A 115,343-nucleotide genomic window follows, 5' to 3' on the forward strand; every position below is an offset into this window, starting at 1 on the left:
AAGCTACGGCAGGTGGACACCAGACAGCGCCGCCCGAGCGGCCGGCCGCGGGGATTCGACGCCGACGAAGCGCTCGAGCGCGCCCTGCTGGTCTTCTGGGAGCAGGGTTACGAGGGCGCCAGCCTGGCCACCCTGACCGACGCGATGGGCATCTCCACCACCAGCATGTACGCGGCCTTCGGCAACAAGGAAGAACTGTTCCGCAAGGCCCTGGAGCGCTACACCGAGGGCCCGAGCGCCTACCTGCCGCGCGCCCTCGACGAGCCGACCGCCCTCGGCGTCGTCACCGCGATCTTCGCCGGCACCATCCGGACCACCACCCGCCCGGCCGGCCCCCACGGGTGCCTGGGTGTCCAGGGGGCCTTGGCCACCGGCGACGCCGGCCGCGGCGCCCGCGACCTCCTCGTCGAGTGGCGCGACAACGGCTACACCCACATCCGCGACCGGTTCGGCCTAGCCGTCGACGACGGCGACCTGCCACCGGACGCCGACCCGGCGGTGCTCGCCCGCTACGTCACGGCCTTGGCCTACGGCATCGCCGTGCAGGCTTCCAGCGGCGTCGGCCGCGCCGAACTGCAGGACATGGCCGACGCCGCACTGCGCGCGTGGCCGCCTCGCTGAGCGTCCGCTCACTTCTGTAGTGACCGATGCGGAACGTGCTACGGTGAATTCTGTATCAATCGATGCAGAAGGGGACATCCGATGTCCGACAGCGCTCTGCGCGCGTTCTACCTGCGCTACCTCGCCGAACTCAACGCCCACCGGTTCGGGCGGATGGACGAGTTCATCAACGACCGGACCACGCTGAACGGCGAACCCGCCACCCGGGACGACCTCCTCGCCGTGCAGCGGGCCGACGTCGCCGCGGTCCCGGACCTGCACTGGGAGCTGCAGGAACTGCTCTTCGACGGCGATCGGCTCGCCGCGCGGCTGGTCAACACGGGCACGCCGGCGAAGGAGTGGCTCAGCGTGGCCCCCACCGGCGCTTCGTTCGAGATCACCGAGTACGCGATCTACCAGGTGCGCGACGGGCGGTTCGTCCACATGACGGCGCTGCACGACGCCGGTGAACTCCGCCGTCAGCTCACCTCGAAGGGAAACTCATGACCGTCACACTGATCACCGGGGCCAACAAGGGCATCGGTTTCGAGACCGCCAACCAGCTCCTCACCCTGGGGCACACCGTCTACGTCGGCGCGCGGGACAGCGAGCGCGGCGAGAAGGCCGCCGCCGACCTCGGTGCCCGGTTCGTGCAGCTCGACGTGACCGATGACGCCTCGGTGGCCGCCGCGCTGGCGACGATCGGCGCGGCCGAAGGGCGGCTCGACGTCCTGGTGCACAACGCGGGCGTCCTCGGGAACGAACCCCTCGACGGCCCCGCGGCCCTGCGGGTGTTCGACACCAACGCGGTGGGGATCGTGCGCGTCACGGAAGCGGCGCTTCCCTTGCTGCGCAAGTCTTCGAACCCCACGGTGGTCACCGTGTCGAGCAGCGCGGGATCGTTCTGGGCGGTGACCAACCCCGACCGGCCCGAGTTCCACCTGCCACTGGCGCTGTACTCGGCGTCCAAGACGGCGGCGACCATGCTGACCGTCCAGTACGCGAAAGCCCAGCCCGGCATCAGGTTCAACGCCGTGGAACCCGGCACCACGGCCACCGACATGACCGCGGACTTCGGGATCGGCCGGTCGCCGGCGGAGAGCGCCCGGGCCGTCGTGCGCCTGGCCACCCTCGACGCGGCCGGCCCGACCGGCACCTTCTCGGACGAGAACGGCCCACTGCCCTGGTAGTCCCGGCGCGACTGCCGCGCCGGGACGCCGGGACGTCAGCCGGCCATCAGCACCAGCCGTTCGCGCACCCCACCCGCCTCCAGCAGGCGGTGCGCCTCGGCCGCGTCCGCCATCGGCAGCTCGCGGTGCGCACGCAGCCGCAGCTTTCCCTTGGCCAGCAACGTTATCACCTCTTCGAGAGCCGTCGGCGCCTTCGCCGCGTCCGGGCCCGACAGGCGGACGCCGTAGTCGCCGGCGGCCGGGTCGGACAGGGTGACGACCCGGCCCGGGTCGCCCGTCAGCTCGACCGCGTCGGCCAGCACGCCCTTGCCCGCCGCGTCCAGGACCGCGTCGACGTCGCCCAGCTCCCGCACCCGCGCGGTGACGCCGGGGCCGTACCGGACCGGCGTCGCACCCAGCTCCAGCACCAGAGCTTCGTCGTGGGCGCCGACCACGCTGAGCACCTTGATCCCGCGGGCCACGGCCAGCTGCGTGGCGACGACGCCCACCGCGCCACCGCCGCCGAACACCAGCAGCGTGCCGCCGGCGGGCACGGCCAGCTCGTTCAGCGTGCGGACGGCGGCCTCGGCCGAGCTGGGCAGCGCCGCCGCGTCGGCCCACGAGACCGACGCGGGCTTCGGCGTCCAGATCGACGCGAGGACGTGTTCGGCGTAGCCACCCAGCTCGAGCAGGAAGGCCGCCACCTCGTCGCCGACGGCCACGCCGGTCGTCCCCGGCCCGAGTGCGTCGACCGTCCCGGCCACCTCGAAGCCCAGCACCGGGACCGCCGGCAGCGCGAACGCCTTGAGCTGGCCCGAGCGCAGCGGCAGGTCCGTCGGGCTGATCCCGGCCGCCGCCACCTTGATCCGGATCTGTCCCGGGCCCGGCTCCGGCGTCGCCACCGGCGACCAGCGCAGCACCTCGGGCCCCCCGAATCCGGTCATGACCACCGCGTTCGACATGTCCGCTCCTTCCACCGCATTACGTGACATGTCATGCAAGCGGGGAAGGGCCGCGACTATTCCCCCAGCGTCCGCGGGTCCGGCAGGGTCCCGTGGTCGAGGACGTTGTCGTAGACCTGCTCCAGCGCTTCGGTGAGCGGCGCCAGCAGGTGCTCGGGCAGGCCGCCGAAGAACAGCCGCTTGACGAGGTCGACGTGCCCGGGTGCCGCGGCCGCCAGCGCGTCCCGCCCCCGCGACGTCAGGAAGACCTCGGTCACGCGCCGGTCGCCGGGGCTCGCGCCGCTGTCGACCAGGCCGCGGTTCCCCATCCGCTTGGCCTGGTGCGACAGCCGGCTGCGCTCCCAGCCGAGCAGCGCGGCCAGCGCGGTGATCGGCATCCGGGCATCGGGCGCGTTGCCCAGCGCGGTGAGGACGTCGTAGTCGGCGAGCGAGAGGTCGTTGTCCGCCTGCAATTGCCGGTTGATCTCGTAGGTGAGGCGCAGCTGGAGCCGGACGAAAGCCAGCCACGCGCGGCTCTGCTCCCGGTCGAGCCAGCGGTCATCCGTCACGCCCGCAGATTACATGACACGTCACCCACCGCCGTCCGCCGCGAGCGCCCTGCGTAGAGTCCGAAGCCGTGCCCGACGCCGATCCGCCCGCCGCCCTCCTCCCGGACGTGCTCGCCGACGGCCTGCGGGTGGTGTTCGTCGGCATCAACCCCGGCGGCGGCTCGGTGGCGGCCGGGCACAGTTTTCACAGCGCGGGCAACCGGTTCTGGCCCGCCCTGTACCGCGCCGGGTTCACGCCGAGGCTGCTGCGCGCGGAGGAAGAACGGCTCCTGCTGGGCTGGGGCATGGGCATCACGAGCATCGTGCGCCGCCCCACGGCCCGCGCCTCGCAGCTGTCCCGCGCGGAATTCGTCGCCGGCGGGCAGGACCTGGCCGAGCGGATCGCGGCGATCCGCCCGCAGTGGCTGGCGATGCTGGGCGTGACGGGCTACCGGGCGGCTTTCGCCGCCCCGAAAGCCCAGCTCGGCCCGCAGCCGGAGCCGATCGGCGGCGCCCGCGTCTGGATCGTCCCCAACCCGAGTGGCCTCAACGCGCACTACCCGCCCTTGGCCCTCGCGGCGGAGTTCGCCCGGATGCGCGCGGCCATCGGCATGCCCGACCGCTCCGGCGTCCTCGGCGAAAGCCCGTAAGGGGACCCGGATAGTTCGGTCGCCTCGGTGGGCCCTCGACCGCGTCGCCGGCGGCGCGCCGGGCTGCGAGGTCGACGTGCTGCGGTCCCGGATGTAGCAGTCCTCTTCGGACGGACGATCCCGTATGGGTGATCAATCGCGCCACGAGGGCCGACACGCGGGGTCGGCGGGCGCGGGCCTGGTTAGGTCTGGCCCCGGGCGGCCCGGGCGGGCCGCCCTTCTCCGGGAAGGGAACGGGCCGGGAACTCATGGCCGATCGGACATCGGTGCTCATCGTCGGCGCGGGGCCGGCCGGGCTGGTGCTGGGCAACCTGCTGCGCGCCGCCGGGATCGACACGCTCGTCCTCGAACGCGGCGGCCGGGACCAGGTGCAGGCCCGGGCGCGGGCCGGTTTCCTCGGCGCGAACAGCGCGCGGGTGCTGACCGAGCACGGCCTCGGCACCGGGATGCTGCGTGACGGCAGCACCCACGGCACGTGCGCCTTCCGCGACGAAGGCGGCGAGTTCGAGCTGCGGTACGACCGGCTCGGCCGCGGCGAGCGGCACACCGTCTACCCGCAGCACCGGCTCGTCACCGACCTCGTCGACGAGTACCTCGCCCGCGGCGGCGAACTGCGCTTCGGCGTGACCGTCACGGACGTCGACGCCGAGACCGCGACCGTCGGATTCCGCGACGAGCACGGGAAAACCGGACAGGTGAGCGCCCGGTTCCTCGCGGGCTGCGACGGCAGCAACGGCGCCACCCGCCAGGCCGTCCCGGCTCCGGCGCACTGCGCGCGCGACCACGGCATCTCCTGGCTGGCCGTGCTCGCCGAGGCGCCCCAGAGCATGCCGGCGGTCACCTACGCCCTGCACGAGCGCGGGTTCGCCGGGCACATGGCACGCAGCCCCACGGTGACGCGCTACTACCTCCAGGTCCCGCCCGGCGACGACGCCGCGGCCTGGACCGACGAGCGGATCTGGACCGAGCTGGCCGTCCGCATGCGCACCGGTGAGTTCGGCGCGCTGCGCCAGGGACCGGTCACCGAGCGCCGGATCGTGCGCCTGCGTTCCGACGTCGTCGACCCGCTGCGGCACGGCCGGCTGTTCCTCGTCGGCGACGCGGCCAGCCTGATCAGCCCGTCGGCCGCCAAGGGCGCCAACCTGGCGATCATGGCGGCCGAGGTGCTGGCCGCCGCGCTCACCGCCGCGTTGCTGCGCGACGACGAGCAGGCCCTGGCCGCCTACTCGCGCACCTGCCTGCCCCGCATCTGGCGGGCGCAGGAGTTCTCCCACTGGATGATCGGCCTCCTCCACGACCAGGCGGGCGCCGGGTCCTTCGGGTCCGCGCTCCGCCGGACCCGGCTCGACAACCTGCGTGATTCCCGCGCGCACCAAGACTTCTTCGCCGAGAACTACGTCGGCATCTGACCTCCAGGAGTGCCCATGACCGCGACGCTCGTCCCCACGCTCGCCCCGGAGGACCTCGCCCGCCTCACCGCGGCGCGGGACCTCGTCCGGGCCGGCGACACCGCCTCGGTGCTCGCGGCGGCCCTGCCTTCGCTGCCCGCCGCCGAGCGCGCCGCATTGGCGGCGCACGCGCCCTTCTCCCACGTCGGGCTGCTCGTCTTCCCGGCCACACTGGACAGGCTCGGCGCGGAACTGGCCCGCCACGGCCTCGAAACCGGGCTGATGAGCCACAGCGTCGTCGTCCGGGAGCGGCTCGCCCGCCGCTACGGCGTGCCCGCCGACGACTTGACGGTCGGCATCCTGCGCGCGCCGGTGACCGACCGCGCCGGCCGGCCGTGCGCGCTGGAGATCTTCGTCCTCGTCACGCCGCCGGACCTGGCCCACATCGCCGCCGATGAACGCCGTCACGGCCGGGAAGACCACTTCGCGCTCGCGGTGCCCCGGGCCGACCCGATCGTCCTCAATGGACTGTGCGCGGCGATCGCCGGCCAGCTGCGCCCGGACGGCGGGGGTTACAACGGCCACGAAGACGCCACCGTGCTCTACTTCCGCGACGCACACCACCCCGCGCCGGCCTACCGGCGGCTGGAACTCCTGTGCGCGGGCGAGTTCCCGCGGGTGCTCGCCGCGCACCAGCGCGCGTCCGAGCCCGGCACGGAACTGCTCGGGCTGCTGACCGGCGCCTGGGCCACCCAAGCCGTCGCCACGGCCGTCGAGCTGCGCCTGCCGGACCACCTGGCCACGACCGCCGGCCTCGACGCGCTGGCCACCGCGACCGGCACCGACCGCGAGAGCCTCGGCCGGCTCCTGCGGTACCTGGCCACCCTCGGCGTCGTCCGCGCGACGGCCGCGGGGTACGTGCTCACCGACGTCGGTGCGCTGCTGCGGACGGACGTCGAAGGGGGCATGAGCGCGATCGCCCTGATGTACGGCGGCCCGTTCTACCGCTCCTTCGCCGCGCTGACCGACGCCGTCCGCACCGGCGAAGAGTCGTTCGCGAAGGTCTTCGGCGCGCACCACTTCGCCCACCTGGCCGCGAATCCCGAGCTGGCGGACCTGTTCCACCGCTCGATGGCGGCCAGCAACGCGATGTTCGCCGAGCTCACCCGCGTCGTCGACCTCTCGGCCGCCGGCGTCGTCGTCGACGTGGCCGGCGGCAACGGCGCACTGCTGTCCCGCGTGCTCGACGCCCACCCGGCGGTCACCGGTGTCCTGATGGACCGCCCGGAAGCCCTGGCCGTCGCCGGCCCGGCGCTGGCGAAGCACGCGACGCGCTGCACCCTCGTGCCCGGCGACTTCACGAAAGCCGTCCCCGGTGACGGCGACGTCTACCTGCTGTCCCGCGTGCTGCACGACTGGGACGACGAGCGGTGCCACACCATCCTCACGACGTGCGCCGCCGGCATGCCCGCGGGCGCCGAGCTGCTGATCGTCGAGCGCCTGCTGCCCGCGGCGAGCGGGACGGCGTCGCTGGCGGTGCCGTGGGACATCCACATGCTGTGCAACGTCGGCGGCCGCGAACGCAGCGAGTCCCACTACCGCACGCTGCTGGCCGGCGCGGGCTTCGAGCTGGCCGACGTCCGCCCGCTGGCGCTGGACGCGTACGTCCTGCGCGCGGTCCGGACGCGCTAGGACGTGTCTGACAAGGGTTTCGGCTGGTGACTGAGACACTGCCGGTCGTGTCGCGGTTTCAGTTGCTCCCGGACGATCAACGGGTGTTGATCGAAGACCTGTTGCCGGTCCGTGCCGACAGTGTCCGGTCCGTGGCAGACGATCTGGACCTGGCACCGCCGGATGGCCGGCGACGGAACCTGGGACACCGTGCTGCAACGCCTGCTCACCGAGGCCGACGCGGCCGGCCTGGTGGACTGGGCGGTGTCGCTGGGCTCGACGATCGCACAAGCGCATCGGCACGCCACCAACATCACTCGTCCCGCAGGGGCTGGGTCGAACTACACGGGTCTGCCGACCGAGCCGCCTGACCATGCGATCGGCCGTTCCCGCGGCGGGTGGAGCACCAAGGTGCACCACTGGTCGACGGCAGCGGCCAGCCGCTGGTGGCTCTGGTCGGTCCCGGTCAGGCCGGAGACGCACCGATGTTGCCGCACCTGATGCGGCATCTGCGCGGTCGCGGCACTGTCGCGGCGATCCCCGAGCCGGCTGATCGGATCGAGTACCGCACACGCCGCGGTTCCCGCGGCGGACCCCGCCTGCGTTCGACTCGATTGGACCAAGACATTGTCAGACGCGCCCTAGACCCACCGGCCGCCGCCCGGTTTGCCGGGCAGCGGCCGGTTTTCGTGGCCTCAGCCGCAGTGTTCGGCGCGCTCCTGGTCGGTCATCGCCGCCGTGTGCTGCGTGATGTCGCCGGTGGAGCCGGGCACCGGGCCGTCCGCGTCGAAGTCCTGGTACCAGATGTAGTGGTCGTAGAACCGGTCACCGAAGTGCATCTCGTAGGTGCCGTGCACCCGCTGCAGCTTCGGCGCGCGCTCCACCCAGCCCTTCTCCCCCGGCCGGACGTCGACGTTGGTCGCTTGCCCTTCGGTGTGCGACGACTCCCAGGTGTGCTGGTACGACGTCTCGATGGACACCTTGAACACTTCCGAGAAGCCGTACTCGGCCGAGAGCGACACCCCGAAGCTGTTCGACTCGCCGGTCGTGTCCGACCAGTTCACCGTGCTGCGCTGCAGGTCCTGCGTGCAGTTGTAGGCCGCCTCGCCGACCTGGTGGCCGTCGCCGGTGTGCTCCTCCGGCGGCCCGGCCGGGTGGAACACGCAGGAGTCGGTGCCGTTGTCGCACTTGTCGAGCAGTTCCCGCGGGGTGGGCTGGCCCTCGGCCGACGCCCCCGGGGCGGTGACGAAGAGTCCGGCGGCGGTCAGCAGGCCGATGCCCGCCGCCGTCAGTGCCGTGCGCTTGCCGGTCATGGTCGGCATTCCTTTCGTCGGGAGGATCAGCTGAAACCGATGGACTGGGTGCGGTTGTCCATGTAGGACCCGATGTTGCCGTTGTTCTCCTTGAACGGGCCGTCCCGGTCACCGCTGAGATTCGGTTCCGGGTAGAGCCAGAGCCAGCAGTCGCCCCACGGCTGCACGGACGTGATCCGGTTCTTCCAGTCGTCACCGAGGTCGAACTGCCAGTTCACCCAGCCGTCCTTCTTGCACAGCTCGGGTCCGGTGATCGTCAGCGAATCGCCGGTGTAGTCCGCGCCGTCGAAGAACGTGCCCTGGATGACGTCGCCCTTCGGCTGCGCGGCGAGTTCCGAGCGCAGCGTCAGATCACGTGCCGCCGCATGCGCGTCGGCCGGCGCCGTGGTGATCGTGCCCTGCGAGGCATAGGAAATCACCTGTTGGTAGTCGGCAAAGCACTGCTGAGTACCGGTTTCCGAGTTCAGCACGCAGTGCCGGGCGGCGTCGGCCGCACCCGCCGGCGCGGTACTCATCACTGCGGCCGTCGTCGCGGCCGCGGCCGTCGCGGCGATTCTCTTCCAGTTGTTCGTCATGGCGATTCCTTTCCCCGGTTCCGGTGCCGTGATATGCCCGGAATTTGCGTAATGTCGATGATTTCGACGTTAGCGCAGGGTGATCCACGTCGCGCCCGCGCTGCCCATGGTTACCGCCGGGCTTGCCTCTTAGTCTCCGGCGAATGCCGCAAGGGTTGGGCGACGCGATCGAAAGTGTCACAATGACCCGGTGCCGCAGGTCCGCCCGCGGCACGGATCAGCGTGTCCACATCGGACGGTGGTGCTACCGCTCGTCGAGTCGGGCCTCGGCCAGCCGCTCCTGGACGCGGGCGTGGCGGAACTGGTAGACCCCGCCCGCCTGCCGAAGCACGCCGCGGCGGTGGGCGTCGTCGAGGAAGTGCATCAGGCGCCACGGGAGGCGGCCGGTCGCGGCGAGCCAGGCGTGGTGGACGAAGTAGTTGCCCCACGCTCGGGTCACCAGGACGGCCAGGCCGATGCCGCCGCCGAAGCACACGCCGACCACGAACGGCAGCACCGGGTTCGTCGCCGCCGGGAACACCTGGCCGCCGGCGATCGCGCCCGCGAGGCCGTAGCACACAGCCGCGACGCCGCGGGCCATGAACCAGCCGAACAACGCGCCCGCCAGCCCGCCGGCGACGCCCAGCGCCACGTCGTAGCGGCCGCCCAGCACCGGCAGGAACCGCGTCTGCGCGGTGAACGCGAACGCCATCCCGTCGAACAGCCCCAGCGACACCAGGAACGAGACGGACAACGCGATCGCGCCGGTCCGTTCGTTGCGCAGGATCGTCCGCGGGCTCGACACGCGGCTGGCGTCGACCGGTTTAGCGAGCCACACGTGCACCGCGAACACCAGCCCGAACACGAGCGCCAGGAAGACGACCAGGCCGGTGGCCAGCGACCAGCCCAGCCCGAGCAGGACGCCCACGACGGCTCCGATCGCGAACCGGCCGGCGAACTTGCGGGTGGCCCCGGCGAAGCGCAGTTCGGTGCGCAGCGGTTCCGGCGGACGCGCGAAGCGGTGGGTCAGGTACCCGGCGCCACCGAAGGACAGGGCGTAGATCGCCGCCAGCGCCGGGCCGTCGTCGACCCAGCCGGTGACGACGAACAACACCGCGATCAGCAGCCCGACCAGGCCCGACCGCGTCCCGGCGGGCACCGCCCGGTACAGCCGCCACCAGGCCAGGTCGCGGCTGCGCGTCTGCTCGAGGTGCCGGGCCAGGAACCCCAGCCAACGTGCCGCCTGCGCCGCGGTGTACCGCCCGGACGGGCTGGTCTTCGGGTTGCGCCCCGGCGGCTGCGGCACCCGGGCGTAGGCGTTGGGGACGAACGAGTCGAGCAGCTGCCCTTCGAGGGCGGCCGCGTCTCCGGCGTCGAGCAGCTCCGCGGGATCCGCGCCGGGCCGGCCGTAGCCGATCCGCGCGAGGTCGACCATCAACGGCGTCCGCAGCACCCGGGCCAGTGCCGCGTCCGGCTCCCGGCGCAGCCGGTCGGCCACCGGGCGCCAGCGGTCGTGATCGGCGCCCTCCCGCGCGGAGAGGTAGGTGATCGCCTCCTGCCGGGCCACGGGTTCGAGCCGCACGACGGTGGCGGCGCCCAGGACCGTGCCGGACTCGCGCGTGACCTGCTCGTACTCGGCCGAGCGGCAGGTCAGCACCAGCGAGCGGCCCAGGGCCACGGTCTGGTCCAGCGCGTCGAGCGCCGCGACGCGCAGGTCGGGCGGCATCTCGTCGAGGCCGTCGAGAACCGGGACGACGTGGCCGCCGAGGACGAGCCGGGTGGGCGCGCCGGGCCCGTACTCCCGGGCGGTGAGCAGGGCCGGGTGGTTGTCGGCGAGCCGGTCGGCCAGCCAGCGGTCGAGGTGTTCCCGCCGCGGGTCCCAGGAGGCCAGCGACAGCAGGACCGGAACCGGGGCACCCGGGGCGCGGGTACGCAGCAGCTCCAGCGTCAGCATCAGGGCGAGCACGGACTTGCCGGAACCGGGATCGCCGAGCACGACCAGCTGCGGCACCGGCAGCGCGGTGTACGTCCCGGCGATGTCGTCGAGGTCGCCCCGCAGCGCCGGCTTTCCCGGCCGGGCGGCGGCCGACCAGCGCACGGCGATCGGCTGCGGCCGGTGCAGCGACCGCAGTTCGGCTTCCGCGCGCCACTGCCACGTGACGGCTTCGGCCAGCTCGGTGACCGCCCGGCCGAGGTGGCGATCCGGCGTGGCCGCCGCCTCGGGGGCGACGTCGGCCGGCGCGCTGGGCGTGGCTTCGGTGAGGATCTGCTCGTGGAGCCGTCGCAGGCTGGGGTTCGGGTCGACGCCCAGCTCGTCGGCCAGCCGCCGGCGCAGGCCGTGGAACAACGTCGAGGCTTCGGCGTAGCGGCCCTCCTTCGCGAGGGCGCGCATCAGCAGCAGGTGGGACAGCTCGCGCATCGGGTGCTCGCCGCAGAACTCGGTCAGCTCGCGGACGACCTCACCCGTCTCGCCGAGCCGCAGCTGCCAGTCGGCACACAGCTCCACGGCGTCGAAGCGCTGTTCGTCGAGCACCGCGGCCCGGCCGGCCAGCGCGGACGTCCGCAGCCCGTCGAGCGCCGGGCCCCGCCACAGGGCGAGCGCGTCGCGGATCTCCTTGACGGCGTCGGCGAGCTTCGCCTGCCCGGCGAGCCCACGGGCCACCGTGACGTGACGGCGGAAGCGAAGGGAGTCGAGATCGTCGATCCCGGTCTGCAGGCGGTAGCCGGGGCCGTCGGTGACGATCATCCCGCCGGTCTCGCCGAGCCGGCCGCGCAGCGCGGAGACGCAGTTGCGCACCTGCTTCACGGCCGTCGCCGGCGGCTCGTCCTCCCAGAGCGCGTCGATCAGGCGCTCCACCGGGACGACGGCGTTGGGGTTGAGCAGAAGGGTGGCGAGCGCGCGCTGCTCGCGCGGGCTCGCCAACGTGACCCGATCCCCGTGCACCCGCGCTTCCAGTGTCCCGAGAACACGGAACCTCATCGTTTCCCCCCTCGTCCTCCAGGCTAGCGCCCGGCGTCCGGACCTCGAAACGCCCTGGTGGCGCGCGGGATGCCGGCGCGAGGACGAAACGAGGACGGCGTCCGGAACCCTGGAGGCCCGGCGACCGAGGGGGCTGCCGGGGCGACCCGGTGGTGGGCGTGGCACTGGGGGTGGCGCCCACCACCGGCCGTCGTGACGATCAGGAGGCGACGGAGTCGATCAGCCGGTTGAACCGGAGCCGCGAGGCGCGTTCGACCCCGGCGAGGATCCCGGCGCCGCCCATCGCGATCTTCGCCCACGTGGGCACGTGGATCGGCGAGGTGAACGTGCCGACGTGCGCGGCGACGAGCGGGATCCGGGTGAGGGCCTCCGCGCCGTGGAGCAGGCTGACGGCGAGCGCGACCAGGAGGACGACGAGGGACACGGCCCCGACGACGGCACTGGCGCGGGGGTAGCGCTGCCCGAACCGCGCCCGCAGCCCTTCCTGGGACCGGCGGTGCGGGCGCAGCGTGTGCTCGGAGCCGTCGCCGGCCACGAACCGCAGGCGCTTCAGGCCGAACGCGCTGGTGGCGACCTCGATCACCCCGCCGGGCACCGGGAAGGTCGCCGGCAGGTTGGAACGCGCGACCTGGACACCGTCCCGGTACAGCGCGGCCGGGCTCTTCCCCGCGCCCCTTTCGTGCTGCCGCCGGCTCTTCGCATCGGCGAGGTACCGGACGTCGACCGCGTACGCGTGGCTGTTCGCGAGGTCGAGGAAGAACAGCGACCGGGAGAAGAGCTGCCAGGGACGGTAGTCGCGAAGCGCGCTCCCGTCCCCGGGCCGCACCCTGCCGAGCTGAAAGCGCCGTCCGAGCTTCTTGGCCGTCGAAGTCATGCCTCGATTCCAGCCGTCCTCGCGGCCGGACGGCAGTGTCACCGCGTCACAACACCGCCGTGACATTCATGAAGGCAGTTCCACCTCGAGGCCCATGATCCGGGCGGTGCGCCGACGGCGGATCCAGCGGCGGGCGGTCGTCGTCTCGGGAAGTTCGTCGGCGAACGCCTTGCGCTGGGCCGCGGTCGCCGCGCGCCAGCGCATGGTCAGCGCCGGGCGGACCGGCGGGACCCAGCCCCGCGCCGACTCGTGGGCCGCGGCGAGCCGGGTCTCGTAGCCGGCCGCCGGGCGGTAGCCGAGCTCCAGGTCGATCAGCGGCTCGGCGCCGCCGGCGTGGTGGTGGCACCGCGAGAGCATCCGCGCGATCTCCTCCAGCGTGATCTTCAGCGCCGTGGGCACCTGGTCCTGCCACCGGCCGGGGTGCGGGGCGGCCGGTTCGCCCGCCGGCACGACGATCACGGCCCGGACCGCCGTCCCGGCCAGCTCGACGCGGATCCGGCGGCCGCCCGCGTCGGCGAAGAACCGCGGCACCCGGCCGGCCACCCCGGTGCCGGACCACGTCCGCACCCACTGCGTCACGCCGCCGGGCGGGTGTTCCGACAGCACGAACGTGAACTCCAGGTCTTCGCCGGCGAGGCTCATCCGCACCGGGAACAGGGGCCCGAGGTCGTCCATGAACGCCGAGCCGATGACGAGCGCGGCGCTGGAACCGCCGGTCAACGCCGCCTCCTCCCCCGGTGGCCGCGCGGCCGCCTATACCTGCAGGTCCGCTTCGATGCGCTTGAGGTAGTGCCGGGCCAGCGCCAGGTTCGCCCGCTCCCGGTCCAGCACCAGGTACAGGAACAGCGATTCCCGCGACGACACGGTGTTCAGCAGCCGGATCAGGTGGTACTGGCGGTGCAGCGTGATCAGGATGTCCTCGATGTTGTCGTTGAGCGCGAGCGAGGACATCACCCGCAGCTTCGCCCGCACGACCTCGGTGTTGCCGGCCGCCGCGACCTCCAGGTCCAGCCATTCGCCGCTGCCGCTGGTGCCGAGCGACATCCCGCTTTCGTAGTCGACCAGCGCGACGCCGACGGCGCCGGCGATCGACATGGCTTCCTTCAGTGCGGTGTCGATGTTCGTCATGACGTCACTTCCTTTTGTGAAATGGTGATCGACGGCCTCGCGGTCCCGGTGGGCGCCGTGCTTCATGCGGCCAGGATCGAGCTGATCCGCTCGATGACGGGCCGGCACTCGAACAGGAGCCGCCCGACGTTGAGTCCCTTGTCCCCCAGCACGACCATCAGCGCCAGCCGGCCGATGGCGTAGACGGCCATGTAGCCCTCGCTGCTGAACACCACGGTCTGGTGCAGCGTGCCCTGCCCGGTGATCTGCGCGGCCTGGCGTGCGATCCCGAGGTCGGCGGCCGCGAGGGCGGAGATCTTCGCCGGGTCGACGGTGTCGGCCGCGTCGGCGAGAATCGGTATCCCGTCGACCGCGGCCAGCACGGTGTCGGTCACCCCGGCGACGTTTTCGCGCAAGTTCCGCAGTTCGCCGGCCAATGCGTCGAAGTCCACAGTGAGTTCTTTCTTCCGGAAATGGCAGAAGATCCAGGCGATCAGCCATTCGGATCGCTCTTCCGACGGCAGACCATACCGTCGGCACCACTTTTCGCCTATCGACTCCGGAAGACCCCGACGAGAGCTACACGATCGAGTGAATCGACCGCCGGTTTCGTAACAACGGCGATTCGATCGGATCGATTGCCGTCGATTGATCACGCGCACGGTGAATCGGTGGTTTCAAACTCCCGGACACTTGCCGTGAAGAGCCGAAATGCCGCCCGCGAGATCGTGGAAACGAACCACGACCACGGGCGGCATCCCGATTTTCGAAACCGTCACTCAAGGCGACGGGTCAGCACCTTGCTCCATTGAGCCCATCAGAGGATGCAGAGCAACGAACACGCCGTCGCCGAGGACCACTCCGATTGTGTCGGCGGCGTCCCGGACGGGACGTTCACCGGCACGTAGCTCGCCTTCGCGCGGTTGGTGAGCGGGAACAGGCTCAGCAGCGCGTACGTCGAGCAGTACACCTGCTTGGACGTTCCGGCCGCCAGCGTGAACGGACCCGTCTGGCACGACGGCTCCACGCTGTCCACCACCTGGCCGGCCGTGATGCCGACCGGGCCCTGGTTCGTCACCGTGATCCGCCAGTACGCCGTCGCGTTCAGCAGGCCCAGGAGACCGACCGGGGCCTGCTTGGCCCACGGTCCTGCCCCGCCGGGTCCGCACTTCGACGCCGTCGCCGAGGCGCAGATCTCCTTCTGCACCACCACCTTCGGCGTGCACGCGGCGCCCGGCGCGACCGGGAGCGTCACCGTGTTGGAGGTGAACGCGCCCGTCGTGTCGGTGCCGGTGGCCGTGTTCGCCACCGACGTCACCGCGCAGTCCGCCGCGATCGTCGTCGAGAAGCACAGCTGCGGCGCGTCGCCCGCGTAGTCGACGACCAGCTGCGGCTGGTTGCCGCCGCCGAAGTCGGCCGCGCTGGTGAGCACCAGCGACGTCGTGACCGTGATCGACGGGTGCGCGGCGGCCGAGACGCCGGTGAGGTCGACGGAGCCGTCCGGGGCGAAGCCGGGCGTCGGGACGACCGTGCCACTCTGGTCGACGACCGTGACCCGCGACGCGGCCAGGTCCACATTGGACGGTGTGATGCCGGTCAGCCGCGCGGCCGTGTACCCCTGGACGTGCCCGGTGCCGCCGTCGCAGTAGAAGTCACCCGGCTTCAGCGTCACCTGACCGCCGGAGCGGACGCACGGCGTGGCGCCGGTCGCCGGGTCCATCGAGAACAGCACACCCGCGTCGCCCAGGCCGATGAGGCAGCCCGTGGGCGGGTCGTAGGTGTAGCCGTAGTCCCGAGTGGCGCCGCCGTTCGCCGCCGGGTGCGTGATCGGGCCGGGCAGGCCCGCGCACGCGGCGCCGGTCGTCCAGTCGTGGCACAGCGCCGCCCCGGCGAATCCGCCGTTCCAGAGCGCGAGATAGCTGCGCAGGTGGCCAGCCGGGTCGGTGACGACCTCCGGGTTGAAGACCCACACCCCGGCCGGGAGGGCCGCCGCGACCGGCGGCGCCGGGAGCGCCGAGCCGTCCAGCGCGAAGCAGGTGGTGACTTCCGTGGCGCCGTTCGTCGTCGAGCACGCGCCCACCGGGGCACCCGCCGTGCTGAAGAACGTGTAGGCGTTGTAGGTGTAGTTCCCGGGCGGGCCGGTCGGTTTCGACGCCGCCCAGCCGGCGCACGCCGTCGCCGTCGCGGGGTCGAAGCAGCCCAGCGCGGGCCGGCCGACGCCGGGGACGGAGGACGACGCGAACACCTTGCCCGCCACGACGGTCATCGAGCCGTAGATGTGGGCGAGGGTGTTCCCCGGCTGGTTGTTGCTGGGCGGCACGATCGGCGCATACGGCTGGCCGCCGCAGGCGCTCTTCGTGGCGATGGTCCAGCAGACGACCGCGCCGGTGCTCACGACGCCGTACAGGTTGCCGCCGCTTTCCACGAGGCCCGCGATGCTGTTGACGGCGGACGGGGACCCGCCGGTCGCGGTCAGCGGCCAGTACCCGCAGTTCGCCGCGGCGGCCAGGTCGAGGCAGCCGACTCCGACGGAGGCGGCGGTGAGGGCCGGGTAGTAGACCTGCGCGGGCGCGGCCGGGTTGCGGAAGTACTGCGGGGTCAGGGTGCTGGCGATGTCGCCGGTGTTGCCGGTGCCGAGCGGGCCGGGCGCGGTGTTGAGCGGCTTCGGCCACGGGCCGCCCGGGCAGCGCTGGCCGGTGCCGGCGTCGGTGCACACGAGCTTCGCGTTGGCGGGGTTGACGTGGTGGAAGACGTTCCACGCTTGAAGCGTGCCGTCGGAGGTGCGGTTCAGCAGCGGGGTGAAACCGTCACCGCCGGTCGCCGTCGCGATCGTCTGCACGGGCGGGGTGAGGGCGCCGGACAACGCGGTCGCGTCCGCACCGGAACGCGGGTTCGTCGCGCGCACGGCCGTCACGCCGGAGGCGGGTTCGGTGCCCGTGAAAGCGCTTCCGTCGGTGGACCACGACGGCGTCCAGCCGGGCGGCGCGTGCAGGGAGCCGCTCTGGTAGGCCTGTCCCGCGGCGACGGCGTCGGTGATGGTCGCGGGGCCGGTGGTGCTCGCGCGGTCGTCGTAGCCGACGACCCAGTTCGCGGTGGCGCCGTGGTCCGCCGGGGATCCGGTGCCCTGCACCGATTTGGTCAGTCCCGAAAGAGGCGGGGCGGCGGGGGCCGCCGCCGCGGGCAGGGGGAAGGCGGCGGCCATGAGCACGAGGGGCAGGGTTGCCGCCCCCCGGCGGCGTGCACGCATGCGTCTTCGCATGAACGTTCCTCGATTCTTTTCCGATTTTCCGGGCCGGAGGAAAATCGTATGCCGCGCGGGGAAACCGTTGAAGGGACGACACCCGGGCGCCGAGGGGGCCGACTCCTTCGGCGCAATTCGTGACCGCGGCGAAATGGTGGACACCCGCTCCGGCGATGACCGTTTCGCTTTACCGTCACCTGGACGCCGGTACGCCGTCACTCGTCCGAGTTACGTCCGAATTGTCCGGCAGGCTAGAGTGGGGGCCATGACTACCGGGACGGCCTCGCGCCACACACGGAACGGTTACCCGGTGCTCTTCTGAGCGCCGCGCGGGCGCCGCCCCCGTCGGGTCGATCACCAGCTCCACCCATCGACCACGACAGGAGAAGCCATGCCCAGCACCACCCTGCGGATTCCCACCCCGGACGGCCAGGCCGACGCCTTCGCCGCCTTCCCCGGCGACGGCGAGCGGCACCCGGGTGTGCTGCTCTACACCGACGCCTTCGGCCTGCGGCCCGAACTGGAGAGCAAGGCCCGCGAGCTGGCCGGGCACGGGTACTACGTGCTCGTCCCCCACCTCTACTACCGCCACGGCCCGGCGCCGGTGACCGCTCTGCCCGAGCACATCGGCGAAGAGGTCCGGCCCGCGATCATCACCCGGCTGATGCCGCTGCTCGAGGAGCACACCACCGAGCGGATCCTGCGTGACGCCGACGCCTACCTCGGGTTCCTCGCCGCTCAGCCCGAAGTCGCCGCCGGTCCGGCCGCGGTGCTGGGCTACTGCATCGGTGGCGCTCTGGCGCTGCGGACCGCGGCGGCGTTCCCCGGCCGGGTGGCCGCGGTCGCCGGGTTCCACCCGGGCTTCCTCGTCACCGACGCGCCCGACAGCCCGCACCGCCTGCTCTCGGACCTCACCGCCGAGGTCCACCTCGGGCTGTCCGAGAACGACATGCGGCCCGAGGCCGTCAACGAGCTCAACAAGGCTTTGGCCGCCACCGGCGTCGGCTACTCCACCGAGATCTACCCCGGCAGCGTCCACGGCTACACGATGTCGGACACCGACGCCTTCAACCCGGTGGCGCTGCAACGCCACTGGGACCGCCTGCTCCCGCTCCTGCACCGCACCCTCGCGGCCGGCTGAGGCTCACGGCCGCAGCACGATCTTGCCGTGGGTGTGCCCCCGTTCCAGCTCGCGGAAGGCGTCCCGGACCCGCTCCAGGGGGTAGGTCCGGGCGATCGTCACCTCGAGCTCGCCGCGGGCGGCGAGCCGGGCCAGTTCGCCGACGACGACCGCGCAGGCCGCCGCGCCCTCCCCGGCGGTCCGCGCGCCGACCCGGGCCGCGGCCGGCCAGTCGCGGATCGTGTCGATCCGCTCGGGCCGCACGCCCAGCTCGACCGCCAGGTCGACGTAGCCGTCGCCGACCGTGTCGATGAACGCGTCGACCTTTCCGCCGGCGGCCTGCCGGATCCGGTCGGCCACGCCGTCGCCGTAGGCGACCGGGATGACGCCGTGGCCGCTCAGCCAGGCGTGGTTCGGCGCGCTCGCCAGCCCGATCACGGTGGCGCCGCGCCGGCGCGCGAGCTGCACGGCCAGGGACCCGACCCCGCCCGCCGCGCCGGACACGACGACCGTGTCGCCCGGTCCGGGGTCGACGGTGAACACCGTGGCGTAGGCGGTCGTGCCCGCCACGTACAGCGACCCGGCGACGTCCCAGGGCAGACCCGTCGGCCGCGGGGTCAGCCGCACGTCGTCGACGGCGACGTACTCCGCGTGGCTCGCCCGGTCGTGGGTGAAGCCGAGGACCTCGTCGCCCACCGCGAACCCGCGCACCTCCGGCCCGGCCTGCACGACGACCCCGGCCAGGTCGCTGCCCTGTCCGGAGGGGAACGTCGCCGGCCAGCGCCCGTGCCGCGCGCCTTCCCGGATCATCACCTCGCCGGGCTGGATCCCGGCCGCGCGGACCTCGACCAGCACCTGGCCGGGGCCGGGCACCGGGCGCGCCACGTCGTCCACCCGCAGGACGTCGACCCCGCCGTAGGCGTGGAACCGCACCGCTTTCATCGTCTGCTCCCTCGTTCCGCTCACCCCACGACCGTGCTCCGGTTCCGGCGATCCGGGAACGGAGCGGTCCACCTAGGACCGGCGGTCCGATGATGCGGCCGGCGAACGGTGCTATCCATGGACGCATGGGAATGCACCGCGGCGAGCTCGCCGACTTCCTGCGCCGGTCCCGGGAGCGGCTGACCCCGCGCGACGTCGGGCTGGTCGAGGGGCCGCGGCGGCGGACGCCGGGACTGCGCCGCGAGGAGGTCGCGGTGCTCGCCGGGATGTCGGCCGACTACTACATGCGGCTCGAGCAGGCCCGCAGCCCGCAGCCGTCGGACCAGCTGCTGGGCGCGCTGACGCGGGCGCTGCGGCTGACCGCCGACGAGCGGGACCACCTGTACCTGCTCGCCGGGCACCGGCCGCCGGAGGGCGCGCGGGCCGGGGAGTACCTGCGGCCGAGCCTGCTGTACCTGCTCGACCGGCTGGACGGCGTCCCGGTCCAGGTGCTCAGCGACCTGGGCGACCTGCTGGCGCAGAACGATCTCGCGCTGGCGTTGTTCGGGTGCGTGTGCTCGGTGGCCCGGGAGGACCGCAACGTCGTCCTGCGCTGGTTCACCGAGCCGGCCGTCCGCGATCACTTCATGGCCGAAGAGCACGAGGAGCACGGCCGGGAGCTGGTCGCCGACCTGCGCGCCGCGGTCGCCCGCCGCGGCGACGACGAGGCGTCGCGCGCGCTGATCGCCCGGCTGCGCGCGGCCAGTGCCGAGTTCACGGCGTTGTGGGACCGGCACGAGGTCGCGGTGCGCCGCGCCCACCGGTACCGGCTGCGCCACCCCGAGCTCGGCGCCATCGAGTTCGACTGCGAGCTGCTGGCGACGCCCGCGGCGGACCAGCGGCTGCGGGTCTTCACCCCACCGCCCGGCGGCACCGACGCCCTGGACGTGCTGCGTGTGCTGGGCCCGCAGCACCGCTGCGAGGAGGAGCCGGTCTGAGCGGATCAGCCCAGCGCGTCCAGGCCGTCCTGCCAGCGTTGCCGCCGCTGCGCGGAATCCTGCTCCCACCAGGGCGTGCCACGCTCGCCGAGTGCGACCTTGGCGGTGTGCACGCGAGACCGGGCCTCGCGTTCGGCGTCGATGTCCTGGCCGCGGCGGGCTGTCCCGACGTCCCGGCGCGCCCGCATCAGCAGGCTGCGCAACCGGGCCGCGTCCTCCTCCGGGATCTCCGGATCGGTGGCCCGCCACCGCCGTCCGTCGACGACGATGAAGCGCCCGTCCGGCGTGCGCTCCGGCTCAGCCATCGACGTGCCGGATCCGGATCGGTCCCCGCCACTCGCCGTCCGGATCGAGCGACCGGCCGCCCTGGGTGAGCCGCACCTCACCGGCCCGGGCGAGTTCACGCGCAAGCTCCCGGGCCCGCGCCAGCAACGGCCGCCAGTCATCGGCGACGGCCCGGGCGGCGTCGGACGGACAGGTGCTGCTGCCCGCACCACGCCCGATGGCCAGCCCGAGCATGGCGGCGCGCAGCTGTTCGTCCGGCACGTCGGCGGTCAGGGCGACCCGGGCCTGGTCCGCTCCGGGGCCGTCACCGTCCCGGGCCCGTTCGAGTTCCCGCCGCGGATCGCTCATCACGCCAGCATCGCACCGCTCGCCGGACACCGCCGGGTTCGCGCTACACCGCGTGCCACCACGGCACGTCCGTGTCCCCGAAGACCAGCACGAACAACGACTGAGCAACCGGACGCCTGCCTCTCGGCGCACAGCGACGACGCGCATCTCCGACGGCCGGTCCGGGTTCGCCTCGACGACCACGTCGGCGCGGACGATGTCGTCGTCCGCCGGGCAGTACACGAGCAGCGCGAAGGGCAACCAAGCCCGGCGACCGGTCGTCAAGACGTACGAGAAGCTGACGTCGTCAGGGTCGGCCCAGTCTGCCCTCGGCGGTGCGGCGTTCCCGGGTGAATCCTGTTGCCCGGCAAAGACTCCCGGCTGAGGTAGGGTCGCCGCCGTGACGCGAGCCTCGGATGCGGAGCGGCCGGTGGCCGGCCGGCGTGGACCGGCGCCCACCGGGCGGCCCACCATGCGTGATGTCGCTTCGGCCGCGTCCGTGAGCGTCAAGACGGTGTCGCGGGTGGTGCACAACTACCCGTTCATCAGCGACGACGTGCGCGGGCGCGTCCAGGCCGAGATCCGCCGGCTCGGGTTCCGGCCCAACAGCAACGCCGTCGGCCTGCGGCGGACCGACCGGCCCGCGGGCGGCATCGGCGTGCTCGCCGCGGACCTGGCCGACCCGTTCTACGCCGGGATGCTCAGCGCGATCGAACAGGTCAGCACGGCGCGGTCGTTCACCACCCTCGTCGCCAGCTCCGACGAGGATCCCGCGCGCGAACGCGGGCTGCTCGGCACGTTCGTCGAGCGCCGTCTCGACGGGCTCATCGTGGTCTCGGCCGACCGCCGGCACGACCACCTGCGCCCGGAGCTGGACGTCGGCACGCGGATCGTGTTCGCCGACCGCCCGCCGCAGCGGCTGCCGGTGGACTGCGTGCTGGCCGCGCACGCCGAGGGCGCCGGCCAGGCCGTGACGCACCTGCTCGGGCAGGGCCACCGCGCGATCGCCTACGTCGGCCACTCCCCCGTGATCCACACGGCCCGGGAGCGGCTGCGCGGCTTCCGCGCGACGCTGGCCGAGGCGGGCCTCGAACCCCACGCGGTCCGCACGGACGCCGTCGACGCCCCGGCCGCCCACCGGGCCGCCGCCGAGCTGCTGGCCGCACCCGACGCCCCGACGGCGTTGTTCGCCGACAACCCGCGTCTCGTCGGCGGGGTGGCCCGGGCCATCGCCGAGTCGCGCGCGCCACGGACGGCACTGGTCGCGTTCGACGACTCGGAACTGGCCCAGGTGCTGGGCGTGACGGTGGTGGCCCAGGACCCCCGCGAGCTGGGCAGGAGGGCGGCCGAGCTGCTGTTCGCCCGCCTGGACGGCGACCGTTCCCGCCCACGGCGGGTCGTCCTGCCGACCACGCTCGTACAGCGCGGGTCGGGCGAGGGCCGGGGTGTCGCGTTGCGCTCGGCCGAGCACTGACCGGCTGCCCGGAACCACGTCACAACGCGTCGCCGGCGCGCTCGGCCCGGCGGTAAAACCCGCACCGGACAGCGGTTCTGTCCAGTTCTGGCCATTGACAACGCTGACAACGCCGTCCGAGACTGGGCCGCGTTGCCAACGTTGTCAATCGGCACGTCCGATCTTCGAGGGAGCCCTCCGTGGCCGTCTTCCATCGCCGCCCGGTCCCGTTTGCCACCGTTCTCACGGTGGCCGCCGCGATGATCGCGGCCCCGGCCGCCAGCGCCGCGCCGTCGTCGTTCCGGACGTCCTTCGAGACCACCGACCCCGCCCCGACCTGGGAGAACACGCTCGACCGGCGTCAGGCTCAAACGTTCCCGTGGCGTCAGGAAACGCGGGTCTTCACACCCGCCCAAAACGGAACCTACAAGTACTTCAAGCTCGACCTCGCCGCCGCGCCCGGTGCGGCCAAGACATCCGTCGCCGAAGTCGAACTGCTCGGTCACCGCTGACCACCTAAGGAGCGACCATGAAGTTCCGCCGTACCCTGGCGCTGTCCGCCGCCGTCACCGCGTCCCTCGCCATCACCGGACCCGCCGCCGCGACGAACCGTCCACTTCGGATTCTCGGTGCCACCGCCGACACCGCGCTCACCCAGCGCTGGCAGGACTTCGGCAGGCGCCCCGGCGTCGGCTGGGCCGCGGCCGACGGCACCTACTCGACGCGGCTGCCGTCCGGTTTGGACGTCTGGCTGTACAACGACACCTTCTTCGGGCCCGTGCGCGCCGACGACAGCCTGCCGGAGTCCTCGCCGTTCACGCACAACTCGGCCGTACTGTCCACACCGGACGCGAAGCACATCCTCACCACCATCGCGCCCGGGCCGCCGGGGCACCCGAAGTCCTTGGTGGGCCCGACGCCGAACAGCCCGGGCGAGCCGAACGACTACTGGTACTGGAACGGCGACGGCATCGTCGACGGCGGGAAGCTGCGGGTCATCGAGTTCGAGCAGGCGCCGACCGACGACCCGCCGCCGTTCAACTTCGCCTGGACGAAGACCAAGCTCGCGACGCTCGACCCGTACACGTTCCGGCTGGAGAAGCTCACCGACGTGGCGTCGGTCGGCAACGTCCAGTGGGGCACCGAGCTGACGCGCGACGGCGCGTGGACCTACATCTACGGCGTCGAGGGCGAAGGCTTCACGAAGTACCTCCACGTCGCCCGCGCGCCGATCGGCCGGCTCGACGGGCCGTGGCAGTTCCGGACGGCGGACGGCTGGTCGGCCGACCCGGCGGCGTCGGCGCGGCTGCTCGGCAACGTCGGCAGCTCCTTCGGCGTCACGCCGGTGGGCGGCGAATACCTGCTGACGACGTTCGGTTCGGGTCTGGAAAGCACTATCCACGCCTATCACGCGACGAGCCCGGTTGGGCCGTTCACCGGCGGCGAGACGATCTACACCGCGCCCGAGGCCGGGAACGGGCGCTACACCTACAACGTCGCGGCGCACCCCGAGATCAGCCGGCCCGGGGAGCTCGTCATCTCCTACAACACCAACAGCGAGAAGCTGGCCGACCTCTACGCGAACATCGACAACAACCGCCCGCGGTTCGTCGATCTCAAGCTCTCCCGTTAGGAGCCCGGACCGTGAGCGGTTTGTCCCGTCGTACGTTCCTGCAGTCCAACGCCGTGCTGCTCGCCGCGCTCGGCGTGCCGGCCGCGCTCCCGGCCGCGGCCGAGGCCCAAGCGGCGACCGATCTGGCGCGCTACCGGCCGGTGACGGTGTCCTCGACGGCCTACGCGCCGACGCCGGCGTGGTTCGCCGTCGACGGCCTGGCCGAGACCGGCGTGAAGGGCTCGGGCTGGCGGGCGGGCGCGGGCGATCCACAGTGGATCGCCGTGGACCTGCAGGCCGCCTGCCGGATCGAGTCGGTGGTGCTTGTGTTCGAGGCGACCGCCACCGACCCCGTGTTCACCCCGGCGTCCGGGATCAACCCGTTCCTGAACACCACTGGCTGGGAGGTGCTGTCCAGCTGCGCGGTCGCGTTCACCCTCGACGTCTCGGCCGACGGCCGCACCTGGCAGACCGTGCACACCGCTACCGACTCCCCCGGCGGCGGCGTCGAGGTCACGCTGGCGAAGCCGGTCACGGCCCGCTGGGTGCGGCTCACCGCGAAGCAGCAGGCGAACGCGAACCCCTTGGGCGTCAATGCTTTCGAGGTCTACGGCCGGTCCGGCCACCCGCGGCCGGACGCCACCGGCTGGACCGACTGGGGCCGCCACACCACCCGGCCGCCCGGCCTGGTCACCGCGGCGGACGGCACGGTCGCGGTCGAGTCAGGCTGGACGCTGACCATGGAATCACGGCTGCCGTCCGCCGACGGCGCCGCGCTCGCCCGCGCCGGTGTCGACACGTCGACGTGGCTGCCCGCGACCGTGCCCGGCACCGTCCACACGGCACTGGTCGAGCAGGGCAAGCTGCCCGAACCGACCTCCGGGTTCGGCAACATGCGGGCCCCGGAAGCGCTTTCGCGGCACAGCTGGTGGTACCGCCGCGAGTTCACGCTGCCCCGCGGGTTCGACGCCGGCCGCCGCGTCTGGCTGGAGTTCGACGGGATCGACCACCACGCCGAGGTCTGGGTCGACGGCACCGCCGTCGGCTCGCTCACCCACCCGGTGGCGCGCGCCGCCTTCGACGTCACCACGGCGTTGCGGGGGAAGGACGCGCACGCGCTGGCCGTGCGGATCGACCCGATGCCGCACCCGGGCAACCCCGGCGACAAGGGCCCGGACGGCGTCTCGACGTTGAACTCCAACGCCGAGCAGCAGGACCTGCCCGGGTACATCTCGATCAGCGGCTGGGACTGGATGCCCGGCGTCCGCGACCGCGGCGCGGGCATCTGGAACCACGTCCGGCTGCGCTCGACCGGCGACGCCGTGCTCGGCGAACCGCGCGTCGACACGCGGCTGCCGAACCTGCCGGACACGTCGGTCGCCGAGGTGACGCTGGTCGTGCCCGTGCGCAACGCCGCCGCGACGGCCCGGACCGTGACGGTCGCCGCCGAGCTGGCGGGCGCCCGGGTCAGCCGCCGCGTCACCCTCGCGGCGGGCGCGGCGGCCGACGTCACGTTCGCCCCGGCGACCGACCCGGCGCTGCGGTTGCGGCGCCCGGATCTGTGGTGGCCCAACGGGTACGGCGATCCGACGCTGCACCCGCTCACGACCACGGCGAGCGTCGAGAGCCAGGTCAGCGACCGCCGGACCGTCCAGGCAGGACTGCGGCAGTTCGGCTACACGGCGACCCAGCCGATCGTGATCGACCCGGCCACCGACCATTCGCCGCCGCAGACGGTGGAGTTCGACCGGACAACCGCCCGGTACCTCCGGATCCAGGGCGGGAAGCGCGCCACCGGCTACGGCATCTCACTGTGGACGCTGTCCGTTGTGGACGGTACTGGACCGGACCTCGCGCAGGGCAAGGCCGCGACGGCGTCCTCTGAGGACAACGCGAACGACAAGGCCGGCAACGCCGTGGACGGCCGTGACGACACACGCTGGTCGTCCGGCTACTCCGACAACCAGTGGCTCCAGCTGGACCTCGGTGCCGCGGTGGCGTTCGACCGCGTGGTGCTCACCTGGGAGACCGCGTACGCGCTGACGTTCACCGTGCAGGTCTCCGACGACGGTGCGACCTGGCGCGACCTCAAGAAGGTCAGCAACTCCGGCACGCCGCTGCAGATCAGCGTCAACGGCGTGCGCGTGCTGGCCAAGGGCGGCAACTGGGGCTTCGACGAGCTGCTGCGCCGGGTGCTCCCCCACCGGATGGCCGACGCCGTCGCGCTGCACCGCGACATGAACTTCACGATGATCCGCAACTGGGTCGGGTCCAGCAACCGCGAGGAGTTCTTCGCCGCCTGCGACGAGAACGGCATCCTGGTGTGGAACGACTTCTGGGCCGGCGACGCGATCTTCCCGCCGGACAACGACGTCTTCCTCACCATCGCGACGGACACGGTCGTGCGGTACCGGCACCATCCGTCCATTGTGGTCTGGTGCGCCACCAACGAGAGCGACCCGCCCGCCGCGATGGACGCCGGCCTGCGGAAGATGCTCGCGGTGCGGCAGCCGGAGCTGTGGTACCAGGGCAACTCGGCCGGTGGTGTCGTCACCGGGCACGGGCCGTACTCGTGGATCGACCCGGCGCGCTACTTCGACGGCGACACCTACTCGATCGGCAGCTACGGGTTCCACAGCGAGATCGGCCTGCCGACCGTGCCGGTCGCGGAGAGCATGCGACGGCTGGCCGGCGACCAGCCGTCGTGGCCGATCGGCGACGTCTGGTTCCACCACGACTGGTGCACCCGCGGCGGCCAGAACCCGGACACCTACCGCGGCGCGATCGAGGACCGCTTCGGGCCGGGGACCTCGCTCGACGACTTCTGCGCGAAGGCCCAGCTCGTCAACTACGAGAGCATGCGGGCGATCTTCGAGGCCTACAACGCGGCGCTCTGGGACGACGCGTCGGGCGTGCTGCTGTGGATGTCGCACCCGGCGCACCACAGCACGGTCTGGCAGACCTACGACTACGACCTCGACACCAACGGCAGCTTCCACGGCGCGCGCAAGGGCTGCGAGCCGCTCCACGTGCAGGCGCGGCTGTCGGACTGGCAGGTGCACGCGGTCAACCAGACCGCGCAGACGCTCGACGGCGCCACGGTGCACGCCGAGCTGCTCGACCTGCGCGGACGCTCGCTCGGCACGCCGGTGTCCGCGCCGGTGTCGGTACCGGCGTCGTCGGTGAAAGCGGCCTTCACCGTGCCGTTCACCGCCGCGCTGCCGGCCTTGCACCTGCTGCGCCTGCGGCTGGTCGGGCGGGACGGCGCCGAGCTGTCGCGCAACGTCTACTGGCGCTACCGCACCCCGGCGGACGCGCGCGAGCTGACCAGGACCCCGGCCGACGTCTCCCTGCACGCCGGCCCCATCCGGCGCGACGGCGACCGCAGCGAGGCCGTGGTGACGCTGCGCAACACCGGCCGCGTCGTCACCGCGGGCGCCCGGGTCTCGGCCCGCGACGCGCGCACCGACGCGCGTGTCCTTCCCTTGCGCTGCAGCGAGAACTACCTGTGGCTGCTCCCCGGCGAGACGGCCGCGGTGACGGTGTCGTGGCCGTCCCACGCCCTGGCGTCGGGCCGCCCGCGGTTCGTGGTGGAGGGGCTCAACGTGCCTCGCCGCACCAGCTGACGGATCGCCCGCGAACGTCACCGAAACGGTGAAACACCCCGTATCGTCTGGTCACCATGGGGAGTCGAGCCGGAGCTGTGGGCAAGTTCGCGCTGGTGGTGGCGGGGGCCGCACCCGCGGTCGTGGCGGTCTGGGCCGGCCACCCGGTGCTGTCGGGCGTGCTGCTGGCCGCGTACGCGCTGGTCGTCGGGCTGCTGACGGTCACCGGGGAGATCGCGCGGGAGCTGCGCGAGCGGTGGCGGGCGCGGATCGTGGACCGCGTCGACCGCTGGCTGGTCCGGCGGTTGTCCCTGTTCGGCCGGCGGTACCGGGAGTTCGTGCTCGGCAGCCTGCGGTTCATCGACCTCAAGGGCCTCGCGACCATCGGCTTCCACACGCCGGAGCTGGACGAGGTGTTCGTCGACGTCAGCCTCACGTTCCGGCCGCCGCAGGACGTCGCCGACAGCCTGCTGCCCGACCTCCGGGCGAGCGCCACCGACCGGCAGTCGCTGCAGGACTTCCTCGACCGGCCGCGGCCCGTCGTGCTGGCCCTGGTCGGCGCGCCCGGCAGCGGGAAGACCACCCTGCTGCGGCACACCGCGCGGCGGATCTGCCTCGGCCGGCGCGGCCGGCACCGGCGGGTGCCGATCCTGCTGCACCTGCGTGACCACGTCGACGCGGTGCTGTCGGCGCCGGACACCGGCCTGGCGGACCTCGTGCGCGGCGTCGCCGGGCGGAACTGCGGCGAGGAACCGCCCGGCTGGTTCGAGCAGCGGCTGCGCGACGGCCACTGCGTGGTGCTCCTCGACGGGCTGGACGAGGTCGCCCGGCAGGAGGACCGCCGCAAGGTCGCGGACTGGGTCGAGCGCCAGATCCAGCACCACCCGAAGAACGACTTCGTGATCACCTCGCGGCCGCACGGCTACCGGACCACGGGCATCGGCGGCGCGACCGTGCTGCAGGTCCGCAGTTTCACCGACGACCAGGTGAAGCGCTTCGTAGAGGGCTGGTACTCGGCGGTCGAGCGGTACAGCACCGGCGACCGCGCCGACGAGGTGCGGACCCGGGCCGCGGCCGCCACCGAGGACCTGCTCGAACGGCTCGGCGAGGCGGCCGCGCTGCGCGACCTGACCGCGAACCCGTTGCTGCTGACGATGATCGCCAACGTGCACCGGTACCGCGGCGCCCTGCCCGGCAGCCGCGCCGACCTCTACTGCGAAATCTGCCAGGTCATGCTCTGGCGCCGCCAGGAAGCCAAGAAGCTCCCGATCGAGCTGGGCGGCGACAAGAAGGAGATGGTGCTGCGCAGCCTGGCGTACTCGATGATGCGGGACCGGGTGCGCGACCTGGCCCGCGCCGACGTCCTCACCGAGGTCGGGAAGGCGCTGCGACGGGTGTCCCGCGACCTCACCGCGGAGGCGTTCCTCGCCGACGTCGGCTCCAACGGGCTGCTCGTCGAGCGGGAAAGCGGGCTGTACTCCTTCGCCCACCACACGTTCCAGGAGTACCTCGCCGCCGTCCACACCCGGGACAAGGGCCTGGTCGACGTCCTGACCGGCGCGGTCGACGACCTGTGGTGGCGCGAATCGACCCTGCTGTACGCCGCGCAGTCCGACGCCGACCCGATCGTCCGCGCCTGCCTGCGCGTCGGCGGCGTCACGGCCCTGTCCCTCGCCGTCGACTGCGCGGAGCAGAACAGCGAGCTGGCCCCGGAGCTGCGCGGCCGGCTCGACGAGTTCCTCGAACCCGCGGCCCGGCCTGGCGAGGACCCCGGGCACCGCCGGCTGCGGGCGGCCGTGCTGCTGACCCGGCAGCTGCGTCCGCAGGTCCAGGTCGGCGACGGCGCCCGGGTCTGCGCCCGGCCGGTCACCGGCGGTCTCTACGACCTCTACCGGCTGGACACCGGGGCACCCGCACCGGACGGGCCGCCGGCGCCCCCGGACGCCGCGGTCACCGGCGTGCGGGGCAGCGACGCCGCCGCCTTCGTCCGCTGGGTCAACCACGTCCTCGTCGGCGAGGCCGTCTACCGCCTGCCCCGGCGGGCGGAGCTCGACGACCCGGCCCGGGGCCGCTCGGTCGCCCCCTGCGCCTGGCTGGCAGGCCTCGACCTGTGGCTGGCCCCCGGGACCGGCCACCCCCACCTCGTCCCCGCGCGGACGCTCGTCGACTACGTGCGCGACGACATCACCCGGTCCACCCCGTCCCTGCTGCGGCCGCTGCTGCTCAAGCTGATCCCCAACGACCGCGTCCGCTCGATCGGCCACACGCTGCCGCCGGCCGGGCTCCGGAAGCTGGCCCACGACCTCGCGGTGGAACACGACGCCGTCCTCGATCTCGCCGACGAGCTCGACCTGACCGTGGACCGCGATCTCGACAGCACGCTGATCCGCGTCCTCACCCCCGAGCTCGCGCGGATCCGGATGCTCAGCCTCGACCAGGTGCTGGGCCGGGCCCTGGCCCACGCCCAGGCCGGTCTGCTGCGGTCCGCCACCCCCGCCACGGCCTGGGCGAAGAACCTCGCCGCGGCCTTGACCGAAGAGGCGGGTGCCGCGGCCGCCACCGCACCACAGTCCCCGGAGACGTTGGCGGGCAAGGTGTCCCGGGCGCGGGAGCACACGACGGGGTCGTCGTGGGCCCGCCAGGTCGCCGCGAAGCTGGAGCTGGAGGCGCGGCCCGTCTTCGCGCGGGAGCGGCCGCTCACCTCGAACTCGGCCACCGCCCTGCGGCTCGCGGCGTTGTGCCTCGCCGCGGAAATGCGGGCGCACGACCAGGTTGAGCTCGGGGCCGCGTTCCACGAGATCGCCGCCGGCGTCGCCCTGCTGCAACGCCGGGCGGCCGGCCAGGCGCCGCCGACCGAGCGGATCGTCCTCGCCCTCGCCTGATGCTCAGGGGTCCGGCTGGGTGCCGCTGTGGTGGAACAGCGTCCGGTACTCCTGCGGCGACGTGCCGATGTGGCGATGGAAGGCCGCCCGGACGGACGACGGCGCGCCGAGCCCGGTGCGGCGGCCGATGCGTTCGACGGACAGCGTCGTCGTCTCCAGCAGCTCGCGCGCGCGGTCGATGCGCGCGTCGGCCAGCCAGGCCATCGGCGACGTCCCCGTCTCCTCGCGGAAACGGCGGATGAGCGTCCGCCGGGACACGTGGGCGCGCCGCGCGAGGACGTCGATGCTGAGGTCCTCGCCGAGGTTGCCGAGCATCCAGCTCCGCAGCGGGGCGAGCCGGTCGCCCGTCGCTTCGGCGCGCAGCTGCTCGACGAACTGCGTCTGGCCGCCGGTGCGCCGCGGCGGGGCGACCAGGAACCGCGCGCGGCTGTTGGCGGCCGCGGGGCCCTGGTCGAGGCGCACGAGGTGCAGGCACAGGTCGACGCCCGCGGTCACGCCGGCCGAGGTGAGGATGTCGCCGTCGTCGATGTAGAACCGGTTCGCCACGACCTCGACGCGCGGGTACAGCCGCCGCAGGAGGTCGGCGTACTTCCAGTGCGTGGTCGCGGGGCGCCCGTCGAGCAGCCCGGCCGCGGCGAGGGCGAACGCGCCCGTGCAGATGGACACGAGCCGGGTGCCGCGGCCGTGGGCCGCCCGCAGCGCGGCCAGGACCTCGGCGGCCGGCGGGGTCTCGACGCCTTCGAAGCCCGGGACGATCACGGTGCCGGCGGCGGCCACCGCGTCGAGCCCGGCCGTGGCGGTGACGGTGAAGCCGTCACCCGGCACCGGCCCGGGACCGCCGGTCGTGCAGACGGTCATCGCGTAGAACGGGTCCGTCGCGAAGATCTGCGTCGCGATGCCGAATTCGAGCGCCGGCACGCCGGGCAACACGAGCACGGCCACCTGGTGCCGGTCCGCCGTGGTCATGGCCCGATCATAGCGCCGATTGGCACTCGGGCCACTTTCGTGCGCCGCGTCTCCTTCCTACGGTCGGAGTCATGAACGACGTACTCGCGCTGCCCACCGGCCCGCTAGCCGAGGCGAGCCTCCGCCTGGCCCGGGAGTCGGAGAGCGCCCCGATCGCCGACCACAGCGTCCGCAGCTTCCTGTTCGCCCGCCTGGTGGCGCGACGGGACGGCAGCGTGACCGACGCCGCCTACGACGAGAACCTGCTGTTCGCCGCGTGCGCGTTGCACGACCTGGGCCTGGGCTCCCGGGCGGGCGGCCGGGCGCGGTTCGAGGTGGAGGGCGCGGACCTGGCCGCCGCGGCGCTGACCGATCACGGCGTCGCGGCCGCCGACGTCGACCGCGTCTGGGAGGCGATCGCGCTGCACTCGTCGCTGGGCATCGCTGACCGGTGCGGGCTGCTGACTTCGTTGACCCACAAGGGAGTCTTCACCGACGCGGGCGTCTTCGCCGACGTCGATCCCGGCTCGCTGCGGGCGGTCTACGGCGCGTACCCCCGCCCGGCGGGCAACCGGTACCTCCAGGACGCGATCGTCGAGCACGCGTCCCGTTCGAAGGCAGCGGCACCGCCGTACTCGATCGCGGCGGAACTGCTGCGCCAACGCGGCTGAGAGTCCGTCACCGCCGGGGCGCCGCCGTGCACCTTCGCCGCGTACGAGACGTCGCACATCAGCGGCACCAGCTCGTCGGTGGCCAGTTCGGGACGGACGGCTCCCGCGTCGCGGGCGCGGTCGAGCAGCCGGCCGGCGATGGGTCAGTGCCCGAGCAGGCGGGCGTTTTCCTCGGCTCTCCGCAGAGCCGTCAGCAGCGCGGCGCGGCCGGTCCGGACCACGCCGTCCGCCGCGCCCACGACCGCCTCGCCACCGCCCTCGGCGCGGATCGTGAGCTGGCCGGGCGCGACGCACAGCGTGCACCTCGACCACCCCGACGAGGTCCTCGCGACGGTGCGGGGCCTCGTCACCCGCGTCCGGAGCTAGCCGTAGATCGAGTTCGCCCACTCCGGGTGGTCGATGAACGGGTTGCGGTTGTGCTGGAACTGGTCGTAGATGACCTGGTTGCGGTGCTGCTCGGCGGCGTCCGGCGGGTCCTGGGCGTTCCAGGCCAGCAAGACCGAGAGCCGCCCGATGTTGGGTGCCGAGCCGTTGTCGACGCTGTCGTTGGGTTCCAGATCGGGATAGCCCTCGGTGCCGTCGTAGCGGACGGCCATGTAGAGCACCATCCGCGCCACGTCGCCCTTGACGGCGTCGCGCGGCTCGAAGGAGTCCTCGTCGGTAAGGCTGCCTGGGGCCTCCGCGACCGGGGAGCCGCCGTCGTCGAAGTCCTTGTTGCCCCGCTCGGCGTTGACCGAGACGTCTTCGGCGCGCAGGTGGTGCAGGTCGGTGCCCGGCCCGGTCGCCGTGCCGAAGTCGCCGTGGGACTTCGCCCAGACGTGCTCCCGGTTCCACTGGTCCGGGTCGCCGCCGTTCGCGGTCTTCGCCTGGGAACGGCCGCTGTAGATGAGGATGACGTTCGCCGGGTCGGCGGGGTCCTCGTCGGCGGCCTTGATGCCGTCCCACACCTCGTCGTAGGTCAGTTTCGTGTTGGTGCTGATGATGCCGTGCAACGCGGTCTTGAGCTCGGCGCCGGTCTTGCCGAGAGCGGCCTGGTAGTAGTCGTCGGCCGGTGCCGCGGCCGCGGCGGGCGCCAGGCACGTGGCCCCGACGACCGCGCCGAGCGCGAGGATCAGCGGGATACGGCGGGGTGTGCGCATGGACGGTTCCTCTCCCCAGAGACACCCGCCCGGACCCGGTCCGAGGCGAGTGTTGACACGTTGTCCGTCTAGTTGGAAAAAGACTGCCATACGTGTCAATAGGGCCGGCTGCAACGATCGGCGGGATAGCCCGCGGATAGCGGCCCGCAAGCCGGCCCGGCCAGACTGGGCGCACCCGCCGGCCCCGGTCGCGGGCCGACCCCGGGACGACTCAGTGGAGGGACGCCGAAATGGCGCCTGCGGGAGCAGGGGAACACGCCCGGCCGAGTGCCGGCGCCGTCGCACTCGGAATCGACCACGTGCGGCTCAGCTACCACTACCTCGATATCGGGGACATCGACGGATACGGTTCCCTTTTCACCGCCGACGCCGTTTTGCACTATCCCGGAATAGCGCCGTTACGGGGTCGCTGCGCCATCGAAAGATTCCGCGCGGCCCGACCCGGACGGCGGCACACCCTGCACAGAGTGACGGTGACGCACGGTGAGGTGGTGACGGTCGGCGACTTAACCACGACTGGGCCGAACGGCGGGCGTACAAATACCGCCTTCGTCGACAGCTTCACGCTTTCGGACTATGGGCTTATCACGGCCCAGAAGACAGACTTCCGTTCCGGGGGAAATTCACGAGCGGTCGGGTGAGGCGGGGAAGCCCGGCCCTCCCCGGCCACGGAACAGTCATTGAGGAACAGTGTGAGTTCGACGAGCGTGCCCTCCGGCGAGCAGCCCGTCTACCGGATCCTCGGTCCCCTGGAGATCCGGGACGTCGCCGGTGGCGAGCTCCGCATCCCGCCCGGCCGCCAGCAGACCGTGCTCGCCACGCTGCTGGTCGACGCGAACCGCGTGGTGAGCCTGGACCAGCTCATCGAGGCCATCTGGTACGACGATCCCCCGGCGACGGCGCGGACGCAGGTCCAGATCTGCGTCTCCCGGCTGCGGCGCGCGCTGGCCGACGCCGTCGGCCCCGACACGCTCGTGACCCGCGGCCCCGGGTACGAACTGCTGGTGGCCGACGGGCAGCTCGACGCCCGGACGTTCGCCGACCTGGTCTCCGCCGCCGCCGAGCAGACCCGCGCGGGCGCGCTCGAAGACGCGTCCCGGCTGCTCGACGCGGCACTCGCGCTGTGGCGCGGCCCCGCGCTGAGCGGCACCGGCAGCCGGCTGCTGGAGGCCAAGGCCAGCCACCTCGAGGAGCAGCGCCTCAACGCCCTCGAAGCCCACTTCGACCTGGGGCTGCGGCTCGGCCGGCACCACCAGCTGATCGGCGAGCTGGCCAGCCAGGTGACGGCGAACCCGCTGCGGGAACGGCTGCGCGGCCGGCTGATGCTCGCGCTCTTCCGGGCCGGGCGCCAGGCCGAGGCGCTGGAGACCTACCGAGTCGGCCGCGAACTGCTCGTCGACCAGCTGGGCCTCGAGCCCGGGGACGAGCTGCGCCGGCTGGAGTCCGCGATCCTGGCCGACGACGCCGGGCTGCGCCGGAGCCCGGCACCCGAGGCGCCCGCGGCCCCGGCGCACCCGCCGGTCGTGCCCTTCCAGCTGCCGACCGACATCGCCGACTTCACCGCCCGTGACGCGCTCATCGAGCAGACCGAACAGCTGCTGCTCGGCCACCCGGGCCGGCGCGCGACGCCGGTGGTGGTGCTGGCGGGCAAGCCCGGCGTCGGCAAGACCGCGCTCGCGGTGCACATCGCGCACCGGATCGCCGACGACCACTGCCCCGACGGCCAGCTCTACTGCGACCTCGGCGGGACCCGGGCCCACCCGGCCGACCCGCTCGACGTGCTCGGCCGGTTCCTGCGCGCCCTCGGCGTCCCCGGCCCGGCGGTGCCCGGCTCGGTCGACGAACGCGCGGAGATGTACCGGCACCGGCTGGCGGGCAAGCGGATGCTCGTGGTGCTCGACGACGCCGGGTCGGAGCGCCAGGTCCGCGACCTGCTGCCGGGCACGGCCAGCTGCGTCGTGGTGGTGACCAGCCGCGTCCGGCTCACCGGGCTGGCCGGCGCCGGCGTCCTGGACGTCGACGTGCTCGATCCGGACCAGGCGACCGGGATGCTCGCCATGATGATCGGGGCGGAGCGGGTGGCCGCCGAACCGGCCGCCGTCGCCGCGCTGGTCCGGCTCGTCGGCGGGCTGCCGCTGGCGCTGCGGATCGTCGCCGCCCGGCTCGCCGCGCGGCCGAGCTGGTCGCTCGCGTGGATGCTGGAACGGCTGTCCGACGAGCGCCGCCGGCTCGACGAGCTCGCGCACGGCGAGCTGATGGTGCGCGCCAGCCTCGCGCTGACCTACGACGGCCTGGCCGCCGACGCCCGGCGCCTGCTGCGGCTGCTCAGCGCCCTGGACCGGCTCAGCTTCCCGGTGTGGGTGGCCGCGGCGCTGCTGGAGGTCGACCCGCTGCAGGCCGCCGACCTGCTCGAACGGCTCGTCGACGCGCAGATGCTGGAGATCTCGGCGGTCGAGCGGGACGGCAGCCCGCGCTACCGCTTCCACGACCTCATCCGGCTGTTCGCCCGCGAGCAGCTCGACGAGCACGAGCAGGCGAGCGGCCGGCGCGCGGCGCTCGCCCGCGTCGCGAGCGGCTGGCTGGGCCTGGCGTGCGAGGCGCACCACCGGATCTACGGCGGCGACTTCACCGTGCTGCACGGCTCGGCGCCGCGGCTGCGGCCGCCCGACGGCGCCGTCGACCGGATCCTGGCGGACCCGCTGGTGTGGTTCGAAGACGAGCAGGACAACCTGTGCTCGATCGTCGCGCTGGCCGCCGAGGCCGAGCTGGACGAGCACGCCTGGGACCTCGCCGTCACGATGGTCGCGCTGTTCGAGAACCGCTGCTACTTCGACGACTGGGAGCGCACGCACCGGCAGGCCCTGACCGCCGTCCGCGCGGCGGCCAACCGCCGTGGCGAAGCGGCTTTGCTGTGCTCACTGGGTTCCCTGCACCTCAGCCGCGCGCACCCGGACGCCGCGGCCGAGCCGCTCGCCCGCGCGCTGGCGACGTTCGAAGACCTCGGCGACGCCCACGGCAAGGCGATGGCGCACCGCAACCTGGCCCTGGTCGACGAGGCTCGGGGCGCGGACCCGCAGGCGCGGTTCGAGCGGGCGCTCATCGAGTTCCGGGTGGCCGGGGACCCGGTCGGCGAGGCGTACGTGCTCGGCCGGCTCGCGCAGACCGAGCTGGACGCGGGTGACGAGGACCGGGCCGGGACGTACCTGGCCGAGGCGCTGCGAATCTGCGACCGGACGGGGACACCGCGCGTCGAGGTCCAGCTGCGGTACCGGCTGAGCGGGCTGATGATGCGCCAGGGCCGGCACGAGGAGGCCGCCGAGGTCCTCACGGAGCTGCTGACCCGGGCCCGCGCGGCCCGCGATCTCGCGGGCGAGGCGCGCATCCTGCACCGGCTGGGCCTGGTCCACGCGCAGCTGGGCCGCCGCGACACGGCGGAACGGCTGCTGGTGGAGGCGCTGGAGCTGCACGAGCGGATCACCGGCGGCGCGCCGGATGACGGAGTGCGCGCCGACCTCGCGGCCCTGCAGGCGCTGCCTGGGTGACCGGATCGCCCGGCTTGTGCGCGGTGCCGGTTGTCGTGAGTGGCAATGAGGGTTCTAACCCGAATTACCACTCACGACGGCGTGGGCGGCGACGGCCGGGGTCACCACGGGGTGTCGGACGCGGTGCCGGTCCAGGGCGTGTCGCCGGTGCCGGTCCACGGGGTGTCCGACGGCGCCGCCCAGGGGGTGTCGGCCGGGGCGGTGCTCCAGGGCGTATCGGTGGCCGTCGCCGTCCACGGGGTGTCCGCGGGCGCCGCCTGGGCCGTCGTGGCGGCGAGGACCGGGAGGAGAACCGCCGCGGCGATCGCGGTGAGGGCCGGGAGAATACGCACCGTCGTCTCTCTTTTCGTTCGTGAGCTGATGAATTTCTGCGCTACCTGCCCCACCGACGTTAGGAAAGCCCGGCATCGCGCCGCTATCGCGTGGGTGTCACAGTCGTTATCGTCCGGGTTATCGCCCCCGCAGTGGCTCCGTGATACCGCCGGGATAGCCGTGCTCACGATGCTCGTCCCATGGCGGAAACCGCATCCGGACAGCCGGGCCCCGTGATCGGGAACGGCGCTGACAGGAACGGACGATTCGTGCAGCGGAAATTCGGTGAACTGCTGAAGGCGCATCGCACAAAACGCGGTGCCACCCAGCGTCAATTGGCGGACCTGTCCACGGTGAGCATTCGCGCCATCCGCGATCTCGAGTCCGGGCGGGCGCACCGGCCGCGCCGGGACACCGTGCGGCTGATCGCCGACGGCCTCGGCCTGCGGGGCCGTGAACGCGCCGACTTCGAGGCGGCGGGTTACCACGTCGCGGCCGGCGACCTGCGGCTCCGGTGCGCCGACCCGGCACCACCACCCACGCCCCTGGACGCGCTGCTCGGCCGTGATGAAGAGGTCGCCGCCGTCCACGACCTCCTGGCCGCGGGCAGCCACCGGCTGGTGACCATCACCGGGCTGGGCGGCGTCGGCAAGAGCCGGCTGGCCCAGGAGGTCGCGGGCGGCGTGCACGAGTCCGGCGGCGTCCTCGTGCTGTGGTCGTCCGAGCGGAACCCGCTGCTGAGAACCGGCGGGCCCGGCGACCTCGCCGTGCTCATCGGCGACCGCCCGGCCCTGCTGGTCCTCGACGGCCACGAACCGGACCGCGTCCGGCTGGACGATCTGGCCGTCCTGCTGCGCGAATGCCGCGGGCTGCGGGTCCTCGCCACCGCTCCGGCGCCGTTCGGCCTGCCCGGCGAGCGCGTCTTCCCGCTGACGCCGCTCGCCGTCCCCGAGCCCGGCACCGACGACCCGGTCGCGCTGGCGGCGGTGCCGTCGGTCCGGCTGCTGGTCCGCGAAGTCCGCCAGGTCCGGCCGGGGTTCACCCTCGACCGCACGACGGCCGCGGACGTCGCCGCGCTCTGCCGCCGTCTCGACGGCATCCCGGCCGCACTCGAGGCGGCCGCCTGCTGGTTCCTGGTCTACGAGCCGGCGGCCGTGCTGGAGCACGTCCGGACCGACCCGTTCGCCCTGACCGCGGACCACCTGCCGGGCCTGCGCGACACCCTCGACTCGGCGGTCCGCGGCCTGGACGCGGCCGAGGTGTCCCTCCTGGCCCGCCTGACGGGCCTCGACGCGGGCTGGTCGGTGGTCGACGTAGCGGGCCTGACGGGAATCCCGGCCGCGGCCGGCGCCCGGTTCGTCCGCCGCCTGGTCCAGCACGGCCTGATCCGCCCGGCCGGCCCGGACCGCACCCGGTTCCGCACCCTGGACCTGGTGAACGCCCTGGGCCTGGACCACCGCCTGGCGGTCTGACAGGCCTCCGCCGGCTGGGGCTGCCGGGTCTGCCGCGGCTTGTCGTGAGTGTTTAGGAGGGTTAGAACCCTCCTAAACACTCACGACCGGTACCGGTGTGGCGCGTGTGACTTCTGGTGCGGCGGGGTTGGCCTGCGGTGGCCGGGGTGCCGGGCCTGCTTGGCGCGGACCAGCGCTGTCCCGGTCGTGAGTGTTTAGGGCGGTTCTAACCGCCCTAACCACTCACGACCAGCCTGACTCGGCCAGCCGCGCCGCCACCACGGGGCCGATGCCGGCCAGCGATCCGGGCCGCATCAGCTCGCCGTGGCGGGCCGCGACCTCGTGCACCGCCACCCGCCCCTCGACGTACGGCTCCCACGCCGACGGTGACGGCGAACCGGCGTGCTTTCCTTCCGTGGCGCGGAAGAACAGGACGTCCCCGGCGAACCCGCTCGGCCGGTGCGTCCGGGCGAGCGTGCTGTTGTGCGCGAACACCTCCGGCAACGCGTCCACCGCCCCCGGCGCCAGCGCGGCCAGCGGGCTGCCCTCCGCGAGCAGGATCGACCGGAACTCCGGCAGCTCCAGCGGCATCGAGTCCGGCCGCGCGGACAGGTCGTGGCCGAGTGAGCCCAGCAACGCGGCGAGCGGCTCATCCGACGGCGCGGCACCCGAAGGCGGGTAGCCGTCCAGCATCGCCAGCAACCCGACCTCCTCGCCTTGGGCCTGCAGCTGCGCGGCCATCGCGTGCGCGACCTGCGCGCCGAACGACCAGCCCAGCAGGTGGTACGGCCCGTGCGGGCGCACCCGGCGGATCTGCTCCAGGTAGTCCTTGACCAGCTCGTCGACGGTGCCCGGCCGGCGGTCGGGCTGGGTCAGGCCGCGCGACTGCAGCGCGTACACCGGCCGGTCGAGGTGCGCCAGCAGGCCCGAGTACACCCAGCCGATGCCCGCCGCCGGGTGGACGCAGAACAGCGGCGCCCCCGCGCCGTCCGCACGCAGCGGCAGCAGGACGGCCAGCTCGTCGCGGTCGGTGCCGGTGGCCGTGCCGGTACCCAGCCGCCGCGCCAGGCCGGCGACGGTCGGGGTCTCGAACAGCACCCGGATGCCCAGCTCCGCGCCCAGTTCCCGGCGGATCAGGCTGATCAGCCGCCCGGCGAGCAGCGAGTGGCCGCCGAGGTCGAAGAAGCCGTCGTCGACCGACACCTCGGGCACGTCGAGCACCTCGGTGAACAGCCCGCAGAGCGCGCGTTCCAGGGCCGTCCGCGGCGCGCGGCCCGCCGCGACGACCCGGGCCGGCGCGGGCAGCGCCGTCCGGTCGAGCTTCCCGTTCGGGGTCAGCGGGAGGTCGTCCAGCACGACGAACGCCGACGGCACCATGTTCGCGGGCAGGAACGCCTCGGCGTGGGCCTTCGGCGAGACGCCGGAATCCGCGGCCAGGTACGCGACGAGCCGGTCGTCACGCAGCACCGTCACCGCCTGCCGGACGCCGGGGCAGCGGCCGAGCACGGCGTCGATCTCGCCCAGCTCGATCCGCACCCCGCGCACCTTGACCTGCTGGTCGGCCCGGCCGAGGAAGTCGAGCCCGCCGTCGCGCCGCCACCGCACGACGTCGCCGGTGCGGTACATCCGCTCCCCCGGCCCGCCGAACGGGTCCGCGACGAACGCGCTCGCGGTCAGGCCCGGGCGGCCGAGGTAACCGCGCGCGAGCCCGGCCCCGGCCAGGTACAGCTCCCCCGGCACCCCGGCCGGCACCGGGTTCAGCCGCCGGTCCAGGACGTAGACCCGGGTGTTCGGCACCGGCCCGCCGATGCCGGGCGGCCCGTCGCCGTCCGGCGTGACGTCGCCGCCGGTGGCCATCACGCTGCACTCGGTCGGCCCGTAGCCGTTGACCAGCCGGAAGCCGTCTCCGGCCGACGGCCGCCGCCGCAGCCGGTCGCCCCCGGCGACGACGAACCGCAGGTCCGGGCCGGCGAACCCGGGTTCGTCGAGCATGAGTTCCAGCCGGGGCGTGGGCAGGAACGCCACGGTGATCCCGGACCCGGCGAGCCACTCGGCGAGGGCGCCGGTGTCGTCGAGCACGCGCTGCGCCGGCAGGTGCACCGACGCGCCCGCGGTGAGCAGCGGCCACGTCTCGAAGACGGCGGCGTCGAACCCGAGTGCGGCCACGTGCCCGCCCCGATCGGCGGCGGTGACGCCGAATTCTCCTTGGTACCAGGCACAAAGGTGGGCGAGCCCGGTGTGGTCGAGGACCACGCCCTTCGGCTTGCCGGTCGAGCCGGAGGTGTAGATGACGTACGCGGCGTCGCGCGGGCTGAGCGAAACCGGCGGCGCCTCGACGGGCTGGGCCGCGATGGCGGCGGCTTCCGTGTCGAGGCACAACACGCGGGCGGTGCCGGCCACCCGCGCGGCCAGCGAGGTGGTCGTGATGACGATCGGCGCGGCGGCGTCGACGAGCATGTACGCCAGCCGGTCGGCCGGGTAACCCGGGTCGAGCGGCACGTACGCGCCCCCGGCCCGCAGCACGGCGAGCTGGGCGACGAGCAGTTCCGGCCCGCGCGGCAGGCAGACGCCGACCAGCGTGCCCCGCGCGATCCCGAGGTACCCCGCCAGCTGGTTGGCGCGCCGGTTCAGCTCCGCGTAGCCGAGTTCGCCGTCTTCACTCACGACTGCGACGCCTTCGGTACGGGCCACCTGGTCCGGCACCGCACGCCACGGCCCGAAGTCCACCGGATCCGGCGCGGCCAGCAGCCGGCGTCGCTCCCCCGGCGCCAGCAGCTCCAGGCCGCCGATCGGGGTGTCCGGCGACGCGACCGCCGCCGTCAGCAGCCGGACCAGCCGCGTCACAAACCCGTCGACCGTCGAGCGGTCGAACAGGTCGGTGCGGTACGTGAGCCCGCCGCCGATGCCGGACGCCCGGCCGGGGTCCAGCTCGTGCAGCGACAGCGCGAGGTCGAACGCCGCGGTCCGCACCGCGACCGGTTCGCCGCTGACGCGCAGGCCGGGCAGTTCGAGGTCGGCGTCGTCGGCGTTCTGCAGCACGAACAGCACCTGGAACAGCGGGTGCCGGGCCAGCGACCGGGCCGGGTTCAGCTCGTGGACGAGCCGCTCGAACGGGACGTCCTGGTGCGCGAACGCGCCGAGGTCGGTTTCGCGGACGCGGGCGAGCAGCTCGCGGAACGTCGGCTCCCCCGCCGTGTCGACGCGCAGGACCAGGGTGTTGACGAAGAACCCGACGAGGTCGTCGAGGGCTTCGTCGGTGCGACCGGCGACCGGGGTGCCGATGGGGACGTCGTCCCCGGCGCCGAGCCGGCTCAGCAGGACGGCGAACGCGGCCTGCAGCACCATGAAGAGCGTGACACCGCCGTCGCGCGCCAGCTCCCGCAGTCCATTGTGGAGTCCGGCGTCGATCTCGACCGGCACGGAGTCGCCGTGGTGCTCGGCCACCGCGGGTCGCTGCCGGTCGGCCGGCAGCGCCAGCTCCTCCGGGAGCCCGGCGAGGCGCTCGCGCCAGTACGCCAGCTCGGCGCCGAGGATCGAGCCGTCGTCGTCCGGATCACCCAGGACGTCGTGCTGCCACAGGGCGTAGTCGCGGTACTGGACCGGCAACGGTGTCCACTTCGGACTCTCGCCCGCGCACCGGGCGGTGTAGGCGGCCGAGAGGTCGCGGACGAGCGGGCCCATCGACCAGCCGTCGCTGACGATGTGGTGCTGCACCAGCACCAGCACGTGGTCGTCCGCGCCGAGCGCGAGCAGCTCGGGCCGGAACGGCCGGTCGGTGGTGAGGTCGAAGGTCGCGGCCGCCGCCGCGTCGAGTGCTTCGGACAGATCGGACTCGGCGATCGCGCGGACGTCCAGGGGACTCTCGGAGACGTCCAGGATCTGCTGGCACGGGCTGCCGTCCAGCTCGGGGAAGATCGTGCGCAGGGACTCGTGGCGGCCGGTGACGTCGGCGAGCGCGCCGGCCAGGGCCCCGCGGTCGAGCTGGCCGGTGAGCCGCAACGCGCAGACGACGGCGTACCCGGCGTCACGGCCGTGCAACTGGTTGAGGAACCAGAGCCGGTGCTGGGCGTGGGACAGCGGGATCCGGTCGGGCAGCGGACGCGGACGCAGCGCGGGCCGGACGGGCCGGCCGTGGTCGATCCGGGCCGCGAGCCCGGCGACGGTCGGCGCCTGGAACAGGTCCCGGATGCCCAGCTCGACGCCGAGCGCGGTGCGGGCCCGGCTGATCAGCCGGGTCGCCAGCAGCGAGTGGCCGCCGAGGTCGAAGAAGCCGTCGTCGATCCCGACCCGGCCGGCGCCGAGCAGCTCGGCGTACAGTCCACAAAGGATCTCTTCGGCCGGGTCCCGCGGCGCGCGGTACGAGCCGGCCTCCGCGTCCGGAACGGGCAAGGCGCGACGGTCGATCTTCCCGTTGGGGGTCAACGGGAACTCCGTCAGCGCGACGACCGCGGCCGGGACCATGAACTCCGGCAGGACGGTCGCGAGACGGCTTCGGACACCTGACGCGTCACCGGTGTAGTACAGGACGAGGCGCCGGTCCCCCGGGGCGTCTTCCCGCACAACGGCGACGGCCTGCGTGACACCCGGGTGCCGGGCCGCCGCGCCGGCGACTTCGCCCAGCTCCAGACGTTGCCCGCGCAGCTTGACCTGGTCGTCGGTGCGGCCGAGGTACTCCAGCTCGCCCGCGTGGGTCCAGCGCACCAGGTCGCCGGTGCGGTACATCCGCGCGCCGGGCGTGCTGGGGTCGGGCACGAACCGTTCGGCGGTCAGGCCGGGGCGGTGCAGGTAGCCGTCGGCCAGCTGGATCCCGGCGAGCCAGAGTTCACCGGGCACGCCGGGCGGGACCGGGGCGAGCCGCCCGTCGAGCACGTACGCGCGGGTGTTCCACACCGGACGTCCGATGGGGACAGCGGATTCTCCTGACGTGAAAGGATGATGGCTCGCCTCGACGGCGAACTCGGTCGGTCCGTAGAAATTGGACAGTCGCGCGGACAGCGTCGCCGCGCACCGCTCGGCCAACGCCGGCATAAGCGCTTCACCGCCGCAAAAGATCTGCCGCAGCGGGGTTTCGCCGGAGCCGGGTTCGGAGAGGAACGCTTCCAGCATCGCCGGGACGAAGTGCGCCACGGTGACGCGTTCGGCGCGGATCACGTCCCGGAGGTACGCGGGATCGCGGTGCCCGTCGGGCCGCGCGATCACCAGCGTCGCGCCGGTCAGCAGCGGCCAGAACAGTTCCCACACCGAGACGTCGAAGCCGGACGGCGTCTTCTGCAGCACCCGCTCGCCGGGGCCGAGGGGGTAGTCGGCCTGCATCCACGCCAGGTGGTTGACGATCCCGGCGTGCGACATCAGCACGCCCTTGGGCCGCCCGGTCGACCCGGACGTGTAGATCACGTACGCGGGGTGGCTCGCGGTGATCGCGGGCAGCGGCCCCTCACCGGTGAGACATGTCTCCTCGGTGAGCACCAGCGACGGCCGTGCGTCGTCGAGCAGGAAAGCGATCCGCTCGGCCGGGTAGCCGGGATCGACCGGCAGGTAGGCCCCACCGGCGCGGTGGACGGCGTGGACCGCGACGACCAGGTCGAGCGACCGCGGCAGCTGCACCGCGACGACGTCGCCGGGCCGGACGCCGTGGCCGCTCAGCGCCCTGGCCAGGTTCTCGATCCGGGCGTCGAGTTCGGCGTAGGTCAGCGACTCGCCGTCGAAGACCACCGCGGTCGCGTCCGGCGTCCGCGACACCTGCTGGGAGAACAGTTCTGGCAACGTCTCCGACGAGACGGGCGCCTCGGTCGCCGTCCACGCCGCGAGCGACCCGCGGTCCACATCGGACAGGAGATCGATCCGGTCGACCGGGGTGTCCGGCTCGGCTGCGACGACGGAGAGGAGACGGACCAGCCGGTCAGCGAGTGCGTGGGCGGTGGCGTGGTCGAACAGGTCCGCGGCGAAGGACAGCGAACCCGTGATCCCGCCGGCGTGCTCGGCGAGGTTCAGACCGAGGTCGAACTTCACCGCGTCGGAGTCCAGGACCTCGGAGGTGACGTCGAGGCCCGGCAGGCTCAGCTCCGCGCCGCCGGTGTTCTGCAGGACCAGGAACACCTGGAACAGCGGGTGCCGGGCCAGTGACCGGGCCGGGTTCAGCTCGTGCACCAGGCGCTCGAACGGGACGTCCTGCCGGGCGTAGGCGGCCAGGTCGGTCTCACGGACGCGGCCGAGCAGGTCACGGAAGCTCGGGGCGCCACTGGTGTCGGTGCGCAGGACGAGGGTGTTGACGAAGAACCCGATGAGGCCGTCGAGGGCTTCGTCGGTGCGGCCGGCGATGGCCGTGCCGATCGGGACGTCCTCGCCCGCGCCCGACCGGGTCAGCACGGTGGCGAGCGCGGCCTGCAGCACCATGAACAGCGTCACCTGCGCGGAGCCGGCGAGCGCGCGCAGCCGGTCGCTCAGCTCGGCGCCGATCTCCACCGGCACCGAGTCGCCCCGGTGGGACGCCACCGCGGGGCGCGGCCGGTCGGACGGCAGCGGCAGCTCGTCCGGGATCCCGGCGAGCTGCTCCCGCCAGTAGGCCAGCTGGGCGGCCAGCAGCGACGCCGGATCATCGGCGTCGCCGAGCAGATCCCGTTGCCAGAGCGTGTAATCGCCGTACTGGACCGGCAGCGGCGCCCATTCCGGCGCGTGGCCGTCCCGGCGCGCGGCGTAGGCCTCGGTGAGGTCGTCGACGAGCGGGCCCATGGACCAGCCGTCGGCGGCGATGTGGTGCAGCGTCAGCAGGAGCACGTGGTCGTCCGGCGCGTCGGCGACCAGCGACGCGCGGAAGGGCGGCTCGCACGTCAGGTCGAACGGCCGTGCTTCGGGGGCCGTCAGCTCCGGCCGCCAGCCGGCCAGAACCACCTGGTGCGGCTCGCCGTCGACCGACGGGAAGATCGTGCGCAGGACTTCGTGCCGCTCGGCGACGTCGCCGAGGGCCGCGCTCAGCGCGTCCCGGTCCAGCTCGCCCCGCAGCCGCAGCGCGAGGGGCATGTCGTAGGCGCCGGTGTCGTCGCCGAACTGCAGGATGAACCACAGCCGTTGCTGCGCCGGGGAAAGTGGCATCAGCTCGGGACGTGACAGCGGTCGCAGCGCCGGGCGGGCGGCGTCCGCTGTGGACAGTCGCGGGGCGAGCGTGGCGACGGTGGGCGCGTCGAACAGGTCACCGATGCCGATCTCCGCGCCGAACGCGGCGCGGATCCGGCTGACCAGCTTCGTGGCGAGCAGGGAGTGGCCGCCGAGGTCGAAGAAGCCGTCGTCGATCCCGACTCGCTCGACACCGAGGACGTCGGCGAAGAGTCCACAAAGGATCTCTTCACGGGCGTCACGCGGTTCCCTCACGGCTCCGGTGACGAGATCCGGCACGGGAAGAGCGTTGCGGTCCAGCTTGCCGTTCGGCGTCCTCGGCAGTTCGGCCAGCGTCACGAACGCCGACGGCACGAGGTGCCGCGGGACGAACGCCGCGACGTGGTCCCGCAGCGCGTCCGGGTCGGCGTCGCCGACGACGTAGGCGACCAGGCGCTGGTCGCCCGGCCGGTCCTCGCGCAGGACGACGGCCGCCTCGCGCACACCCGGGTACTCGGCGGCGACGGCCGCGATCTCGCCGGGTTCGACGCGCAGGCCACGGAGTTTCACCTGCTCGTCGGTCCGGCCGAGGTATTCCAGCTCGCCGCCGGCGGTCCAGCGGACCAGGTCGCCGGTCCGGTAAATCCGCGCCCCCGGCCCGCCGAACGGGTCGGCGAGGAACCGGTCCGCGGTCAGGCCGCCGCGGTGCAGGTAGCCGTCCGCGAGCTGCGCGCCGGCCAGGTACAGCTCCCCCGGCACGCCCGGCGGCACCGGGCTCAGCCGGCCGTCCAGCACGTACGCGCGGGTGTTCCACACCGGCGCGCCGATCGTCACCGGTCCGGCGCCGACGGCGTGGGCGGTGGCGTCGACGGCGACCTCGGTCGGGCCGTAGAGGTTGATCAGCTCGGCGGTCAACGTGGTCGCACAGCGGCCGGCCAGCGCGGCGGTCAGGACTTCGCCGCCGCAGAACACCTGCCGCAGCGCCGGGCAGTCCTCTTCGGACAGCCCGAGGATCCCGTCGAGGATGCCGGGCACCACGTACAGCACGGTGATGCGCTCGGCGCGGATCGTGTCGAGGAGGTACGCGGGGTCGCGGTGCCCGTCGGGCCGCGCGACGACCAAGGTCGCGCCGGCCAGCAGCGGGCGGAAGAACTCGAGGACGGAGACGTCGAAGCTGGACGGCGTCTTCTGCAGCACCCGGTCGCCGCCGGTCAGCGGGTGTTCGGCCTGCATCCAGGCGAGGTGGTTGGCGATCCCGGCGTGCGACATCAGCACGCCCTTGGGGCGGCCGGTCGAGCCGGACGTGTAGATCACGTAGGCCGGGTGGTCCGGGGTGACGGCGGGCAGCGGGCCGTCGCCATCCAGGTCCGTGCCGGGGGTGAGGACCAGCGCGGGCCGGGCGTCGGCGAGCATGAACGCCACCCGGTCGGCCGGGTAGCCGGGGTCGACCGGCAGGTACGCCGCGCCGGCGCGGTGCACGGCGTACACCGCGACCACCAGGTCGATCGAGCGTGGCAGCTGCACCGCGACGACGTCACCGGGCCGGACGCCCCGGCCGCTCAGGGCCCGCGCGAGGCGGTCCACCCGGGCATCGAACTCCGCGTACGTCAGCGAGTCACCCTCGAACACGACGGCGGTCGCGTCCGGCGTCCGCGCCGCCTGCCGGGCGAACAGCTCCGGCAGCGTCGCGGCCGGGACCGGCGCCGCGGTGTCGTTCCACTGCGCCAGCTGCCGGTGGTCCACATCGGACAACAAGTCGGCACTGTCCACTCGCGACTCCGGGTTCGCGGCGACCACCTGCAGGAGGCGCACGAGCCGGTCGACGACGTCCTGCGCGGTGGTGCGGTCGAACCGGTCGGTGGCGAACTCGAGGCTGCAGCCGAGCCCGGCGTGGCGGTCCTCGACCGTCAGGCCGAGGTCGAACTTGGCGGTGCCCGACACGGTGTCCCCGGCCGTCACGGTCAGGCCCGGCAGGGTCCACCCGCCGTCGGCGGTCTCGTTGCCGAGGAAGGAAAGCAGCACCTGGAACAGCGGGTGCCGGGCCAGCAGGCGCGGCGGGTTGAGTTCTTCGACGACCCGCTCGAACGGCAGGTCCTGGTGGGCGAAGGCGCCGAGGTCGGCGTCGCGGACGCGGGTGAGCAGCTCGCGGAACGTCGGCGCGCCCGAGGTGTCGGTGCGGAGCACGAGGGTGTTGACGAAGAAGCCGACGAGGTCGTCGAGCGCTTCCTCGCCGCGGCCGGCGACGGGCGTGCCGATCGGGACGTCCTCGCCCGCGCCGAGCCGGGTCAGCAGCAGCGCGAACGCCGCCTGGACGACCATGAACAACGTGGCCTGGTTGTCCCGGCCCAGGGTCTTGAGCGCCGCGTGGGTGACCGCGTCGACGTCGGCGGAGACGACGTCCTTGCGGTAGCTGGGGATCGCCGGACGAGGCCGGTCGGCCGGGAGCGCGAGTTCGTCGGGCAGCCCGGTGAGCGTCTCGGTCCAGTAGCCCAGCTGGCGGGCCGCCAGGCTGTCCGGGTCGGCCTCGTCGCCGAGCAGGTCGGCCTGCCAGAGCGCGTAGTCGGCGTACTGGACCGGCAGCGGCGACCACGTCGGCGGCTGCCCGGTCAGCCGGGCGGTGTACGCGGTGGCGAGATCGGCCATCAGCGGGCCGGTCGACCAGCCGTCGGCGGCGATGTGGTGCAGGCAGAGCACGAGGACGGACTCGTCGCCGGCGCGGAACAGCCGCGCGCGCAGCGGGATCTCGCGGGCCAGGTCGAACGCGGCACTCCCGGCCGCCTCGGCCAGTACGGCCGGCTCGTCTGGCGCGCAGTCGACGACTTCGAGCACCTCACCGGGCGGCAGGACGTGCTGCCACGGCTCGCCGTTCTCCACCGGGAACACCGTGCGCAGGGTTTCGTGGCGGGTGACGACGTCCCGGCAGGCGGCGGCCAGCGCGAGGACGTCGACCGGCCCGGTGAGCCCCAGGGTGAGCGGGATGTTGTACGCACGGTCCTGGCCCTCGATCCCGGCCAGAAACCACAGCCGTCGCTGCGCCGACGACAGCGGCACGCGGTCCGGGCGCGGTCGCGGGGTGAGGGCCGGGCGGACCGGGCCGGGCGCCTGGGCGTCGAGGGTGGCGAGGATCCCGGCGACGGTCGGGGCGCGGAAGAGCGCGCGGACGCCGAGTTCGGCGCTCAACGCCGTGCGGACGCGGCTGATCAGCTGGGTGGCGAGCAGGGAGTGGCCGCCGAGGGCGAAGAAGCCGTCGTCGAGGCCGACGCTGTCGATGCCGAGGACGTCGGCGAACAGGGCGCAGAGGATCTCTTCCCGGGCGGTCCGGGCGCCGCGGAACGTCACCGGCGCGGCCTCGGGAGCGGCTTCCTTCTCGACAGCTTCGACTTTCGCGAGTTCCAGGGTCCCGAGTGGACGGTCCGGATCGGACAGCGCGAGGTCGAGCAGACGCACGAGCATGGCCGCCATCGCGTCCACAGTGCACTTCTCGAACAGGTCCACGGCGTACTCGAACTGGCACGAGACGCCGTCCGCGTGCTCGGCGAAGACCACGCTGAGGTCGAGCTTGGCGGTCGCCAGGTCCAAGGGAACCGGCTGGACGTCGAGGCCGGGCAGGGTGAGCGCCGTCCCGTCGTCGTGCTGGAGGACGACCATGACCTGGAACAGCGGGTGCGCGGACCGGCCGGCGCCGAGGCGGTCGACCAGCCGGTCGAAGGGAACGTCCTGGTGGGCGTAGGCGTCGAGGCCGGTGTCGCGGACCCGAGCCAGGAGTTCGGCGAAGCCGGGGTCACCGCTCAGGTCCGTGCGCAGGACCAGGGTGTTGACGAAGAAGCCGACGAGGTCTTCCAGGGCTTCCTCACCGCGACCGGCCACCGGGGTGCCGAGCACGATGTCGTCGCCCGCGCCCCAGCGGTGCAGCAATGCGGCCAGCGCCGCCTGGAGGCCCATGAACGGCGTGCAGCGCGCGGCGCGCGTCACCGCGACGAGCCGGGCGTGCAGGTCAGCGGGGATGTCGATCTCGACGAGCCCCGCGGCGCCGGTCGTGCCGCCGGTGCGATGCGCGGGCAGGACCATGCGTTCGGGGATGCCCGCGAGCCGTTCGGTCCAGTAGGCGAGCTGGGCCGAGAGCAGGCTGTCCGGGTCGTCCTCGGTGCCGAGCACCTCGCGCTGCCACTCGCTGAAGTCCAGGTACTGCACCGGGAGCGGCTCCCAGTCCGGCGCCTCGCCGTCGAGCCGCGCCGTGTAAGCGCTTGCCAGGTCACGGCCGAGCGGGCCGAGCGACCAGCCGTCGCAGGCGATGTGGTGCAGCACGAGCAGCAGGATGTGCTCGTCCGGGCCGAGTTCGAACAGCGTGACGCGCAGCGGGAGGTCCGCGGCGAGGTCGAAGGGCCGGGCGATCGTCTCGGCGAGATCGTCGCCGGACCGGACGTCGAAGATCAGCCGTTCGATCGCGTCCACAGTGGACAGGACTTGCTGGCCGGGAACGCCGCCGTCGACCGGGATGACGGTGCGCAGGACCTCGTGGCGGCCGAGGACGTCGACGATCGCCTGCCGCAGCGCGCGGCGGTCGAGGCGGCCGCGCAGGCGCAGCGGGAACGGGACGTTGTAGGTCGCACTGGGGCCTTCCAGCTGGTCCAGGAACCACAGGCGCTGCTGGCCGAACGACAACGGACGCACGGGAAATCCCTTCACTGGGGCAGGCGCAGGGCCCGGGCCGCGAACACCGGCCCGCCGAAGGCGAGCAGGGCGCTGCAGATCCAGGCGACGACGGGGGTGGTGAAGCTGGCGATGGCGCCGGACACGGCGTAGGCGAGCGGCGCGCAGCCGATGCCGGACAACGACACCATCGACATGGCGACGCCGAGGCGGTCCATCGGCGCGGCCTGCTGGTAGAGCGTCACCGCGGCCGGGCCGTTCTGCCCGGAGCACACGCCCAGCGCGACGGCCATCGCGGCCATCGCCCACAGCGACGGCACCAGGACCATGCCCAGCAACAGGACGGCGATGCCGATCCCGCTGCCGACGAGGCGTACCGAGATCGGCACGCGGTCGCCGAGCAGGGCACCGAGCCCGGCGGACACCAGCGCGCCGGCCGCCCAGCAGGCGATGAGGAGACCGACCGCGGAGACGGCCCAGCCGCGTTCGATGACGACCTCGGGCAGGCCGGGGTTCATCGGCCACGCGAACGCGAAGTCCAGGCAAAGCCCGGAAAGGAACAGCAACCGCAGGCGGCGGTCGGCGCGCAGCAGCTTGAGGCCGTCACCCGAGCGGCGCCACAGCGGGACGCTCGACACGGTGCGCGGCGCGTCGATCGCCCTGGTCGCCGGGGCGAGGCAGACGAGCGAGACCACGCAGCCACCGCAGACGACGGCGAGGGCGACGCCGAGGTGCCCGGTCGCGACCAGCCAGGCGCCGAACGGCGACCCGAGGATCGGGGCGAACCGGGCGACCATGGTGCGGACCGAATTCGCCGTGCTCAAGCGGTCTTTCGGGACCATGCGCGGCATGAGCGTGCCGAACGACGGCGACCCGAGCCCGAGCATCGCGCCTTCGAGCGCCGCGACGACGACCAGCAGCGTCACGGACTGCGCGGACAGCGCGACCACGACCGAGACGGCCAGCACGGCGATCCGCACCGACGTCGTGCGCAGCAGGACCGAGCGGGGCCCGAAGGCGTCGCAGATGACGCCGCCGAAGATCATCGCGAGCGCGCGCGGCACGGACTCGGCCAGGGTCACCCAGGTGACGGCGGCCGTCCCGCCGAGCTGGGCGGCGGCCCAGACGGCGGCGATGAAGAACACCTGGTCGCCGATCAGGGAGACGCCCTGGCCGGTGAGCAGGAGGCCGACCTTGCCCCACATCGCGGCGGGCTTCGTCTCTCGCACGGGTGCTTGTGTCATGGCTGGTGTCCGTTCCGTCGCGCTCAGCGGGCCCGCAGGCGCACCGGGAGGTGGTCGAAGCCGAAGTTGATGATCGAGCGGTTGTGCACCGCGTCGCCGGCCGGTTCCAGCACGGCGACCTGATCCAGCAGGGCGGCGTAGATCGCTTTCAGCTCGGCCTTGGCCAGCGGCGCGCCGATGCAGTAGTGCGCGCCGACGCCGAGGGCGAGGTGCCGGTTCGGCGACCGGTCGAGCAGGAGCTCGTCGGGCCGGTCGAACATCGTGGGGTCGTGGTCGGCCGACCACGTCCAGACGGCGACCTTGTCGCCCGCGTCGATGACGTGCCCGCCGAGCTCGACCTGGGTGGTGGCGGTGCGCAGGACGTGCAGGCCGACGGAGGTGAACCGCAGCAGCTCGTCGGTGGCGAGGTCGAGGTCGGCGCCGCCGGCCAGCGCTTTCCAGAGGTCGGGGCGCTGCATCAGCGCGTGGACGCTCATGGCCGCGGTGTGCCGCACGGTCTGCACCCCGCCGACGACGATGTTGTCGAGGTTGAGCACGACGTCCTCGATCGGCAGGCGCCGGCCGTTGATGCGGTGGGTGGCGAGAGTGCTGATCAGATCGTCGGCCGGGTGCTTGCGCCGCTGGACGACCTTCTCGAACAGGTAAGGCAGAAGCTTCTGATGCCCGGCGCGGCGCGCGTCCGGCGTCTGCGCGAGAAAGGCTTCGTCGCAGACGGAGACGACCAGCTCGCGGTCGTCGCCGGGAATGCCGAGCAGATCGCACATCACGACGAGCGGCACGGTGGCGAGGACGTCGACGAGATCGGCTTCACCCTGTTCGACAGCGTCTTTGATCACCTTCTGGGCCAGCTCGGTGATGCTCTGCGCCGCGCCGCGCACACCCTTGGGCGAGAAATACGGCAGGACAGGCGCCCGGAGTTCACGATGCCGCGGCCCGTCGGAGAGCGCCATCATCTTGTCAGCACCGGCCGGGGTGCCACCGGTCCCGAGCAGCGACCCGCCGGTGGAGCTGAAGGTGGCCGCGTCGGTGAGGACGCGGGAGCCGAGGTCGTAGCCGAGCACGGACCAGACGGCCCCGTCGAGCGCGGTTTCGGTGCGGTGGACGGGAGCCTGAGCCCGCAGATCGGCGACGATGCCGCCGACATCGGGCCGGGCCCAGAGGCCGGGATCGGTCAGATCGACGGTGGCGGTGGACACGAGTGCCTCCTCAGGCGGGGCGGTTCCGGTGGTGCTGGCGGGTTGCGGGGGCGGTTCCGGTGGTGCGGTGCGGACGGGTTGGGCGGGGCGGCTGCGAGGAGTCCGGATGGCGCGGCGCGGGTGCAACTGGTCTGACGGGTCCGCTGACGTAGCGCAAGCGCCGGTAACGATCGCCGGGTTTCGGGCGGGCGGCGGTCTGGCGGTCGTGAGTGGTAATTCGGGTTCTAACCCGAATTACCACTCACGACCGGCCGAGGTGCAGGGTGCGGAGCAGGTCAGCGGGGCCGGCGGACAGGGGTGTGGCCAGGAGGTGGCCGCCGGGTTCGGTGGATGCTGTGAAACGGCCCGTTGTCGCCTCGGCCCAGCCCGCCAGCGTGGTCGGTCGGAGCGCCGTGTCCTCTGCGCCGGCCACCGCGTGGATGGCAAAATCCGGCCGTGGGTTCGGGTGGTAGCGGTAGCTGCGGCAGACCGTGAGGTCCGTTCGGATCGTCGCCACCGCCAGCTCGCGGATCGTCTCGTCGTCCGGCAAGGCTGTGGCCAGGCCGCACCGCTCGAGGAGATCCGCTGCGCCCTCCGAGGTCGGCGGGATCGAGCCCGGCCAACCCGGCGGTGGGGCTGCGCATGCCGGGATCACGATCCGTGGCCGTGAAGCCGCCGGTAACGCGCGGGCCACCTCGAATGCCAGGAGCGCGCCGAAACTCTGGCCGTAGAACAGTGCTCCCGGCTGCAGGTACGGGGCGAGGCCGTCGATCACCGCCGTGACCAAGGCGGCGAAGGTGGCCGGCATCGAGTCGACAAAGCGACCGCCGCGGCCCGGCAGACGGATCGCCCAGACCTCCAGAGAAGGGGCCAGTGCCGCCGCCAGGCCCGCGAAGGCCGTGACGTCGCCGCCTGCGTGCGGGAAGCACACCGCCTGCGGAGTGCCAGCCGGCAGCGGGTGCGGCCGGTAGCACCAGTCCCCCGCGATCGCGGGCCGGGGACTTGCCGGTCCCGCGATCGGCGGTAGCGGGCTTGGTGCGAGCGTCATCGGGTGCCCCGGCGGCCTACCAGCGCGACCGTCGGCCGGGTGGGGGTTTGGGTGGCTGATTGGACCGTCTTGACGAAGTCGGTGAGGGTTCTGGCGGACATCAGGTCTCTCAGCGACAGGTTCACCGCGAACTCGTCCCGGACCCGGTACACCACCCGCAACGCCGTCAGTGAGTGGCCGCCCAGCTCGAAGAAACCGTCCTCCGGACGGACTTCGGGGACGCCCAGCTCTTCGGCCCAGACCGCGGCTATCGTCTCCAGCATCTCAGACGCCCAGCGCGACGCGCAGGCTCTTCGGGCGGATGTCGGTCCAGGTCTCGTCGACCCAGGCGACGCACTCCTCCCGGCTGCCGCTCTTTCCGGCGGCGTGCCAGCCGGCGGGGGTGGGCAGCTCGGCCGGCCAGATCGAATACTGCTCCTCGTCGTTGACGACGACGGTGAAGTCCTTGAACGCGTCCATTGTGGAGTCCTTCCTGGGTCAGCTGACGGGGATCGGCGCCGCGAGCGCGGCGAGTTCTTCGGTGTAGGCGGTGACGTAGGCGTCGGCGAGCTCGTCCGGGACCAGGGACCGCAGGTGGTCGACCGCGAGCAGGATGCGGTCCGACGACGGGTCCTGCACCAGTGCGACGCCGAGTGCGAAGTTGGTCGGCTCGTAGCGCATGTCCGGCTCGCAGCCGATCCGGTCGTCGACGATGCTCGTGGCCGAGCCGGCCAGCCGGCCGAGGGCGTGGAACCGCAGGAACGCGAAGCACGTCTCCAGGCGCGGTCCGGACATGAGCCGGGCCAGCTTCGCGAACGGGACTCGGCGGTGCGGCAGCAGGGCGACCTCGGCCTCGTGCAGGGCGCGGACGAGGTCCGGCGCCGTGCCGTCCACCACCAGCGGGACGGTGTTGAGGAACAGCCCGTACGCCTCGGTGCCGCTGCGTTCTTCGAGACGGCCGTTGACCGAAAGGCCGGTGGTGACGCGGTCGCGGCCGGTGATCCGGTGCAACGCCCGCACGTGCGCGGCCAGCGCCGCGGCCTTGATGGGGACGCCGGCCGCCGACGCGATCGCCGCGAGCTGGGCCGGGGCGTCCGGCAGCACGCGCTCGACCGTGCGCGGGATCTCCGCCGTCGCGGCCTCGGAGCCGCCCTCGGCGGACCAGAGCGCGCCGTCCGCGCCGGCGAGGTGATCGCGCCAGAACTGCTCGCTTTCCTTCGACGCCACCGCGGCCTGTTCGGTGAAGACGAAGTCGCGGAACGTCGACGCGGGCGGCGGCGCGAGCGGGGCGTCCGGCTCGGCGTGGCGCTCCAGGATCTCGGTGAGCAGTGAGGTGAAGCTCCAGCCATCCAAAATGGAGTGGTGCTCGGCGATGGTCAGCTGGAAGACGTCGTCGGCCAGCCGCTGGGCGGCGACCCGGAACAGCGGCGGCGTCCGGAGGTCGAAGCGCATCGCGCAGAACGCGTCGAACGCCTCGGTCACGGCGGCGCGTTGCTCCACTTCGGACTGTCCACGCAGGTCGGCGGTGTCCACCGGCGTCGGGACTTCGGCGTGCACGAGCTGCATCGGCTGCCGGTAGCCGACGACGTCGAGGCTCGTGCGCAGCACCGGGTGCCGAGTGATGACCGCGGCCACCGCGGCGTGCAGTGCCTGCTCGTCGAGACGGCCGGCGACGCGGTAGCTGTTGACGTTGTGGTAACCGCCGGCGTCGCCGGACAGCTCCATGTGGTAGATCATCCCGAGCTGCATCGCGGCCATCGGGTAGGCGTCGACGACGTCGCCGGGCAGCTTCGCGACGTCCACTTCGGACAGTCCGGCGAACGGCTCCACGACTGCCTTCTCGGTCGCACACGGCCGCAGCAGCGGCGCGAGGCCGGCCGGGGTCGGCGCGGCGAACAGGTCCGGCAGGGTGAGCGTCCAGCCGCGGTCGCGCAGCTTGCCCGCCAGGTGGACCGCGCGGATCGAGTCGCCGCCGAGGTGGAAGAAGTTGTCGTGCACCCCGGCGTCCGGGACGCCCAAGACGTCCGACCACAGCTCGGTGAGCAACCGCTCCCCCGGCGTGCTCGGCGCGGTGTAAGCGATCGCCGACGTCGCCGCGGCCGGCGCGGGCAGCGCCGCGCGGTCGAGCTTGCCGTTGACCGTGACGGGCAGCCGGTCGAGCACGGTGACCGTCGCCGGGATCATGTGTTCCGGCAACGACTTCGCGAGGAACGCACGCAGCTCGGCGTAGTCCGGTACGGCTCCGGTGACGTAGGCCGCGAGCCGCTCGTCGCGCACCGTGACGGCGCAGGCGTCGACCGCGGGGTGCGCGCTCAAGGCGTGTTCGATCTCGCCGAGTTCGATGCGAAAACCGCGGAGCTTGACCTGGCTGTCGCACCGGCCGACGTACTCGAGGCCGCCGTCGGCGAGCCGGCGCGCGACGTCGCCGGTGCGGTAGAGCCGCGCGCCCGGCGTCGCGGAGAACGGGTCCGGCAGGAAGCGCTGCGCGGTGAGCCCCGCCCGGCCCCAGTAGCCGTGGGCGAGCGCGCCGCCGCCGATGTACAGCTCGCCCGGCACGCCGGTCGGGCACGGCCGCAGCCAGTCGTCGAGCACGTGCGCGCTCAGGTGCGGCAGCGGCGCGCCGATCAGGCTGCGCTCGAAGCGGGTCACGTCGTGGGTGGTGACGTGCACGGTGGTTTCGGTGATGCCGTAGAGGTTGCACAGCGACGCCGTCAGCCCCAGCGCGGACCAGCGCCGCACGACGGCCGGATCGAGGGCCTCGCCGCCGAGCATCACCTGCCGCAGCGCCGGCAACGCGGGCCCGCTGCGGAGGGTGAGTTCGAGCTGGCGCAGCGCCGACGGCGTCTGGCAGAGGCACGTCACGGCTTCGTCCGCGAGCAGCGCGGCGAACGCCTCCGGCGACCGGCTCGTCAGGTACGGCACGACGACCAGGCGGCCACCGTGGTGCAGCGGTCCCCACAGCTCCCAGACCGTCCAGTCGAAGGCGTAGGAGTGGAACAGCGTCCACACGTCGGTCTCGGTGAATCCGAAGTGCGCGCGCCCGGACTCCATCAGCCGCCCGACGTGCTCGTGGGCCACGGCGACGCCCTTGGGGCGACCGGTCGAGCCGGAGGTGAAGATCAGGTAGGCCAGGTCACCAGGCCGGACCGGGACGCCCGGCCGATCGTCCGGCAGACCGGAGAGGTCCCGGCTGAGGTCGAACACGGGCCACGGACCGGAAATGGCCTGGTCGGTGACGACCAGCCGCACGCCGGTGTCGCCGAAGACGAACGCGGCGCGGTCGTCCGGGGCCGCCGGATCCACCGGCACGTACGCGGCGCCGGTCTTGAGCACCGCGAGGATGGCGACGACGATCGCGTCGGTGCGGTCCAGCAGCAGGCCGACGCGGTCGCCGGGGTGGACGCCGTCGGCGATCAGGGCGTGCGCGAGCCGGTTGGCGCGCCGGTCCAGTTCGGCATAGGTGAGCGAAACGCCGTCGAAGGTGACGGCGGGACGATCGGGGAACCGGTCCGCGGCGTCCTCGAAGGACTCGTGCAGGCAGCGCGGCACAGACGCCGTGATCTCGGCGGGCCACGACGGCTCCAGGTCGATCTTCCACAGTGGACTGTCCGGTTCGGACAGCACGACGTCCAGGAGGGTCCGCCAGTGACCGGTCATCCGGTCCACCGTGGCCGCGTCGAACAGGCTCGTGCGGTACTCGACTTCGCCGCGCAGCTCGCCGTCGTCGAACGTCGACCAGGTCAGGTCGAACTTGCTGGTGCCGTTGTGGTGCACCCGCCGGGTCGCGGTGACCGGCCCGAACCGCAGCGGTTCGGAGTCTTCCGCGTGCGCGCCGAAGACGACCTGCACCAGTGGCGCGTGCCGGGCCGAGCGTTCGAGGGCCAGCGCGTCGACCACGACGTCGAAGGGGACGTCCAGGCAGGCATAGGCGTCGAACGCCGTGTCGCGCACCTGCTCGACGAGGTCGCGGAAGCTCGCGGCGCGATCGACGCGCAGCCGCAGCGGCAGGATGTTGACGAAGTAGCCGATGAGGTCGGCCAGCTCCGGCCGGTCGCGGGTCGACATCGGGGTGCCGACGACCATGTCGGCCGCGCCGGTGTAGCGGTTCAGGAGCGCGGCGAACGCGGCCAGCTGGACGACGAACGGCGTCGCGTCCGCGTCGGCGGCCAGCTCGCCGATCCGGCCGGCGAGCCCGGCCGGGAGCGCGAACGCGCGGGTGTCGCCGGCGAAGTCCTGCTGCGCGGGCGGCTCCCGGTCGGTGGGCACGGCGAGCCGCTCGGGTGCGCCGTGCAGCTGCTCACACCAGTAGTCCAGCTGGTCGTCGTGCGGTTCGGCGACGCAGTCGGCGTACTGAGTGGACAGTCGCGGTAGGACTGGTTCACGGCCTTCGACGATGGCTGTGTAGCTCTCCGCCAGCTCGCGCTCGAAGATGCCGGACGACCAGCCGTCCCAGACGATGTGGTGGACGACGAGAACCAGCGTTGTCGTGTCCACCAGGGACGCGCGCAGCAGCGGGCCGGTCTCGAGGTCGAAGCCGGCACTCAGGTCCGCGTCGCCGCGCTGCAACGGGACGCGGACGTCGTCGTGGACCGTCTGTTGTGGACCATCCGGGCCGAAGGAGAACGTCGTTCGCAGGACTTCGTGGCGCCGGACGATTCCGGCGATGCTCCGCTCGAGGACGTCCGGGTCGACGGGCGCGTCGAAGGTGAACACCCACGGCACGGTGTACGCGGCGGAGCCCGGGTTCCAGCGGTCGAGGAACCACATTCCGCGCTGGAGCGCGGAAACGGGGACGGTGCGGCCGGTCATGCCCGCACCTCCAGCCGCTGCGCCAGGGCCCGGACGGTCCGGGCCGCGAACACCAGCCGCGGTGCGACGCGGGTGCCGGTCTCGGTCGACAGGCGCAGGGCCACGCGGACGGCGGCCAGGGAGTTGCCGCCGAGCCGGAAGAAGCTGTCGTCGACGCCGACCGCGTCGAGCCCGAGCACCTCGGCCCAGACCGCCGCGACCAGCTGCTCGGCCGCGGTGACGGCCGGTTCTGCCGGTGCCTCGGCGGCGACCGACGCCGGTGCCGGAAGCGCGGCGCGGTCGAGCTTTCCGTTGGCGGTCAAGGGAAGTGCGTCCAGGACCGTGACGCTCTCGGGGATCATGTAGTCCGGCAGCAGCGTCGCGAGGTGGTCGCAGACGTCCTGGTACCCGGGCGGAGTGTCCCGGGCGACGACGTAGGCGGCGAGCCGGTCGTCGTGGGCGACAACGGCGCTGTCCTTGACGCCCGGGTGGTGCGCCAGCGCGGCGGCGACCTCACCCGGTTCGACGCGGAAACCGCGGATCTTCACCTGGTCGTCGGCGCGGCCGGTGATGGTCAGCGTGCCGTCCGGGGTGCGGCCGCCGACGTCGCCGGTGCGGTACATCCGCGAACCCGGCGGGCCGAGCGGGTCGGGCAGGAACCGGTCCGCGGTGAGGCCCGGCTGCCCGGCGTACCCGAGGGCCAAGCCGGCGCCGGTCGCGTACAGCTCCCCCGCGGCGGACGGCCGGAAGTGGTCGTCGAGCACGCGGATGTCCTTGTGCGCCACGGGGACGCCGATGGGGAGCGCCGGCGCGGCCAGGTCGGCGGGGCCGACGACGTGGCAGGTGGTGAAGCCCATGCTCTCGACCGGGCCGTAGCCGTTGACGATCCGCACGTGCGGGTACCGCTCGGCCAGCCGCGCCACGTGCGGCACCGAGGCGCGCTCGCCGCCGGTGAAGACCACGCGCAGGCCGGCGAAGATGGCGGGGAACTCGTCGACGAGGAAGTTGAACAGGCTGGCCGAGAGCTGCAGCTGCGTGACGCCGTGGCGGGCGACGAGTGCGGTCATCGTCTCCGGGTCCGGCCGCTGGCCGGGGTGCAGCACGCAGGTGCCGCCGAACAGCAGCGGGCCGTAGACCTCCAGGCCGAAGGCGTCCCACGACACCGGCGAGCACTGCAGCCACACCTCGCCGGGCGCGAAGAGCGCGTAGTCCTGCTCCAGGTAGGTCCCGGCCAGGGCGCGGTGCGACGCCGCGACGCCCTTCGGCCGGCCGGTGGACCCGGACGTGAACATCACGCAGGCGACGGCGTCGGCGCTGACGGGGAGGCCGAGGTCGTCGTCGGGTCCGTCGGCGGCGGCCACGAACTCGCGGTCCACGACCAGCCGGGCGTCGACGGCGTCGACGGCGTCCGCTCGGCGAGCCTCGGGCAGTTCCGGGTCCAGCAGCGTGTAGCCGCCGCCGGCCTTCAGCACGCCCAGCAGCGCGACAACGAGGTCGGCGTCGCGGTCGATCAGGACGGCGACGACGTCGCCTTCGGTCACGCCGTGGGTGCGCAGGTGCCTCGCGACGCGGTTGGCCCTGGCGTTCAGCTCGGTGTAGGTCAGCTCGGCGTCGCCGGAGATCAGTGCGACGGCGTCCGGGGTCCGGGTGACCTGGTGCTCGAACAGCTCGTGCACCGGGACGTCGAGGCCGGCCGGGGTGACGTCCTCGTGGAGCGGCACGTCCGGGTCGGTGACCAGGTCGGCCACCGCCGTCCGCCACTGCGCGCCGAGGGCGGCGAGGGTCGCGGCGTCGAACAGGTCGGTGTCGTACTCGATCCGGCCGGTGAAGCCGGTGCCGTCGTCCTCGACCGACCACGACAGGTCGAAGCGGGACAGCTCGTTGACGTGCAGCCTGCGCTCCACCGCGGCCGGTCCGAACGGCTCGGGGCTCGGGTCGGCGGTGTGCATCTCGAAGACCAGCTGGAACAGCGGGTTCCGGTCGCCGGAGCGCTCCCCTAGCACCCGGCCGGTGATGTCTTCGAGGGGGACGTCCTGGTGGCGGTAGCCGTCGAGGGCGACGCCGCGGACGTGCTCGAGGACCTCCCGCAGGGTCACGTCCTGCTCGATCCGGAACCGCAGCGGGACGAGCGTGATGAAGTAGCCGATGAGCGCGTCCAGCTCCGGGCGCTCGCGGACGCTGACCGGGGTGCCGACCACGAGGTCGTCCGCGCCGCCGGTGCGGTGCACCGCGAGCACGAGCCCGGCGAGCAGCACCATGAACGGCGTGGCGTCGGCGTCCTTCGCGAACTCCCGGACGGCGTTGGCGAGGTCGGCGTCGAAGGCGAAGCGGTGGTAGCCGCAGCGCTGGGCCGGTTCGACGGGACGCGGGTGGTCGGGCACGAGGGCCGGGCGGTCCGGGACGCCGCGCAGGTGCTCGGCCCAGTAGTCGAGCTGGGACTCGGCGATGCCGTTGTCCCGCAGCCAGTTCGCGTAGTCGGCGTACTGGATCGCGAGGTCCGGCAGGCGCGGCGCACGGTCGTCGAGCAGCGCGGTGTAGTACTCGCGCAGCTCCCGGTCGAGCACGCCGAGGGAGCCTTCGTCCCAGACGATGTGGTGGAAGACGAGGACCAGGCTCGCGGTGGTCGCCGACGTCCGGACCAGGCGGGCCCTCAGCAGCGGCCCGGTTTCGAGGTCGAACGGAATGCGGGCGTCGGCGGCGATGAACGCGGCCGCGTCCGAAGCGTCGGTGATGGTGAACGGGACCTCGAGGTGCGGGTGGATCACCTGGCGGGGCAGGGTTCCGGCGACATCGAAGGTCGTGCGCAGCGCCTCGTGGCGGTCGACGACCTGCTGGAGCGCCTTGTGGAGGGCGTCGGCGTCGAGGGGGCCGGTGAAGTCGAAGACCCAGGGGACGTTGTAGGTGGACGTGCCCGGCTGCCAGGCGTCGAGGAGCCACAGGCCGCGCTGGAAGCGTGAGAGCGGGGCTTCGGACGCGGGGGCGCGGACCGGGCCGGGGCGGTCGTCACCGACGCCGTCGTGCATCGCGGCAGCGAACGCGGCGAGCGTCGGCGCGTCGAAGATCTGGTACGGCGACACGGGTCCGAAGACCTCGAGGACGCGGCCGGCCACCCGGACGGCGGTGAGCGAGTCGCCGCCGAGGTGGAAGAAGTTGTCGTCGAGGCCGACGCGCGGCACGCCGAGGACGTCCGCCCAGATCGCGGCGAGCAGCTGCTCGTCCGGGGTGCGCGGGGCGCGGTGGCCGGTCTCGGCGCGGGCGGGTTCCGGCAGGGCGGCGCGGTCGACCTTGCCCGCGGCGGTGAGCGGCAGGTGGTCGAGGGGCGTGAGGCTCGCCGGGATCAGGTGGTCCGGCAGGGACTGGGCCAGGAAGTCGCGCAGTTCCGGGTAGCCGAGGGTGCTGTGGGTGACGACGTACGCGGCGAGCTGGGTGCCGTTCGCGGACTCGCGGGGCACGACGGCGCAGGCGGTGACGGCCGGGTGCCGGGCCAGGGCGTTCTCGACCTCACCGGGCTCGACGCGGAAGCCGCGGATCTTGACCTGGTCGTCGGCGCGGCCGAGGAACTCCAGCTCGCCGTCGGCGGTGCGGCGGGCGCGGTCGCCGGTGCGGTACATCCGGCCGCCGGTGACCGGGTCGGGCAGGAAGCGCTCGGCGGTGCGGCCGCCGTCGCCGAGGTAGCCGGTGGCGAGGAGGGAGCCGCCCAGGTACAGCTCGCCTTCGTCGACGGGCTGGAGGCGGTCGTCGAGCAGGTGCGCGACGCGGTCGCCGACGGGGGTGCCGACGGTGATCGCCCGGCCCGGCCGGACCTCGTGGACGGTCGAGGTGATCACGGTTTCGGTCGGGCCGTAGGCGTTGAGCAGCCGGACGCCGGTGCGCTCGGTCCAGGCGGCGGCCGCGGCCGGGGAGAGCCGGTCGCTGCCGGAGATCATGGTCCGGAGCGTCTTCGGCACGGACTTCATCGCGGCGACGAGGTCGTGGAAGTACCCGGCGGCGACGTTCGCGACGGTGACCCGCTCGGCGTCGAGGAGCTGCCAGAACTCGTCGGCGGAGAGGAGTTTCGCTTCGGGGACGACCAGGCAGGCGCCGGCGGTGAGCGCGGTGGTGATCTGCTCGACCGCGACGTCCACTGTGGACCGTGCGAAGTGGAGGACGACGTCGTCGGCGCGCAGGCCGAAGCGGGCGGAGATGGCCTCGACGTGCGCGGCGAGCGGCCCGTGCGCGACGGCGACGGCCTTGGGTTCGCCGGTGGTGCCGGAGGTGTGGATGAGGTAGGCGAGCCGGTCGCCGGTGACGGGCAGGTCCGGCGCGGCGCGGCGGTGCGTGGGCGCTGCCGGGTCCGGCGGGCCGCCGGTGCGATCCGACGTGGCCGCGCCGTCGCCGCGATTCGCGGGAGCCGCCGGGTCCGGCAGGCCGCCGATGCGATCCGACGTGGCCGCGTCTTCGCCGCGACTTACGGGAGCCGCCGGGTCCGGCGGGCCGTCGGCCCGCTCGGTGGCCAGCAGGTCGCCGCCGTCGAGGATGAGGTGTGCGCCGGCCAGTGCGGTCAGGCGCTCGTTGCGTCCGGTGGGCGCCGCCGGGTCGAGGGCGAGGTGGACCGCACCGGCCCGCCACACCGCGAGCAGGCCGGTGACCTGGTCGAAGCGGTCCGTGCCGCGCACCGCGACGACGTCACCCGGTCGCACGCCCGCGGCGGCCAGGCGGCCGGCGAGGTCCGCGGTCAGCTCGTCGAGCCGGCCGTAGGTGAGCACCCGGTCGCCGGAGCGCAGCGCCGGGCGGCCCGGCCACCGGGCGGCGATCCGCGCGATGCGCACCGGCACCGCGACCGGCGGGCCGGTCAGCTCGCCGAGGTCGAAGGAGTCGATCGTCACGGCCGGTTTCTCGTCCTGCACCGACATGCTGGGCTCACCCCGAACTGACCACAAAGGACGGACATGGACTGCGGCTGCCCTGTCGTGAGTGGTAATTCGGGTTAGAACCCTCATTACCACTCACGACCAGCCGCGGCAGCCTCGCAGGGCTGCGGAGTGCTGGGCGCGAAGCGCGCCACTGGGGAAAAGCTAAGCCGTCGGGACGGCCCGGACCGGCAGGTCGAGCGGCAGTTCCCCGGCGGCACCGGGGGCACCTGCGGCAGCGGCGGTACCGGAGGCACTGGCGGCTGCGGCACCGGCAACACCGGTACCGGCGGCAGCGGGGGCACTGGCGGCAGTGGGAGCACCCGAGGCAGCGGCGGGACCGGCACCGGCACCGGCACCGGAGGCAGCGGCGGCGGGCCAGAGGTCGTCGGCTGTCAGGGCGTCGGGGCGGTACTTGCCCAGGGCGCTGATCAGCAGTCTTGCCTCCAGTGCCAGGGCCTCCACCAGCCGTACCAGGCCTTCCGCGCGGTCTTCGTCGACCGCCAGCAGAGCCGCTCGGCCCAGGGCGGCCGCGCGGACGCCGTGTGCCAGGGCCTTGACCACCCGAGTGCCCTCCCACATGCGGCCGCCCGCCAGCAGGCAGCCCGATGGGGGGCCGATCCGGCGGAGGCATTCCGCCAGCGGCAAGCCCACGTGGTCCAGAAACGCCGTGGGCGCCCAGCCCGTGCCGCCTTCCGCGCCGTCGACCGTGACCGCGTCCGCGCCCGCCGCCCAGGCGGCTCTCGTGGCCTCCGCGATGTCCCGGCCCGGTGGGAGCTTCACCCAGACGCGGGCCCGCGGGAAGTTGTTGCGCATCAAGCGGATCTGCTGACGCAGGATCTCGCCGGTGAACGTCCCCGGGCTGCCGGAGCGCAACACGCGGTCCGGGAAGAGGTCCGTGAGCGCGTACTGGCCGTCGACGCGGGCCGCCGTGGCCGCGTCCAGCAGGGTCATCCCGCCCAGGCCCGGTTTCGCTCCCTGGCCCACCTTCAGCTCGAAGCCCAGCCGGCCGGTGGCCAGCAGCCGCGACGACGCCGGGTCGCTGTACACGAGGTTCCAGACCTCGGCGTCGGCGTCCTCGGTGCTCTGCTGCACCACGACGCCGCCCAGCCCGTCCGGCACCTCGTCCGTGTACGCCCGGACGCGGGTGAGCAGCGCGTTCGCGTACCCCTTGACCGGCACGACGTTCTCGCCGACGACCATCGGGATGCCCAGCCGGCCGGCTTGGCGCGACGCCGCCACCGCCAGGTCGCCGCCGCCGAGCTGCGTCGAGCCGAACGCCGACAGGAACACCGGCAGCGACGACGCGAAGCCGCCGATCGCCGTGGTCAGGTCGACGTCGGAGAACAGCGGCTCGCGGCCCAGCTCGATCAGCTTCTCCAGCCGCAGCGGCACGAACACCGGCGGTACCAGCCGCGCCCGGTCCAGCGCGTCGCCATCGGGAGAGACGCCGCCGAACGCCTCGCCGCCGTACGCGGATTCCGCCGGGAACACCGCCGCCGCTCCCCGTGCGGCCCGGTCCCGGACGGCCGCTTCGGGGAAGCCCGCCGCCTTCACGGGGCCACCAGGCCCGGGACCTTCGGGTAGGCGTTGACCCGCCACACCGCGTCGAGGCCGGTGAGGAACCGGACGAGCCGCTCCAGGCCCAGCCCGAAGCCCGCGCTCGCGGGGATGCCTTCGCGCACCATGTCGAGGTACCAGCCGTACTTCGCCGGGTTCTCGCCCGTCTCCCGCATCCGCGTGACGATCCGGGCGTAGTCCGACTCGCGCTCGCTGCCGCTGGCCAGCTCGCCGAAGCCGCCGGGCGCGAGGAGGTCGAAGTTGCGCAGGATGCCCGGCTCGGTGGTGGCTTCACGGTCGTAGAAGCCACGGGAGCCCTTGGGGTAGTCGTCGACGAAGAACGGCTGCGACGCCTTGCGCGACAACAGCTCCTCGCCCTCCCAGTCGATCTCGGCGTCCGGGCTCTGCGGGTGGCCGAGCTCGTGCAGCCGGGTGACGGCGGCGGCGTGCGTCATCCGGCCGAACGCGCCGGCGAGGACGTCGGCCAGGTCCGCGAGGTCCCGGCCCAGCCCGGTCAGCTCGCCGGGGACGGTCGCGAGCACATGCTTCACGACGTGCGTCACCAGCCGTTCGGCGACGCCCTGGGCCTGCGCCCGGGTCGCGCCCGCCAGCTCGACGTCGATCTGGTGGAACTCCGCGAGGTGCCGGCGCGTCGAGCACGTCTCGACCGGTTCGGCCCGGACGTTCGGCGCGATGTAGAAGATCTTCGAAAAGCCCAGCAGCGACGCCTGCTTGTAGAGGATTCCGCTGGTCATGAGCTTGTAGCGGTGACCGTAGTAGTCGACGTCCAGCTGCTTCGAGCCGCGGACGCCGGGGTCGGTGACCGGGCCGATCACCGGCGGCAGCAACTCGGTGAAGCCCTCCCCGCCGAGGAACTCGCGCACGGCGATCAGCACCTGGTGCTGCACGCGCAACGCGCTCTGCGTGACGGGCGAGGCGAGGTGCACGGGCAGCGCGGGTGGCAGTTCGCCGTCGTGGGTGTCGGTCATAACGCTCCTCCGGGTCGGGCCCCGGCCCGGACGGGCGGGGGCGTGTCGAACTTCCGTTCCACGTGCGACAGCGCGGCCAGCAGCTCGGCCGAGCCGGTCCGCCGCGACCGCGCGCCACCGGGTGCCGGGCCGATCGGCAGGCCGCCGGTGTCCGCCCACTGCAGCCGGCCGGCGGGGTCGAGATAGCTGCGGGCCCGCCCGGCGTTGTCCGGGTGCAGGCAGTAGGGGATGTCGAGCAGGCCGCGGGCGAACGCCGCCGGCAGCGCGCCCGCGAGGTCGTCGTCCAGGGCCAGCACGGCCTCGACCAGCGTCGCGGCTTCGGCGTGGATCCCGGTGTCCTCGACGTCGGCCCCGGCGGGAGTCGCGGCGGCGACGCGGGCGGCGAGTTCGAGCGCGTCGACGTTCTCCCCGGCGGTCGGGATCCGGTGCGCCTCGGCGGCCGTCTTCACGATCAGCCGGGCCGCGCCGGAGCGCACCGCGAGCCGCGCGGCGGACGTCAGCAGCCGGGCGGCGCCGGCCGGCGTCCGCGGGTAGACGCCCATGTAGGCGTAGAGCACGACGTGCCACTCGACGCCGGGCAGGTACCGCGCGGCCAGCAGGCGCAACGCCCGCACCGCTTCCTCGTCCTGTGCCGGGTCGGTCTGCTGCGCGTAGCTCAGCGAGACGCTGCGGATGCCTTGCTGGGCGAAGAAGATCGCCTCCAGCACGCTGATCGCGACCAGCATGCCCGGCGGGCAGAGCTGACCGAGCATGCAGCCGCCGAACGTCTCCAGGTGGGCGGTGTCGCCCGCCGCCGTCAACTGCGAGCAGGCCTCGACCCAGTGCCGCATCGCCGTCCGCAGCGGGGTGCGGCTGTAGGGCAGGCAGTACGAGACCGGCCCGCCCTCGGTCGCGTCGAGACCGGCCGCGACCAGCGTCGCGACGATGTCCTGCGGCCGGGCCGAGCCGTGCCGCACCTGGACCGGGAAGTCCGGGCCGAGCACGCCGTCCAGCATCGCGCGGGTCGTCTCGGGGCCGTGGGTGACGAGCGGGAAGCCGTTGAGCGGCGCGCCGCCGGCCAGCGCGCGGGCCGCCGCGACGAGGTCGCCGACGCGGGTGTAGCTGTCGAGCGTCAGGGTGCCGACCGTGGTGGCCGCGGCGTCGCGGGTGGCCAGCAGCCCGGCCCGCATGGCCGACGGCGTCGGAAAGCCCATCCGCGGCTGGACGACCAGGCGGCCCGCCGCGTGTTCCCGGGCGACGAACGCCCCGAACGGCACGCTCACGACGTCACCCGCACCGGCAGGTCGGCCAGGTAGCGGCGGAAGGCACCGATGTCGCCGTCGCCGAAGACGCGGTCGAAGCCCGCCTCCCGCAGCACGGACTCGCGGCCGCTGGTGCCGTCGACGCCGAGCTTGCCGCCGATGACCAGTACCGCGCCGGCCAGCACGGCCCGCAGCCGCGGGGCCAGCCGGAGGCCGTCGGTGTGGCCGTGGCCGTTGACGGTGCTGAGCACCACCAGGTCCGGGTCCAGCCGGCGGCACTCGCGCACCACCAGGTCGTCCGGGACGCACGCGCCGAGGTTCGTCACCGCGAAGCCGAGCTCTTCGAGCAGCAGCTGCAGGTACACGAGGTTCCAGGTGTGCGCGTCGGACGCCGTGCTGCTGACCACGGCGACCGGGCGGAGTTCCGAAGTCACGCTCCCGAACCTAGGAGCGGCACCCGGGCCCGACCGGCAGTTGCGGCGGCAGGACGGCGGCGACAACCCGGCGCGGGCGGAAACTGCCGCCGCACTGCCGCACCGGCTGCCGCCGCGCGGCCGCGAACCCGCCTAGCGTCGGCGGACGAGCGAACCGGGTGGTTCCACTGTGGACGCCCGCTGCGGGTCAGGCGAAAGGACAAACGATGGGTTCCCTGGGCGTCAAAGAGTTCCTGCCGCTCGACTGGGTGGTCGAGCCCGGCGAGCCGGCGAGTGCCGAGGTCGGCGGGCTGACCGGTCTCGACGACGCGGTGGCGTGGCTGGCCGCGGCGGCGCCGTCGCTGCGGGCGGCGTTGCACCGGCACGGCTCCCTGCACCTGCGCGGCCTGCCGATCGCGAGCGTCGACGACTTCGGCGTCGTGCGCGACACGCTGATGCCGGCCCGCACGCCGTACCGCGAGAAGGCGACGCCGCGCAGCGACTTCGGCAACGGCGTCTTCTCGTCCACCGACCTGCCCGCCGCGCAGCGGATCCGGATGCACAACGAGAACAGCTACACGCTCACCTTCCCCGGGCTGCTGATGTTCTCCTGCCTGATCGCGCCGCCGGAAGGCGGGGCGACGCCGGTCGCGGACGTCCGGAAGGTGCTGCGCGAGCTGCCGCCGGAGCTGGTGGCGAAGATCCGCGCGCACGGCTGGCTGCTCAACCGCAGCTACTCCGAGCACATCTCCACCGACTGGCAGACCGCGTTCGCCGCGACCACCCGGGAAGACGTCGAACGCTACTGCGCCGAGAACCTGATCGCGTGCCGCTGGCTCGACGACGGCCACCTGCGCACCAGCCAGGTCCGCCCCGGCGTCATCAGCCACCCGGTCACCGGCGAGGAGGTCTGGTTCAACCACCTGGCCTTCTGGAACGAGTGGTCGCTCGACGAGGAGCTGCGCGAGACGCTGATCGACGAGTTCGGCCGCGACGACCTGCCGTTCAACACCGCGATCGGCGACGGCTCCCCGCTGACGCGCGACGAGCTGGCCGCGCTCGACGCCGCCTACGACTCCGCGACCGTGCGCAAGCAGTGGCAGCCGGGCGACCTGCTGCTCGTCGACAACATCCTGTCCACGCACGGACGTGACCCGTTCCGCGGCGACCGCAAGATCGTCGTCGCGATGGGTGAGCCGGTCGACGTCGCCGGCTGCGCGCCGACCGTGCCGCCGGCCGCGAACGTGGCGCTCTGATGGCCGGCCTGCTCCCCCGCTTCCGCGACGCGGTCCGCCGCGCGCCCGAGCGGATCGCCGTGCGCGACACCGCGTCCGCGTTGACCTTCGCCGAACTCGACCGCCGGACCGCGGCGCTGGCCGGGGCCCTGCGCGCGCACGGCGTCGGCCTCGGCGACCGGGTCGGCGTCGGCCTCGGGCGTGGGGTCGATCTGGTGGTGGCCCTCCTCGCCGTCTGGCGGACCGGCGCCGCGTACGTCCCCCTCGACCCCACCTACCCGGCCGACCGGCTGGCCTTCATGGCCGGTGACGCGGCGATCCGCGCCCTGGTCTCGACGACGACTCCGGTCTGGCTCCCGGCGGACGTCGTCGTCGTCGACCCCGCCGCCGAGGGCCCGCGCACGGACGACACCGACGTGTCGGACCTCGACGCCGCCTACGTGATCTACACGTCCGGCTCGACCGGGCGGCCCAAGGGCGTCCCGGCGCACCACGGCGCGGTGGCCGCGCTCGTCGCCGCGCTGGAGCACGCGGGGATGTACGCGGGCGAGCCCCGGGTCGTCGCGTGGAACGCCAGTGTGTCGTTCGACGCGTCCGTGCAGCAGTGGGCGCGGGTGTGCCGCGGCGACAGCGTCGTCGTGCTCGACGACGACCACCGGATCGACCCGGCCCGGCTGGTCGCCTGGCTGGACGAGTGCGCCGTGACCGACCTCGACCTGACGCCGTCGCACTGGACGGCGTTGCGCGAGCACCTGCTCCACCGCTCGCTGCGGCTGTTCATCGGCGGCGAGCCGATCCCGGAACCGATGTGGCGCGAACTGGCCGAAAGCCCCTTGGAGGCGCTCAACCTCTACGGCCCCACGGAGTCCACTGTGGACGCCACGGCGACCTGGATCGCCGGCCCCGGCGGGCCGCACATCGGCGTGCCGCTGGCCGGGATCCGGGCCCACGTCCTCGACGATGCCCTGCGCCCGGCCGCGGCGGGCGAGCTGTACCTGTCCGGGCCCCGGCTCACGGCCGGGTACCTCGGCCGGCCGGGCCTCACCGCCGAGCGGTTCGTCCCCGACCCCTTCGGCGAGCCCGGCACCCGGTTGTACCGGACCGGCGACGAGGTCCGCTGGTCCCCCGGCGGCGCCCTGGAGTTCACCGGGCGGCGCGACCGCCAGGTGAAGCTGCGCGGCTATCGGATCGAACTGGGCGAGATCGAGGCCGTCCTGCGCGACGCTCCCGGCGTCACCGCCGCGGCCGTGGTCCTGCGCGACGACCAGCTGGTGGCCTACCACGTCGGCGGCGAGCAGCCGCAGGTCGCGGCGGCCGCGAAGCTGCCGGAGCACATGGTGCCGACCGCGTACGTCCGGCTCGACGCGCTGCCCCGCACGGCCAACGGCAAGCTGGACACCGCGGCCCTGCCCGCGCCGGTCGCCGAAGGCGGGGCGGCACCCAGCGGGCCGGTCGAGACATTGATCGCGGACGTCTGGTCCGAGGTCCTCGGCCGCGACGGCGTCGGGGCCGACGACGACTTCTTCGCCCTCGGCGGGCATTCGCTGGTGGCGCTGCGCGTGGTGGCGCGGCTGAAGAAGAACTTCGGCGTCCCGGTGTCCACCAAGGACGTTTACCGGCACCCGCGGCTCGCCGACCTGGCCAAGCACGTCACGGCGCTCGGCGCGAGCTGAAAGGAGCACGGCGATGGACAACCTCCCCAACATCGTGGTCCGGGCCCGGCCCAATCCGGACGCGACGAAGACGTTGGTGTGCCTCGGTTTCTGCGGTGGCGGCTCCGGGCCGTACCTGCCGTGGGCCGACGTGCTGCCACCCGACGTCGAGCTCGTGACGATCTGCTACCCGGGCCGTGACGGCCGCTTCCTCGACGACTTCGCTCCCGACTGGGACGCGCTCGCCGAGGACGCGACCGAAGCCGTGACGGCGGCCGCCGCGCCCCGGCCGTACCTGCTGTTCGGGCACAGCATGGGCGGCTGGATGGCGTTCGACGTCGCGGACCGCCTGCAGCGCCGGGGCGGCCCGCTGCCGGAGACGCTGATCGTGTCGTCGGCGAACGCGCCGAGCCGCGGCCTGACCCCGCGGGACATGTTCCCCGCGCAGCAGGACACCGACGAGCAGCTGGTGATGTGGATGCGCACCAACGGCCTGCTGCCGGGGTACGTGCTCGACGACCCGGAGCTGAGCGAGATGGCCCTGGAGCTCATGCGGGCCGACATCCGGGTGCGGGACACGTTCGGCTACACCGAAGGCGCGACGGTCGGCGTCCCGCTGCAGGTGCTCACCGGGGCCGACGACGACGTGATCGTGCCGGAGACGGCCGAGCAGTGGAAGTCTTTGGCCCGCAACGGGTACCAGCACGTCGAACTCCCCGGCGGGCACTTCTACACCCCGGAGATCTGGCGGACCCTGCCGACGCGGATCCCGGCCCTCGCGCCGGTTCCGGCGGCTCGCTGACGCCGGGGCGGGCGGTCACGGCCGCCCGCCCCGGTCGTCACGGGATCTCGAGGCGGCGCCAGGTCCCCAGGAACACCAGCGCGGCGGCCACCGACCCGGCCGAAGCGAGCGAGCTCGCGGCCAGGTAGACCACCCAGGTGTTGTCGCGCAGGGTCGCGTCGAGGCCGTCCTGGCTGAGCGCCGCGCCGATCAGGAACCCGCCCAGGGCCAGGAAAACCAGCCCGGCGAGGGAAGCGACGACCACGACGAGCACCCGCGGGATCCGGCGCCGGCCCTCGTACCGGTGGACGACGCCGCGGCGGGCGAGCCACCACGACGCCAGGCAGGCGAGCCCGAGGGCGATCGCGTCCGCGGCGAGGGTGTCGGAGAGGCGGTGCCACTTCGCCGTCACCGTGTAGGCGCCGATGCCGACCGCCCAGGACAGCAGCAGGACCATCGTCACGCCACGCCAGCGGTAGGGCACGACCAGCAGCGCGGCGAACAGCACCGTCATGGCGATCGTGGTGTGCCCGCTGGGCATGCTGTTGTCCGCGTAGTGCCCGGTGAGCGGCACGAGCGACGGCCGCGGCAGCACGAACCGCTTGAGCCCCTGCGTGACGACCTGGCCGGCGACGATCACCCCCACCGCCGCGACCGCGAGAGCCGGGCGACGGCGCAGCAAGCCGATCACGGCCACCAGCACGACGGCGACGCCCAGGGAGTACAGGGTGATCCGCGACAGGCTCTGGTCGGCCGCGGTCTGGTCGCGCGCGGCGGCCTGGTCGGCCCCGCGCAGGGCCGCGTTCTCCAGCTCCTGGCCGGTGACGGTCAGCACCGCGAGGACGTAGACCAGGATCAGCACGACGAGGCAAGCGGCGGCGACGATCAGCCAGCGGCGAGCGGGCAAGACACCTCCATCGACGACGATCGCGTTACTCTATATGGACTAACGGATGCCCGCCGCCGGAAGATCACCGCGCTTTTAGACTGTCGGCATGACGAGTTACGCGGATGCGCCCCCCGAGGTGGAGACCACGGAGGTCGTCATCGCCGGCGGCGGCCCGGTCGGCCTGACCCTCGCCCACGAGCTCGGCGCGCGGGGCATCGGCTGCGTCCTGCTCGAACCGCGGCCGGCGCCGAGCCTGGCGTCCCCGCGGTGCAAGCAGCTGAACCCGCGGTCGATGGAGCTCTTCCGGCGCCTGGGCATCGCCGGCGCCGTCCGGGACAACGCGCCCCTGCCGTTCGGCTGGTCCGACTCGGCCGTCTTCTGCACCTCGCTCACCGGGCACCGGCTGGAACGCTTCGACGGCGTCTTCGCGCTCAGCGACGTCCAGCGGACGGAACTGGCCGAACCCGCCCTGTGGTGCGCGCAGAACCACGTCGAAGAGGCCTTGCGCGACACCATCACCCGACGGGAGACGGTCAGCGCGCGCTGGGGCTGGACGCTGACGGGTCTCGAGCAGGACGCCACCGGCGTCACCGCCACCGCGACGGACGACACGGGCCGCGAGCGCGTGGTGCGGGGCCGCTACCTCGTCGGCGCCGACGGGGCCCGCAGCGCCGTCCGGCGGGCGTGCGGCATCCCGCTGGCCGGGCGGAGCCACGAGATCCGCAACATCCAGGTCATCTTCGACGCGCCCGGGCTGTCCGCCCGCCACGAGCTGGGCCGCGCCGTCCAGTACTGGGTGGTGAACCCCGAGGTCAACGGCCTGATGGGCACCCTCGACACCGAAGACCGGTGGTGGGCCATCATCATCAACGCGCCGGAGGACGCCGACGCCGCGTGGTGCGAACGGGCCGTCCACCGGATGATCGGCACTTCGGTGCCCGTCACCGTGACCGCGACCGATCCCTGGACGGCCCGGCTCCTGGTCGCCGACCGCTACCGGGACGGCCGCTGCTTCGTGGCCGGGGACGCCGCGCACCAGAACCCGCCGTGGGGTGGGTTCGGCGCCAACACCGGCATCGGCGACGCCGCCGACCTCGGCTGGAAGCTCGCGGCCGCGCTGCGCGGCTGGGCCGGCCCCGGGCTGCTCGACTCCTACGGGACCGAACGCCGTCCGATCGCGCAGCGGGCCATCGTCGAGGCCGAACGCAACATGCGGGTGCTGACCGGTGAGCTCGCCGTGCCGGGGCTGGACGACGACGGACCGGACGGCCTGGCCGTGCGCGCCAAGACGGCGGAGCTGATCCGGCAGGCCAAGACGGCCGAGATGTACACCCTCGGTTTTGTGCTCGGCACCGCGTACCCCGAGTCGCCGCTCGTCGTCCCCGACGACGGTCCCGCCCCGGCTTCCACCGGCACGGAGTACCGGCCGTCCGGCGCCCCGGGGAACCGGCTGCCGCACCTCTGGCTCGACCGGAACCGGTCGCTGCAGGACGAGTTCGGGCCCGGCTTCACGCTGCTGGAGGTCGCCGCGCCGGCCGCGCCCGAATGGGACACGGCCGCGGCGGCGGCCGGCGTGCCCTTGAAGCGCTACCGGCTCAACCGGCCGGACCTGCACGGTCTTTACGGCGCCCGGTACGTCCTGGTCCGGCCCGACGGGTACGTCGCCTGGCGCGGCCAGACCTCCCCCGATGATCTCGGCGCCGTGCTGGACCGCGTCCGGGGTTGTGCGGTGTGACCCACCAGGGCGGTTGAACTCCCCCGGATGGGGGCAGTCAAGTAGCCCGTAGCCGTCTCTTTCCCCGAGGAGACCGATCATGAGCCTCGACGCCACACCCACCGAGTCCGGTGTCCTCGCCGACGTGGACGCAATCGACGAGACCGTCGAAACCACCGTCAAGGCCGACCTCAAGGAGCTGGCGAGGGTCCGCGGCTGGGCTCGCGCCGTGCTCCCCGACCTCACCGCCGAGCTGCTGACCGACATCGTGATGGTGCTCGACGAGCTCGTCTCCAACGCGCTCCGCCACGCCAAGCCGCCGGTCCGGGTACGCCTGCGCCGCAACCGCGGGAAGCTCCGGATCGAGATCGACGACGGCTCCCCCACCGCCGCCGCTCCGACGTCGCCGTCCTCGAAGGGCGGGCGCGGGATGCGGATCATCGAGAAGACGAGCGTCGCCTGGGGCCAGCTGCGCCGTCCCGGCGGGAAGACCGTCTGGGCCGAACTCGCCCTGTCCGCTCGCCGGTCGTGAGTGCGTAACAGTGTTAGAACACTGTTACGCACTCACGACCGGCGGCTAGTACGGCCAGCCCGGCACGTTCAGCCGGATGCTGTACAGCCCGAAGTTCCCGTTGTCGCCGCCCGTGGACGGCGTCCCCGACGTGACGTAGAGGGTCTTCCCGTCCGGGCCGCCGAAGGCCGTGTTGGTCGTGTTCCGGCCGGCCGAAATCGTGCCGAGGGCCTGGCCGGCCGCGGAGAACACGTGGACCTTCCCGTCTCCGAAAGTGGCTTGGTAGACGTTGCCGGCGCAGTCGATCGTGCCGCCGTCCGTGCCCGCCACCGACGCGAAGTCGCTGCGAAGACCCGTGCTGCCGTCGGTGTTGACGGGGTACTTGTAGATCTTGCCCGTCGCGTTGCCGCCGACGTACAGCGTCTTCCCGTCCGGGGCCAGCTCGATGCCGTTCGGCTCGCGGATGGTGTCGTCGATCAAGCTGACCACACCGTCGCGCACCCGGAAGACGCTCGTCCTGCCCGACATCTGGTCGGCCCGGTTCGCGCGCTGGAAGTCCGGGTCGGTGAAGTAGACGGTGCCGTCGGCGCCGGCCGTCACGTCGTTCGGCGAGTTGAACAGGTGTCCCTGGTAGTTCGCCGCGAGCGTCGTCCGCCGGCCCGTCGCCAGGTCGTAGGACGAGACGCTGCGCTGGTCGTGCGTCGCGGCGACGACGGACTTCCCGTCGCGGCTGATGGCCAGCCCGTTGCTGCCCGCACCGGCGATCGCGGTGGCGAACGCGCCGGTCGACGGCGTGAACCGCAGGACGTCCGACGGCTGGACGTTCTCGGCGCCCGCCCCGTCGTGCATGTTCGTCAGCAACAGGGTCTGGGTCGCCGCGTCCCAGGTGGGCCCCTCCAGGAAGTCGAAGCCGTCCTTGATCTTCGTGGCGGTCGGGGTCGACGACGGCAGCGGCGTCCCGAAGGGACCTTGCGGGCAGGGACCGTTCGCGGGCGGGACCGTCGTCGTGCCGGGCAGCACCCACTGCTGGTTCGTGCCGGTCGAACACGTCCAGATCTGCAGCTTGGTGCCGTCCGCGCCGGACACGCCCGCGGCGTCCAGGCACTTCCCGGACCCGGCGTTGACCAGCCGGCCCGCGTCGGCGGTCCAGCGCTGGGCGCCGGTGCCGTTGCAGTCGTAGACCTGCACCGCGGCACCGTTCGTGGCGGACGCGCCGGCCACGTCGAGGCACTTGCCGAGCGCGGCGATCGACCCGTCGTCACCGGCGGTCCACTGCTGGGCCGTCCCGCCGGTGCAGGTCCACAGCTGGACCCGGGTTCCGTTGGCGGCCGAACCGCCGGTGACGTCGAGGCACTTGCCGCCGATCCCGGTGACCGCGCCCGTGCCCGCCGCCGCCGCGCCGGTGACGCCCAGCCCGGCCGCGGCCAGCGCCGTCACGGCCACGGCGAGGACCCGCCCGGCCGCCGTCCGGGGCCGGGACTTGCGTCGTTGTGGGACACCTGACCTCGGGAACATGCCGCTCCTACGATCGTGTGCGGAGGAATCCGCTGCGACAGTGGCGGCTGTCAGGACAAATCGGGTGACCGGGTGGTCTCGCACCGTGACGGTAAGTTGGTATTGCTTGCGAAGTCAAGAACGGGGTGCCGCTCACCGAGACCACCCCCGCCACCGTCGTGACGTGCCGCGTGCGGGGTGCCGGGCCGTTTCGTAGACTCCGCGGGTGGGCAGTGGTCGCGTCGTAGCCGACCGGTACCGGCTGGAGGAGGAGCTCGGACAGGGCGGCATGGGCGTCGTCTGGCGGGCCTTCGACCTCGAACTGGGCCGGCAAGTGTCGCTCAAACGATCTCTCGACGCCGACGCCGGGCAGATCCGGCGGGAAGCGCGCATCGGGGCCGGTCTGCTGCACCCGAACGTCGTCACGGTGTTCGACACGGTCACCGACGACGTCGACGCGCGCTGGCTGGTCACCGAGTACCTGGCCGCGCGCAGCCTCGAGGAGCTCGTCGACGACGGCGGCCCGCTGCCCGAGGACCGGGTCCGGCGGATCGGCGCGCAGCTCGCCGCGGCGCTCGCGGCCATGCACGCCCGCGGCATCGTCCACCGCGACGTCAAACCGGGCAACGTCCTGGTGACCGAGGACGACGTCGCCAAGCTCACCGACCTGGGGATCGCCCGCTGGACCGAGGTCACCCGCACCGGCGGCGCCCAGCTCACCGGCACCCTCGGGTACGTCGCGCCGGAGGTCGCCGGCGGTGGCGAGGCCGGTCCCGAATCCGACGTCTTCTCCCTGGGCGCCACCCTCTACGCCGCGGTCGAGGGCCGGTCGCCGTGGGGGTCGGGCGAGGACGGCCCGTTCGTGCAGATGCGCCGCGCCGCCGGTGGGCGGCCCGCCCCGGCCGAGCGCGCGGGCCGGCTCGGCCCGGTCCTCGACGCGCTGATGGCCCGCCACCCCGCCGACCGGCCCACCGCGGCCGAGGCCGTCGCCCTGCTCGAAGCGGACACCCCCGCGCCCCGGCGGCCGCGACGCCGGTTCCGCCGCCGGCTCCTCGCCGTCGGCGCGCTGGCCGCGGTGCTCGCGCTGGTGGCCGGCTTCCTGCTCAGCCGGCCGCCGTCGGCCACCCCGGCCGGCGGGCCGAACACGCTCGGCGCCGATCCGGCCGCGACGGACCCGTGCGCGGCGATCTCGGTCGACTCGCTCACGCGGTTCGGCCAGCCGTTCGTGGACCCCGAGCTGAAGAACTTCGGCACCTGCGTGGTCACGACCACCCTGGCCGACGGCACCGGCCAGGTGCAGACGACCCTCGACCTGACCGGCCCGCTGCGCTACCCGACCCGGCCCCCGGTGCCCGGCCGGATGGGCGACATCGAACGCCCCGAGGCCCGCGACGGCGCCTGCGAGCGCAGCATCTCGCTGGCCGACACCAACCGGATCGACGTCACCTCGCGCCCGGTGACCCGCGCGCAGGACGCGCCCCTGTGCACCATCTCCGACTCGGTGCTCTCCGACGTGCTGCCCAAGCTCGCCAACGGGCCCCTGCCGCGGCGCGACCGGCCGTTCCCGGACTGGTCGCTCGCCCACGTCGACGCCTGCGGCCTGCTCGACGCCGCGGCGACGGCGAGCGTCTCGGTCCGGGCCTCGCAGACCGACCGGGAGTTCGGCGGGTGGGGCTGCACCTGGGAGGACGACCCCCGCACGATCACCGTGCGCTACACCCGGGAGTGGCCGATCGAGCCGGACACCGACGTGCCCGGCGAGCGGATCCGCGCCGGCACCCGCAGCGCCGTCGTGGCGCCGGTGCCGGGTGACCGGCCCGCCTGCGCGGTGCAGGTCGTGCACCGCTTCTACACCCCGGCGCTGCCGGTGCTGCGCGGCACCGAGCCGAACCGGGAGGAGATCGCCGTCGTCACCCTCGAAGACGCCGGCGCGGCCGGCGGGAACGCGCTGTGCGGGGACGCCCGGACACTGGCGGCCGCGCTCGCCGGACGGCTGCCGTGAAGCGGGGACCGGTCCCAGGCGGGCTCGGCTAAAAACAGGGCCAGGCCAGTGCCGGAGCCGCCGGCGGGCCGGAGGGGACGAGGTGGCGATGCGGGGTGTGGCCGGCGTGGTGCTCACGGTGGCGGCCATGGTCGTTCCGACGGCCGTGGGGGCCGCCGGAACGGGTCCGCGGACCCTCCACGTCGGGCCCGGCGGCGAGTACGCCACCGTCCAGGCCGCGGCCGACGTCGCCCGCCCGGGTGACACCGTCGCGATCGCGGCCGGGACCTACCCGGGTGGCCTCACCATCCGGCACGACGGCGGCCCGGGCCGGCCGATCCGGTTCACCGGGGTGGGCGGCACCGCCGTGCTGACCGGCACCGGCGGCGACGCCGGCCTGCTCGCGGTCGGCAACCACTCCTGGCTGGAGTTCCGCGGCCTGACCGTCGCCGGGTCGACCGGCTTCGGCGTCTACGCCGAGGGCGCGCACGACCTCGTGTTCGACCGGTTCGGCGTCGACGGCGCACAGGACGGCGGGCTCGTGCTCGTCGCCACCCGCCGTGCCACGATCCGGAACTGCGACATCCGCGGCACCAACGCCCGCGGCACCTCCGCCGACCACGAGGCGCTCAGCATCGCCTCGGGCTCGTCCGACGTCGAGGTGTCCGGCTGCCGCGTGCACGACAACGGCGAGGAAGGCATCGACGTCAAGTACGACGACGCCGCCCGCGTGAAGATCCACCACAACGTCGTCACCGGCAACCGCGGGCCGAACATCTACGTCGACTCTTCGTCCACTGTGGACGTCTACGCCAACGTCGTGAGCGGGACCCGCAACGCCGGCAAGGCCGGGATCGGCCTGGCCGTCGAGGACTACTCGGAAACCCGGCTGCTCTCGGGCGTGCGGGTCTTCGACAACCTCTCCACCGGCAACGCGCAGGCCGGGCTCGACCTGTGGGTCGAGTCGACCGGCACGATGCGCGACCTCACGGTCGTCAACAACACCTTCGCCGGCAACGCGAAGGGCTCGGTGCACGTCGGCGGCGACCGGTTCGCCGGGACGAACACCCTGCGCAACAACGTCTTCGGCGACGGCCCGGTGACCGCCGGGCCGTTCACCGCCGACCACAACCTCACCGGCGACCCCGGGTTCGCGGCCCCGGGTGACTACCACCTCGCGCCCGGCTCGGCCGCCGTCGACACCGGCAGCGCCGCGCTCGCCCCCGCCTTCGACCTCGACGGTGTCCCCCGGCCCGCCGGCGCGGGCTTCGACATCGGCGCCTACGAGCGGAGGTAGCAGCCCGTGCCCGCCGAACGCCTCGACCCGCACCGCCAGCGCAGCCTGCGCCACGGCGTGACCGCTTCCGTGCCGGGCACGCTGAGCGCGCTCACCGTCACCGGCGGCATCGCGGTGCCTCCGGCCGCCGGCAGCCGGGTGAGCTTCGGCCGCAACCGCCTGGAGGTCGACGTCTGCGTCGGCGAGGACGACCTGCGGATCAGCCGGGTCCACGGGCTGCTGACCCACGACCGGGACCGCTGGTGGCTGAGCAACACCGGCCGCTCGCCGATCCGGCTGTCCGACAGCGTCCTGCTGCACCGCGACAGCGAGCCGCTGCCGCTGGCCGCCGGCTACACCGCGTTGTTCCTGCGCGGGACGCGCGACCGCGAGCACGTGCTGGAACTGCTGGTCTCCGACGGGGAGGACACGGCCACCGCGCCCCGGCCGACCCACCCGACGGCCCCGCCGAAACGCTGGCGGCTCACCGCGGAGGAGCACCTGGTGCTGGCCGTGCTCGGGCAGCGCTACCTCGGTTACGACCCGCAGCCGCTGCCCCTGTCGCGCCAGCAGGCGGCCGCCGAGCTCGGCGAGCGGCGGCCGCGCGAGAGCTGGACGGCCAAGCGCGTCGAGCATATCGTTTCCCGTGTCCGGCAACGGCTTTCCGACGCCGGCGTGCACGGTCTGCGACGCGAGGAGGTGGGCGAACCGGTGGGCCTGACCCTGACGGTGAACCTCCTCCGGGAGCTGGTGCTCTCGACGACGCTGGTGCCGATGGACCTGGAATGGCTCGAGCTCCCCGACCCGCCCACGACGTGACCCCGCCGCGGGGGTCCCGCTTCGACGCGGTGCGCGACCGGCTCGCCGGTGGTGCGGCGAAGCGGCTGGCGCAGGCGGAAGCGCGGCCGGCGGAGGGTTTTCCCGCCGGAGCTGCGCGTCCCGTCGGCCGGTGCGGGCGGCCCGGTGAGGTCGTCGGCGTCGTCGTGCCCGGTGGGACCGGCGCCGCCCGCGTGCTCGGCGTCGACGCGCTGGAGCCGCTGCCGGCGAAAGCGGGATACAACCGGTTCGCGTGATCGTCCGGCGCCGGTGAGCACCGCCCATTCGGTCCACAAGGGACAGTTCCGGAGCCGGTCGCCGGTAGCTGTCCCTGCCGGAAACCGGTTCCGGGGCTACACTCGGGACAACGCCTCGGACCCCGGCGCCGTCGTGCTCGGGTGGTCGTTCACCAGGACTGAGGCGCTCATGTTCACTCGTATCACCAGGATCGTGTCGATCGCCGCCGCGACCGCGTTCGGCGCGGTCGGGCTGGTCGTGCTGCCGGCCGGCGCGCTCGTCGGGTGGGGCATGCTCGGCCTCGCGGCCGGGGTCAGCGCGTGGCTGGCGGTGACGGGCTTCCCCGCGGTGCGCGAGCGGCTCGCGGCGACCGGCTCCGCGGCTTCCGCCGTGACGATCGTGGTCGTGACCGGCCTCGGCGCGCTCGGGGCCGGCGTGGCGATCGGCGGGTTGGTGGCCGTCGCGGGCGGGACGGCGGCCGCCTCGTTGCTGGTCGTGGCGGCGACGGCGTGGGCGGTGTGGCGGTTCCGGCCCCGCCCGGCGCCGAGCGCCCCTCCGGCCGCACCGGTCGTGGTGGAGGAACCCTCAGAAGCCTCCGGAGGCCCAGGAGTCACCGGAGTGACCGACCTGTCCACGGCCGAGCTGTGCCTGGCGTGGCGGCGCAGTTACGGCGAACTCCTGCGCGCCCCCGACGAGCCGGCCCGCCGGCGCGTGGTCCGGTCGCGGCGGGCCTACCTGGACGAACTCGAACGCCGGGACCGCGAGGGGTTCGCCCGCTGGCTCGGCAGCGGAGCCCGCGCGGGCGGCGACCCGCAGCGGTACCTGGCCGCCGGCGGGTGACCATTGGTCCCGGCCGAGAGGTCTTCGTGCTCTGACGCGCCGGCCCGCCAGGCGACATGCTGGCCGGAGTCGCCGTCCGGGCGACGGACGTCAGGAGGCGGTGATGGCCGACCAGGCCGCGGTGATCGTCGGGGTGGACGCCTCGGAAGGGTCGCTGCGCGCGGTCCGCTGGGCCGCGCACGAGGCGGCCCGGCGCGGCGCTGACCTGCGGTTGTTCCACGCGTGCGTGGTCGGCCCGGGCGACGAGGCCGAGCCACTGCCCGAGCACGTGACCCGGCGGACGCGGCACGCGGCGAAGATCGCCCGCACCGCGGCGCCGGGCATCGAGGTCGACGTCCACGTGGAGCTGGGGCTCGCGGTCGACCTGCTGCTCGCGGCGTCCGGGACCGCGCCCCTGATCGTGCTCGGCTCGCACGGCCTCGGCGGCCTGCGTGGCGCCCTGACGGGGTCGGTCACCCTCCGGGTCGCCGCCGGCGCGCACTGCCCGGTGGTCGTCTTCCGCGGCCAGGCCGGGCCGCAGGGCCCGGTCGTGGTCGGCGTGGACTCGTCGCCGGCGAGCGAGGAAGCTCTGCGGTTCGCGGCCGACGCGGCCGTCGCGCGCGGGGTGCCGCTGGTGGTGGCCCACGCCGGCCGGCCATCCGAACCGGGCACCGAATCCGAACTCGACGAGCTCGTCGCCGGCCTGGCGCAGAAGCACCCGGATCTCGACGTCACGACGCGCGTCGTCGAGGACCGTGAGCCGGCGCGCGTGCTGATGGCCGTCGCGCCCGACGCCCAGCTGATCGTCGTCGGCAGCCGCGGCCGCGGCCCGGTCGCCGGGGCCGTGCTGGGCTCGACGGGCAACGACCTGCTCGCGCGCTCGGCCTGCCCGGTCGCCGTCGTCCACTAGCGGGTGCAGGGTCCTTCGCCGGTCCGGGCGAGGTCGTTGGCCTCTGCTCCCGGGGCCGCGGCCGGGTGAGGGTGGAAGCATGAGAATCCTCGTCGCGGTGGCCACCCGGCACGGTGCCACCCGGGAAATCGCCGAACACCTCGCCACGTCGGTCGGCTCCGCGATGACCGACGCCGGAGCGGCCGCCGATGTCGAGGTTCGCGACGTCGGGCTGGTCCGGTCGCTCGAGGGCTTCGACGCCGTGCTCCTGGGCAGCCCGGTGGAGAACGGGCAGTGGCTCGCCCCGGCGCGGACGTTCGCGGAGTCCTTTTCGGACGGTCTGCGGTGGCTGCCCGTCTGGCTGTTCACCCGCGGCCCGGTGGCGGCGGGGCACGAGCCCGCCCGCGAGCTCGTGCGGCAGCTGGCGGCCCGGGACCACCGGGTGTTCGACGGCACGGACGACCGGCCGCTGATCCGGGCCTGGGGCCACGAGATCGGCACGATCCTGGCCGTCGCGGCGGTCGCCGAAAGCACGCGGTGACCGCGCCGCACGGCGCGGTCGTCGCCGGGGTCGACGGCTCGGCCGCCGCGGTGCACGCCGCGGTCTGGGCCGGCGCCGAAGCGCGCCGCCGACGGCGTCCGCTGCGGCTGGTGCACGTCCACGCGCTGCCGCAGGTGCACACCCCGATCGCCGCCGGCACCCACGACCGGGTGCGCGCCGGGCTGGCCGAGCGCGCCGGGAACCGGCTCGCCGAGGCGCGGACCGCGGTGCTCGCGCAGTCCCCCGGCCTCGACATCGGGACCGCCGCGCGGGAGTGGAGCCCGGTCACGGCGCTCGTCCAGGAGTCGCGGAACGCGGAGCTGGTGGTGCTCGGGTCCCGCGGGCTCGGCGGCTTCACCGGGATGCTCGCCGGCTCGACGGCGGTGTCGGTGGTCGCCCACGCGCACTGCCCGGTCGTCGTGGTGCGCGGCCTGGCGCCGGCGGCGGGACCGGTCGTCGTCGGGGCCGACGGCTCGGCCGACAGCGACGCGGCGCTCGCGTTCGCGTGCGAAGAGGCGCGGCTGCGCGGCTGCGCGCTCACCGCGGTGCACACCTGGAGCGACATCGTCGCCGACGGCGTCCTGCGGCCCCATCCGTTGCAGGACAACGGATCCGAGATCGACCAGGCCGAACGGGCCAAGCTCGCCGACCAGGTGGGCGGCTGGCGGGAGAAGTTCCCGGACCTGACGATCGACCTCGACGTGACGCGCGGCCGCCCGGTCCGGACGCTGCTGGAGCGCGGCGAGCACGCGCAGCTGCTCGTGGTCGGCTGCCGGGGCCTCGGCGGCTTCACCGGCATGCTGCTCGGCTCGACCGGCCAGGCGCTGATCGCGCACGCGCCGTGCCCGGTCGCGGTCGTCCGGCCGCAGGCCGCGGAACTGCCCGACGCCGACCGCCCGACGCCGACCGCCCGAGGAGCCGAGGAGACCCGATGAAGGACAGGAACCGGACGGTCGTGGTGGGCGTCGACGGCTCGGGCGCGTCGATGGCGGCGGTGGCGTGGGCCGCGAAGGTCGCGTCCGCCCGCCACCTCGAGCTCGAGATCGTGCACGGCCTGCGGTCCACCGAACTCGGTCAGGACGGCGGCATCGCGGGCACCGACGTCCTGTTCGACGCGGTGCGCCAGGACGGTGACCGGGTCGTCGCCGGCTCCCGCAAGGTGGCCGCGTCGATCGACGAGGACCTGGTGGTCACGGCGAAGACGCCGGCCGAGTCCCCGGCGCCGCTGCTCGTCGGGCTGTCGCGCCAGGCGCGGATGGTCGTCGTCGGCGCGTCCGGTTCGGGTGGCTTCACCGGGATGCTCCTCGGCACGACCGCGGCCACCCTCGTGAACCACGCGCACTCGCCGGTGGCGGTGATCCGGGGCCGCCACGGCACGGCGCACGTCCCGGAGTCGGGCCCGGTCGTGGTCGGGGTCGACGGGAGCGCGACGAGCGAGCTCGCGATCGCGGCGGCGTTCGAGGAGGCGTCGTTCCGCGGCGCGCCCCTCGTCGCGGTGCACGCCTGGAGCGACGTCACCTACGAGGACTTCTACGGCGCGGTGCGGATCATGCCGCAGTGGGAGTCGGCGCGGGAGGACGAGGAGCGGCTGCTGGCCCAGCGGCTGGCGGGCTGGCAGGAGAAGTACCCGGACGTCGGGATCCGCCGGGTCCTGTGCCGCGACCGCCCCCGCCACGCCCTGCTCGAAGCCGCGCAGACGGCCCAGCTGGTCGTGGCGGGCAACCGCGGCCGCGGCGGCTTCGCCGGGATGCTGCTCGGTTCGGCGAGCCAGGCACTGGTGCAGCACGCCGCCTGCACGGTCCTCGTGGTCCGGCTGGAGTCCCGACGCTGAGCAGCGGCTGCCGCGGGCCCGTGCTCAGGTGAGCGCGCTGATCCCGAAGAACACCGCCGCCGACACCGCGGCCGCCGCCGGGAACGTCAGGACCCAGCCCAGCACGATGTCGCGGGCGATGCCCCAGCGCACCGCCGAGAGCCGCCGGGTCGCGCCGACGCCCATGATCGCCGCGGTGATCACGTGCGTCGTCGAGATCGGGGCCTTCACCGCGAACGCCGTCACGTACAGCACCGACGACGCGACCGACTCCGCGACGAACCCGTGCGGCGGGTCGAGCGGGAACACCCGGCGCCCGAGCGTCCGCATGATCCGCAGGCCGCCGGAGTACGTCCCGAGCGACAGGGCCGCGGCGCAGGCCAGGGTCACCCACAGCGGGACGTCGAACGTCTTCTGCTGCCCCGCGGCCACCAGGGCCAGCACGATCACGCCCATGCCCTTCTGGGCGTCCTGCAGGCCGTGGCCGAGCGCGAGCGCCGACGCGGAGACGATCTGGAAGCGCCGGAACACCCGGCCGCTGCGGTGCGGGTTCGCCCGGCGCAGCAGCCACAGCGCGCCGACCATCGCGAGGTAGCCCAGCACCAGCCCGAGCAGCGGCGAGGCCACCATCGGGATCAGCACCTTCTCGGCGATGCCGGCCCAGTGCACCGTGCTCGCCGCGGCCAGCGCGGCCCCGACCATCCCGCCGATCAGCGAGTGCGAGGACGACGACGGGAGCCCGAAGTACCAGGTGATCAGGTTCCAGACGGTCGCGCCCACGAGCGCCGCGAAGACCACCGTGAGCGCGTCCGGGCCGACCGGGACGTCGATGATCCCCTTGGCCACCGTCGCGGCGATGCCGGTGGACAGCAGCGCGCCGGCCAGGTTCATCACCGCGGCCAGGACGAGCGCGGCCCGCAGGGTGAGCGCGCGCGTCGACACCGCGCTCGCGATCGCGTTGGCCGCGTCGTGGAAACCGTTGGTGTAGTCGAAGACCAGGGTCAGCACGATGACGGCGACCAGGGCGGCCGTCCCGGTCACTACGACTCCTTGACCGCGATGGTCTGCACCACGTCGGCCACGTGCTCGAAGGCGTCGGCGGCCAGCTCGAACTGCTCGACGACCTCCTTGGTCTTCAGGACTTCGAGGGCGTCGGCGCCGGGTTCGAACAGCTGGGCCAGCACCCGCCGGTAGATCCGGTCGGCCTCGTTCTCCAGCTCGTTGACCTCGATCCAGTACGGCTCGAGCTCGCCCACCTTCGCCAGGCCCGGCATCGCCTCCGCCGTCAGCTCCGCACACCGGCCGAGCGCCTGCACCAGCAGGTCGACGCCGGGCGGGAACGCCTGGATCCGGTAGAGCACGGCCAGGTCGGCGGCGGTGTCCATGAAGTCCAGCACGTCGTCGATCTTCGAGGCGAGCGCCTGGATGTCCTCGCGGTCGAACGGCGTGACGAACGAGCTGTTGAGCTCGACCATGATCGTGTGCATGAGCTCGTCACCCTGGTGTTCGACCTCGTGCAGCCGGCCCGCGATCGACTCCCGGTCGGCGGGCTCCGCGGCGACGAGGTCGCGCAGCAGCGCCGTGGCGGTCACGAGGTTCTTCGCCGCGTCGGTCAGCAGGTCGAAGAACTTCGTGCCCCGTGGGGTGAAGCGCATGGATGGAGTCCCTTCTTCAGCGCACCGCGATCATGCCCGGTCACCCGGGCTCCCGCAGGCTCGGGGCGCGACTTCCGGTGGAAAGCAGACACTCACTCCGGTGTCCACCGGCGGTCTAACCGGGGAGGTCTCCGGTGTTGGCGAACTCCAGCCGCTTGGCCACCGAGACGGTCTGGTCGGCGAAGCGTTCGTAGAACCGCGTCGCCAGGGCCGCGGCGACGGCCTCGCCGTGGCCGTGGCCCCAGCCGGCACCCGTCATCCCGGACAGCAGCTCGGCGTGCAGCGCGTCGACGGCTTCGTCCGCTTCGCGCAGGTCGCGGTAGCTGCCGCCGGCGCCTGTGCGGATCTGCGTCGCGACGCCCTCGGCCATGCCGGCGGTCAGCTCGCCCATCCGCAGGAACGTCGGGTTCAGCTCCGCGGGCACGGCGTGGTCGGGGTGGGCGTAGCGCGCGCTGTCGGCGATGTGCGCGGCCAGGTCGCCCATCCGCTCGATCCGCTCCGCGCAGTAGACGACCGCCAGGACCTGGCGCAGGTCGCCGGCGACCGGGGCCTGCAGGGCGAGCAGCGAGTAGGCGTCCTCTTCGCACCGCGCGCGGTGGGCGTCGAGGCCGGCGTCGGCGGCGATGACCTGCTCGGCGACTCTGAGGTCGGCGTTCAGCAAGGCCTCGGTGGCCTGCCGGATCGCCGTCGCCGCCAGGTCGCACATGGTCGCCAGCAGCTCGCTCAGACGTTTCAGGTCGTCGTGAAATCCTTCTCGCACGACTCGGCAGCCTACGGGAGGCCGGTGCCGAGCCAGCGGTGGTAGGCGGCCAGGTCGACGTTGCCGCCGCAGACGACGACGCCGACGTGCCGGCCGGCGAACCGGTCCCGGTCCTCGAGCACCGCCGCGACCCCCAGTGCCGCCGACGGTTCGACGACCAGCCCCGCGTGCTCCAGCAGCAGCCGCATCCCGGCGATGATCGACTCCTCCCGCACCAGGACCGCGTCGTCGGCGACGAGCAGCAGGTCGCCGAGGACCTCCGGGATGGGCCGCCGTCCCGCGACGCCGTCGGCGATGGTGCTGGTCGAGTCGGTGGTGACGACGCGCCGTTCCCGCCAGGACCGCGTCATCGCCGGCGCGCCCGCCGGCTGGACGCAGACGACCTCGACGCCGGGTACGCGTGCCTTCAGGACGTGGCCGATCCCGGTGGCCATCGCGCCGCCGCCGAGCGCGATCAGGACGGCGTCGAACGGCGTGTCCAGCAGCTCCAGGCCGATCGTCGCCGCGCCTTCGCACGTCTCGAGGTCCAGGCTGTCCTCGACCAGCCGGATCCCGTCGTGCCCGGCGATGGCCACGGCCCGCTCCCGCGCCTCGTCGAAGTCGCCGTCGACCAGCTCCAGCCGGGCGCCCAGGGCGCGGATGCGCTCGAGCTTGACCGCGGGCGCGGACCGCGACGCCACGACGGTGACGGCCACCCCGCGGCCCCGCGCGGACCAGGCGAGGGCCTGGCCGAGGTTGCCCGCGCTGGCGCACACCGCGGCCCGCCCGCTCAGACCGTTCACGACGACTTCGGTACCGCGGCCCTTGAAGCTGCGCACCGGGTTCGCCGTCTCCAGCTTGACGCTCACCCGGCAGCCGAGCGCCCGCCCGAGCGGCTCGCAGGGGTACAGCGGGGTGTCGAGGAAGACCGGGTCGATCACCGCGCGAGCCGCCTGGATACGGCCGAGGTCGAGACGCGTTCCGGGCATCGTCAGCGGTCCTGCGGAGCCCGGCCGGTGCTCGCCCGGGGCATCAGGATCGGGGCCGGCGCCTGGACGTGCCCGGCCGCGCCGACGGCCAGGATCTCGTTGAGCGTCTCGATGGCCAGCACGCCGTGCTGGGTGATGTGCCGGTCCAGCGCCGTCACCGCCGGGCGGACCAGCTGGCACAGCGCCGAATCGTCCCAGGACACGATGGACAGCTGCTCGGGCACGGAGACGCCCATCTCCTGGGCCGCGGCCATCGCCGACAACGCCATCACGTCGTTGTCGAAGATCACCGCCGTCGCGCGGTCGCGCTCCGACAGCAGGCGCCGCGCCGCCCGGGCGCCGCTGTCGCCCGAGTAGTCGCCGTGGACGGTCTTCGACCACTCCAGCCGGTGCGTCTCGGCCGCCTTGGTGAACGCCTCGTCCCGGCGCAGCGTGTGCGCGAACCGGTCCGGCCCGGCGACCCGGGCGATCCGCCGGTGCCCGAGCGCCGCGAGGTAGCCGACCGCCTCCTCCATCGGGGCCGCGTCGTCGGCCCACACGCACGGCACCTCGGCCGACTGCGGGTAGCCGAGCGCGACGGCGGGCAGCCCGATCTCGGCCAGGACGCCGGTGCGGATGTCGTTCTCGTGCAGGTCGACCACGATGACGCCGTCGACGCGCCGCTCGGCCCACCAGCGGCGGTAGGTCTGGATCTCGGCGTCCCGGTCGTCGGTGACGGCGAGCATCAACGCCGTCGAGGGGTCCGAGCGCAGCGCCATCTCGATGCCGGAGACCAGCTGCATGAAGAACGGCTCGATGCCCAGCACCTGGGCGGGCCGGTCGACGATCAGCCCGATCGCGCCCGACCGGGACCGGGTCAGCGCGCGAGCGGCGGTGCTGGGCCGCCAGCCCATCCGGTCGGCGATCTCCAGCACGCGCTCGCGCGTGGCCGCCGACACCCCCGGCTTCCCGTTGAGCGCGTAGGACACCGCTCCCGTCGACACCCCGGCCGCGTCCGCGATGTCCGAGATGGTCAGCCGCTTCATCGTGCTCCTCGGATAACTCGCTGACTCAATCGCTTCACCTCGCACGAGGCTACCCCGACATCGTTTCGGTCCATTGACATGACGTGACCGAGGTTACAAGATGTGAAGCGCTTAACCCAGGCCCGCCCCCGATCGCCGCCTGACGACACCGAGCTCTCCCAGTGCGACGTCAGCGTGGCCGTCCATCGAGTTAACCGCTTAAGCACTCCTGGAGTCCCCATGAAGGCCGGAAGGCACCGCCGCCTGCTCGCCCCCGCCGCCGTCGTCCTCGCGCTCGGCCTCGCCCTGAGTTCGTGCTCCAGCACCGCGACCAGCGCCGACGGCGTGACCATCACAGCCAACACCGGCGCGTCGGGCGCGTTCGTCCGCAACTTCAACCCGTTCCTGCCCAACCAGGCCCAAGCGGGCTACGGCGGCACCGTCTACGAGTCGCTGCTGTTCTTCGACATGGCCGAACGCCGCCCGCCGGTGCCGCAGCTGGCCACCGCGGCGACCTTCTCCCCCGACGGCCGGACGCTCACCGTCACCACCCGCGACGGCGTGAAGTGGCAGGACGGCCAGGCGTTCACCGCCCAGGACGTCGCCTTCACCTTCGACGCCATGATCAAGCACCCCGAGCTCAACACCAACGGGCTGACGCTGGCCGCCGCGACCGCGCCGGACGACCACACCGCGAAGATCACCTTCGGCCGGCCCGCGTTCAACCAGCTGTGGGGCGCGGCGGGCCGCACCCTGATCGTGCCGAAGCACATCTGGGAGAAGATCGCGGACCCCGCCACCGAGCTGAACCCCAACCCGGTCGGCACCGGGCCGTTCACCCTCGACTCGTTCTCGCCGCAGACGTTCCTGCTGAAGAAGAACCCGAACTACTGGGAGCAGGGCAAGCCGGCCATCGACGGCGTGCGCTTCATCTCCTTCAGCGACAACACGAGCGCGAACCAGTCGCTGCTGGCCGGGAAGATCGACTGGGGCAACACCTTCGTGCCCGACCCGCGGAAGAACTGGGTCGCCAAGGACCCGAAGACCCACCTCGTCCCGTCCGCCGGGATCTACCAGACCAGCCTCGTGCCGAACCTGACGGCGTGGCCGACGAACGACCTCGCCGTGCGGCAGGCGATGAACCTGGCGCTGGACCGCAAACGCATCGTCGACACCGTCTACTTCGGCATCGCCAAGGTGCCGAGCCCCGAACTGCTGCAGACCCCGCGCGACGACGGCTTCCGGATCACCGGCCCGGTCACCCGCGACCCCGCCGCCGCGCGGGCCGCGCTGGAGAAGGCCGGTTACACCCGTGGCGGGGACGGCGTCTACGTCGACAAGGGCGGCCGCCGCCTCGACGTCTCGATCAAGGTCGTCACCGGCTACACCGACTACATCCAGGCGTTGCAGCTGATGCAGCAGCAGCTCGCCGAAGCCGGGATCGCGTTGATCGTGCAGCAGGTTTCGAGCGCCCAGTTCAACTCCGACCGCTCCACCGGCACCTTCCAGCTGCTCATCGACGGCCTGGGCGGCAAGCCCGACCCGTACCAGCTCTACAACCAGGTGCTCGCCTCGGCGACCACCGCGCCGATCGGGCAGAAGGCCGCGTCGAACTGGTCGCGCTTCTCCGACCCGCAGGTCGACGCCGCGCTGGCCGCGATGGCCGGCACCGACGACGAGGCCGTGCTCAAGCAGCGCGCCCAGGAGATCGGCCGCGTGATGCTGGACAAGCTGCCCTACGTCCCGGTCTTCCAGAACAGCCCGAACGCGACGTTCCTCGCCACGAAGGTCACCGGCTGGCCCACCGACGACAACGCCTACGCGCTGTCGCGGGCGGACAGCTTCCCCGACACCGGGTTCGTCGCCAAGAACCTCAAGCCGGTCAAGTAGATGCGGTTCCTCGGCAAGAAACTGATGTTCTACGCGGTCGCGCTGCTCGCGGCGCTGTCGCTGAACTTCCTCATCCCCCGCCTCGCGCCGGGCAACCCGGTGGACGCGGTGCTGGCCCGGCAGTCGTCGATGGCGCCGGTCTCCCCGGAGGCCCGGCACTCGCTGGAACTGCTGCTGGGCGTGACCGACCGGCCGCTGTGGCAGCAGTACCTGGCCTACCTCGGGCAGATCTTCACCGGCGACCTCGGCCGTTCGGTGACGTTCTTCCCGGCGCCGGTCGGGGACATCATCGGCCAGGCCCTGCCGTGGACGCTGGGCCTGGTCGGCGTGGCGACGGTCGTGTCGTTCACGCTCGGCATCTCGCTGGGCGCGCTGGCCGGGTGGTTCCGCCGCGGGGTCGTCGACTCGCTCGTCGCGGGGTCGACGATGCTCGCCGCCATCCCGTACTTCTGGCTGGCGCTGGCCGCGCTGTACTTCCTCTCGGCCGGCCTGGGCTGGTTCCCGCTCGGCCTCGGGTACGACGTCGAGATCGAGCCCGGCTGGTCGGGCGAGTTCGTCGGCGACGTCGTCTACCACGCGCTGCTGCCGGCACTCACGATCGTCGTCAGCTCGCTGGCCGGCTGGCTGCTGGGGATGCGGAACATGATGGTGTCCACGCTCGCCGAGGACTACGTCGTCACGGCGCAGGCGAAAGGCCTCAGCCTCCGGCGGGTCATGGTCACCTACGCCGCCCGCAACGCCGTCCTGCCGAGCGTCTCCGGCGTCGCGGTGTCGCTCGGGTTCGTCGTCGGCGGCGCGATCGTCACCGAAGCCGTGTTCTCCTACCCCGGCATCGGGTTCACGCTGCTGCAGGCGGTCCGCAACAGCGACTACCCGCTGATGCAGGGCATCTTCCTGATCATCACCCTCGCGGTGCTCGGCGCGAACCTGCTGGTCGACCTGCTCTACGCGGTCATCGACCCACGCGTGCGCACCACGGCGAAAGCGGGTGCCCGATGACCCAGGCCGTGATCACGCCCGTCCGCGGCGCCGGGCGCGTCTCCGCGCTGACCCGGCGGCCGAAGTTCCTGCTGGGCGCCGGCATCGTCGCGGTCTACGCGGCCGTCGCGGTCATCGGGCCGCTGCTGGTCGGCGACCCGCACGCGACCGGCGACGACCTCCTCGCCGGGCCGTCGGCGGCACACCTGCTCGGCACCACCAACAACGGGCAGGACGTCTTCGCCCAGCTGATCGTCGGCTTCCGCTCGTCGCTGCTGGTCGGCCTGCTCGCCGGCACGGTCACGATGCTGCTCGCCGCCCTGGTCGGGGTGGTCGGCGGGTACGCGGGCGGCTGGGCCGACGAGGTGCTCAACCTGATCGGCAACGTCTTCCTCGTCATCCCGGCCCTGCCGCTGATCGTGGTCGCCGCCAGCTACCTGCACTCCAGCGGGATCGCCGTGATCGCGCTGCTGATCGCGGTCACCAGCTGGGCCGCCTCGGCGCGGGTGCTGCGTGCCCAGACGGCGTCGCTGGCGCACCGGGACTACGTCGACGCCGCCCGCGCGTCGGGCGAACGCGGATGGCGGATCGTCGTCGTCGAGATCCTGCCGAACCTCTACCCGATCCTGATCTCGCAGTTCGTGTTCGCGATGATCGGCGCCATCCTCGGCGAGGCCGGGCTGTCGTTCCTCGGGCTCGGGGACCTCAACTCCGTCACCTGGGGCACGATGCTGTTCTTCGCCCAGAACGGCGAAGCGCTCTCCCAAGGCGCGTGGTGGTGGTTCATCCCGCCGGGCCTGTGCATCGCCGTGCTCGGCGCGGCCCTGACGCTGCTGAACATCGGCGTCGACGAACTGATCAACCCGCGGCTGCGCGTGCAGCGCCGCGGCGGCGCCCAGGGGGACATCCGATGACGCCCGTGCTCCAGGTACGCAACCTGCACGTCGACTACGAGACCGCCACCGGGCCGGTGCACGCCGTCCGCGGCGTCGACCTGGACGTCCACCGCGGTGAGCTGGTCGGCATCGTGGGCGAAAGCGGTTGCGGCAAAACGACTTTGGCGTACGCGATCACGCGGCTGCTGCGCGCGCCCGCGCACCTGACCGCCGGCAGCGTCACCTTCCAGGGCGTGCACGACACCGCGCCGGTCTCGGTGACGGCGCTGACCGGCGGCGCGCTGCGGAAGTTCCGCTGGGACCGGATGTCCATGGTGTTCCAGGGCGCGATGAACGCCCTCAACCCCGTCCAGCGGGTCAGCGCGCAGCTGCAGGACCTCTTCCACGCGCACCGGCCGCAGCTGACCAAGGCCGAACGCCGGGCGCGAGTGGGCGAGCTGCTCGACCTCGTCGGCCTGCCCGAGCGCGTCGCCCGGTCGTACCCGCATCAGCTGTCCGGCGGGATGCGGCAGCGCGTGATGATCGCGATGGCCCTCGCGCTCGACCCCGACGTCGTCGTGATGGACGAGCCCACCACCGCGCTGGACGTCCTCGTGCAGCGGGAGATCCTCGACGCGCTCGCGGAACTACGTCAGCGGCTCGGGTTCGCGGTCGTCTTCATCACCCACGACCTGTCGCTGCTGCTGGAGATCAGCGACCGCATCGCGGTGATGTACGCCGGGCGCGTCGTCGAGCTCGGCGACAGCGTGAAGCTGCGGGAGAAACCCCAGCACCCGTACACGGCCGGGCTGCTCAACGCGTTCCCGACGCTGCGCTCGGAGCGGCGCGACCGGCACGGCATCCCCGGCCACCCGCCGGACCTGGCGGCGCCGATCGCCGGGTGCGCGTTCGCCGACCGGTGCGGGTTCGTCCGCCCGGAGTGCACCACCACCGACGTCACGCTGCGGCCGGTCGGCGGCACCGACGTCGCCTGCCACCTCTACCAGGAGGTCTCGGCATGACCGAGCTGAGCGCGCACGACCTGGTGCGCGACTACTCCGGGTTCCGCGCGGTCGACGGCGTCAGCTTCACCGTCACCTCCGGGCAGACCCTGGCGCTGGTCGGCGCGAGCGGCAGCGGGAAGTCCACGATCGCCCGGATGCTGTGCGGGCTGGACCGGCCCACGTCCGGGACGATCACGATCGACGGCGAGCCCCGCCGTCCCGGCTACCGGGCGCTGCGGGAGTACCGCAAGCACGTGCAGCTGGTGTTCCAGGACCCGTTCGCCTCGCTCAACCCGGTCAAGCCGGTGCACCATCAGCTGGCGCGGCCCCTGCGCGTCCACGGGCTCGACGGCGACCGCCGCGCCGTGCTGGACCTGCTCGACCGCGTCCACCTGCGGCCCGCCGACCAGTACGCGGACAAGCTGCCGCACGAGCTGTCCGGCGGGCAACGCCAGCGCGTCGCCATCGCGCGGGCCCTCGCGCCCCAGCCGTTGGTGCTGCTGGCCGACGAGCCGGTGTCCATGCTGGACGTCTCGGTCCGCCTGGACATCCTGAACCTGCTGGAGGAACTCAAGCGGGACAACGATCTCGCCGTCCTCTACATCACCCACGACCTCGCCACCGCCCGGCACTTCTCGGCCACGACCATGGTGCTGAACGCCGGGCGCGTCGTCGAGATCGGCGACTCCGACCAGGTCATCTTCCACCCGGCGGACGACTACACCCGCCGGCTCGCCGCCGCCGCGCCCGACCCGTGGCGCTGACCCCCTCCCATCCACCAGAAGGGACCCACCCGTGCGGATCGACCTCGGCGCCCACGACTGGACGCTGCGCGCCTGCGGACCTCTGACCCACGTCCCGATCGAGCTGGCCCGCCGGCTCGCCGAAGGCATCCCGGCGGCCGTGCCGGGCACGGTACACACCGACCTGCTCGCCGCCGGGCTGATCCCCGACCCCTACCTCGACCGCAACGAGAACGATTTGCAGTGGATCGGCCTCACCGGCTGGCGCTACGAGACGACGTTCGACCGCCCGGCCGCGCCCGGCGTGGTCGAGCTGGTCTTCGACGGCCTGGACACCGTCGCCGAGGTCGAGCTGAACCACCACGTCATCGCCACCACCGTCAACATGCACCGCTCCTACCGCGTCCCGGTGACCGACCTGCTGGCCGACGGCAACACCCTCGCCGTCACGTTCAGCTCCGCGGTCCGGTACGCCCGCGCCGAACGCCGTCGCCTCGGGGACCTGCCCAACCTGGGCAACGACGAGCCGTCGAACTTCATCCGCAAGATGGCCTGCAACTTCGGCTGGGACTGGGGGCCGAAACTCGTCACCGCGGGCCTGTGGAAGACCGCCGCGATCGACGTCTGGGACGTCGGCCGGCTGCGTCAGGTCCGGCCGCTGGTGTCGGTCACCCCCTCAGGCGACGGCGTGGTCGAGATCCACGCCGACGTCGACGGCTCGGACGACCTCGTGCTGCGGGCTCGGGTGGGCGGTGTCGAAGTGTTTGGTCCCACCGGGTCGGCGTTGTCGCTGACCGTCGAGCAGCCGCGGTTGTGGTGGCCGCACAGCCTGGGCGAGCAGCCGCTGCACCCGCTCACCGTCACCCTCGAGACGTCCGACGGGTCCATTGTGGACACGTGGTCGCGGGAGATCGGTTTCCGCACCATCGACCTCGACGACCTGGATGGCGCGTTCACCTTCCGCGTCAACGGCGTCCCGCTGTTCGTCCGCGGCGCCAACTGGATCCCCGACGACTGCTTCCCGCACCGGATCGACGCCGCCCGCTACGACCGCCGCGTCCAGCAGGCCACCGGCGCCCGCATCGACCTGCTGCGCGTGTGGGGCGGCGGGATCTACGAAAGCGACGACTTCTACGCGGCCTGTGACCGGCGGGGAGTGCTGGTGTGGCAGGACTTCCTGTTCGCCTGCGCCGGCTACCCGGAGGACGAGCCGTTGCGCGGCGAGGTCGAGGCCGAAGCCCGCGAGGCCGTCGTCCGGCTCGCGCCGCACCCGTCACTCGCGTTGTGGTGCGGCAACAACGAGAACTACATGGGCTGGTTCCACTGGGGCTGGCAGACCGAGCTCGCCGACCGCGACTGGGGCGCCGGCTACTACGAGCACCTGCTGCCGGACATCGTCGGCGAACTGGACCCGACCCGGCCCTACATCCCCGGCAGTCCGTGGTCCGGCGACCCGGCCCGCGACACCCAGGACGACGACCACGGCTGCGTGCACATCTGGGACGTCTGGAACGAGCGCGACTTCAGCGGCTACCTCGAACGCGTCCCCCGGTTCGTCTCGGAGTTCGGCTGGCAGGCCCCGCCCGCCTGGGCCACGCTCACCGCGGCCGTCCACGACGACCCGCTGACGCCGGAGTCGCCGGGCATCCTGCACCACCAGAAGGCCAAGGACGGCAACGGAAAGCTCGCCCGCGGGCTCGCGCACCACTTCGCCGCACCGGCGTCCGCAGAGGACTGGCACTACCTCACCCAGGTGACTCAGGCCCGCGCCATCCGCACCGGGATCGAGCACTTCCGCGGGCACCGGCCGCACTGCATGGGCACGATCGTCTGGCAGCTCAACGACTGCTGGCCGGTGACGTCGTGGAGCGCGATCGACGGCGCCGAGCGGCGCAAGCCGCTCTGGTACGCGTTGCGCGAGGCCTACGCCGACCGCCTGATCACCATCCAGGAGCGGGACGGCGGCCCGGCCGCGATCCTGGTCAACGACTCCGCGGCCGCCTGGGAGGCCCCCCTCGAACTGCGCCGGCTCACCGTGGACGGCGAGATCCTCGCCAAGACCGGCACGACGGTCCGGGTGCCCCCGCGCGACACCGTGACGCTGCCGTTCGGCGACGTCGGCGTGGCCGGGGACCCGGCACGGGAGCTGCTGGTCGCCGACACGGGCACCGAACGCGCGATCCGGTTCCTCGCCGCCGACCTCGACATCGCCTACCCCGAACCCCGGTTCGACACCGCCGTCACCCGGACCGCGACGGGCTACGACATCACCGTCACCGCGCGGTCGCTGGTCCACGAGCTGGCCGTGTTCGCCGACCGGTTGGCCCCCGACGCCGAAGCGGACCAGTGCCTGCTCACGCTGCTGCCCGGGGACCACGCGACGATCCGGGTGACCACGCGCTACCAGCTCGATCCGGCGAGGCTGACCGCTCGTCCGGTGCTGCGCTGCCTCAACGACTGAAGGTCAGGAGTCGGTGGTCTTGGCGCACGACACCGGCTGCCCGGGCCCCGGCGCGGTGGCCCGGGCCAGCTCCCGCTGGGCGTCGAGCAGGATGCGGCAGGTGAGCGTGAGGCCGCCGGTCGGCGTGGCGGTGATCTCCGCCTTCTGACCGGCGGTCACCACCACGTCCTGCTTCCACGGCACGCCGACCGGGCCCTGGACGCTCTGCTGCGCGACCTCGTCCTTGTAGCGGTCGGGCGAGTTCGCGTAGCCGACCTTCGCCAGCGTCCCGTTGTCCTGCCCGGTCACCTCGTAGGTGATGGCCCACGACTTGCCGGTCGGGTTCGAGCACCCGGCGACGCCGACCAGCGCGCCGCAGAGAACCACCGTCCCGACCACTCCCCTGATGTCCATGTCCTGACGGTAGAGCCGGCGCCCCGGCCCGGCATCGCACCGAAGACTGACATCCGATAGTGCGATGGTCGTAGCTCACCTGGCGATCTTGACAGCTCTTCCGCGGCGAAGACGAGGAGCCACCCTTCGCCGAGGTCACCGTCCGCATGACGGTGCCCGCGAGCGTCGGCGGCCACCACGTCCGGGCCGAGCTGAGCAACCGGTTCGGGGACGAGCCCGCCGTGATCGGCCACTCCTCGCGGATGCGATGGCCGAAGTCATCACGCGGTTGCCGCGGTGAACCGGGTGCCGGGAGCGCCTCCCGGCACCCGGGACGTCAGCCGCGCTGCATCTCGCCGAGCACCAGCACGCGCCCGTCGAAGTACGTGCGCTGGATGGCCGCGTTGGAGTTGCTGCCCTGCAGGTACTCCGACCACTCCATGAAGTACGTCCACTTCGGCTGCGACGCCAGCAGCTCCGGTGACGGGATCGTCCCGGTCTCCCCCAGCGCGATCGGCTTGCCGTGCGAGACGTTCAGCATCGCCTGGTAGTCCGAAGAGGACGAGTTCGCCTTCATCCAGACGTCCAGCGCCGCGACGTCGACGTAGGCGTCACCCGGGTAGTAGCTCGCGATCGACCCCATGTTGACGTCCTTGACCGCCCAGTCCCACACGATGCTCGTGAGCCCCTTGCCCACCAGGTAGTCGTGGGTGATCCGGTAGAGGCCGGCGCTGCCGCCCAGGCCCGGGCGCCCGCCCCACCACGCCCAGCTGTCGTTGAGCTCGTGCAGCGGCCGGAACAGCAGCTGGACACCCGCGTTCTGCAGCTGCTGCAGGTAGGGCACGATCTCGTCGAGCCGTGCCTTGTACCGGTTGTTGAGGTTCGAGCCGTTCGTCATCAACTCGCTCCACTGGGCGTCGCTGAGCTTGCTCATCACGCCGGACGACCAGTCGCACGAGCTGCCTTGGGTGGGCGGGCACATGTGCCAGGTCATCGTGACGACCGCGCCGTGGCTCCATTCGAGCTTGGCCTGGTCGATCACCGCCTGCCGGTTGGCGACGTCCGAGCCGCCGAAGAAGAAGTCACCGCCCCACAGACCCGGGTACTGGCCGGTGATGTCGTGCGCCTTGCCGGTGTAGAACGACGGCTGGTTCGCGGGTTCCTTGTTGTGCTGCCCGGCGATCGTGTACTGGCCGGAGATCTGCTTGAGGTAGTTGAGGGTGCCACCGGCCCGGGGGCCGGCGACGGCGGCGCCCGGTGTGGCCAAGGCCGTGGCGACGAGCGCGGCCGCGGCGAGGATCGTACGAGTCTTGCGCAAGCGTGGGGACACAGGCTGACTCCTCTGCGGTGAGGGCGTGTTAAGCGCTTAAGAATGACAGCTCCGGCGTATCCCCTGTCAAGACATCCCGTGACAATCCACCGCGGCTTGTCCTGCTCATTGACAATCATTGACCGGCGATAACACCGCTGTTCTACTGGCAAGACCGGTGCTTAAGCGGTTGATCTCGGGAACGGAGTTCGCCTTGTACCTCAAACCCATCCTCGTCCTCGCGATCGCGGCCGCCACACTCTGCGCCGCCCCCGCGGCGCACGCGGCGACCGCCGGCCCGCTCACCGGCCTGGCCGGCAAGTGCGCGACGGTCGCCGGCGGCGCGACCACCGACGGCACCCGGATCCGGCTGAGCACGTGCACGGGGTCCGGCGCGCAGAACTGGACCGTCCAGGACGACGGCACGATCCGCGCGCTCGGGAAGTGCCTCGACGTCCAGGGCGGCTCGGCCGCGAACGGCACCCCGATCCAGCTGTGGAGCTGTCTGGGCAACACGCACCAGAAGTGGAGCTACGACAGCACTTCCGGCCGGCTCGTCAACCCGGCGACGGCCGGGTGCCTCGACGTCACCGGGCAGTCGAGCACCGACGGCACGCCGTTGCAGCTGTGGACGTGCAACAACCAGACGAACCAGCGGTGGACGCTCCCCAGCGGTCAACCACCGGCCTGCCCGCGCACCCCCGGACAGTCCGTCGTCCCGGTCGACTACGCCGGAAAGCGTTATCCCGTCCCGGTCTACGTCCCCGCGAACGCCCCGGCGACCGCACCGCTCGTGCTCAACCTGCACGGCAGCGGCAGCAGCGGCGCCGGTCAGCTGAGCTACTCGAACATGGCCGCGGCCGCCGACGGGTACCTCGCGGCGTTCCCCGAAGGAGCGATCTCCTACCAGGGCGGCCTTTCGTGGAACGTCCCCGGCGTCGGCACGCCACCGGCCGGGGCACGCGACGACGTCGGCTTCCTCGACCAGGTCATCACAACGCTCACCGGCGCCCTCTGCGCCGACCCCCACCGGACCTACCTCACCGGCTACTCCGGCGGCGGCCGGATGACGTCGGCCTTCGCGTGCGCGCGGCCGGACCGGATCGCCGCGATCGCCCCGGTGGCCGGGCTGCGCGCGGGCCGGCCGACGCCCGGGAACACGTCCGTCCCGGATCCGGCGTCCTGCCGGCCGGGCGTGCCGGTCCCGGTGATCGCGTTCCACGGCAAGCAGGACGCCACCAACCCGTACGACGGCGGCGGCACCGACCTCTGGCAGTACTCGGTTCCGGTGGCGCAGCAACGCTGGGCGTCCATCGACGGCTGCGGCACCGGCCCGTCGACCACCCAGGTGAGCACGCACGTCACGCTGACGACGTACTGCGACGTGCAGCTCTACACCGTAGCCGACGGCGGCCACACCTGGCCCGGTTCCCCGCAGGCCAAGCCGGAGAACGGCAACACCACTCACGAGATCGACGCGAACACGCTCATGTGGCGGTTCTTCGCCGCGCACTCGCGCTGAGACCCGGTTTTCATCACACCCGTTTGACATGGTCCACAGTGGACAGAAGTGGGGCGAATCCGGCTGAACCACCCGGGGTTTCCCGCCGTGTGCAGTGGTGAGGTGGCGACCCGAAAGGAGGGGCTGATGCCCCACTTGCGCACGTCCGGACGACACCGCAAACCGGCGACGATCGGACTAGTCGCCCTGCTGGGAGTAGCGGCCGCGACCGCGACGGCGATCGCCCTGAGCAGCCCGGCAAGCAACGCGGCGACGGAGAACTGCACGGGGCTCGACACGGCACTGCAGAACAACCTGGGTTTCATAGCAAGCCAGCAGCTGACCCCGGACGCCCAGTCCCCGGCCCGCATAGCCAACCGCCAGGCGGTGGTGGACCAGATCCAGCAACGCAGGCAGGACGCGGGCTGCCAGGGAGCGGTAACGGCAACCCAGGCGGCGGTCAACTGCGCAGCGGTGGCCGGAGCCGCGGACGAGGTCGCGGTGGCTGACCAGAAGGGCATGGCCGGCCAGGCCGGGGGCGTGGAGCAGAACGGCATGGCGGGCAAGAACGGCGCCGAGCAGAACGGAATGGCTGACCAGAACGGTGCCGCGGGCAAGAGCGGCGCGGCAGGTAAGAGCGGTGCCGCGGGCAAGCACAGCGCGGCGGGCAAGGACGGCGCAGCCCAGAAGGATGCGACCGGCGAGAACGGCGCGGCCGAGAACGGCAAGGCTACCCAGAACGGCGCAGCCGCCGAAGACGGCGCGGCACAGAACGGCACGGCCGCTCGGAAGGGCGCGGCCGCCCCGAACCAGGCCGCCGACGAGAACGGCGCGGCGCAGAACGGGATGGCCGACCAGAACGGCAAGGCGGGCCAGTCTGAAGCAGCCGACCAGGCCGCGGCAGCGGACCAAGCCGCGGCGGCCGACCAGGCGTGCGCGGTCGTGCAGCAGTGCCTGACCCAGGAAGCCGCGACCGCGGACACCAACGGCATGGCCCAGCAGAACGCAACTACCGGCCAAGCCGGCGCGGCAGACCAGAACAGCATGGGCAACCAGAACGGCATGCAGAACGGTGCGGCCGATCAGAACGGTATGGCCGCTCAGCAGGGCATGGCTGACCAGAACCAGGCCGTCGGCAAGAACGGCGCTGCCGACAACGGGATGGCCGGCCAGAACCAGGCAGCAGCTCAGAACGAGGCCGCCGACCAAAACGGTGCGGCGCAGAACGGCACGGCCGGCCAGCAGGACGCGGCCGCCCAGAACGCGGCAGCACTCCAGAATTGCGCGGCCGTCCTGAGCTGTGTGGCCCAAGCCGACCCCAACGCGGCGGCCGACCAGAACGGCATGGCCACCGGCCAGGCCGGGGCGGCCGACGAAAACGGCATGGCCCAGCAAAAGGGTGCGGCCAGTCAGAACGGGATGGCGGATCAGCAAGGCATGGCGGACCAGTCGCAGGTAGACCAGAACGGCATGTCCGCCGACCAGAGCGAGGCAACCGACCAGAACGGCATGGCCGCCAGCCAGAACAATGCGGCCGACCAGAAGGGCAAGAACAAGGGCAACGCCAAGGCGAACGCCAAGGACGCCGCCGGTCAGGAGGCTGTGGACCAAGCGGCCGCCGTCGCGATCGACTGCGTTGCCCAGGCCGCCCAAGCCGCCGCAGGCGACCAGGCGACCGCAAACAACCAGGCCGCCGAAGGCGACCAGGCCGGTACCGATGGCGCCCAGGCGACCGAGACCCAGGCCGCAGGTAGTGCGGAGACCGTCTGCGCCGGCTCCACCGTCACCCTCTCCGGTGAGGCCGGCTCCCCCGCGGCGTCCAGCAACCAGTTCGCCGTCGGCACCATGCTGAAGGTCACCAACCTGGACAACGGCAAGTCCATCACCGTCCCGGTGACGTCGACCTCCGGCAGTTGCGCCCTGCTCAACAACACGGCGTTCAACCAGATCCACGAAGCCGGCAAGCAGCTCATCCGCAACGCGAAGATCCAGAAGGTCGGCTGACGGCCCCCGGCGCGTGCGTCGGCGCAAGGTCGACGCACGCTCCGGGTCACTGGCGAGGCTGGTGGACCTTCACGACCTCACTGAGCCCGGACACCGTCAGCACCGGGGACAGCAACGGGGAGGCCACGAGTTCCAGGTGATCGGCGTGGTCGAACAACACGGCGATGCCCGCGCTGTCCAGGTACTCGACGTCCGTCAGGTCCAGGACGAGCAGTTCCGTGGTCTCCTCGAGCGCCGCGGCGAGCGCCGGGGCGTTGCTCATGTCGATCTCACCGCCGGCGGCCAGGACGGTGGTGCCGTCGGGACGTCGTTGCGGGACAAGTGAAAGCGGAGTGGTCATCACACGATCCTGGTCAGCATGTCGACGGTGGTGCCGGTGGCGGTGGTGTTGATGGTGACCTCCTGCATCATCGCGCGCATGAACGTGATGCCGTGGCCGCGGGAGGAGCCGGGGGCCGCGTCCGCCGCTTTCCAGCGGCCGGTGTCCGTGACCGTGAGGTGCAGGCTGTGGGCGAAGGCTTCGGCGCGGAGCAGGACGACGTCGCCCGGGGTGTCGCGGTGGCCGTGCTCGATCGCGTTGGCGCAGGCTTCGCCCGCCGCGACCAGGACGTTCTGCGCCTGCTGGGCGTCGAGCTGGCACTGGCCGAGCCAGGTGCGCAACGTCTTGCGGACGCGGCCGAGCTCGCCCGCCTCGGCCGGGAAGCTCACCTCCAGCGGCCCGGGGTGGCGGTAGAGCAGCAGGGCGACGTCGTCGTCGTAACCCGCGGTGGGCGCCAGGCGCCGCATGAGGTCGCCGGCCAGGTCCTCGACCGCGTTCACCCGGCCGTCGTGCAGGACCTGCCCGGCCCGCTCGATTCCTTCGTCCAGCGACCGTTTTCGCCGTTCGACGAGACCGTCGGTGTAGAGCAGCAGGGTCGCGCGGGCGGGGATGGTGTGGACGGCTTCGGGGCGCGGGCGGCCGGGGCGGACGCCGAGGGGCACGGACCGGCCGCCTTCGAGCAGCAGCGTTTCGCCGTCGGAGAGCGCGAGGATCCCCGGCGGGTGCCCGGCCGTGCTGTAGGTCAGCTGCCCGGTCCCGGGGTCGAGCACGCCGCAGAAGACGGTGGTGCACAACGCGCCGTCGAGCTTGGCCGCGAACTGGTCCAGCGCCATCAGCGTGTGCGCCGGCCGCGGGTCCTGCAGCAGCAGCGCGCGGCACGCGCTGCGCAGCTGCCCCATCACGGCGGCCGCGTGCAGCCCGCGGCCGACGCAGTCGCCGACGACGATCCCGATGCGCCCGTCGGCCAGCGTGACCGTGTCGTACCAGTCGCCGCCGACCTCCAGCGGCCGCGTCGCGGGTTCGTAGCGGACGGCGAACCCGGTGGGCAGGTCGGCGGGGCCGAGGATGGCCCGCTGCAGGGCGACGGCGGTCTCGCGTTGCTGGTCGATCTGGTGCGCGCGGCCCAGGCTCGGCCCGATGTGGCCGGCCAGCAGCGACAGCAGCAGCCGGTCCTCGTCGGTGAACGGGCGGCGGTCGCCCAGGTCGATCAGCAGCGCCAGCCGGCCGTGGGGGTGTTCGAGCACGGTCCCGGACCACGTGTGGCCGGAAACCGGGGCCAGCAGCGAGCCCTGCCGCAGCTCGCCGAGCGCGCGGCGCTGGTCTTCGGGCAGGTTTTCCCAGGTGACGGGCGGGTCGGCGTAAGTGCGCGTGGGTTCGTCACCGGCGCCGAACACCGAGGCGACGACGCCTTCGGCGCGCCAGAGGTCCTTCAGCTCGCTCAGCGCGCCGGCCATTGCGTCCGTCAGCGTCGTCGCCTCGGCCAGCCGGGTGCTCATCGACGCCAGGGCGCTGTCGCGCTGGATCGCGTAGTGCTCGGCGGTGACGTCGCGGAAGGTGCCGACGATGACGGCCCGCCCGGTGTCCGGGTCCTGGGCCTGGGCGAACGCGGCGCGCGCCCACAGCCGGTGGCCGTCGCGGTGGGTGACGGGGATCGTGTAGGTGCCGTGGGTCCGGCCGAGCAGGGTCGCGAACGCCTCGTCGACCGCTCGATAGCCTTCGGGATCGGTCTCGGCGCTCGGCCACCACGGGTGCACCGGGTGGTAGGGCAGCCCGTCGGTGCTGTAGCCGAGGATGTCGGTGAACGCGGCGTTGATCTCGATCACCGCGCCGTCGGCGTCGCAGACGAAGAAGGCCTCCTGCAGCGAATCGACCAGCGCGGTGCGCCAGCGGGCCTGGTGCGTGCGCAGCCGCGCGAGCTCGACGTTGGCCCGCACCCGGGCGAGGAGCTCGGCCGCCGCGAACGGCTTGATCAGGTAGTCGTCGGCGCCGGCGCGCAGGCCTTCGATCGAGGCCTCCTGCCCGGCGCGGGCGGACAGCAGCAGTGCGGGCATCGACGCGGTGCGCGGGTCTTCGCGCAGCGCCGCGACCAGCTCGAGGCCGCCCAGCCGGGGCATCATGACGTCGCTGACCACGAGGTCGAACGCCGTCGCCCGGGCCGCTTCCAGCGCTTCCTGGCCGTCGGTCACCGCGTCGACCTGGTAGCCGGCGTCGCTCAGCAGCCGCGTGAGGTACTCGCGCATGTCGGCGTTGTCGTCGGCGACGAGCACCCGCGTCGCCGACGCGGGGGCCGAGAGGGGCCGCGTCTCGCCGTCGGCGTCGGGCGTGCTGGGCAGCCAGCGCAGGGCTTCGTGGACGTAGGCGGCGGCGTCCGGGGCCTCGGTGCGGCCACCCGCCGGGATCAGCGCCTCCGCGGGCAGGTGCGCGGAGCCGAACGGCAGCCGGATGGTGAAGGTGGTGCCCGCGCCCTCGACGCTGCTCGCGGTGATCGTGCCGCCGTGCAGGTCGACGATCTCCTGGGCCAGCGCCAGCCCGATGCCGCTGCCTTCGGTGGAGCGGGCGCGGGCGTTCTCGATGCGGTGGAACCGCTGGAACAACCGGGGCAGCTCGCCTTCGGGGACGCCGATCCCGGTGTCCGCGACCGTGACGGCCGCCTGGTCCCCGTCGGCTCGCATCGTGACGGTGATGGCGCCGTCGAAGGTGAACTTCAGCGCGTTGGACAGCAGGTTGAAGATCACCTTCTCCCACAGGCCGCGGTCGAGGTACACGGGTTCGCCCAGCGGCGGGCCGTCGACGTCCAGGCGCAGCCCGGCCTTGTCGATGGCGGAGCGGAACACCCCGGCGAGCTCGGCGGTGACCTCGGCCAGGTCCACCGGTTCGAACCGGGCCTGCATGCGGCCGGCCTCGAGCCGGGAGACGTCCAGCAGGGTGTTGACGAGCTTGCCCAGCCGCACCCCGTTGCGGTGGATGACGTCCAGCTCCCGGCCGGTGCGCTCGTCGGTGCCGCCGACGCGGGCCCGGAGCTCGTCCAGCGGGCCCATGATCAGGGTGAGCGGGGTGCGGAACTCGTGGCTGATGTTGGAGAAGAACGCCGTCTTGGCCCGGTCGAGCTCGGCCAGCTCTTCGGCCCGCCGCTGCTGGGCGTGGAAGCTGCGGGCGCCGCCGATGCCGGCCGCGAGGTGCCCGGCGACCAGCTCGACGAACCCGCGGTAGCTCTCGTCCGGCGCGCGGTAGCGGTTCAGCCCGGCCACCAGGAAGCCGTACGGCGTGCCACCCTGCCGCGCCAGCGGGACCAGCAACGCCTGGGTGGGCGGTTCCGGCCAGTCGCCCGCGGGCAGCTCGGCGAAGGCCGCCAGGTCGATGAGCACGGACTCGCCGCCGGGCGGGGCCGGCCACACCGCGGCGGGATCGTCGGCGGCGAGCGTGGCGGGGGCGCCCGGGTGGTCCGCGGCGATGCCGGTGAAGGCCGCGCGCCGGACGACGCCGTCGTCGCCGAAGAGGTAGGTCAGCGTGAAGGGCAGGTCGCGCCGGTTGCGGTCGAGCTGCCGGCCGGCGAAGGCCAGCATCTGCTGCTCGGTGCGCACGACGGCCGGGTCCGAGCCCAGGTCGCGCAGCGTCGAGAGCCGCCGGTCGGCGATGACGCGGTCGGTGTCCTCGCGGACCACGCACAGCATGCCGACCACGACACCGTCGTCGTCGCGCAGCGGGCTGTAGGAGAACGTGTGGTACGACTCCTCCGGATAGCCGGACCGCTCCAGGTAGAGCAGCAGGGCCTCGTCCCAGGTCGCCTGCGCGGTGGCGAGCACGGTGGCGATCCGCGGGCCGATGTCGTCCCAGATCTCGGCCCACACCTCGCTCGCCGGCCGCCCGAGGGCCCACGGGTACTTGCGGCCCAGCGTGTCGCGCCGGTAGGCGGCGTTGCAGAAGAACGTCAGGTCCTGGCCCCAGGCCATCCACATCGAGAACCGGGACGACACGAGGATGTCCACCGCGGTCCGGAGGCTCTGCGGCCAGCCGGACGGCGGGCCGAGCGGGGTCGCCGCCCAGTCGACCGCGGCCAGGTCGCGGCCGACGTCGCCGTCGGCGAAGAACACGTCGTCGTCGGAACCGGCCACGTACGCCCCTCCCTCACGGTGCACCCGGGCCGGTCGCCGGCCGTCCCCCGGATTCTACGACCCGGCCGGGCCCGGCACGAACCGGTCCCGCACAAACAACTTCTGGCCATTTCCGGAAACGCGCGGTAAAACTGTGGTCTCCCCACCGAAGAAGGTGATTTCCCGTGATGACCAAAAGGGCCCTGCTGGCCACGGCGACAATAGTTTCGCTGATTTCGGGCAGCACGAACACCGCCGTTGCCGAAACCGATTCCGCCGCAGTTCACCGGGTTTCGGCCTGGTCGCCGAGCATGACGATCGGCGGCCCGAACTTCACCGACCGGACGCTGCGGATGGTCGTGCACCCCAGCGTCGGCGGTGCCGCCCTACGCGTGCACCTGTCCAACCTGCGCGGCACCACTCCCCTCGCCGTCGGCGCGGTGAGCCTCGCGCTGCAGGCCGGCAAGGCGACCGCCGTCGCGGGCTCCGGGCACGCAGTGACGTTCTCGCACGCGAAGATGTTCACGATCCCGGCGGGCCAGGAGGTCGTCAGCGATCCGGTGCCACTGTCCGTGCAAGCGGAACAGAACCTGCTCGTGAGCCTGTACCTGCCCCAGGCGACCAGCTCGGCGACCTGGCACTCCGACGCGTTCGACGTCTCCTACCTCTCGAAGCCGGGTGACTTCGCCGCCGACACCGAAGACGGGAACTACGTCGCCGCAACGACTTCCTGGTACTACCTGTCCGGTTTGGACGTCGTCTCCACTGCCGCGCGCGGCACCGTGGTGGCCTTCGGCGACTCCATCACCGACGGCTACAACACCCCGGCGAGCGCGTACCGCCGCTGGCCGGACGACCTCGCCCGCCGGCTGTCCGGGCCGCACCCGAGCGCCGTGGTCGACGCCGGGATCGGCGGCAACCGGGTGCTGACCGACGTGCCGAACATCTGGCAGGGGGTCAGCGCCCTCAAGCGGTTCGCCCACGACGCGCTGGCGCAACCCGGTGTCCGGACCGTGATCCTCTTGGAGGGCATCAACGACATCGGCAACAACGCCGGCCCCGGTGGCGTCCCGCTGACCGCGCAGCACCTGATCGACGGCTACCGCGAGCTGATCCGCCAGGCGCACGCGGCCGGCGTGCGGATCATCGGCGGAACCATGCTGCCGGACAAGGGATCCGGCGGCTACAGCGAGCACGGCGAGACCATCCGCCAGGCGGCGAACGCCTGGATCCGCACCGGCGGGCAGTTCGACGGCGTCGTCGACTTCGACCAGGCGACGCAAGACCCCTCCGATCCCGGAGCACTGCGGGCCGGCTTCGACTCGGGTGATCACATCCACCCGAACGAAGCCGGCATGCAGGCCATGGCCGACGCGGTCGACCTGCGGCTGCTGAACCGCTGAATCGCTATTTGACGCGGAAGCCGTCCACCAGGAAATAGGTTCCGCTCTTCTTGGAAACATTCAGTGTGTGCCGCCCGGCGGCGAGCCCGGTCACCGAATAAACGGGAAACCGGGTTTGCCGCTGAGCGGTGTTCGCGCTGACGGTGCCCTTGTCGGCACCGTCGAGCGTGACGCCGATATCCCCTTCGTCGGAATTGGTCTCGGTGAGGAGACTGATGCCGGTCCCGGTGAAGGTGATCGACGCGGAAGCACCGTCCTGCTGGGTGTAGTGCACGCCGTTCTCGAGGTCGCCGTAGGTGCGCGAGCCGCTCGAGGACCAGCTCCCGGTGTAGGAGATCCGCAGGTCGTCGTCGTCGAGCACCTTGCCGGGCGGGGTGCCCGGCCCGGCCGCGTCGATGATCGCCTGCGCGGCGGGCGGCCAGCGGCCGTCGGTGACCACCGTGGACGGCGTGAGGTCGATGGCCGTGCCGTTGTTGTTGTAGCGGTCGGTGTCGGTGAAGTTGCCGTGGATCGAGTCGTCGTGGATGGTCGGCGTCCACAGGTTCAGCCACAGCGAGCCGTTGCTGAACTCCACCACGTTGTCGTGGGTGTTCCACAGCGAGCTGCCCTCGTCGTGGTAGATCATGTTGCAGCCGTTGATGCACTCGCCGAGCACGTTGCCGACGAATTCGGACGGCGACGCCTGCCCGCCGAGGGTGTAGATCGGGCCGCCGTCGAACAGCACGCCCATCACGCTGTGCACGTGGTTGCCGATGACATGGTTGTCACCGGTGTAGGTCGTGCCGTGCAGGCACGGGTCGGCCAGGCCCTGCTGGGCCTGCAACGCGCAGCTCGACGCCCAGCCCCAGCCCCAGCCGATCGACACGCCCGAATACGGCGTGTAGCCGATGTCGTTGTGGGACAACGTGGTCCCGCGGCTGTGGCCGACCCAGACGCCGACCGCGTCCTGGTACTCCTGGCCCGGCCGCTGCAGGATGTTGCCGGAGACACTGTTGCCGCTGGTCATCAGCGCGGGCTGGGTCTGGTAGTAGTCGTCGACCTCGCCCACCGCGACCCCGCTGCCGCCGATGTCGGTGATCGAGCTGCCCGACACCGTCGAGCCCTGGGTCTGGTCGGCGAGGTCGATGCCGCTGGTCCCGGTGTGCTGCACGGTCACGCCGGTGAACGCGATCCGCGCGCCGCGGTGCACCTGCACGGCGGCGGGGATCCGCGTCGGGGTCCGGGTCGCCGGGTCCCAGAGAATGCCGGCCTGGTTGTCGACGTAGCCCGCGGTGCTCGGGGCGGTCCAGGTCGTGTAGGCGAACGTGATCCCTTCGAAGGCGATGTCGTGCACCGGCGCGACGACGTCGGGGATGACGGTGAAGCCGTCGATCAGCAGGTAGTCGCCGCCCGCCTTGACCACGCGGACCGTGTGCTTCCCCTTGGCCAGCCCGGTGACCGAGACGACGGCCTGCTGCGCGAGCCGTTCGGCGCTCTTCGCCGACACCGTCTGGTTCTTGACGCCGTCGACGTAGACGTCGATGTCGCCTTCGTCCGTGTTCGTCTCGGTCAGGACCTGGAGTCCGGTGCCGGTGAAGGTGTAGCTGAACGCGTCGCCGTCGTTCGGGGTGTAGTGGACGTCGGCGCCGAGGTCGCCCAGGTGCCGGCCGTTCGAGTAGCTCCAGGCGCCGGTGTAGGTCGCGCGCCAGTCGGTGTCGTCGAGCGGCGCGAGGTGCCCGGGGGTGCCGGCGAGGTCGAGCAGCTCCGGCGCGACGGGCAGTTCGACGTCGGCCTTGGCGAGGTCCTCACCGGGCCGCGGCACGTAATAGAGGTAACCGGCGTCGCCGTCGAGGTAGAACTGGCCGGGCGTGCCGAGCAGCTGGTAGGCGTTTTCGAGCCAGGTCACGCGGTCGAGACTCGGCAGGCCCGCACCGTTGAAGGGAAAACTCGGATTGGGCACGGAGCTGTGGTTGTTGTTCCAGCACCCGGGATCGACGGTCAGCGCCGACCCGCCGGAGGCGCCCGGCGTGATCGAGGCGAGCGGGCAGCGCAGCTGCTTCCAGCCGTTGTTGGCGACGACCTCGACGCCGGGCGCGTTCGTCCAGGTCGTGTAAGTCGCGTCGGCGGTGGTGAAACCCGTGGCGGACACGGAAAACCCGCCCGGGTCCTGGGCCGTGCGGGCCCGCTGCGCGCGGACGCCGTTCACGAACAGCTCGCGGCTCGCGGTCCCCTTCGGCACCGAGGCGCGGTAAATGTTCTTGACGGCGTCCGTCTTCCGGAAACCTCCGACCTTCAGCGCGCCGCTGAAGACCGGGCTCTGCCCGGGGGCCGCGCGGTAGACGACGCGGTGGCCCGGCGTGCCGGAGTCCTGCACGCCCAGCCGCAACGGCGTGGTCAGCGAGTAGGTGCCGCCGCGCAGCTCGACCACGACGTCCCCGCGGGCGTGCTGGACGAGGCCGCGGACCCGGTCACGGGCGGTGGGGAGGGCGCACGGGGCGGCGGAGCTGCAGGCGGAGCCGTGTCCGGAAGGGGCGGCGTAGAGGACGTCCGGGGGTCTTCCGGGAGTGGCGCCGACAGCCGCGACAACGGCTGCGGCGGTGACCAGGTGCGCGACGACGGTGGCGATTCGCATCGGGGTTCTCCGGCTGAGTCAGAGGGAAGACATCTGATGAATATAGCCGGACTCGCTGCTTCGAGGGATACCCTGGATCGACCGGTTCGCGCACGCGAACCGGCTCTGCGTCACGGAAAACGGACGTCACGCGACAAGGCAGGACAAGATGCACTGCCACTCTTGACAGCGCAGAGTTCCTACCTTTGGGTGGACCGCCGAGCGGTCGACGTCAGGACGCGACGGGGATTTCGGCCCACACCGTCCGGCCGCCGTCGCCGCGGTGGAAGTGGCCGCGGCGGTGGGAGCACGCGGCGACCAGGGTCAGTCCGGTGCCGATCGGGGTGGGCAGCGGCACGGCCGGGTCGAACCAGGCGGCGCCGCCCGCGTCCTCGACCCCGATCCAGACCGCGGAGTCGGAGCGCAGCAGCCGGACCCGCGCCGGCCCGGCGGCGTGCCGGACGGCGTTCGTGGCCAGTTCGTTCATGATCAGCACGATGTCGGTGATCGTTTCGTCCGGGAGATCGCCGGCCGCCGCCAGCCGCTCGCGCGCCCACGATCGCACGAGCCTGATTTCTCTCGGATTCACGTCGAAGTCGAAGCTCTCACGCATCACGTTCTCAGCTCCCCCGCAGTGATCGGAACACCCTCTGATTCCCCCAGCCTGACGCCTCTCACACGCGGCCGCACCAACATCGCACGAACGGACGCGTCAGCTCAGGAACATCGTTCGACGATTTCGTGCGTATCCGCCGGAAAAACGGGTAGTAGACGGACATCGTCGAAGATCAGGCAGGTGAACCATGAACACCGACTTCTCGGACGAAACCGCACTAGTCCCCTATTTGCGCGCCGTCGCCACCGAACTCGGATTGCTGAACGAGGACGCCGCGGTCGAGCCCGCCGAACCGTTGTACGGCCAGATCCGCTTCGCGGGCCGCCCGGCCGACGGCCCCGCGAAACCCGAACTCCTGACCTGGGATCGCCGCCACGGCTGGCAGCTGACGGCGGCCGAGGGCAGATCCGGCTCGATGCACGTCGTCGCCACGTTCCCCGGCGAGGTCCGGCCGGCCCCGCGGGCGGTCGCCGACTTCACCCTCGACGCCCTGGCCGCGCGCGGCGAGCGGCTCATCCGCCGCCAGTGCGACGGCGACCGGCTCAGCGTCCTGCTGGACCGCTACGCCGAACCGCCGTCGAAACGGCGTCCGCGCCGGACGCCGGCCACGCCGGTGCGGTGGCACGGCGGGGCTCCGCGCGCCGCCGACACCGCCCGCTCGCGGCTCTGAGGCCGCCGGGAGACCAGCCAGGTGGCGGCCAGCGCCAGGGCGAGCCCGGTCCCGGTCCACGCGCTGAACGGCTCGCCGAACATGAGCGTGCCCCAGATCGTGGTGGCCGCCGGCACCAGGAACATCAGCGTATTCACGGCCGTGACGCCGACGCGGTCGAGCAGCAGCCAGTAGAGCCCGTAGCCGCCGAACGTGGCGAAGACGATCAGCCACGCCATCGCGAGCCAGAAGCGGGCCGACGCCGGTGGTAGCGCGGTGCCCGTCGCCACCGCCAGAGCCGTGAAGACGACGGCCGAGGTGGTGCAGTGGATGGCCACCGCGCGCACCGGCGACGGGCGGTCGCGGGTGCGCCGGTCGAGGAAGGTCGCCGCGACCAGGCAGCACATCCCGGCGAACGGCACCAGGTAGGCCCACAGTGGCGTGCCGTGCCCCGACGTCGCGTCCGACCAGGTCACCATGGCGACCCCGGCCGCGCCGACACCCAGGCCGGCCCACTGCCGTCCGCTGACCGCGACGCCCAGCAGCGGCCCGGCGAGGGCGGCGACGACGAGCGGCTGGACGCCGTCGATCAACGCCGTCGTCCCGGTGTTGACGCCCAGGCCGATGGCGCAGTAGACGGTCAGCAGGTACCCCGACTGCGACAGCGCCCCGACCAGGATCTGCCGCCCGAGCCCCGCTGTCCCGCCGGCGCCCGAGCGGACCAGCCACGGTGCGAGCAGCAGCGCCAGGGGCACGAACCGCCACATCAGGACCGTCGTGACCGGCGCGTCCGCGGCCCCGAGCTTCGCGCCGATGAAGCCCGACGACCAGCACGCGACGAACAGCGCGCCGAGCCCGATCACCGAGCCGGGTATACCGATCTGTTTAGTCATTGGCCCGAGACTACACCGATCGGTATAGTCGAGGCCATGGACGAGGTGATCGAGTGGACGCCCAAGGCCCGCGCGGTGCTGGCGGCGGCGGAGGAACTGTTCTACGCGCACGGCATCCACGCGGTCGGCGTCGACCTGATCGCCGAGCGCGCCGGGGTCACGAAGAAGACGCTCTACGACCGGTTCGGCTCGAAGGAGCGGCTGGTCGTCGAGTACCTCCGCGAGCGCGACAGCCGGTGGCGCGCGTTCCTCGCCCCGCTGCTGGACGAGGCGGGTGACGACCCCGCCGCCCGGCTCCGCGCCGTGTTCGACGCCTCCGCCCGGTGGGCCGCCCGCTACAGCGGCAACGGCTGCAGCATGATCAACGCCCACGCCGAGATCAACGACCCGGCGCACCCCGCCTACCGGGTGATCGTCGACCAGAAGGCGTGGATGCTCGAGCTGTTCACGACCATCACCACCGCGGCCGGCGCCGCCGACCCGAGGTCGAGCGCCCGGACCCTCATGTTGCTGCACGAAGGGGCGCTCGTCACCGACGGGATGCACGGTTTCGAGCACCCCTACGCCCACGCGCGGGACGCCGCGGCGCGGGTGCTCGAGGCCGCTTGAGCCGGCTCACCTACCCGAACGAGCGGTTTGCCGTGCTCGCGGCGCGGGGTAGCCGACCTGCGGAGCCGAGGAGGCACTACATGCCCAGCGAAGTCGTGGTCGTCGGCCAGGTCGCTCGTGACCTGGTGGTCGAAGTCCCGGACGCACCCGACGCGGGGTCGTCGGCCGAGGTGCAGCACCGGCAGGAGGTGCTCGGCGGGAAGGGCGCCAACCAGGCCGTGGCCCTGAGCCAGCTGGGCACGTCGGTGTCGCTCGTCGGCGTGGTCGGCGAGGACCTCGTCGGCGACGCCCTGCGCGCGCGGGCCCGGGCCGACCGCATCGGCACCACGCACGTGGTCCGCCGGCGCGGCGCCGAGACGGCGCTGATCGTCGACGTCGTCGACGAGCACGGCCGCCGCCGCTACCTGGAGCACATCCCGGCCGCCACGCTGGTGACCGAGACCGACGTCGCCGCCGCCGCCGCGCCGATCTCGGCCGCCTGCTCCCTGATCGTCCAGCTGCAGCAGCCCGCGCCGGCGGCGTTGCTGGCCGCGCGGCTGGCGCACACCGCGGGCACCCGCGTCGTGCTGGACGGCGCGCCGGAAGACCCGGACCTGACCGACGAGCTGCTCGCCCTGTCCGACGTCGTGCGCGCCGGCGCCCACGAGACCGAGACGCTCACCGGGCAGCCGGTGGCGGACCTCGAGACGGCCGTCCGCGCCGCGGCCGAACTGCGGCGGCGCGGGCCGTCGCTGGTCGTGCTCGAGGTGTCCGGACAGGGCAACCTGTTCGCCGGGCCGGACGGCACCTGGTTCGTCCCGGACGTCGAGACCGACGTCGTCGACACCACCGGAGCCGGGGACGCGCTGGTCGCGACCCTCACAGCGGCGCTGACCCGCAGGCGTCCGCTGGAGACGGCGGCCTGCCTCGCGGTCGCGGCAGCCGCGGCGACGACCGAGCACGCGGGCGGCCGACCCCGCCTGAGCCGCCCGGCCCTCGACCGCCTACGGCCGGAGCACGCCGAGGAAGTCCAGGCCTGACCGGGTTTCCGGCCCAGTGCGCGGGACCGGCCACCCCGTCGGTCCGGCGGTGTCCACTTCGGACTGCCGCTCAGGCCGCCGGGTCGACGCGGGTCCGCAGCAGGCAGAACTCGTTGCCCTCCGGGTCCTGCAGGACGTGCCAGCTCTCGTCGCCGGTCTGCCCGACGTCGGCCGGTCTGGCGCCCAGCTCCAGCAGCCGGCGCAGTTCGGCGTCCTGGTCCCGGTCGGTGGGGCTGACGTCCAGGTGCAGCGGCAGCTTCGCCGCCTTCCCCGACCCGCCGACGCCGAGGACGAGCGTCGGCTGCGGGCCGCCGAAGCCGGTGCCGGGCGGGCCGATCTCGATGCCGTCGGGCTCCCGGCCGATCTCGACGTAGCCGAGCACGGCGGCCCAGAACTTCGCCAGTGTCTCCGGGTCCCGGGCGTCGATGACGATTTCGCTGATGCGGCAGGCCATCACGTCACCCTGCCAGAGACGCGCCCATTCCTCAGTGGAACTCCGGCAGGACGTACTCCTGCCAGCCGCGGAAGAAGCCGTCGTGGTCGGCACCGACCTGCTGGACGTAGATCTCGTCCACCCCGGCGTCGACGTACTGGCGCACCCGCTCGGCGTGGGCCTTCGGGTCGTCGCCGCACACGATCGCCTCCGCGACGTCCGCGCGCGGGACGAACGACGTCGCGGCCTCGAAGTCCTCGGGGCGCGGCAGGATCTGGGCGAGCTGGCCGGGCAGGACGTCGTTGGGCCACAGCCGGTGCGCCTGGTCGAGCGCGGCGTCGGTGTCGGCGTCCCAGCAGACCTTCATCCCGGCCTGCACCGGCTTGCCGCCGCCACCGGACTCGCGGAACGCGCGGACGAGGTCGGCGTCCGGCACGACCGTGCAGTAGCCGTCGCCGATGCGCCCGGCCAGCTCGGTGGCCTGCGGCCCGAACCCGGACACGTAGATCGGCACCGGCTCGGCCGGCACGGTGTAGATCCGGGCGTCCACCACGTCGTAGTGCTCACCGTGGTGGCTGATCGACTCGCCGCGCGCGCCCGCCGCGTGCAGCAGGCGGATGACCTCGACGGCCTCCTCCAGCATCGCCAGCCGCTGCCCGGCCGAGGGCCAGGGGTCGCCGAGGATGTGCTCGTTGAGCGCCTCCCCCGAGCCGACGCCCAGCACGAACCGGCCGTCGAGCTGGACGGCGGCGGTCGCCGCGGCCTGCGCGATCACGGCCGGGTGCAGCCGGACGGTCGGGCAGGTCACCGCCGTCGTGATCGGCAGGGAGACGGCCTCGGACAGGGCGCCGAGCACCGACCAGACGAACGGGCTCTGGCCCTGGGCGTCGTTCCAGGGGTGGAAGTGGTCCGAGATCCACAGCCGCTCGAAGCCGGCGCGCTCGGCCGCCCGGGCCTGGGCGACGAGCTCGCGAGGGCCGTACTGCTCGCAGGACAGGAAGTAGCCGATGGACGTCATGCCGGCTGGTTACCCCGGCGGCCGGGCCCGCACACGAGCGTCCCCCACACCGGTGACTCACGTCGCCCCGGCGCGACCGGACGGTGATGCTTCCGCCGAGTGGATCGCCGGGCTGCGGGGTACCCACGCGACACATCGACCGAGAGGAACGCGTCATGGGACTTATCGTC

89 protein-coding genes and 2 pseudogenes (1 of these 91 running past the window's edge) are annotated in these 115,343 nt (G+C 73.0%); 45 read left to right on the plus strand and 46 right to left on the minus strand.

Translation table 11 applies throughout. The annotated features are described in order from the left end of the window. Positions 1-12 precede the first annotated feature (12 nt). The 3 genes from OG570_RS42110 (at position 13) to OG570_RS42120 (ending at position 1,790) form a co-directional block, all read left to right on the plus strand. Positions 13-621, plus strand: a complete 609-nt coding sequence (locus OG570_RS42110; protein ID WP_326954325.1) for a TetR/AcrR family transcriptional regulator — start codon at positions 13-15, stop codon at positions 619-621. A gap of 81 nt (positions 622-702) precedes the next feature. Beyond that, positions 703-1,107, plus strand: a complete 405-nt coding sequence (locus OG570_RS42115; RefSeq protein WP_326954326.1) for an ester cyclase — start codon at positions 703-705, stop codon at positions 1,105-1,107. Continuing rightward, on the plus strand, positions 1,104-1,790 hold the full coding sequence (locus tag OG570_RS42120; protein ID WP_326954327.1) for an SDR family NAD(P)-dependent oxidoreductase: 687 nt from the start codon (positions 1,104-1,106) through the stop codon (positions 1,788-1,790). The genes OG570_RS42115 and OG570_RS42120 overlap by 4 nt, the downstream gene beginning before the upstream one ends. Before the next feature lie 35 nt (positions 1,791-1,825). Here OG570_RS42120 and OG570_RS42125 read toward each other — a convergent pair whose 3' ends face one another. Further along, positions 1,826-2,731, minus strand: coding sequence for an NADP-dependent oxidoreductase (locus OG570_RS42125; protein WP_326954328.1), 906 nt, complete (start codon positions 2,729-2,731; stop codon positions 1,826-1,828). Between the two features lie 56 nt (positions 2,732-2,787). Further along, positions 2,788-3,279 (minus strand): MarR family winged helix-turn-helix transcriptional regulator, encoded by a 492-nt coding sequence (locus OG570_RS42130; RefSeq protein WP_326954329.1) that lies wholly within the window; start codon positions 3,277-3,279, stop codon positions 2,788-2,790. A 68-nt stretch (positions 3,280-3,347) separates the two neighbouring features. Between OG570_RS42130 and mug the strand changes: the two genes are divergently transcribed. From mug to OG570_RS42150, 4 genes are all read left to right on the plus strand, one after another. Beyond that, positions 3,348-3,908 carry a G/U mismatch-specific DNA glycosylase gene (gene mug / locus OG570_RS42135; protein WP_326954330.1) on the plus strand — a complete coding sequence of 187 codons (561 nt, stop codon included), beginning with the start codon at positions 3,348-3,350 and terminating at the stop codon, positions 3,906-3,908. Positions 3,909-4,156: 248 nt separating this feature from the next. Then, positions 4,157-5,317 carry a 4-hydroxybenzoate 3-monooxygenase gene (locus tag OG570_RS42140; protein WP_326954331.1) on the plus strand — a complete coding sequence of 387 codons (1,161 nt, stop codon included), beginning with the start codon at positions 4,157-4,159 and terminating at the stop codon, positions 5,315-5,317. Between the two features lie 15 nt (positions 5,318-5,332). After that, a complete protein-coding gene (locus OG570_RS42145; protein WP_326954332.1) occupies positions 5,333-6,988 on the plus strand; it encodes a methyltransferase in 1,656 nt (551 codons plus the stop codon). Positions 6,989-7,150: 162 nt separating this feature from the next. After that, a complete protein-coding gene (locus OG570_RS42150; RefSeq protein WP_326954333.1) occupies positions 7,151-7,468 on the plus strand; it encodes a hypothetical protein in 318 nt (105 codons plus the stop codon). A gap of 194 nt (positions 7,469-7,662) precedes the next feature. On the opposite strand, the gene OG570_RS42155 is transcribed toward OG570_RS42150, so the two are convergent. The 8 genes from OG570_RS42155 to OG570_RS42190 all read right to left on the minus strand — a co-directional run bounded on the left by OG570_RS42155 (position 7,663) and on the right by OG570_RS42190 (position 16,997). Next, positions 7,663-8,280, minus strand: coding sequence for a hypothetical protein (locus tag OG570_RS42155; RefSeq protein ID WP_326948327.1), 618 nt, complete (start codon positions 8,278-8,280; stop codon positions 7,663-7,665). Between the two features lie 26 nt (positions 8,281-8,306). Next, positions 8,307-8,855: a hypothetical protein gene (locus tag OG570_RS42160; protein ID WP_326954334.1), complete on the minus strand. Its 549-nt coding sequence runs from the start codon at positions 8,853-8,855 to the stop codon at positions 8,307-8,309. A 244-nt stretch (positions 8,856-9,099) separates the two neighbouring features. Further along, positions 9,100-11,814, minus strand: a complete 2,715-nt coding sequence (locus OG570_RS42165; protein ID WP_326954335.1) for a BTAD domain-containing putative transcriptional regulator — start codon at positions 11,812-11,814, stop codon at positions 9,100-9,102. Between the two features lie 199 nt (positions 11,815-12,013). Beyond that, on the minus strand, positions 12,014-12,688 hold the full coding sequence (locus OG570_RS42170) for a hypothetical protein (RefSeq protein WP_326954336.1): 675 nt from the start codon (positions 12,686-12,688) through the stop codon (positions 12,014-12,016). A gap of 66 nt (positions 12,689-12,754) precedes the next feature. After that, positions 12,755-13,408 (minus strand): hypothetical protein, encoded by a 654-nt coding sequence (locus tag OG570_RS42175; RefSeq protein WP_326954337.1) that lies wholly within the window; start codon positions 13,406-13,408, stop codon positions 12,755-12,757. A 33-nt stretch (positions 13,409-13,441) separates the two neighbouring features. Continuing rightward, on the minus strand, positions 13,442-13,816 hold the full coding sequence (locus OG570_RS42180; RefSeq protein WP_247050018.1) for a hypothetical protein: 375 nt from the start codon (positions 13,814-13,816) through the stop codon (positions 13,442-13,444). A gap of 62 nt (positions 13,817-13,878) precedes the next feature. Then, a complete protein-coding gene (locus OG570_RS42185; RefSeq protein WP_326948322.1) occupies positions 13,879-14,247 on the minus strand; it encodes a roadblock/LC7 domain-containing protein in 369 nt (122 codons plus the stop codon). Positions 14,248-14,612: 365 nt separating this feature from the next. Next, positions 14,613-16,997 carry a DUF7617 domain-containing protein gene (locus OG570_RS42190; RefSeq protein ID WP_326960309.1) on the minus strand — a complete coding sequence of 795 codons (2,385 nt, stop codon included), beginning with the start codon at positions 16,995-16,997 and terminating at the stop codon, positions 14,613-14,615. A gap of 430 nt (positions 16,998-17,427) precedes the next feature. Between OG570_RS42190 and OG570_RS42195 the strand changes: the two genes are divergently transcribed. Next, positions 17,428-18,177, plus strand: coding sequence for a dienelactone hydrolase family protein (locus tag OG570_RS42195; RefSeq protein WP_326954338.1), 750 nt, complete (start codon positions 17,428-17,430; stop codon positions 18,175-18,177). A gap of 3 nt (positions 18,178-18,180) precedes the next feature. Here the strand turns inward: OG570_RS42195 and OG570_RS42200 are convergent, their stop codons facing one another. Continuing rightward, positions 18,181-19,098 carry an NADP-dependent oxidoreductase gene (locus OG570_RS42200; protein WP_326954339.1) on the minus strand — a complete coding sequence of 306 codons (918 nt, stop codon included), beginning with the start codon at positions 19,096-19,098 and terminating at the stop codon, positions 18,181-18,183. 131 nt (positions 19,099-19,229) lie between these two features. Between OG570_RS42200 and OG570_RS42205 the strand changes: the two genes are divergently transcribed. Beyond that, a complete protein-coding gene (locus OG570_RS42205; RefSeq protein ID WP_442788353.1) occupies positions 19,230-20,075 on the plus strand; it encodes a helix-turn-helix transcriptional regulator in 846 nt (281 codons plus the stop codon). 5 nt (positions 20,076-20,080) lie between these two features. On the opposite strand, the gene OG570_RS42210 is transcribed toward OG570_RS42205, so the two are convergent. Then, entirely contained in the window at positions 20,081-20,380 is a 300-nt protein-coding gene (locus tag OG570_RS42210) for a hypothetical protein (protein ID WP_326948317.1), read from the minus strand. Further along, positions 20,373-20,708 carry a DUF3253 domain-containing protein gene (locus tag OG570_RS42215; RefSeq protein WP_326954341.1) on the minus strand — a complete coding sequence of 112 codons (336 nt, stop codon included), beginning with the start codon at positions 20,706-20,708 and terminating at the stop codon, positions 20,373-20,375. Before OG570_RS42215 ends, OG570_RS42210 begins: the two co-directional genes overlap by 8 nt. Positions 20,709-21,159: 451 nt before the next feature. Here OG570_RS42215 and OG570_RS42220 point away from each other — a divergent pair, with 451 nt between their 5' ends. The 5 genes from OG570_RS42220 (at position 21,160) to OG570_RS42240 (ending at position 30,239) form a co-directional block, all read left to right on the plus strand. Next, positions 21,160-22,161 carry a LacI family DNA-binding transcriptional regulator gene (locus OG570_RS42220; protein WP_326954342.1) on the plus strand — a complete coding sequence of 334 codons (1,002 nt, stop codon included), beginning with the start codon at positions 21,160-21,162 and terminating at the stop codon, positions 22,159-22,161. A gap of 227 nt (positions 22,162-22,388) precedes the next feature. Beyond that, positions 22,389-22,652, plus strand: a complete 264-nt coding sequence (locus OG570_RS42225; protein ID WP_326954343.1) for a hypothetical protein — start codon at positions 22,389-22,391, stop codon at positions 22,650-22,652. A gap of 17 nt (positions 22,653-22,669) precedes the next feature. Beyond that, positions 22,670-23,773 carry a DUF5005 domain-containing protein gene (locus OG570_RS42230; protein ID WP_326954344.1) on the plus strand — a complete coding sequence of 368 codons (1,104 nt, stop codon included), beginning with the start codon at positions 22,670-22,672 and terminating at the stop codon, positions 23,771-23,773. 11 nt (positions 23,774-23,784) lie between these two features. After that, positions 23,785-27,378: a discoidin domain-containing protein gene (locus OG570_RS42235; protein WP_326954345.1), complete on the plus strand. Its 3,594-nt coding sequence runs from the start codon at positions 23,785-23,787 to the stop codon at positions 27,376-27,378. Positions 27,379-27,434: 56 nt separating this feature from the next. Beyond that, complete coding sequence (locus tag OG570_RS42240; RefSeq protein WP_326954346.1) at positions 27,435-30,239, plus strand: NACHT domain-containing protein; 2,805 nt, start codon at positions 27,435-27,437, stop codon at positions 30,237-30,239. 3 nt (positions 30,240-30,242) lie between these two features. Here OG570_RS42240 and OG570_RS42245 read toward each other — a convergent pair whose 3' ends face one another. Then, positions 30,243-31,205 carry a GlxA family transcriptional regulator gene (locus OG570_RS42245; protein ID WP_326954347.1) on the minus strand — a complete coding sequence of 321 codons (963 nt, stop codon included), beginning with the start codon at positions 31,203-31,205 and terminating at the stop codon, positions 30,243-30,245. A 71-nt stretch (positions 31,206-31,276) separates the two neighbouring features. On the opposite strand from OG570_RS42245, the gene OG570_RS42250 reads away from it, so the two are divergent. After that, complete coding sequence (locus OG570_RS42250; protein ID WP_326954348.1) at positions 31,277-31,855, plus strand: HD domain-containing protein; 579 nt, start codon at positions 31,277-31,279, stop codon at positions 31,853-31,855. 14 nt (positions 31,856-31,869) lie between these two features. Here OG570_RS42250 and OG570_RS48505 read toward each other — a convergent pair. The 3 genes and pseudogenes from OG570_RS48505 to OG570_RS42260 form a co-directional block, all read right to left on the minus strand. Then, a pseudogene (locus OG570_RS48505) lies at positions 31,870-31,995 on the minus strand (SbtR family transcriptional regulator); the annotation flags it as partial. Positions 31,996-31,998: 3 nt separating this feature from the next. Beyond that, entirely contained in the window at positions 31,999-32,205 is a 207-nt protein-coding gene (locus tag OG570_RS42255; protein WP_326954349.1) for a hypothetical protein, read from the minus strand. 12 nt (positions 32,206-32,217) lie between these two features. Next, the gene (locus OG570_RS42260) at positions 32,218-32,994 is read right to left on the minus strand and encodes an endonuclease I family protein (protein ID WP_326954350.1); all 777 of its coding nucleotides are present in this window, start codon (positions 32,992-32,994) and stop codon (positions 32,218-32,220) included. Positions 32,995-33,224: 230 nt separating this feature from the next. Here OG570_RS42260 and OG570_RS48510 point away from each other — a divergent pair, with 230 nt between their 5' ends. Continuing rightward, complete coding sequence (locus OG570_RS48510) at positions 33,225-33,635, plus strand: nuclear transport factor 2 family protein (RefSeq protein ID WP_442788228.1); 411 nt, start codon at positions 33,225-33,227, stop codon at positions 33,633-33,635. 51 nt (positions 33,636-33,686) lie between these two features. Beyond that, a complete protein-coding gene (locus OG570_RS42265) occupies positions 33,687-36,536 on the plus strand; it encodes an AfsR/SARP family transcriptional regulator (protein WP_326954351.1) in 2,850 nt (949 codons plus the stop codon). 101 nt (positions 36,537-36,637) lie between these two features. On the opposite strand, the gene OG570_RS42270 is transcribed toward OG570_RS42265, so the two are convergent. Next, entirely contained in the window at positions 36,638-36,868 is a 231-nt protein-coding gene (locus OG570_RS42270) for a hypothetical protein (RefSeq protein WP_326954352.1), read from the minus strand. Between the two features lie 180 nt (positions 36,869-37,048). Here OG570_RS42270 and OG570_RS42275 point away from each other — a divergent pair, with 180 nt between their 5' ends. After that, positions 37,049-38,320, plus strand: a complete 1,272-nt coding sequence (locus OG570_RS42275) for a helix-turn-helix domain-containing protein (protein WP_442788229.1) — start codon at positions 37,049-37,051, stop codon at positions 38,318-38,320. A gap of 222 nt (positions 38,321-38,542) precedes the next feature. Here OG570_RS42275 and OG570_RS42280 read toward each other — a convergent pair. The 12 genes and pseudogenes from OG570_RS42280 to OG570_RS42335 all read right to left on the minus strand — a co-directional run. Further along, a pseudogene (locus tag OG570_RS42280) lies at positions 38,543-50,059 on the minus strand (amino acid adenylation domain-containing protein); the annotation flags it as partial. A gap of 11 nt (positions 50,060-50,070) precedes the next feature. Continuing rightward, positions 50,071-51,282, minus strand: a complete 1,212-nt coding sequence (locus OG570_RS42285) for an MFS transporter (protein WP_326948299.1) — start codon at positions 51,280-51,282, stop codon at positions 50,071-50,073. Between the two features lie 23 nt (positions 51,283-51,305). Beyond that, on the minus strand, positions 51,306-52,478 hold the full coding sequence (locus tag OG570_RS42290; RefSeq protein ID WP_326954354.1) for a cytochrome P450: 1,173 nt from the start codon (positions 52,476-52,478) through the stop codon (positions 51,306-51,308). 241 nt (positions 52,479-52,719) lie between these two features. Continuing rightward, entirely contained in the window at positions 52,720-53,388 is a 669-nt protein-coding gene (locus OG570_RS42295; protein ID WP_326954355.1) for a thioesterase II family protein, read from the minus strand. 113 nt (positions 53,389-53,501) lie between these two features. Then, positions 53,502-53,768, minus strand: a complete 267-nt coding sequence (locus tag OG570_RS42300) for a phosphopantetheine-binding protein (RefSeq protein ID WP_326954356.1) — start codon at positions 53,766-53,768, stop codon at positions 53,502-53,504. Position 53,769: 1 nt separating this feature from the next. Then, positions 53,770-53,964, minus strand: coding sequence for an MbtH family protein (locus OG570_RS42305; protein WP_326954357.1), 195 nt, complete (start codon positions 53,962-53,964; stop codon positions 53,770-53,772). Positions 53,965-53,982: 18 nt separating this feature from the next. Then, complete coding sequence (locus OG570_RS42310; RefSeq protein ID WP_326954358.1) at positions 53,983-58,293, minus strand: amino acid adenylation domain-containing protein; 4,311 nt, start codon at positions 58,291-58,293, stop codon at positions 53,983-53,985. Further along, positions 58,290-63,164 carry a non-ribosomal peptide synthetase gene (locus tag OG570_RS42315; protein ID WP_326954359.1) on the minus strand — a complete coding sequence of 1,625 codons (4,875 nt, stop codon included), beginning with the start codon at positions 63,162-63,164 and terminating at the stop codon, positions 58,290-58,292. The genes OG570_RS42310 and OG570_RS42315 overlap by 4 nt, the downstream gene beginning before the upstream one ends. A 162-nt stretch (positions 63,165-63,326) precedes the next feature. Beyond that, positions 63,327-64,718: a glutamate synthase-related protein gene (locus OG570_RS42320; protein ID WP_326954360.1), complete on the minus strand. Its 1,392-nt coding sequence runs from the start codon at positions 64,716-64,718 to the stop codon at positions 63,327-63,329. Beyond that, positions 64,715-65,710, minus strand: coding sequence for an asparagine synthetase A (locus tag OG570_RS42325; protein ID WP_326954361.1), 996 nt, complete (start codon positions 65,708-65,710; stop codon positions 64,715-64,717). The genes OG570_RS42320 and OG570_RS42325 overlap by 4 nt, the downstream gene beginning before the upstream one ends. Next, positions 65,707-66,972, minus strand: a complete 1,266-nt coding sequence (locus tag OG570_RS42330; protein ID WP_326954362.1) for a methylaspartate mutase — start codon at positions 66,970-66,972, stop codon at positions 65,707-65,709. Before OG570_RS42330 ends, OG570_RS42325 begins: the two co-directional genes overlap by 4 nt. Beyond that, positions 66,969-67,385 carry a cobalamin B12-binding domain-containing protein gene (locus tag OG570_RS42335; protein WP_326954363.1) on the minus strand — a complete coding sequence of 139 codons (417 nt, stop codon included), beginning with the start codon at positions 67,383-67,385 and terminating at the stop codon, positions 66,969-66,971. Before OG570_RS42335 ends, OG570_RS42330 begins: the two co-directional genes overlap by 4 nt. A gap of 206 nt (positions 67,386-67,591) precedes the next feature. On the opposite strand from OG570_RS42335, the gene OG570_RS42340 reads away from it, so the two are divergent. Genes OG570_RS42340 through OG570_RS42350 form a run of 3 tightly spaced genes read left to right on the plus strand, consistent with a single transcriptional unit; the run spans position 67,592 to position 71,053 of the window. Continuing rightward, positions 67,592-68,620 carry a TauD/TfdA family dioxygenase gene (locus OG570_RS42340; RefSeq protein WP_326954364.1) on the plus strand — a complete coding sequence of 343 codons (1,029 nt, stop codon included), beginning with the start codon at positions 67,592-67,594 and terminating at the stop codon, positions 68,618-68,620. Then, entirely contained in the window at positions 68,620-70,272 is a 1,653-nt protein-coding gene (locus OG570_RS42345) for a non-ribosomal peptide synthetase (protein ID WP_326954365.1), read from the plus strand. Before OG570_RS42340 ends, OG570_RS42345 begins: the two co-directional genes overlap by 1 nt. 13 nt (positions 70,273-70,285) lie before the next feature. After that, complete coding sequence (locus OG570_RS42350) at positions 70,286-71,053, plus strand: thioesterase II family protein (RefSeq protein ID WP_326954366.1); 768 nt, start codon at positions 70,286-70,288, stop codon at positions 71,051-71,053. Between the two features lie 37 nt (positions 71,054-71,090). Here the strand turns inward: OG570_RS42350 and OG570_RS42355 are convergent, their stop codons facing one another. Further along, on the minus strand, positions 71,091-71,939 hold the full coding sequence (locus OG570_RS42355) for a phosphatase PAP2 family protein (RefSeq protein WP_326954367.1): 849 nt from the start codon (positions 71,937-71,939) through the stop codon (positions 71,091-71,093). A gap of 88 nt (positions 71,940-72,027) precedes the next feature. Between OG570_RS42355 and OG570_RS42360 the strand changes: the two genes are divergently transcribed. Both OG570_RS42360 and OG570_RS42365 read left to right on the plus strand, forming a co-directional pair. Continuing rightward, complete coding sequence (locus tag OG570_RS42360) at positions 72,028-73,656, plus strand: FAD-dependent monooxygenase (protein ID WP_326954368.1); 1,629 nt, start codon at positions 72,028-72,030, stop codon at positions 73,654-73,656. A 79-nt stretch (positions 73,657-73,735) separates the two neighbouring features. Next, positions 73,736-74,167 (plus strand): ATP-binding protein, encoded by a 432-nt coding sequence (locus tag OG570_RS42365; RefSeq protein WP_326954369.1) that lies wholly within the window; start codon positions 73,736-73,738, stop codon positions 74,165-74,167. A 45-nt stretch (positions 74,168-74,212) separates the two neighbouring features. Here OG570_RS42365 and OG570_RS42370 read toward each other — a convergent pair whose 3' ends face one another. Further along, the gene (locus OG570_RS42370) at positions 74,213-75,661 is read right to left on the minus strand and encodes an SMP-30/gluconolactonase/LRE family protein (protein ID WP_326954370.1); all 1,449 of its coding nucleotides are present in this window, start codon (positions 75,659-75,661) and stop codon (positions 74,213-74,215) included. Positions 75,662-75,866: 205 nt separating this feature from the next. Between OG570_RS42370 and OG570_RS42375 the strand changes: the two genes are divergently transcribed. From OG570_RS42375 to OG570_RS42415, 9 genes are all read left to right on the plus strand, one after another. Further along, on the plus strand, positions 75,867-77,642 hold the full coding sequence (locus tag OG570_RS42375; protein ID WP_326954371.1) for a serine/threonine-protein kinase: 1,776 nt from the start codon (positions 75,867-75,869) through the stop codon (positions 77,640-77,642). A gap of 88 nt (positions 77,643-77,730) precedes the next feature. Then, positions 77,731-78,918, plus strand: a complete 1,188-nt coding sequence (locus tag OG570_RS42380; RefSeq protein WP_326954372.1) for a right-handed parallel beta-helix repeat-containing protein — start codon at positions 77,731-77,733, stop codon at positions 78,916-78,918. A 6-nt stretch (positions 78,919-78,924) separates the two neighbouring features. Further along, positions 78,925-79,716, plus strand: a complete 792-nt coding sequence (locus OG570_RS42385) for an FHA domain-containing protein (protein WP_326954373.1) — start codon at positions 78,925-78,927, stop codon at positions 79,714-79,716. After that, positions 79,713-79,970, plus strand: a complete 258-nt coding sequence (locus OG570_RS42390; RefSeq protein ID WP_326954374.1) for a hypothetical protein — start codon at positions 79,713-79,715, stop codon at positions 79,968-79,970. The genes OG570_RS42385 and OG570_RS42390 overlap by 4 nt, the downstream gene beginning before the upstream one ends. Before the next feature lie 169 nt (positions 79,971-80,139). Then, on the plus strand, positions 80,140-80,790 hold the full coding sequence (locus OG570_RS42395; protein ID WP_326954375.1) for a hypothetical protein: 651 nt from the start codon (positions 80,140-80,142) through the stop codon (positions 80,788-80,790). Between the two features lie 103 nt (positions 80,791-80,893). Continuing rightward, the gene (locus OG570_RS42400) at positions 80,894-81,679 is read left to right on the plus strand and encodes a universal stress protein (RefSeq protein WP_326954376.1); all 786 of its coding nucleotides are present in this window, start codon (positions 80,894-80,896) and stop codon (positions 81,677-81,679) included. Between the two features lie 79 nt (positions 81,680-81,758). Next, positions 81,759-82,199 (plus strand): flavodoxin domain-containing protein, encoded by a 441-nt coding sequence (locus tag OG570_RS42405; RefSeq protein ID WP_326954377.1) that lies wholly within the window; start codon positions 81,759-81,761, stop codon positions 82,197-82,199. Continuing rightward, a complete protein-coding gene (locus OG570_RS42410; protein WP_326954378.1) occupies positions 82,196-83,134 on the plus strand; it encodes a universal stress protein in 939 nt (312 codons plus the stop codon). The genes OG570_RS42405 and OG570_RS42410 overlap by 4 nt, the downstream gene beginning before the upstream one ends. Next, the gene (locus OG570_RS42415) at positions 83,131-84,030 is read left to right on the plus strand and encodes a universal stress protein (protein ID WP_326954379.1); all 900 of its coding nucleotides are present in this window, start codon (positions 83,131-83,133) and stop codon (positions 84,028-84,030) included. The genes OG570_RS42410 and OG570_RS42415 overlap by 4 nt, the downstream gene beginning before the upstream one ends. 24 nt (positions 84,031-84,054) lie before the next feature. On the opposite strand, the gene OG570_RS42420 is transcribed toward OG570_RS42415, so the two are convergent. The 5 genes from OG570_RS42420 to OG570_RS42440 form a co-directional block, all read right to left on the minus strand. After that, positions 84,055-85,050, minus strand: a complete 996-nt coding sequence (locus OG570_RS42420; RefSeq protein ID WP_247049941.1) for an inorganic phosphate transporter — start codon at positions 85,048-85,050, stop codon at positions 84,055-84,057. After that, entirely contained in the window at positions 85,050-85,664 is a 615-nt protein-coding gene (locus OG570_RS42425; protein WP_326948271.1) for a DUF47 domain-containing protein, read from the minus strand. The genes OG570_RS42420 and OG570_RS42425 overlap by 1 nt, the downstream gene beginning before the upstream one ends. Positions 85,665-85,779: 115 nt before the next feature. Continuing rightward, a complete protein-coding gene (locus tag OG570_RS42430; RefSeq protein WP_326948270.1) occupies positions 85,780-86,424 on the minus strand; it encodes a phosphate signaling complex PhoU family protein in 645 nt (214 codons plus the stop codon). Between the two features lie 11 nt (positions 86,425-86,435). After that, on the minus strand, positions 86,436-87,392 hold the full coding sequence (locus OG570_RS42435) for a threonine ammonia-lyase (protein WP_326954380.1): 957 nt from the start codon (positions 87,390-87,392) through the stop codon (positions 86,436-86,438). Positions 87,393-87,394: 2 nt separating this feature from the next. Then, positions 87,395-88,417 carry a LacI family DNA-binding transcriptional regulator gene (locus tag OG570_RS42440; protein ID WP_326948268.1) on the minus strand — a complete coding sequence of 341 codons (1,023 nt, stop codon included), beginning with the start codon at positions 88,415-88,417 and terminating at the stop codon, positions 87,395-87,397. Positions 88,418-88,636: 219 nt separating this feature from the next. Here OG570_RS42440 and OG570_RS42445 point away from each other — a divergent pair, with 219 nt between their 5' ends. The 6 genes from OG570_RS42445 to OG570_RS42470 are packed head-to-tail and all read left to right on the plus strand — an operon-like array spanning position 88,637 to position 96,347. Then, a complete protein-coding gene (locus tag OG570_RS42445; RefSeq protein ID WP_326954381.1) occupies positions 88,637-90,286 on the plus strand; it encodes an ABC transporter substrate-binding protein in 1,650 nt (549 codons plus the stop codon). After that, entirely contained in the window at positions 90,287-91,285 is a 999-nt protein-coding gene (locus OG570_RS42450; RefSeq protein WP_326954382.1) for an ABC transporter permease, read from the plus strand. It abuts the gene before it with no gap. After that, a complete protein-coding gene (locus tag OG570_RS42455; RefSeq protein WP_326948265.1) occupies positions 91,282-92,178 on the plus strand; it encodes an ABC transporter permease in 897 nt (298 codons plus the stop codon). The genes OG570_RS42450 and OG570_RS42455 overlap by 4 nt, the downstream gene beginning before the upstream one ends. Further along, the gene (locus OG570_RS42460) at positions 92,175-93,161 is read left to right on the plus strand and encodes an ABC transporter ATP-binding protein (protein ID WP_326954383.1); all 987 of its coding nucleotides are present in this window, start codon (positions 92,175-92,177) and stop codon (positions 93,159-93,161) included. Before OG570_RS42455 ends, OG570_RS42460 begins: the two co-directional genes overlap by 4 nt. After that, positions 93,158-93,907: an ABC transporter ATP-binding protein gene (locus OG570_RS42465; RefSeq protein ID WP_326954384.1), complete on the plus strand. Its 750-nt coding sequence runs from the start codon at positions 93,158-93,160 to the stop codon at positions 93,905-93,907. Before OG570_RS42460 ends, OG570_RS42465 begins: the two co-directional genes overlap by 4 nt. A 31-nt stretch (positions 93,908-93,938) precedes the next feature. Continuing rightward, positions 93,939-96,347: a glycoside hydrolase family 2 protein gene (locus OG570_RS42470; RefSeq protein WP_326954385.1), complete on the plus strand. Its 2,409-nt coding sequence runs from the start codon at positions 93,939-93,941 to the stop codon at positions 96,345-96,347. A gap of 3 nt (positions 96,348-96,350) precedes the next feature. Here OG570_RS42470 and OG570_RS42475 read toward each other — a convergent pair whose 3' ends face one another. Together OG570_RS42475 and OG570_RS42480 are read right to left on the minus strand one after the other, a co-directional pair. Continuing rightward, positions 96,351-96,740 (minus strand): hypothetical protein, encoded by a 390-nt coding sequence (locus tag OG570_RS42475; protein ID WP_326948261.1) that lies wholly within the window; start codon positions 96,738-96,740, stop codon positions 96,351-96,353. A 316-nt stretch (positions 96,741-97,056) separates the two neighbouring features. Beyond that, positions 97,057-98,049 (minus strand): glycoside hydrolase family 26 protein, encoded by a 993-nt coding sequence (locus OG570_RS42480; protein ID WP_326954386.1) that lies wholly within the window; start codon positions 98,047-98,049, stop codon positions 97,057-97,059. 193 nt (positions 98,050-98,242) lie between these two features. Here OG570_RS42480 and OG570_RS42485 point away from each other — a divergent pair, with 193 nt between their 5' ends. Further along, positions 98,243-99,550 (plus strand): RICIN domain-containing protein, encoded by a 1,308-nt coding sequence (locus OG570_RS42485; protein WP_326954387.1) that lies wholly within the window; start codon positions 98,243-98,245, stop codon positions 99,548-99,550. A gap of 126 nt (positions 99,551-99,676) precedes the next feature. After that, positions 99,677-101,533: a hypothetical protein gene (locus OG570_RS42490; RefSeq protein WP_326954388.1), complete on the plus strand. Its 1,857-nt coding sequence runs from the start codon at positions 99,677-99,679 to the stop codon at positions 101,531-101,533. A 46-nt stretch (positions 101,534-101,579) separates the two neighbouring features. On the opposite strand, the gene OG570_RS42495 is transcribed toward OG570_RS42490, so the two are convergent. Both OG570_RS42495 and OG570_RS42500 read right to left on the minus strand, forming a co-directional pair. Further along, complete coding sequence (locus OG570_RS42495) at positions 101,580-101,873, minus strand: STAS domain-containing protein (protein ID WP_247049910.1); 294 nt, start codon at positions 101,871-101,873, stop codon at positions 101,580-101,582. Further along, entirely contained in the window at positions 101,873-105,964 is a 4,092-nt protein-coding gene (locus tag OG570_RS42500) for a SpoIIE family protein phosphatase (RefSeq protein ID WP_326954389.1), read from the minus strand. The genes OG570_RS42495 and OG570_RS42500 overlap by 1 nt, the downstream gene beginning before the upstream one ends. Before the next feature lie 290 nt (positions 105,965-106,254). On the opposite strand from OG570_RS42500, the gene OG570_RS42505 reads away from it, so the two are divergent. Then, complete coding sequence (locus tag OG570_RS42505) at positions 106,255-107,346, plus strand: SGNH/GDSL hydrolase family protein (protein WP_326954390.1); 1,092 nt, start codon at positions 106,255-106,257, stop codon at positions 107,344-107,346. Between the two features lie 4 nt (positions 107,347-107,350). On the opposite strand, the gene OG570_RS42510 is transcribed toward OG570_RS42505, so the two are convergent. Then, positions 107,351-109,957, minus strand: a complete 2,607-nt coding sequence (locus OG570_RS42510) for a hypothetical protein (RefSeq protein WP_326954391.1) — start codon at positions 109,955-109,957, stop codon at positions 107,351-107,353. A gap of 211 nt (positions 109,958-110,168) precedes the next feature. After that, entirely contained in the window at positions 110,169-110,549 is a 381-nt protein-coding gene (locus tag OG570_RS42515) for an ATP-binding protein (RefSeq protein ID WP_326948253.1), read from the minus strand. A 190-nt stretch (positions 110,550-110,739) separates the two neighbouring features. On the opposite strand from OG570_RS42515, the gene OG570_RS42520 reads away from it, so the two are divergent. Further along, on the plus strand, positions 110,740-111,222 hold the full coding sequence (locus OG570_RS42520; RefSeq protein WP_326948252.1) for a DUF6292 family protein: 483 nt from the start codon (positions 110,740-110,742) through the stop codon (positions 111,220-111,222). Here OG570_RS42520 and OG570_RS42525 read toward each other — a convergent pair. Further along, on the minus strand, positions 111,114-112,064 hold the full coding sequence (locus tag OG570_RS42525) for a DMT family transporter (protein ID WP_326954392.1): 951 nt from the start codon (positions 112,062-112,064) through the stop codon (positions 111,114-111,116). The two genes, OG570_RS42520 and OG570_RS42525, sit on opposite strands and share 109 nt — an antisense overlap. Before the next feature lie 66 nt (positions 112,065-112,130). Here OG570_RS42525 and OG570_RS42530 point away from each other — a divergent pair, with 66 nt between their 5' ends. Both OG570_RS42530 and OG570_RS42535 read left to right on the plus strand, forming a co-directional pair. Further along, a complete protein-coding gene (locus tag OG570_RS42530; RefSeq protein ID WP_326954393.1) occupies positions 112,131-112,703 on the plus strand; it encodes a TetR/AcrR family transcriptional regulator in 573 nt (190 codons plus the stop codon). An 80-nt stretch (positions 112,704-112,783) separates the two neighbouring features. Beyond that, the gene (locus OG570_RS42535; protein WP_326954394.1) at positions 112,784-113,722 is read left to right on the plus strand and encodes a PfkB family carbohydrate kinase; all 939 of its coding nucleotides are present in this window, start codon (positions 112,784-112,786) and stop codon (positions 113,720-113,722) included. Positions 113,723-113,792: 70 nt separating this feature from the next. Here the strand turns inward: OG570_RS42535 and OG570_RS42540 are convergent, their stop codons facing one another. Together OG570_RS42540 and OG570_RS42545 are read right to left on the minus strand one after the other, a co-directional pair. Beyond that, positions 113,793-114,176 (minus strand): VOC family protein, encoded by a 384-nt coding sequence (locus OG570_RS42540; protein WP_326948248.1) that lies wholly within the window; start codon positions 114,174-114,176, stop codon positions 113,793-113,795. Positions 114,177-114,207: 31 nt separating this feature from the next. Next, on the minus strand, positions 114,208-115,173 hold the full coding sequence (locus OG570_RS42545; RefSeq protein ID WP_326948247.1) for a TIGR03557 family F420-dependent LLM class oxidoreductase: 966 nt from the start codon (positions 115,171-115,173) through the stop codon (positions 114,208-114,210). A gap of 155 nt (positions 115,174-115,328) precedes the next feature. Here OG570_RS42545 and OG570_RS42550 point away from each other — a divergent pair, with 155 nt between their 5' ends. After that, positions 115,329-115,343: the beginning of a hypothetical protein gene (locus OG570_RS42550; protein ID WP_326954395.1), read on the plus strand. The gene runs 138 nt beyond the window's last position; 15 of the gene's 153 nt are visible here — the first part of the coding sequence; the start codon lies at positions 115,329-115,331; its stop codon lies beyond the right edge, outside the window.

The organism is Amycolatopsis sp. NBC_01286, assembly GCF_035982555.1.
Classification (GTDB): Bacteria; Actinomycetota; Actinomycetes; order Mycobacteriales; family Pseudonocardiaceae; genus Amycolatopsis.

What these genes read in the sequence shown, in the direction of transcription:
- OG570_RS42115 (WP_326954326.1), top strand. Translation starts at nt 703, where the DNA reads ATGTCCGACAGCGCTCTGCGCGCGTTCTACCTGCGCTACCTCGCCGAA.
- OG570_RS42120 (WP_326954327.1), top strand. Translation starts at nt 1,104, where the DNA reads ATGACCGTCACACTGATCACCGGGGCCAACAAGGGCATCGGTTTCGAG.
- OG570_RS42125 (WP_326954328.1), bottom strand. Translation starts at nt 2,731, where the DNA reads ATGTCGAACGCGGTGGTCATGACCGGATTCGGGGGGCCCGAGGTGCTG.
- OG570_RS42140 (WP_326954331.1), top strand. Translation starts at nt 4,157, where the DNA reads ATGGCCGATCGGACATCGGTGCTCATCGTCGGCGCGGGGCCGGCCGGG.
- OG570_RS42145 (WP_326954332.1), top strand. Translation starts at nt 5,333, where the DNA reads ATGACCGCGACGCTCGTCCCCACGCTCGCCCCGGAGGACCTCGCCCGC.
- OG570_RS42150 (WP_326954333.1), top strand. Translation starts at nt 7,151, where the DNA reads ATGGCCGGCGACGGAACCTGGGACACCGTGCTGCAACGCCTGCTCACC.
- OG570_RS42155 (WP_326948327.1), bottom strand. Translation starts at nt 8,280, where the DNA reads ATGACCGGCAAGCGCACGGCACTGACGGCGGCGGGCATCGGCCTGCTG.
- OG570_RS42160 (WP_326954334.1), bottom strand. Translation starts at nt 8,855, where the DNA reads ATGACGAACAACTGGAAGAGAATCGCCGCGACGGCCGCGGCCGCGACG.
- OG570_RS42165 (WP_326954335.1), bottom strand. Translation starts at nt 11,814, where the DNA reads ATGAGGTTCCGTGTTCTCGGGACACTGGAAGCGCGGGTGCACGGGGAT.
- OG570_RS42170 (WP_326954336.1), bottom strand. Translation starts at nt 12,688, where the DNA reads ATGACTTCGACGGCCAAGAAGCTCGGACGGCGCTTTCAGCTCGGCAGG.
- OG570_RS42180 (WP_247050018.1), bottom strand. Translation starts at nt 13,816, where the DNA reads ATGACGAACATCGACACCGCACTGAAGGAAGCCATGTCGATCGCCGGC.
- OG570_RS42190 (WP_326960309.1), bottom strand. Translation starts at nt 16,997, where the DNA reads ATGGCCGCCGCCTTCCCCCTGCCCGCGGCGGCGGCCCCCGCCGCCCCG.
- OG570_RS42195 (WP_326954338.1), top strand. Translation starts at nt 17,428, where the DNA reads ATGCCCAGCACCACCCTGCGGATTCCCACCCCGGACGGCCAGGCCGAC.
- OG570_RS42200 (WP_326954339.1), bottom strand. Translation starts at nt 19,098, where the DNA reads ATGAAAGCGGTGCGGTTCCACGCCTACGGCGGGGTCGACGTCCTGCGG.
- OG570_RS42205 (WP_442788353.1), top strand. Translation starts at nt 19,230, where the DNA reads ATGCACCGCGGCGAGCTCGCCGACTTCCTGCGCCGGTCCCGGGAGCGG.
- OG570_RS42210 (WP_326948317.1), bottom strand. Translation starts at nt 20,380, where the DNA reads ATGGCTGAGCCGGAGCGCACGCCGGACGGGCGCTTCATCGTCGTCGAC.
- OG570_RS42215 (WP_326954341.1), bottom strand. Translation starts at nt 20,708, where the DNA reads ATGAGCGATCCGCGGCGGGAACTCGAACGGGCCCGGGACGGTGACGGC.
- OG570_RS42220 (WP_326954342.1), top strand. Translation starts at nt 21,160, where the DNA reads ATGCGTGATGTCGCTTCGGCCGCGTCCGTGAGCGTCAAGACGGTGTCG.
- OG570_RS42230 (WP_326954344.1), top strand. Translation starts at nt 22,670, where the DNA reads ATGAAGTTCCGCCGTACCCTGGCGCTGTCCGCCGCCGTCACCGCGTCC.
- OG570_RS42240 (WP_326954346.1), top strand. Translation starts at nt 27,435, where the DNA reads ATGGGGAGTCGAGCCGGAGCTGTGGGCAAGTTCGCGCTGGTGGTGGCG.
- OG570_RS42245 (WP_326954347.1), bottom strand. Translation starts at nt 31,205, where the DNA reads ATGACCACGGCGGACCGGCACCAGGTGGCCGTGCTCGTGTTGCCCGGC.
- OG570_RS42250 (WP_326954348.1), top strand. Translation starts at nt 31,277, where the DNA reads ATGAACGACGTACTCGCGCTGCCCACCGGCCCGCTAGCCGAGGCGAGC.
- OG570_RS42260 (WP_326954350.1), bottom strand. Translation starts at nt 32,994, where the DNA reads ATGCGCACACCCCGCCGTATCCCGCTGATCCTCGCGCTCGGCGCGGTC.
- OG570_RS48510 (WP_442788228.1), top strand. Translation starts at nt 33,225, where the DNA reads ATGGCGCCTGCGGGAGCAGGGGAACACGCCCGGCCGAGTGCCGGCGCC.
- OG570_RS42275 (WP_442788229.1), top strand. Translation starts at nt 37,049, where the DNA reads ATGGCGGAAACCGCATCCGGACAGCCGGGCCCCGTGATCGGGAACGGC.
- OG570_RS42285 (WP_326948299.1), bottom strand. Translation starts at nt 51,282, where the DNA reads ATGACACAAGCACCCGTGCGAGAGACGAAGCCCGCCGCGATGTGGGGC.
- OG570_RS42300 (WP_326954356.1), bottom strand. Translation starts at nt 53,768, where the DNA reads ATGCTGGAGACGATAGCCGCGGTCTGGGCCGAAGAGCTGGGCGTCCCC.
- OG570_RS42305 (WP_326954357.1), bottom strand. Translation starts at nt 53,964, where the DNA reads ATGGACGCGTTCAAGGACTTCACCGTCGTCGTCAACGACGAGGAGCAG.
- OG570_RS42310 (WP_326954358.1), bottom strand. Translation starts at nt 58,293, where the DNA reads ATGACCGGCCGCACCGTCCCCGTTTCCGCGCTCCAGCGCGGAATGTGG.
- OG570_RS42315 (WP_326954359.1), bottom strand. Translation starts at nt 63,164, where the DNA reads ATGTCGGTGCAGGACGAGAAACCGGCCGTGACGATCGACTCCTTCGAC.
- OG570_RS42325 (WP_326954361.1), bottom strand. Translation starts at nt 65,710, where the DNA reads ATGACCGACACCCACGACGGCGAACTGCCACCCGCGCTGCCCGTGCAC.
- OG570_RS42340 (WP_326954364.1), top strand. Translation starts at nt 67,592, where the DNA reads ATGGGTTCCCTGGGCGTCAAAGAGTTCCTGCCGCTCGACTGGGTGGTC.
- OG570_RS42345 (WP_326954365.1), top strand. Translation starts at nt 68,620, where the DNA reads ATGGCCGGCCTGCTCCCCCGCTTCCGCGACGCGGTCCGCCGCGCGCCC.
- OG570_RS42350 (WP_326954366.1), top strand. Translation starts at nt 70,286, where the DNA reads ATGGACAACCTCCCCAACATCGTGGTCCGGGCCCGGCCCAATCCGGAC.
- OG570_RS42360 (WP_326954368.1), top strand. Translation starts at nt 72,028, where the DNA reads ATGACGAGTTACGCGGATGCGCCCCCCGAGGTGGAGACCACGGAGGTC.
- OG570_RS42365 (WP_326954369.1), top strand. Translation starts at nt 73,736, where the DNA reads ATGAGCCTCGACGCCACACCCACCGAGTCCGGTGTCCTCGCCGACGTG.
- OG570_RS42370 (WP_326954370.1), bottom strand. Translation starts at nt 75,661, where the DNA reads ATGTTCCCGAGGTCAGGTGTCCCACAACGACGCAAGTCCCGGCCCCGG.
- OG570_RS42380 (WP_326954372.1), top strand. Translation starts at nt 77,731, where the DNA reads ATGCGGGGTGTGGCCGGCGTGGTGCTCACGGTGGCGGCCATGGTCGTT.
- OG570_RS42395 (WP_326954375.1), top strand. Translation starts at nt 80,140, where the DNA reads ATGTTCACTCGTATCACCAGGATCGTGTCGATCGCCGCCGCGACCGCG.
- OG570_RS42400 (WP_326954376.1), top strand. Translation starts at nt 80,894, where the DNA reads ATGGCCGACCAGGCCGCGGTGATCGTCGGGGTGGACGCCTCGGAAGGG.
- OG570_RS42405 (WP_326954377.1), top strand. Translation starts at nt 81,759, where the DNA reads ATGAGAATCCTCGTCGCGGTGGCCACCCGGCACGGTGCCACCCGGGAA.
- OG570_RS42415 (WP_326954379.1), top strand. Translation starts at nt 83,131, where the DNA reads ATGAAGGACAGGAACCGGACGGTCGTGGTGGGCGTCGACGGCTCGGGC.
- OG570_RS42425 (WP_326948271.1), bottom strand. Translation starts at nt 85,664, where the DNA reads ATGCGCTTCACCCCACGGGGCACGAAGTTCTTCGACCTGCTGACCGAC.
- OG570_RS42435 (WP_326954380.1), bottom strand. Translation starts at nt 87,392, where the DNA reads ATGCCCGGAACGCGTCTCGACCTCGGCCGTATCCAGGCGGCTCGCGCG.
- OG570_RS42440 (WP_326948268.1), bottom strand. Translation starts at nt 88,417, where the DNA reads ATGAAGCGGCTGACCATCTCGGACATCGCGGACGCGGCCGGGGTGTCG.
- OG570_RS42445 (WP_326954381.1), top strand. Translation starts at nt 88,637, where the DNA reads ATGAAGGCCGGAAGGCACCGCCGCCTGCTCGCCCCCGCCGCCGTCGTC.
- OG570_RS42450 (WP_326954382.1), top strand. Translation starts at nt 90,287, where the DNA reads ATGCGGTTCCTCGGCAAGAAACTGATGTTCTACGCGGTCGCGCTGCTC.
- OG570_RS42455 (WP_326948265.1), top strand. Translation starts at nt 91,282, where the DNA reads ATGACCCAGGCCGTGATCACGCCCGTCCGCGGCGCCGGGCGCGTCTCC.
- OG570_RS42460 (WP_326954383.1), top strand. Translation starts at nt 92,175, where the DNA reads ATGACGCCCGTGCTCCAGGTACGCAACCTGCACGTCGACTACGAGACC.
- OG570_RS42465 (WP_326954384.1), top strand. Translation starts at nt 93,158, where the DNA reads ATGACCGAGCTGAGCGCGCACGACCTGGTGCGCGACTACTCCGGGTTC.
- OG570_RS42475 (WP_326948261.1), bottom strand. Translation starts at nt 96,740, where the DNA reads ATGGACATCAGGGGAGTGGTCGGGACGGTGGTTCTCTGCGGCGCGCTG.
- OG570_RS42490 (WP_326954388.1), top strand. Translation starts at nt 99,677, where the DNA reads ATGCCCCACTTGCGCACGTCCGGACGACACCGCAAACCGGCGACGATC.
- OG570_RS42495 (WP_247049910.1), bottom strand. Translation starts at nt 101,873, where the DNA reads ATGACCACTCCGCTTTCACTTGTCCCGCAACGACGTCCCGACGGCACC.
- OG570_RS42505 (WP_326954390.1), top strand. Translation starts at nt 106,255, where the DNA reads ATGACGATCGGCGGCCCGAACTTCACCGACCGGACGCTGCGGATGGTC.
- OG570_RS42510 (WP_326954391.1), bottom strand. Translation starts at nt 109,957, where the DNA reads ATGCGAATCGCCACCGTCGTCGCGCACCTGGTCACCGCCGCAGCCGTT.
- OG570_RS42515 (WP_326948253.1), bottom strand. Translation starts at nt 110,549, where the DNA reads ATGCGTGAGAGCTTCGACTTCGACGTGAATCCGAGAGAAATCAGGCTC.
- OG570_RS42520 (WP_326948252.1), top strand. Translation starts at nt 110,740, where the DNA reads ATGAACACCGACTTCTCGGACGAAACCGCACTAGTCCCCTATTTGCGC.
- OG570_RS42530 (WP_326954393.1), top strand. Translation starts at nt 112,131, where the DNA reads ATGGACGAGGTGATCGAGTGGACGCCCAAGGCCCGCGCGGTGCTGGCG.
- OG570_RS42535 (WP_326954394.1), top strand. Translation starts at nt 112,784, where the DNA reads ATGCCCAGCGAAGTCGTGGTCGTCGGCCAGGTCGCTCGTGACCTGGTG.
- OG570_RS42540 (WP_326948248.1), bottom strand. Translation starts at nt 114,176, where the DNA reads ATGGCCTGCCGCATCAGCGAAATCGTCATCGACGCCCGGGACCCGGAG.
- OG570_RS42545 (WP_326948247.1), bottom strand. Translation starts at nt 115,173, where the DNA reads ATGACGTCCATCGGCTACTTCCTGTCCTGCGAGCAGTACGGCCCTCGC.